An 83,497-nucleotide genomic window follows, 5' to 3' on the forward strand; every position below is an offset into this window, starting at 1 on the left:
CGGCATCGACCCCGACGACGCCCTCGCCTTCCTCGTCCACTACGGCCACGACACCGCCGGCGCCGTCCTCCTCGCACCCGAAGGACAACCCCTCCCCACCCCCCGCACCCCCGAACGCCTCGACGACGCCGCCGTCGCACGACTCCTGCGCGCCGCCGTCGCACGCAGCGGGGGAGAAGGCCGCGCCGACCACCTCACCAGCTCCCTGCCCGGCATGGAACCCAAGATCACCCTCCTCCACGACGAGCACGGCTGGGCCCGACCCCACGGCACCGCACCGACCACCCACATCCTCAAGGTCGCCCGCCCCTCCGACTCACCCACCGCCGACCTCGTCAACACCGAGGCAGCCGCCCTCGACCTCGCCCGCCGCATCGGCCTCACCACCGTCGACGCCCACGTCACCGAGCTCGACGGCGAACGCGCCATCGTCGTCACCCGCTACGACCGCGTCCCCGACCCCACCGACCCCACCGGCACCGCACGCCTCCACCAGGAGGACGCCGCCCAGGCCCTCGGCATCAACACCCGCGACCCCGAACGCAAGTTCCAGCACGGCCGCCGCTTCCCCTCCCTCGCCGCCATCGCCCGCACCCTGCGCGACGACGGCACCCGCCCCGACCCCCTCCTCGCCCTCACCACCCTCAACCTCGCCCTCGGCAACACCGACGCCCACGCCAAGAACATCTCCGTCCTGCGCCACGCCGACGGCACCGTCCGCCTCGCCCCCGCCTACGACATCGCCATGCACCTCCACCACGACCACGCCTCCCGCGTCTTCGCCATGGACGTCGCCGGCGAACGCGACATGGACCGCCTCACCGCCGACCACCTCGTCACCGAGGGCACCACCTGGGGACTGCCCCGCCGACGCGCCCAGCGCGCCGTCGCCCAGACCCTCGACGGACTCCTCGCGGCGCTCGCGGACATCGACCGCGACGCCCACCCCGGCGTGAGCCGTCACGCCTGGCGCACGGTCGAGCGCCGTACCACCGACCTCCGCCGCGGCCTGGTCGTCTAACGGTCCCCTTCTCACGCCGAGCAGGTGGTCGTGGCGGGTCCGGGCGCCCTCACCCACCGGGACCGCCTGCTCGCCCCGCCGGGTCGGGGCGCCCCAGGGTGCTCAGAGGGTGCGCTGGAGCAGGATCGTGTCGACCCAGCGGCCGTGCTTGAACCCGACGGCGGTGAGGCGGCCGGCCTCGACGAAGCCGAAGCGGCGGTGCAGCGGGAGCGACCCGGCGGCCTCGGGGACGTCGGCGACGACGGAGACGACCTGGCGGACCCCCGCGGCGGCGAGCGCCTCCAGGAGCGCGGCGAGCAGCGCGGTGCCCACCCCGCGCCCGGCGTGCTCCGGGTCGAGGTAGATCGAGTCCTCGGCGGTGTGCCGGTAGGCGGGCTTGGGGCGCCAGGCCGACGCGTACGCGTAGCCCGCGACGACGGCGCCGGTCGGGGTGCCCGGCCCGCCCGGGGCGTCGACCTCGGCGACGAGGAACGGCAGGCCGCGCGCGGTGACGTCGTCGAGCTTGCGGTGCCACGCCGGGACGTCCCAGACCTCCTCCTCGAACGTCACGCACGTGTCGCGCACGAACGGGGCGGCGATCTCCGCGACCCGCGGCAGGTCGTGCGCCGTGGCCGGGCGCACCGTCACGGCGGGCGCGGAGGCGTGCGGGTGCCCGGGGCGGTGCGGCGTGCCGCAAACGGAGGAAGGGGGCGAGCCGGGGGAGGGGGAGGAGAGGTCGCTCACGCGACGAGGGTACGAGCACCGGGCTCCGGCACGCGCCCCTAGGCTGGGCCCATGGCAGCCCTCATCGCACCGAGCATCCTGTCCGCCGACTTCGCGAACCTCGAGCGCGACCTGAACGCGATCGCCACGGCGGACTACGCGCACGTCGACGTCATGGACAACCACTTCGTGCCGAACCTCACGCTCGGGCTGCCGGTGTTCGAGCGCCTGGCGCAGGTGTCGCCCGTCCCGATCGACGCCCACCTCATGATCGAGGACCCTGACCGCTGGGCGCCGGCCTACGCGGAGGCGGGCGCGGCGTCGGTCACGTTCCACGCCGAGGCCGCTGCTGCCCCTGTGCGGCTCGCTCGCGAGCTCCGCCGCCTGGGAGCCCGCGCAGGCGTCGCGCTGCGCCCTGCGACGCCGGTGGAGCCCTTCCTGGACCTGCTGACCGAGGTGGACATGATCCTCGTCATGACGGTCGAGCCGGGCTTCGGCGGACAGTCCTTCATCGAGGGGACGCTGCCGAAGATCCGGCGGGCGCGCGAGGCCGTGAGCGAGTCGGGCCTCGACGTGTGGATCCAGGTCGACGGGGGAGTGTCCCGCTCGACGATCGAGCGAGCCGCGGACGCGGGGGCGAACGTCTTCGTCGCCGGGTCGGCGGTCTACGGGGCGGAGAACGTGCCCGAGGAGATCCAGGCGCTGCGCGAGCTGGCGGAGGCGTCGGCGCACTCTCACTGACGTCAGGACGGGAAGGGGCCCTCTTCGGGCCCCTTCTTCGTTCCACATAAAATAGTGTGCCAAGCGCACATCTCTCCTCGACGGGACCGCGAGAACCTCACCACCAAGCACGGAGAAGGGGATCGGGGCCAGCCGTCGGACGGCGAAGCTCGACGCCTCGGGGGGAGGCGGTGCTCCCGAGCGGCGACCTCGACGGGAGCGGGCGAGGTCGCGCCGGACCGCCGGTCGCACCCGCGCGGTGCGCACCCGGAGTAACATCGGCGGTTGCAGTACGCAGTACGCACGAACGTGCTCCGGGGTCGGTGCAATTCCGAGCCGGCGGTGACAGTCCGCGACCCGCGCCCACGCGCGGTTGACCTGGTGGAACTCCAGGACCGACGGTGAAAGTCCGGATGGGAGGAAGCACGTGCGGCGTGGCCACGCCTCGGCGCGTGGTGCTCCGGCGACCCGCCGGCGCACCCGTCCGGGACGGTGACGGCCTCGCCGTGGTGAGCGACGCCGTCGAGCCCTCGTGGCTCGACCCGCCGCCCGCCCTCACCCCGGAGCGCCCGTGCCCGGGAGGAGGACGATGGGCGAGCACCCCCGCACCCTGACGGTCGACGCCGCGATGACGCGCGCGCTCGAGCTGGCGGCCCGAGGGCCGGCACACGGGCCGAACCCGCGCGTCGGGTGCGTCCTGCTGGGCCCTCCGCCCGGCGCGACCCTGCCCGACGGCGCCGCGCCCGGCTCGCTCGACCCGCACCCGCGACCCGTGCTCGCCGAGGGGTGGCACCGTGGCGCGGGGACGCCGCACGCCGAGGCGGCGGCCCTCGCGGACGCCCGGGCGCGCGGCGTCGACGTCGCCGGCGCGACGGCGGTCGTGACGCTCGAGCCGTGCGCCCACACCGGTCGCACCGGCCCGTGCGCCGACGCGCTCGTCGCCGCAGGCGTGGCGGAGGTCGTGCTCGGCGTCGACGACCCGAACCCCGTCGCCACGGGCGGCGCGCACCGGCTGCGGGCCGCGGGGGTCCGCGTCGTGCGCGGCCTGCGCGCCGCCGAGGGCGAGGAGCTCCTGCGGGTGTGGCTCACGGCCGTCCGGCGCGGCACCCCGTACGTGACGCTCAAGACGGCCACGACGCTCGACGGCTACGTCGCCGCCGCGGACGGGACGAGCCGGTGGATCACCGGACCCGCGGCGCGCGAGCACGCGCACCGCGTGCGCGCGGAGGTGGACGCGATCGCCGTCGGCACGGGCACGCTCCTGGCCGACGACCCCGAGCTCACCGCGCGGGTGCCCGCCCACGGCTCGTCCCACGACGCGGCGCACGACGCCGCGAGCGCCGTGCGTCTGGCGGAGCACCAGCCGTTGCGGGTGGTCGTAGGGCTGCGGGGGATCCCGCCGACGGCGCGGGTCCGCGGCGAGGGTGGCGAGCTGGTGCACGTGCTGACGCGGGACGTCGGTGAGGTGCTGGAGCGGCTCGCGGAGCGCGAGGTGCGGCACGTGCTGGTGGAGGGCGGTCCGACGCTGGCGACGGCGTTCCTGGCCGCGGGGGCGGTGGACGAGCTGCACGCGTACGTGGCGCCGGTGCTGCTGGGGGGCGGGCGGCGAGCGGTGGACGGGTTGGGTGTGGCGACGATCGCCGACGCGCACCGGTTCCGCACGGTGGAGGTGAGGCGTGTCGGGGACGACGCGCTGGTGGTGTCCAGGAAGAGCACGGAAGGACGGGTGAGTTGATGTTCACGGGGATCGTGGAGGAGATCGGCAGGGTCCGGGGGATCGCGTTCCCTGGCGGCGTGGGGGAGGACGCGGTGCTCACGGTCGAGGGGCCGCTCGCGGCGTCGGACGCGGCGCTCGGTGACTCGATCGCGGTGAACGGGGTGTGCCTGACGGTCACGAGCCTCGGGGGCGACGGGTCGTTCACGGCGGACGTGATGCCGGAGTCGTTGCGGCGGACTGCGCTGGGTGACCTCGTGGCGGGGTCGCCGGTGAACCTGGAGCGGGCCGTCCGGGCGGACGCGCGGCTGGGCGGTCATGTGGTGCAGGGCCACGTGGACGGCGTCGGGACGCTCGTGAGCCGCGCGCCGGGGGAGCGGTGGGACGACCTGGTGCTCTCCGCCCCTGCGGGTCTGACGCGCTACGTGGCGGAGAAGGGCTCGATCGCGGTGAGCGGGGTGTCGTTGACGGTGACGCACGTGGACGACGAGACGTTCGGCGTCTCGCTGATCCCGACGACGCTCGAGGCGACGATCCTCGGGCGACTGGTGCCGGGCGACCGGGTGAACCTCGAGGTGGACGTGCTCGCGAAGTACGTCGAGCGCCTGCTGGTGTCCGGCGTGGTCCCCGGGAGCGCGTCGTGACGGGCGCGGGGTCCGCGAGCGCCGCGGTGCCGGAGGGGTCGGGGGGCGTGCGGCTGGGGTCGGTCGAGGAGGCGTTGGCGGCGATCCGGGTGGGGCGTCCGGTGCTGGTGGCGGACTCGCCGGACCGGGAGAACGAGGCGGACGTGGTGTTCGCGGCGCAGGGGGTGTCGGCGGAGTGGGTGGCGTGGACGATCCGGCACTCGTCGGGGTACCTGTGCGCGCCGATGCCGGCGGCGCGGGCGGACGCGTTGGAGCTGCCGTTGATGGTGCCGCACAGCCAGGATCCGCGGCGGACGGCGTACACGGTGACGGTGGACGCGGCGACGGGGGTGTCGACGGGGATCTCGGCGGAGGACCGGGCGCGGACGTTGCGGGTGCTGGCGGACCCGGCGTCGGGTGCGGGGGACCTGATCCGGCCGGGTCACGTGCTGCCGTTGCGGGCGGTGCCGGGGGGTGTGCTGCATCGTGCGGGGCACACGGAGGCCGCGGTGGACCTGGTGCGTCTGGCGGGGAGGGGTGAGGTCGGGGGTATCGCGGAGCTGGTGCACGACGACGGGACGATGATGCGGCTGGGGGACGCGGCGGCGTTGGCGGAGCGTGACGGGCTGGTGCTGATCACGATCGCGGACCTGGTGGCGTGGCGGCGGGTGCACGACCCTGCGCCTGCGGTGGCCACGGAGGTGCCGGATCGGGAGGCGGTGGCGCGGCGGGTGCACCGCACGTCGTCGGCGGAGCTCCCGACGGTGCACGGCCGGTTCCGGGTGGTGGGGTACCGGGACCTGCGTACGGGGGCGGAGCACGTGGCGCTGGTCCCTGCGGTCCCCCCTGCTGGTGCCTCGGATCGGGGCGAGGCTGGTGCGGAGGCCGCGAGCGCCGTCGGGACGGAGGTGGTGCCGGTGGTGCGGGTGCACTCGGAGTGCTTGACGGGGGACGCGTTCGGGTCGTTGCGGTGCGACTGCGGTCCGCAGCTGGAGGCGGCGTTGGGGCGGGTCGCGGCGGAGGGGGGTGCGGTGGTGTACCTGCGGGGGCACGAGGGTCGCGGGATCGGGCTGCTGGCGAAGATCGGGGCGTACGAGCTGCAGGACGTGGGTCTGGACACGGTGCAGGCGAACCTGGAGCTGGGGTGGCCGGTGGATCGTCGGGAGTACGGGGCGGCGGCGGCGATCCTGGCGGACCTGGGGTTGTCGCGGGTGCGGTTGCTGACGAACAACCCGGCGAAGGTGACGGGTCTGGTGGCGTCGGGCATCGACGTGGTGGGGGCGGAGCGGATCGAGGTGGGTCACGGGGAGCACAACCGGGCGTACCTGGTGACGAAGAAGGTGGCGATGGGTCATCTGCTGGACACGGTGGCGGTCCCGGACGGGGTCGTGCTGGGAGGGCCGGGCGACGGGTCCGGTGCCGAGGAGACGAAGGAGGACGAGGGATGAGCGGGGCGGGTGCGCCGACGGTGCGCGTGGACGGGTCGGGGCTGCGGGTGACGGTGGTCGCGGCGAGCTGGCACACGGAGGTGATGGACGGGTTGCTGGCGGGCGCGCGGCGGGCGTTGGCGGCGGCGAACGTGTCGCACGTGAGCGTGGTGCGGGTGCCGGGGTCGTTCGAGCTGCCGGTGGCGGCGGCGCGTGCGGTGGAGCACGGTGCGGACGCGGTGGTGGCGCTGGGGGTGGTGATCCGTGGGGGGACGCCGCACTTCGAGTACGTGTGCCAGGCGGCGACGTCGGGCCTGACGGACGTGAGCGTGCGCACGGGGGTGCCGGTGGGGTTCGGTGTGCTGACGTGCGACGACGAGCAGCAGGCCCTGGACCGGGCGGGGCTGGAGGGGTCGCGCGAGGACAAGGGTGCGGAGGCCGCGGAGGCGGCGGTCGCGACGGTCGTGGCGCTGCGCGACCTGTGACGGGGGCGGTCGGGGCGTGCCCGCTGGGCGGACACGCCCCGGCCGAGTCCGGGTGGCGGATACCCTGGAGCCCGTGAAGACGTTCGAGTCCCTGTTCGCGGAGCTGTCCGAGAAGGCCATGACGCGACCTGCCGGTTCCGGCACGGTCGCGGAGCTGGACGCCGGCGTGCACGCGATCGGGAAGAAGGTGGTCGAGGAGGCCGCCGAGGTGTGGATGGCCGCCGAGTACGAGGGCGACGTGAAGACGGCGGAGGAGATCTCCCAGCTCCTCTACCACCTGCAGGTCCTCATGCTGGCGAAGGGTCTGAGCCTGCAGGACGTGTACGAGCATCTGTGAGCGGCCGCGCCGGTGAGCGTCCCCGCTCCCGGCCGCGAGCGCCGCTCGCCCCTCGCTCGTCCCTGCTGTTACCCACTCCCTGCCCGATCCCCTGAACGAAGGTCCTGTCATGCTGCGTATCGCCGTCCCCAACAAGGGGTCCCTGTCCGAGCCTGCCGTCGAGATGCTGCGCGAGGCGGGGTACCGCCAGCGTCGTGACCCGCGCGAGCTGGTGCTGGCGGACCCGGACAACGACGCCGAGTTCTTCTTCCTGCGCCCGCGCGACATCGCGGTGTACGTGGGGTCGGGCACGGTCGACGTCGGGGTGACGGGTCGGGACCTGCTGCTGGACTCGGGCGCGGACGCGGTGGAGCACATGCAGCTCGGGTTCGGGGGGTCGACGTTCCGGTACGCGGCGCCGGCGGGGACGATCACGTCGTTGGAGCAGGTGCAGGGGCTGCGGGTCGCGACGTCGTACGAGGTCCTCGTGGAGGGGCACCTGCGCGCGCACGGGGTGGACGCGACGGTGGTGCACCTGGACGGTGCGGTCGAGTCGGCGGTGCAGCTCGGGGTGGCGGACGTCGTCGCGGACGTGGTGTCGACGGGCACGACGCTGCGGGGTGCGGGCCTGGAGGTGTTCGGCGACCCGATCCTGGTGTCGGAGGCGGTCCTGATCCGGCCGCGCAAGGTTGCGGAGGCGGACGTCCCGGCGGGGGTGGAGGTGCTGTCCCGTCGCCTGCAGGGGGTGCTGACGGCGCACGAGTACGTCCTCATGGACTACGACGTGCCGGTGTCGCTCGTGGACCGTGCGGTCGCGATCACGCCGGGCCTGGAGTCGCCCACGGTGTCCCCGCTGCACGACCGGGACTGGGCGGCGGTGCGGGCGATGGTGCGCCGCGACCGCACGAACCAGGTCATGGACGCCCTGTACGACGTGGGTGCGCGCGCGATCCTCGTGACCCGGATCCACGCCTCGCGCCTCTGATCTCGTGCCGCCGGTGGGTGGTCGGCGGGTGTGAGACGGTGGCGGCATGAGCACCGACCCGTTCCCCGACCCCGGCCTGCCGGGCGACCGCGACGACGACCCGTACCGCACGTTCCGGCCCCGGTTCGGCCTGGTGTCGGCCTGGGCGACGGGCGTGGTCGTCGTCGGCGGGTGCGTCGTGGTGGGGCTGTCCGCGACGGGGCCGCTCGGCACGTCGTGGGTGAACCGGCTGTCCATCTCGGCGTTCGCGCTGTTCGCGGCGTGGCTGCTGTGGCGCCTGGGCGGCGTGCACGCCGTCCCGACGCGCGAGGGCCTGCGGGTGCGCAACGTCATCTACACGCGCCGCCTCGCCTGGCCCCAGATCGTGTCGGTCCGCTTCGGCTCCGGCGACGCGTGGGTGCGTCTCGACCTCGCGGACGGGTCCACCCTCGCCGTCATGGGCATCCAACGGGCCGACGGCGCCCGGGGCGAGGCGGAGGCGCGTCGCCTCGCCGCCCTGGTGAAGGCGCACGGCGAGGCCCACGAGTAAGGACCGCAGGCGCGGGCCTCCCGTGCCCGCGCCACGGGTCACCCCGTACCGACGACGACGGCCCCCGGATCGAGGAGATCCGGGGGTCGTCGTCGTCGTGCGCCGGCGGGATTGCCGCCGGCGGCGCGGGTCAGAACGCGGCGCGGTGGCGCGGCTTGCGCTCGCCCCGGTCGTCGGCACGGTCGAACCGGTCACGACGCTCGTCACGACGACCCGACGGGCCGTGCCCGGCACGCGGGCCCCGGGACGCGGGCGCGCCCTCGTCGAGACGGATGCGCAGCGCCTTGCCCGCGACCCGTGCCCGCGAGATGCGGTCCATCGTGTCCGCGTCGAGCGGGGCGATGATGTCCACGAGCGAGAACGACGGGAAGATGTCGATCTTGCCGACGTCCGACCCGGCCAGACCCGCCTCGTTCGTCAGCGCGCCCACGATCCCGCCGGGCATCACGCCGTCCTTGTGGCCCACCGACAGGCGGTAGCGCGTCCCGACGGCGTCGCGGCGGATGCCGCGCGTCCCGTCGCCCTCGCGCCGGCCCGACGCACGGTCGCCGCGCGACGGACGCTCGCCCGTGCGCTCCGTGCGACGCGCCTTCGACTGCTCGCGCGCCGCGGCCCGCTCCGCCTCGAACCGCTCCTGCTCCTCACGGGCACGCGGACCGTCGTCACCCACCGCGAGCGCCGCCATGGCCGCGGCGAGGTCGACCGGGTCGACGTCGTGCTCGGCGAGGAAGGTGCGCACCATGTCGGCGTACATCGACAGGCGGCCCGCCTCCTGGCGGGCGGGGACCTGCCCGAGCAGGGCCCGCACCTTGTGCGCGGACACGTCCGCGGGGGAGGGGATCTCGATCTCCTGCAGCGGGGTGCGGGTCGTGCGCTCGATCGCGCGCAGGCGCCCGCGCTCGTGCGGGGTGACGAAGCTCAGGGCCTCGCCGGTGCGGCCCGCGCGGCCGGTGCGGCCGATGCGGTGCACGTACGCCTCGGGCTCGCCCGGCAGGTCGAAGTTCACGACGAGACCGATGCGGTCCACGTCGAGGCCGCGCGCGGCGACGTCGGTCGCGACGAGGACGTCGAGCGCACCGGAGCGCAGGCGCTCCACGATCCGCTCGCGCTCCTTCTGCGCGACGTCGCCCGAGATGGTCGCGGCCGAGATGCCGCGCTCGACGAGCGCGGACCCGACCTCCTCCGCGGCGCCGCGCGTGCGGGTGAACACGATCGCGGCCTCGGCGTCGGACGTGGCGAGGACGCGCACGAGGGAGCCGGTCTTGTGGCGGAACGGCACGACGGCGTACGTCTGGCGCACGCTCGTCACCGTGGAGGACTGGCGGGCGACGGCGATCTCGACCGGGTCGGAGAGGTGCTCGTTGGCGACGCGGCGGATCGGGGCGGGCATCGTCGCGGAGAACAGCGCGACCTGACGCTCGCGCGGCGCGCGGGAGAAGATCGTGTCGACGTCCTCCGCGAAGCCCATGCGCAGCATCTCGTCGGCCTCGTCGAGCACGAGGAAGCGCACGTCGTCGAGCACGAGGGTGCCGCGCTCGATGTGGTCGATGACGCGCCCGGGCGTGCCGACGACGACCTGCGCCCCGGCCGCGAGCGCCCGCTGCTGCGGCTGGTAGGGCGAGCCGCCGTACACGGCGACGACGTCGACCTTGGGCAGGTGCGCCGCGAACGATTCGACGGCGTCGGCGACCTGCATCGCGAGCTCGCGCGTCGGGGTGAGGACGACGGCCTGCACGCGCCGCAGCGTGGGGTCGATCGCGGCGAGCAGCGGGAGGCCGAACGCGGCGGTCTTGCCGGTGCCGGTCTGCGCGACGCCGGTGATGTCGCGGCCCGCGAGGAGCGCGGGGATGGCCTCGGCCTGGATCGCGGACGGGGTGACGAACCCGAGGTCGGCGACGGCGCGCTCGAGGGGCGCGGGCAGGCCGAGGTCGGAAAACACGGGGCCGGTGGGAGCGGTCTGCTCCGCGACGGCGGGGGAGGTGTCGGTGGAGTGGTCGAGGGCGTGCGAGGGCGCGACGACGTCAGCAGTCATGAAAGGGTGAGGACCGTTCGTTTCGGGGTGTGGAGTGGCGTGCGGTCACCGGGTCGGTTCTCGCAGGTCGCACTCCCGAACACACCAGGCCGGCCACCGCCACGATCGGGGAGATCAGGGGGGTCGGCCACTCTCACGGACACACGCGGGACGAGCGACGAACTCCAAAGGTCCACCCATCGTACCGGAGGGCGCGGGCGGGCCGCGGGGCCGGGCCCGGTGACGTCCCTCACCCGCACCCGCCCCGCCGGTGCCCGGCCCGCCCCGGACACCGGGCGAAGCGGGTGATTTCGGGCCCTGCGGGGCGCCGTGCCGCGAAATGAGGGCCCAGGTCACCGGGGCCGGTACGTAGGATGGTCGCGCGCGGCAGGTCGCCGCGACGGCGCGACGCGAGCACGGGGCGGTGGGTGTGACGGCAGGGCAGCAGGTCAGCTCGCGCGTCCTGACCGTCCCGAACGTCATCAGCCTCCTGCGGCTGCTCCTCGTACCCGTGTTCGCGGTCCTCATCGTGCGCGGCGACGACGTGTGGGCCCTGGTCGTCCTCGCCGTGTCCGGGGCGTCGGACTGGCTCGACGGCGTGCTCGCGCGCCGCCTGGACCAGGTGAGCCGCCTCGGGCAGATGCTCGACCCCGCCGCCGACCGCCTCTTCATCCTCGTCACCCTCCTCGGGCTCGCGTGGCGCGACGTCGTGCCCGTGTGGCTCGTCGTCGCGATCGTCGCGCGCGACGTCCTGCTCGCGGGCCTGCTGCCGCTGCTCGCCCGCCACGGCTACGGGCCGCTGCCCGTGAGCTTCGCGGGCAAGGCCGGCACGTTCGCCCTGCTGTACGCGTTCCCGCTGCTGCTCCTCGCGGAGATGCCGGGCTGGCTCGGCGACGTCGCCGCCGTCACCGGGTGGGCGTTCACCTGGTGGGGCGTGGGCCTGTACTGGCTCGCGGGCGCGCAGTACGTGCTGCAGACCCGGGCGCTCGTCCTGCGCGACCGCGCCGCCCGCACCGACCGGCCCGGGACCGCGACGAAGGAGACGCCGTGACCGACACGCGACCGGACCAGCCCGCCGCCGCGCGCCGCGCACCCGTGGACGCGTCCATGACCCTCCTCAACGAGGTCATGCACCGCCCCCTCGACCCCGGGTACGCCGCCGCGGCCGCGCGCCGCGCCGCCGGGCAGACCCCGCACCGCGGCCGCACCGGCACCGTCGCGCTCGTCGCCCTCGCCGTCGTCCTCGGCGTCGTCACCACCGCCGCCGCCGTGCAGCTGCGCGCCCCGCAGCCCGGCGTCATCGCCGCACGCGAGACCCTCGAGCAGGAGATCCTCGAACGCCAGGCCACCGCCGAGGAGCTCTCCGCCCGCGGCGCAGAGCTGTCCGGCGAGATCGAGCAGCTCCAGGGCGCGGCCCTGAGCGGCGCGAGCGCCGACGTGCTCGACAGCCTCCAGGAGGAGGGCGCGCTCACCGGGACGCAGCCCGTCGAGGGCCAGGGCGTCGTCGTCACCCTCGACGACACCGGCGGCGGCCTGTCCTCCGGGGCCACCGACGCGAGCTCGCTCGTGCACGACTCCGACCTGCAGCGCGTCGTCAACGCCCTGTGGGCCGGCGGCGCGGAGGCCGTCGCGATCAACGACCAGCGCCTGACCGGCCTGTCCGCGATCCGCAGCGCCGGCGACGCCGTGCTCGTCGACCTGCAGCCCCTCGTCGGCCCCTACCGCGTCGAGGCGATCGGCGACCCCGACGCGATGCGCACCTCGCTCCTGCGGTCCGGCACGTCCGACTTCCTCCAGCTCCTCGGCACCCAGTACGGCATCCGCTCCGGCGTGACGACGCAGAGCCGCCTCGACCTGCCCGGCCGGTCCGCGCCCACGCTGTTCTTCGCGCACGCCCCGGAGACGACCGTAGACTCCGACGCACCCGCCGAGGAGACCGGCCCCGCGCCGGGCACGACCGACGGGTCCGGGACCCCATCCGCACCGCACGAGACAGGGCAGGAGATCGTCGAATGATCGCAGTCGTCGGACTGGTGGTGGGCATCGTCGCGGGCCTCGTCCTGCAACCCACCGTGCCCGTGTCGCTGCAGCCCTACCTCCCCATCGCCGTCGTCGCCGCCCTCGACGCCCTGTTCGGCGGCCTGCGCGCCCGGCTCGACGGCCTGTTCGACGACAAGGTCTTCCTCGTGTCGTTCCTGTCGAACGTCGTCGTCGCCGCCCTCATCGTGTTCCTCGGCGACCAGCTCGGGGTCGGCAGCCAGCTCTCGACCGCCGTCGTCGTCGTCCTCGGCATCCGCATCTTCTCCAACGCCGCCGCGATCCGGCGCCACATCTTCAAGGCGTGAGCATGAGCCGCGACCCCCGCGACCAGGCTCCGGGCGACCGGCCCGAGCACCCCACCACGCCCGCGGACGGTGACGACGCCGCCGTCGGCACCCCCGCCGTCCCCGGCACCGAGCCCGGCACCGACGACTCCCACGACGCCGAGCCCGCCCCGGCCCGCACCGACGACTCCGACGAGGACGCGGCCACCGCCGCCGAGACCGACCCGGGCCCGGGTGCGCCGTCGAGCACGCCCCACGACGACCCGGTCGACCCCGCAGCGGTCCCCGGCGACCCCACGACGCCGAGCGACGCACCGGCAGCCCGCGACGAGACCACGGTCACCGCCGACCACCCCGAGGATGACGGCACCACCGCGGCCCGCACGACCCCGACCGGCGCCGCGCCGACCGACACGCCCGCGCCGAGCGCCCCGGACACCAGCGACCCGGACACCAGCGACCCGGACACCAGCGACCCGGACACCAGCGACCCGGACACCCCGGTGTCGAGCGACCCCACCGCCCTGGGCGACGCCGCAGCAGCGGGGGAGCGCCCCGCACCCGACGGCCGCGCCGACCGGCTCGACGACGCGCGTCCCGCCGCCACCACGCCGAACCTCCCGACGCCGGGCGCGACGACCGACGCCACGTCGGACGCGACGACCACCCCGGCAGCCGCGGCGCGCGAGCAGGACGCCGAGACCTCGCCCACCGCCGAGCCGGACCCGGTCACCGGCGCCACGGCCGCCGTCGGGCGCCACGGCACCCCCACCCAGCCCGAGCCGCGCGGGCTGCGCGGCCTCGGCCGGGCGATGCGACCGCGCGCGTCGCGCTCCCAGGTCATGGTCGGCGTCCTGTGCGCGCTCCTCGGCTTCGCGCTCGTCGTCCAGGTGAGCCAGACGCAGGAGGACCAGCTGTCCTCGCTGCGCCAGAGCGACCTCGTGCGCCTGCTCGACGACGTCACCCAGCGCTCCGGCGAGCTCGAGGACCAGGTGTCCTCGCTCGAGGCCACGCGCGACGAGCTGCAGTCCGGCTCCGGCCGCGAGCGCGCCGCGCTCGAGCTCGCCGAGCAGCAGGCCGAGACGCTCGGCATCCTCTCGGGCCGGCTCCCCGCCGAGGGCCCGGGCGTCGAGATCGAGGTCGTCGAGGGCGCCGAGCCGCTCAAGGCGTTCGGCCTGTTCAACGTGCTGGAGGAGCTGCGCAACGCGGGCGCCGAGGCCATGGAGGTCAACGGCGTGCGCCTCGTGGCGAGCAGCTACTTCGAGGACACCTCCGACGGCGTGGTCGTCGACGGGCAGGTGATCTCGTCCCCGTACCGGTGGACCGCGATCGGCGACCCGTCGACGCTCGAGACCGCGCTCGAGATCCCCGGCGGCGCCATGGCGTCCCTGCGCGCCGACGGCGCGCGCACCACCGTCACCCAGCAGGACCGGGCCGAGGTCTCCGCGACCGTCGAGCCCCGCGCACCCCGGTACGCGACCCCCGTCCCCGCCGACGAGTGACCCGGCTTCCCGCGGGCCCACGGGCCGGGGTAGGTTGGGACGACCGAGGGTCGCACGCACCGCGTGACCTGCAGGTGTAGTAGTTTTCGAGCACCAGTTTCCCGCACCCGGGGCTCGCCCCCCGGTGCGGTTTCCGAGCTCGAGCACGACGTGCGTGAGCCCCGAGGAGGCGTGATGAGTGTCCCAGGCGGTCCTGAGGTGCCGAACCGGGCGACCAGCGACACGACGGTCAGCTTCGGCCGGATCGAGGCCCCGATCGAGGAGGGCGTGCAGCCCGGGGGCCTGAGCCCCGAGGAGCACGCCGCCGTCGCCGCCCTGCCCCGCCACTCGGCCCTGCTCATCATGCAGCGCGGCCCCGGCCAGGGCTCGCGCTTCCTCCTCGACGCCGAGCGCACCGTCGCCGGGCGCTCCGAGCACGCCGACATCTTCCTCGACGACGTCACCGTGTCACGCAAGCACGCCGAGTTCGTGCGCGAGGGCGAGCACTTCGTCGTGCGCGACGTCGGGTCCCTCAACGGCACCTACGTGAACCGCAGCCGGATCGACGCCGTCGCGCTCGGCACGGGCGACGAGGTCCAGATCGGCAAGTACCGGCTCACGTTCCACGCCAGCCCGCACGCGGCGGCGTCGGCGGGCGGCGCGGCCTCCCCGTCGTGAACATGTCGACCGGCGCCGCGCACGCCACGGCCCCGGAGCCCGCGGACGGGCCCGAACCGTGGCCCCAGGGGATCTCGCGCCGCGCGACCATGCGCATCTCCGACGTGCTGCGCGCGCTGCGGGCCGAGTTCCCCCACGTCAGCCACTCCAAGCTGCGCTTCCTCGAGGAGCAGGGCCTCATCGAGCCGGTGCGGACCGCGTCCGGCTACCGCCAGTACAGCCCCGCCGACGTCGAGCGCCTGCGCTTCGTGCTCGTCGAGCAGCGTGACCGCTACCTGCCGCTGAAGGTCATCAAGGACCGTCTCGCCGCGCTCGACGCCGGGACCGACGCCGAGACGCTCGCCCCCCGCCTCGCGACCACCGACGGCGAGCCCGGGTCGGCCGCCGTCCGCCAGCGCTACACCGTCGACGCGCTCGTCTCGGCCGCCGGGGTCGAGCGCGAGCTCGTCGAGGGCCTCATCGAGGCCGGCGTGCTCCGCCAGGCACCGGGCGGGCAGCTCGACGCGCGCTCGCTCGACGTCGTCGTGCTCGCCGCCGGCCTCGCGGACTACGGCATCGAGCCCCGCCACCTGCGCTCCCTGCGCACCGCCGCCGACCGCCACGTGAGCCTCGTGCAGCAGGTCGTCTCGCCGTGGCGCGGGCAGCAGAGCCCGTCCGCGCGCGCCCACGCCGGCACCGTCGCGTCCGAGGTCGGCGAGCTGTGCGCGCAGTTGCACACCGTCTTCGTGCGCCAGGGCGTCGACGACCTCACCCGCTGACGCCCGCACCCGCCCCGCCGCACCTCCCGCGACGCCCTCCGCGTGTCGCGCGCACGCCCGGTGCGCACCCCCTGCCGGATGCCGGGCGGAGTCGTACGGTGGTGGAGTGAGCGACGACGTCCCGATGGTCCCGGTGGAGGTGCTGGGGGTCCGTCAGCAGCAGCGCGACCAGGAGATCGTGGTGCTGCTGCTCGACGACGCGTCCGAGCTCGTGGTGCCGATCGTCATCGGCCCGCGGGAGGCGAGCGCGATCGCCATGGCGCAGGCAGGGCTGCCCACGCCGCGGCCCATGACGCACGACCTGCTGCGGGACCTGCTCGACGCGGTGGGCGTGCGGCTCGAGCGGGCGGAGATCGTCGCCCTCGACGGCGGCATCTTCTTCGCCGAGCTCGTGCTCAGCAACGGCGTGCGGCTCGACTCGCGCGCGTCGGACGCGATCGCCGTCGCGGTGCGCACCGGGAGCCCGGTGCTGTGCTCGGCGGAGGTCGTGGCGACGGCGGGCGTCGAGGTCGTCGACGTCGCGCAGCAGGAGGAGGTCGAGAAGTTCCGCGACTTCCTCGACCACGTCCAGCCCGAGGACTTCTCGGTGGACGAGTAGAGCGGTCCCGGTGCGCGGCGGCCCGACCCTCGGGTCGTGGTCGAGGCTTCGGGACACACCGGACAAGACAGACCTTCGACCTCAGGTCGAGGGTTCAGCGGTCGGCGCGACGACGTGGCGGGCGCGACACGCCCGCACGCCCGGGGCGTCGGTCGTTGACGGCCCCCGACGGCGCCCATAGTTTGGTCGTGACATCACCCCAGGAGGCGACAGTGAACAGCAGCGGTGAGGCGAGCGTCGGTGTCGGCGCGGCAGTTCCGCAGGGCGCGCAGGGCCTCCTCTTCGGGGAGGACATCACCGAGCAGGACACCACGACCGGCTACCGCGGCCCGACGGCATGCCGCGCGGCAGGCATCACGTACCGCCAGCTCGACTACTGGGCCCGCACCGGCCTCGTCGAGCCCACCGTCCGCCCGGCGTCCGGCTCGGGCTCGCACCGCCTGTACAGCTTCCGCGACATCCTCGTGCTCAAGGTCGTCAAGCGCCTGCTCGACACCGGGGTGTCGCTCCAGCAGATCCGCACGGCCGTCGAGCACCTGCGCGAGCGCGGCGTGGACGACCTGGCGCAGATCACCCTCATGAGCGACGGCGCGAGCGTCTACGAGTGCACCTCGCCCGACGAGGTCGTGGACCTCGTCCAGGGCGGCCAGGGCGTGTTCGGGATCGCCGTCGGGCGCGTGTGGCGCGAGGTCGAGGGCACGCTCGCCGAGCTGCCGACCGAGTCCCTCGAGGACGAGGACGGCACCGCGACGAGCCCGCAGGACGAGCTCGCCCAGCGCCGTCAGGCCCGCACCGCGGGCTGACCCCTCGCCCGGCCGGACCACGGGCGGACCGACCGCGAGCGCCGGGGCACCCCCGCGAGGCGTGTGGACCTCGTCACAGCGGGTGCGGTGACCCGTCCGGCGACGCCGTGGGAGGATCGCCCGGTACGCGGTGCGTGGCGCCCTCCCCGGCCCGACGACGCCGCCACGCTCGACGGATGGAGTGCCGGTGTTCTCGAAGGTCCTGGTCGCCAACCGCGCGGAGATCGCCGTCAGGGCGTTCCGCGCCGCCTACGAGCTGGGGGCCCGCACCGTCGCGGTGTTCCCGCAGGAGGACCGCAACTCCGAGCACCGGCTCAAGGCCGACGAGGCGTACCTCATCGGGGAGCCCGGTCACCCGGTGCGGGCGTACCTGGACATCGAGGAGATCGTGCGCGTCGCCCGGGAGGCGGGCGCGGACGCCGTCTACCCGGGGTACGGGTTCCTCTCGGAGAACCCCGACCTGGCGCGGGCGTGCGCGGAGGCGGGGCTGACGTTCGTCGGGCCGCCGCCGGAGGTGCTCGAGCTCGCGGGCAACAAGGTGCGGGCGCTCAAGGCGGCGCGCGAGGCGGGCCTGCCGGTGCTCGCGTCGAGCGAGCCGTCGGCGGACGTCGACGAGCTCGTCGCGGCCGCGGACGAGATCGGGTTCCCGGTGTTCGTCAAGGCGGTCGCGGGTGGTGGCGGTCGCGGGATGCGGCGCGTCGACGTGCGCGAGGACCTACCCGAGGCGCTGGCGGCGGCGATGCGCGAGGCGGACGGCGCATTCGGCGACCCGACGGTGTTCCTGGAGCAGGCGGTGCTGCGGCCGCGGCACATCGAGGTGCAGATCCTGGCGGACGGCGCGGGGAACGTCGTGCACCTGTACGAGCGGGACTGCTCGTTGCAGCGTCGTCACCAGAAGGTCATCGAGATCGCGCCGGCGCCGAACCTCGACCCGGCGGTCCGGGACGCGCTGTGCGCGGACGCGGTGCGGTTCGCGCGGCACATCGGGTACCAGAACGCGGGCACGGTCGAGTTCCTCGTCGACACGGTGGGCGAGCGTGCGGGGCAGCACGTGTTCATCGAGATGAACCCGCGCATCCAGGTGGAGCACACGGTGACCGAGGAGGTCACGGACGTCGACCTGGTGTCCGCGCAGATGCGGATCGCGGCGGGCGAGACGCTGGGGGACCTGGGCATCCGGCAGGAGGACGTGCGCGTCAACGGCGCGGCCCTGCAGACCCGGATCACGACGGAGGACCCGGCGAACGGGTTCCGTCCCGACACGGGCCGGATCATCGCCTACCGGTCCCCGGGCGGGGCGGGCGTCCGGCTCGACGGGGCGACGGCGACGGCGGGGTCGGTCGTGTCGGGCCACTTCGACTCGATGCTGGTGAAGCTCACGTGCCGGGGGCGGGACTTCCCGACGGCGGTGCGGCGCGCGCGTCGCGCGCTGGCGGAGTTCCGCATCCGCGGCATCCGGACGAACATCCCGTTCCTGCAGGCGGTCCTCGCCGACCCGGAGTTCGTCGCGGGCAACGTGGCGACGTCGTTCATCGACGAGCGGCCCGAGCTGCTCGCCGCGCGCGAGAGCGCGGACCGGGGCACGCGCCTGCTCGCGTACGTGGGGGACACCACCGTCAACCGGCCGCACGGGGAGCCGCGGGTCACGAGCGACCCGGCGGCGAAGCTGCCGCCGTTCGACCTGACGGTCGAGCCCCCGCCCGGGTCGCGCCAGCAGCTCCTCGAGCTCGGCCCGGAGGGGTTCGCGCGGGCGCTGCGGGGCGAGCAGCTGCTGCGCGTCACGGACACGACGTTCCGCGACGCGCACCAGTCGCTGCTCGCGACGCGCGTGCGCACGCACGACCTGGCGGCCGTCGCTCCGTACGTGGCGCGGGCGACGCCGCAGCTGTGGTCGGTCGAGGCGTGGGGCGGGGCGACGTACGACGTCGCGCTGCGCTTCCTCGGGGAGGACCCGTGGGAGCGGCTCGCGACCCTGCGTGCCGCGATGCCGAACCTCGCGATCCAGATGCTCCTGCGCGGGCGCAACACGGTTGGGTACACGCCGTACCCGACGCGCGTCACGGAGGCGTTCGTCGAGGAGGCCGCGGCGACGGGCATCGACGTGTTCCGCATCTTCGACGCGCTCAACGACGTCGACCAGATGCGTCCGGCGATCGAGGCCGTGCGCGCGACCGGCACGACGGTCGCGGAGGTCGCGCTGTGCTACACGGGCAACCTGCTCGACCCGGCCGAGGACCTGTACACGCTCGACTACTACCTGCGCCTCGCGGACCGCATCGTCGACGCCGGTGCGCACGTCCTCGCGATCAAGGACATGGCCGGGCTGCTGCGCCCCGCCGCCGCGAGCCGGCTCGTGACCGCGCTGCGCGAACGGTTCGACCTGCCGGTGCACCTGCACACCCACGACACGTCCGGCGGTCAGATGGCCACGCTGCTCGCCGCCGCCGCGGCGGGCGTCGACGCGGTCGACGCCGCGAGCGCCGCGATGGCGGGGACGACGAGCCAGCCGCCGCTGTCGGCGCTGGTCGCCGCGCTGGAGCACACCGAGCGCGACACCGGGCTGTCGCTGGCGGCGGTCGCGGACCTCGAGCCGTACTGGGAGGCGGTGCGCCGCGTGTACGCGCCGTTCGAGTCGGGTCTGCCCGGTCCGACAGGGCGCGTGTACGAGCACGAGATCCCGGGCGGTCAGCTGTCGAACCTGCGTCAGCAGGCGATCGCGCTGGGTCTGGGGGACCGGTTCGAGCAGATCGAGGCGATGTACGCGGCCGCGGACCGGATCCTGGGGCGGCTGGTGAAGGTGACGCCGTCGTCGAAGGTCGTGGGCGACCTCGCGCTGCACCTCGTGGCAGCGGGCGCGGACCCGGCGGAGTTCGCGGCGGACCCGCAGTCGTTCGACATCCCGGACTCCGTGGTCGGGTTCCTGGGCGGCGAGCTGGGCGACCCGCCCGGCGGCTGGCCGGAGCCGTTCCGGTCGCGCGCGCTCGCCGGCCGTGCGGCGCGCGCGGGGGTCACGCCGCTCTCGGCCGAGGACGAGGCGGAGCTCGCCCAGGAGGGCGAGGTGCGCCGTCGTCGGCTCAACCACCTGCTCTTCGCGGGGCCGACGAAGGAGTTCGAGCAGGTCCGGCAGGCGTACGGGGACGTGTCGGTGCTCGACACCCCCACGTACCTGTACGGGCTGGAGCCGGGCCAGGAGGTCGCGGTCGCGCTCGGCAGGGGCGTGCGCCTGCTCGTGGGCCTCGAGGCGATCGGCACGCCCGACGAGCGCGGGATGCGCACGGTGATGTTCACCCTCAACGGCCAGCTGCGCCCGATCCAGGTGCGCGACCGCGCGGTGGACGTGGACGCGCGCACCGCCGAGAAGGCGGACCCGACCCAGCCGGGCCAGGTCGCGGCGCCGTTCGCGGGTGCGGTGACGCCGGTCGTCGTCGTGGGCGACGTCGTCGAGGCGGGGCAGACGGTCGCGACCGTCGAGGCGATGAAGATGGAGGCGGCGATCACGACGCCCGTCGCGGGCACGGTCCAGCGGGTCGCGATCGGCGCGGTGCAGCAGCTGGAGGGCGGCGACCTCGTCCTCGTGGTGGGCTGAGGGGCCGGGCCCCGCACGGGCGGGGCGGGCAAGGACGACTCGAGGAGGTTCCATGCAGGTCACGTTCCACGGGCACGCGTGCGTCACGGTGCGCCACGGCGGTCAGGTCGTCGCCATCGACCCGGGCACGTTCAGCGACGCCGCGGCCGCGCTGGCGGACGCCGGCACGGTGCTCCTCACCCACCAGCACCCCGACCACGTGGACACCGGCGCCCTCGGCGACGCCCTCGCGGCCCGGCCGGAGCTCACGGTGTGGGCGCCCGAGGAGGTGGCCGCCGCGGTGCGTCCCGCGCTGCCCGACGGCGCGGCGTCGCGCGTGCACGTCGTCGCGCCGGGGGACGGCCTGGACCTCGGCGGCCTGGAGGTCGTGGTGGGCGGCGGCCGGCACGCGGTGATTCACCCGGACGTCCCGCGGATCGCGAACGTCACGTACCTCGTGCGCGGGGACGGGGCGACGCTCCTGCACCCAGGCGACTCGTTCGACGCCCCGGACGCGGGCGTGCTGGGCGGGCAGCGGCTCGACGTGCTGCTCGCGCCCGTCTCGGCGCCGTGGCTCAAGCTCGCCGAGACGATCGACTTCGTGCGCGCGCTCGACCCGCGGGTCGTGGTGCCGGTGCACGACGCGCTGCTGTCGGACGTCGGGCACGGCCTCGTGAACCGGCTCCTGGGCGAGCAGCGCACCGGCGGCACGTACGAGTACCGACCCCTGGCGACCGGGGAGTCGATCGACGTCGCCGCGGGCGCCCTGGACGGCGCGGCCGGGGTCGTCGCGCGCGAGCTGCGCGACGAGCACCCCGAGTTCGGGGAGGTCGCGCTGCTCGAGACCGACGAGACCGTGCCGCCGCGGCCGGAGGAGGAGGCGGCCGACGTGCTGCGCTCCGACCCGGCCCGCTGAGCCGCGGACCCCGCCCGCCGTCGTCGTCGCCCTCCGGCGGCGGCGACGGTGGTGCTGCTAGAGCAGCGGGCGCAGGGGAGTGAGGACGATCTCGCTGAGCTTCGCCGCCACCGAGCGGGAGTCCCACTCGTCGAGCGTCAGCTCGCGCGAGTTCGACAGGTCGACCTCGAAGACCTTCTCCATCTGCTCGGCCACTCCCGGGTCCGTGATCTCGAGGTTCACCTCGTAGTTCCCCGTGAGGGACAGCCGGTCGATGTTCGCCGTGCCGATCGTGGTCCACGCGCCGTCGATGGTCGCGGTCTTCGCGTGCACCATGGCGTTGCGGTACAGGTGGATGCGGACCCCGCCCTTGAGCAGCGCCGTGTACAGGCCGCGCGACAGCCAGTCCGCGAGCACGTGGTTCGAGCGCTCGGGCACGAGGACCCGCACGTCGACGCCGCGCGCCGCGGCCGCGAGCAGCGCGGCCAGGATCTCCCGGTCGGGGATGAAGTACGCCTGCGTGATGTAGACGTGCGAGCTCGCGCGGTCGATCGCGTCGAGGTAGATCCCGCGGATCGGGAACACCAGGTGCGCCGGCGCGTTGCGGGCCGCGCGCAGCCGCGGCTCCCAGTGCACCGACCCCGGGTCGGCGAGCAGCGGCTGGTCCGACGCGCGGTTCGCGTTCCAGAAGTCGACGAACGCGTTGCGCAGCTCCCACGCGCTCGGCCCCACGAGGCGCACGTGCGTGTCGCGCCACTGCGTCGCGTACAGGGCGCCGATGTTGTACCCGCCCACGAAGGCGATCTCGTCGTCGACGACGAGGATCTTGCGGTGGTCGCGGCCGGACTTGCGCACGTTGAGCATGAGCACGCCCGGGCGGAACACCGGGTACCGGATGACGTGGATCGGCTCGGGCAGGTCGAAGAACGCCTGCGGGACGACGAGGTTCGCGAAGCCGTCGTACACGACGAACACCTCGACGCCGCGCTCGCTCGCCTCGACGAGCGCCTGCTTGAACTCCTCGCCGAGCGCGTCGGCCTTCCAGATGTACGTCTCGAGCAGGATGCGGCGCCGCGCGCCGCGGATCGCGCCGAGCATCTCCCGGTACACGTCCTCGCCGTACGTGAAGACGGTCGTCGTGGTGCCCGCGACCTCGACGTCGGCGGGGGCCGAGCGCGGGAACGACGCCTCGGTGGCGTTGCGGCGCTTGCGGATCGCGTCCGCGGTGACGAGCACGCCCGCGACCGTCACGGGCGCCGCGACGGCGACCACGAGCGCACGGGAGAGCAGACGGCGGGCGGTGCGCAGGGCGGAGTCGGCGGACAGGTGCACGCACTCACCGTAGCGGGCGGCACCCCGGGCGCGACCGGAAGACGGTCGCGCCGCGGGTGAGATCCCGCACGGGCCGTCCCCGGCGCGTCCCCGGGCTGTCCTCGGTGCGTCCCTGGGCTGTCCTCGGTGCGTCCTCAGTGCGAGCGCAGCGCGCGGACCAGCTCCGCCTTGCGCATGGAGGACCGCCCCTCGATGCCGATCTCCGCGGCGCGCTTGCGCAGCTTCTCGACGGTCCAGTCCTCGTAGTCGCCGGCCTTGCCGCCCTTGCGGCCCACGCTCGAGCGCGACGAGCCGGCCGCGGCGTTCGCGATGCGGGCCGCCTTCTCCTTCGAGTCGCCCTCGTCCCGCAGCTTCTCGTACAGGTCGGGGTCCTTCACGCTCGGACCCGGGTCACGCTTCGGCACGACGGCCTCCTTCACCTCGGTCCGGCGGCCCGGACGGCTGCGCCGGTCTCCCGACAGGTTCTCGCCCTCGGCGCCCTCTCGCACGCGGACGCCTCCGACCGCGCGGACGTCGCTCCAGCACGACGACGCGCGACGACCCTGCGTCCACGTGCCCCACGTACCCCGCCAGGGCGGTGAACCCCGACGGGTCGCCGTCGCCGACGACGTCCCAGCGCACGTCCCCGTCCTCGAGCCAGAGGGCGACCGTCCGCGAGCGCCGCGACGAACCGTCGGGGACGACCAGGGCGAGCGTGGCGCCGTCGGTGAACGCGGCCGCGACGCCCCGGGTGAGATCGACCCGGACGCCCGTGGTGCCCGGGCCGTCGTCCGCCGTCGTGGTGGTGCTCCCGGGCGCCGTGACGACGCCCGGCGCGGCAGGGCGACCGGCGGGGGAGCTGCGCGGCCACGACCACACGGGCTCGCCCGAGCGCGCGTCCAGGGCGACGACGCGCTCACCGGTGACGACGACAGCGCGGTCGGCGGCGAGCGCGACGACCTGGGCGACGGGCTGTGCGAGGCGCCACCGCTCGCGCAGCCCGTCGCCGGTGCCGTCCGCGGCCGCGAGGGCGCGCACGCCGTCGGCGGTGGCGACCAGCCACGGGGCCGCGTCGTCCTCGGGGCCGACGAGCGGCCGCAGGAGCCGACCGTCGACGGCGGCGAGCACCGCCGCGTCCGGGGCGACGCGCTCGGTCGTCGCCTCCCGCCCCGGCGGCAGCACGCGGGTGCGCAGGAACGTCCCGTCGGGCAACGGGACGACGTCGGTCGTGACGGCCGGGCCTGGCGCGTCGAGACGGGTACCCCCAGCGGTGAGGACGGCGCTGACGCGACAGCCCCGCACGACGAGCAGGCCGTCCTCGACGGTGGCGGCGGCCTGCCCGGCGACCTGGGGCCGGCACATCGGGGTGCGTTCCGCGTCGTCGGGCGGGACGTCGTGCCGCCAGCGCACGCGCGCCGTGCGGGCGTCCTGGAGCGCGAGGTGCACGACCCCACCGGTGCGGGCCCACCGCAGCACGGTCCCGTCGGGCGCGGGGACCGCGCGGCCGAGCGTGTCGCCCAGCGGCACCGGCCCGGTGACCGGGCCGTCGGGGCCGACGACGTGCGCGACCGGGGCGAGCGCGGGTCCCGTGAGGCACACGAGCACGTCGGTCACCGGGCCCGCCGACTCGTCGGGGGTCGGTCCGCACGTGGCGGTGGCGTCGAGAGCGAGCCAGCGCCGGTCGCCCGAGGCGGCGTCGCGCCCTTCGACCCCGGCGGCGGTAATCGTGACGACCACCTCGTCGACGACGGCGACGCGCGGGGTGGCGGCGTCCGCGGACCAGGCGGGGGCCGGGGGCACGGCGAGCGAGCGGACGGCGCCGGGGTGGGCGAGGCGGGCCTGCTCCGCCGTCAAGGCGCGCCACGAGCCGACGGCGCCGAGCGCGACGGCGAGCGCGAGCAGGGGCGCTCCGACGCGCGCGAGGAGGGCGCGTCGTCGGGCAGGGGCCGCGCGCCCGGGTGCCCCCTCCGCGGGTGTGCCGCGCCCGCCCGGCGCGGGCTCGTCGTCGGGGACGAGCTCCACCCGGTGGAGCGGGGCCATGCCTGTGACGCTACGCCCCGCCCGGCCGGGTGTCAGCGCCCCTGAGGGCACGCCCGCGTACGGGGCGGTCAGGCCTCGCTGGGTTCGAGCGCCGCGGAGAGCGGGTGGGCCCGGATCGCGGCCGCGAGCTCGCCCTCGATGCGGTCGAGGTAGACGCCGGTGGTCGCGATGGACGCGTGCCCGAGGAGCTCCGCGACGACCTTGACGTCCCAGCCCTCCGCGGCGAGCAGCGTCGCGGTCGTGTGGCGCAGCGCGTGCGGCGTCGCCTCGCGGCGGTACTGCGCGGGCATGCGCTCGACGCAGCGCCGCAGCAGCCCGCGCACGGCCTGGGCGTCGATCCGGCGGCCTCGCCATGACAGCAGGAGGGCGCGCTGCGCGTCCGGGTCGTCGGGCCGGCGGGCGAGGAGCGTCGGGCGCAGGCGCGCGAGGTACTCCTCGAGCGCGTCCGCGAGCGGGGGAGAGAGCGTGACGGTGCGGACGTGGCCGCCCTTGCCCTGGATGCGCCACCGCGTCTGGTCCGGCTCGCGGGAGAAGTCGTCGAGGTTCGCCCGCTCGAGCTCGGACACGCGCGGGCCGAGGACGAGGAGGAGCGCGACGACGAGGCGGTCGCGGAGCTGGAGGTCCTGGTCGCGGCGCGAGACGGCGGGCTCCCCGGGCGCGCGGGCGGCGGACACCTCGAGCAGCGACGCCGCCGAGCCCGCGGACAGCGCGGTGCGCGCGACGCGCAGCCCGTCGCGCAGGCGGGCCGGGGGAGCGGCCCACTGCATCGGGTCTGCCTGCACCCAGCCCTCGCGCGCGGCGTGCGCGAAGAAGCGCGTCACCGACTGCCGGAACCGGTTCACCGTCGCTGCCGAGCGGCCCGTGCTGCCGGGCTTGCGCGACGCGTCGGCGTACCGGCCGTCGGGCGTGGTTTGGTAGCGCAGCAGCACGTCGTCGACGTCCTCGCCCGTGACGTCGTCCAGGACCCGGGCGGGTCCCGCGAGGCGCGCGAACTCCGCGACGTCCCGCTCGTAGCTGCGGCGCGTCGTGGGGGACAGGATGCCGCGCAGGGTCTGCGCGGCGACGGACGCGAGATAGCGGTCGGCTGCCTCGGCGACGGTGATCCGCTCGAGGCGGGGCGGGGCGACCATGGTGCGGGCCTCCTGGGGGACGGGTCGCCGTCAGCCTAGGACGCGCCACCCACAGCGCTGCCCGCCTGCGGCGCGCTGACCTGCACCGACGCTCTCGTGGTCGTCAGCCGCGCGCCTCGGTGCCCGCGGCGAGGTGCGCGACGTCGCCCAGGGCGACGACGGCGCGATTGTGGAAGTAGCCGTCCTCGCGCAGCGTCGTGATGCTGCCCGAGGGCACCGGGAAGGCGACGTGCCCCGCGGCGTCGACGGGCATGCCGATCCAGGCCGCGACGACGAACGTGGCGGCGAAGCCGTGCGTCACGACGACCTGGTGGTCCACGTCCCGGCGCAGGAGGTCCGTCGTCGCCGCGTACACGCGCAGCGCGACGTCGAGGCGGGTCTCGGCGCCGGCGACACCGACGTCGTGCCGCAAGCGGTCGCCCGTCGCGGGCGGCGGGACGAACCGTGCGTCGAGCCACGCCTGGGGGCGACCGCCTGCCTCGCCGTAGGACGACTCGCGCAGCCGCGGGTCGAGGCGCACCGCCACGCCGAGCGCGTCGGCGATCGCGGTCGCGGTGCGGCGCGTGCGCAGGAGGTCGGACGTGACGACGTCCGTGCTGGCACCGGCCGGGACACGCGCGCGCAGCGCCGCCGCGACGAGGTGCGCCTGCCGCTGCCCGGCGGGGGTGAGGTCGGAGTCGTGCTGGCCGCCGACGAGTCCGTCGACGTGGTGCGTCGCCTCCGGGTGGGTCACGACGTGCACGGTGCGCTCGCGCACACCGACGAGGTCTGGCAGCGGGGGAGGGAGGAGTGGTCGGGGAGCGTCGGGCACCGGGACAGGGTGGCACACACTCCGGGAGGACGGCGGTGGCGAGGGGAGCGTCGTGGTGGAGGGTGTGCACCGCGGCGCACGGGGAGCCTCGCCTGGAGCGGGGACCGATGGCTCCCGGCGCACCCGACAGCGGGAGAGCGACCCGAGAAGCGGCGGACGACCTGATGCGCAGTCACCGCGGGCACTCGTGCGTCACCATGGTGTTGACCTAAACACAATTGTTTGGGGCCTATGTCCGATTCTAGGCATCGTATCCGATGGTGCGGTCCCGAACCACCCGGCGGCTGCGGGGCGCTGCGACGCGTCGCGGTGAGCTCGCGGACGACGGCCGGTCGGCATACTCGTCGGCATCGCTCGTGGGCCGGGCTTGCACGGGGGACACCGTGCGCCAGGTCCACACGCCGGCCGCCGCGAGACCGCCGATGGCGCCGACCAGGAGGAACGCCAGGACGGTCAGCACGAGCACCGGCAGCCAGGCGAGCGTCGCGCACGTCGTCAGGACGCGTCCAGACCGACGGGCGTCCGGTGCGACGGCGGTGAAGACCGACGTCGCCGATCCTGAAGTCACCGAGACGGAATCTGAGGAGGTCGGTGCGACCGTCGCGTCGATGCCGGTCCGCGACGCACGCTGCAGGGATCGCGCGGCGCGGCCAGTCGCGCGGCGGTCGGCGTTGCCGATGGCCGGGGCGAGAAGCTGCGGTGCGTACGTCGTTGTGCTCATGACGAAGGGGAGCCCACCAGGGTGCTTCGTGATGCGCGGGAGGGCGCTTCCTTCCCACGTAATGACATAATGTACATTATCGGCGCCCTGATGGTGAGTGTTATCCATGGATCGACAGGCTCCTGCCAGCACGGTCCGGAGCCTGTCGACGGTTTCCTCTGACATCATCGCCGCATGGAGCTCTTGTGCCGCCGGTGCCATCGAAGCGTGCGCGTCGGCGCGGCCGAGTGCGAGACGTTCGAGCGGATGCACTACGTCTGCTTCCACTACGAGTTCGAGCACCAGGACTTTGACGTCGACGAAAGCTGCGGACTGGCTGGCTGCCCCTCTGAGGCGAACGGCTCCGGCCGGCGGACGGTCATCGCGACGGCCCGAGCCTTGGCGACCGCCGCAGCTGCCGACGAGCCTTGGAGCAACCGTTCCCTCCACGAGTACCTCGAGGCGCTCGCGCGCTGGCTCGAGAGCTCAGACGCGTACTACCGCAACGATGCCGACCGCAGGACCACACCTCCCAACGGGTGGGCGGTCGTCGACGATGCCCTGCGCGCTGCTGCGACGCACGAATGAAGACACGTTGCCTCACGCGCGCGCCCGGACATCCGTTTAGCCCATCGCGTTGCCGGGCGGTTCCAGGACCTCACGAACGACTTTCCCTGGCCTTGGCACGCTGCTGACCTAGACGAGCAGGTCGCCGAGGGTCGTTCCACGGGACGCAACAGGCACGTGAGGCGCGACGGTGCCAACTACTCCCCCGGCGCCCTCGTCGAGCAGAGGTGCGGCCGAGAGCCCCGAGCACCGCGACCTTTCGACGGCGTCCTGCGGGTTTTCGGGTGTGTACTGGCCCTATGGGATCCGCCGGCCTGGAACCGTCCACCCGCTGCGCGATCGACGCGGTCACCGCGCTGCGTCTCGTGCTCGACGACGTGACCCTCGGTGCGCGCCGCCCGCTCGTCGGGCCGTCCGTCCTGCGCAGCCACGCGCTGTCGATGCTGTACCAGGACGTGCGCCGCGGCGCCCTCGACGAGAAGACGGCGCGCGAGCGTCTCGAGGGTGTCGCCTCCCTGCGGATCCGCCTGCTCGGTGACCGCGTCTCGCGCGCGACGGCGTTCCGCATCGCGCGCGAGCTCGACGCCGACGACACGGCCGTCGCCGAGTACGTCGCCGTCGCGACGCTCCAGGCCGACGTCCTCGTGGCCGGTGACGAGCAGGTCGCCGCCGCGGCGGATGGTCGCATCCCCCTCGTCGCGTACGAGGACCTCCTGGGCTGAGGCGCTCGGGCGCTCGTGTCCCGCGCCCTTCTGGTCGCCCCGTCCGAGCCGGGCCCGGGGTCAGTCGTCGAACACGTGCCAGCAGATCGCGCTGCGACGCCGCTGGTCGTCGAGCACGAGCTCGCGCAGCTCGGCCGGGATGCGCCCGCGCTGCCGGTCCCGTTCCGCGAGGCGCGCCGCCTCGGCGTCCTCCCCCCGTGCTGCGGCGTCCGCGGCAGCCGCGCGGATCGCGTACGCCGCCGCGCCCAGCCCGTGAGCGGCGACGTGCGCCACGGCGACGGCCTGACCGGCCGCGAGCGCCGCGTACTTGACGGGTGCGGTCTGGCCGCGGCCGGCGGCGTTGGCGACGAAGGCGGTGGTGTGGGCGGTCTTCATGGGGACGTCGCCGCGGATCCAGGCGCGGGCGACGTCGAGGGCGTCCCGGGGTCGGGTGTCGTCGGGTCGTGCGCGTTCGAAGATCGGCAGGACGTGCTCGACGCAGTCGACGGCCCACCGGGCGATCTGGTGGTGGTGCTCGTCGGTGAGGGTGCCTCCGCGTCGGATGGTGACGAGGCGGGGGTCTCGGTCGGTGGGCAGGATCGGCATGGTGCGATGCTCCCCCGGCCCGGTGTCGGGGCACCAGCCCTGGGAGCGCGCGGGGCTGGCGGCCGGGGGTGCTCTGGTGGGGCGAGGGCCGGGCGGCGTACGGTGCGAACGTCCCCGTTCGTCGTCCGTCCGGGAGGTGCTGGCGCCTCTCCCCCGGGCTGGGACCCTCGTGCCGTGTCGTCGGCGCGACGGGTCCTCTCCCCCGGGTCTCGCGTGTCCTGTCGGGCGGGCCGTTCTCGAGGAGGCGCTCATGGTCCGGTTCACCCGTTCTGACGATCTGCGCGGTGCGACGTTCGAGGGTGTGGACCTGCGGGGTGCGCGGTTCGTGGAGCCGGACCTGTCCGGGGTCGTGGTGCGGGGTGCGCAGGTGGACGGTCTGGACGTCGACGCGCCGTGGTTGTCGGACGGGGATGCTCCGGTGCTGGTGAACGGGGTGGACGTGCGGGGGTTCGTGGAGGCGGAGCTGGACCGGCGGTTCCCGGGCCGGGAGCTGCGGCGGACAGCGGATCCGGAGGGTCTGCGGGTGGCGTGGGCGGCGCTGGAGTCCACGTGGGTGGCGACGCTGGAGCGGGTGGCGGCGCTGCCTGTGAGCGCCGTGGACGTGTCGGTGGGCGGTGAGTGGTCGTTCGCGCAGACGGTGCGGCACCTGGTGCTGGCGACGGACGCGTGGCTGGGGCGTGCGATGCTGGGGGTGGAGCAGCCGTTCCATCCTCTGGGGCAGCCGGGCCCCCAGGCGGCGGAGGACGGGTTGGACCTGTCGCTGTTCGCTGTGGGGACTCCGTCGTTCGGGGAGGTGCTGGAGGCGCGGGCGGGCCGGGTGGCGATGGTGCGGGACTTCCTGGCGGGGGTGACGCCGGAGTCGTTGCGGGTGGTGCGTCGCAACCCGTGGTCGCCGGAGTATCCGGAGACGACGTTGTCGTGCGTGCACGTGATCCTGGAGGAGGAGTGGGAGCACCACCGGTTCGCGGTGCGGGACCTGGCTGTGGTCGAGGCGTCGTTGGCGGGGTGAGCGCGGGCGTTCCTGCTGTGGCGCGTGGGGTCAGGCGGTGTCGGACACCTGGGCGGCGAGGTTGGGGGTGAGCCGGGTGAGGTCGGGGTCGGTGGGGAGCCCGTCGGGGACGAGGGTGGCGGTGACGAGGGTCTGGGCGTCTCCGTACTCCACGCGGAGGTGGCCGTCGTCGAGGTCGGTGACGAGGCCGCAGGTGGAGGCTCCGGCGTCGTCGCCCGGGGTGTCGCCTTCGACAACGATGACGAGGCAGACGACGTCCTGCCCGTCGCGGGTGCCCGACCCGGCGTAGAAGGTGGCGCCGTCGAGCTCGCCGAGGCGTCGTGCCGTGCCGGGGTCCATCTCGTCGGGCGTCATCGTGTCGGCGAGGTCGTCGTCAGGGGTGGCTGGGTCGGCGAGGCGGGTGACGAGGTCCTGGGGTGTCACGGGCCCGGAGCAGGCGGCGAGGGCCAGGAGCGCGGCGCCGACGAGGAGGACGGGTCGGGTCCGGCGGCGGGACAGGTCCATCGAGGATGGATATCACGTCGCGGGGGCTGGTCGGGGTGGGCGCCGGTACACGGACACGTGGGAGGGCGACTCTGCAGTGAACGGCTCCCCCGCCCATCCGGCGTGGCGGGTCTCGAGCTCGAGGCCGGCGAGGCGGGCCATGAGGTCGAGCTCGGGGGGCCAGACGTACCGGTGGGGTGTGCGGCCCACGGTGGCGTGGCCGTCGTCGTCGAACCGGACGTGGTGGGACACGACGCGCTGGTGCAGGACGTCGTAGGTGTCGACGCCGAGGTGGCCGGGCTCGGCGAGCCAGACGGTCGCGGTGCGCCCCGGCGGCAGGGCGCGCAGCTCGGGGACCCAGAGCTCGACGACGAACCGACCTCCTGGGGCGAGATGACGTGCGGCGTTGCGGAAGCACTCGACCTGGGCGTCCTGGGTGAGCAGGTTGGAGATCGTGTTGTCCACGAGGTAGACGAGCGTGTGCTCCCCCGGCACCCTCGCGGTGGCCATGTCGCCGACGACGACGGGGAGGGTCGTCTCGTCGGCCTTCTCGCGCGGCCGGGCGACCATGTGCCGGGAGATCTCGATGCCGGTCACGGGCACGCCGCGCGCGGCGAGCGGGATCGCGACCCGACCCGTGCCGACCGCGAGCTCGACCGCGCTCCCCTGGCCCGCGAGCGCCGCGAGCCGGTCCACGGCGGGGTCGAGGGTGTCGGGGGCAAACATGCCCTCGCCGGGGGTGTCGTACCGCGCGGCGGCGTCGGCGTCCCAGAGGCGTTCCTGGTCGGTGCCGGCGTGGTCGGTGCGGGAGTCCGTCATCGTGCGACGGTGTCAGGCGCTGTGCCCGGCGGTCCAGCGATTTCGGGTCGTGGGGTCTTCGGTGTCCTCGGCGTCTCTGCTCGGGCGATACCGGGCGCTACGGTGTGGGCATGGATCGTGCGGCGTTCGTCGGCTTCGTCCGTTCTCAGGGGTGGGGGGTCGTGGCGTCCCTCGGTCATGACGGTGGCCCGCAGGCGGCGTTCCTCGCGGTGGCGGCGACGGACGCGGGTGAGCTGGTGTTCGACGCGCGCGCGTCGTCGCGCAAGGTGGCGAACGTGGCCCGGGACCCGCGCGTCGCCGTGACGGTCGGCGGGACGGACGGGACGACCGTGCAGTGCGAGGGCGTCGCGGACGTCCCGGCCGGTGCGGACCGGCGGCGCTGCGCCGCGGCGTACGCGGCGGCGTTCCCGCAGTTCGCGGGGTCGTTGGGGGACGACGGCATCGTGCTGCTGCGGGTGACCCTGGCGTGGGCGCGGTACGGGGACTTCCGTGACGGCCGGTCGGTGATGACGGAGGTCGACGTGACCGGGTGGGGCCTGGCCGGGGACTGACGTAGTCCCCCGTCGGGTCGGGCCGGTCAGTCGAGCAGGGCCTGCTTGGCGCGGGCGTACTCGGTGTCGGTGAGGTCTCCGGCGCGGTGGAGGGCGGCGAGGCGTTCGAGCCGGGTGACGAGGTCCGCTCCCCTGCCGGTGGGTGCCGGGTCGGTGGTGGCGCGCCCGACGACGCGCCACAGGGCGCGGGTGAACACGCCGGGGCGGCGGGTGGTCCCGGCGTGGTCGGGGCGCAGGTGCGGGACGCGGGCGGAGGGCACGGTGCGGTCGTCGAGCTCGATGGCGCCGGGGCGGGTGGCGGCGAGCGAGCGGGCGAAGCGCGCGAACCGTGCGGAGGAGCCCTCGAGCAGGACGGCGCGCGTGGCACGGGCGGTGGGGTGTTGGTCGTCGCGCCAGGTGACGGCGACGGTGGGGCCGTCGCCGGTGACGGTGACGACGGGCCGCCCGGCGGGCTGCAGGACGGTGTCGTCGCCGCGCACGAGGCGTAGGCGGGTGCCGTCCCACACGAGGCGGCCCCCGGCGACGTGGAACATGGCGGGGTACCGGGGTGCGGCGGTGAACCGGGCGGCATCGGGGCTGGGCTGCGGTGCCCGGACGACGCCGACGGGGCGGCGCCGGGGTGGGGCCGCGACGTCCTGGTCGGGGCGGGGCGCGTGGTCGGCGAGGGCTTCGACGACGGGGACGGCGAGGGTCTGCGGGGCGGCGGGGCGCGTGGCCGGTTCCGGGTCGCCGGGTCGCGCGGCCTGGTCCTCGGTGGTGCTGCGGCTCATGGTGCTCCCCCGTCGTCGTCGGTCCCCCGATCCTGCCGCGACGGGCCTGCCGGGGGCAAGGCGGGTCGCGGTGCGGGCGGGGTGTCGTCGCAGGTCGGGCAGGGGTGCGCGCCCCGGCCGGAGCACCGGTGGCCGGGGCGCGCGGTCAGGAGGTCACAGGCCGCCGAGCAGGGCCGTGAAGTCGGGCGTGCCGGCGAACGGGTCGGCGGGGCCGGTGTTCTTGCGCAGCGCGACCTTCTCCGCGAGCTCGCGGCCCGCGCGGGCGATGCGGGCGGGCAGGCCGCCCCCGGAGTCGCCCTCGGCGGCCGCCCAGTCGTCGGTGGCGGCGAACACGGACGTCGTGGCGACGTCGGCCCGCAGGTAGGTGAACAGGGGGCGCAGCGAGTACTCGAGCGCGAGCGAGTGGCGGGCGGTGCCACCGGTCGCGCCGAGCAGGACGGGCGTGCCGGTGAGCGAGTCCTTGTCGAGGACGTCGACGAACGACTTGAGCAGCCCGGAGTACGTGGTGGTGAACAGCGGGGTGGTCACGACGATCCCGTCGGCGGCGGTGAGGCGCTCGAGCACGCCCGCGAGGTCGCCGGTCGGGAAGCCGGTGAGCATGGCGTCGACGACGGCGTGCGCGTGGTCGCGCAGCTCGACGGTCTCGATCTCGGCGCTCACGCCGAGGCCCTGCAGCTCGCGCAGCGTGGCCTCGCCGAGCCGGTCGGCGAGCAGGCGCGTGGAGGACGGCTTGGACAGCCCGGCGGACACCACGACGAGGCGGCGGTCCGGGGCGGGGGTGCTGGCGGTCATGCGGTGCTCCTGAGGTGCTGACGTGCGGTGCGGGGTGCGGCCCGTCGTGGGCCGGGTGCTGCCGTGCCCGACGGCGGCCGGTCGCGGTGCGGGGCACTCCTCGACCGTACGCCGTCGGGCGGGTGGTCACGGCGCGGGTGTCGCCGGCGTCACAGGCCGAACGCGGCACCGGCGGTGGCGGTGCGGGTGTCGTCCTCGGCGGTGCGCCCGGTCCAGAGGTCCTCGGTGCCGCCGACGTGCGCGGCGCCCTCGGTCCCGGCCGCGCGGGCGGCCGCGACGCGCTCGGCGTGGCTCGGCGGGTTCGCCGGCACGTGCGCGGGGCGGACGGCCTCCATCTCCTTGCGCAGCACGGGCACGACCTCGCCCGCGAGGAGGTCGATCTGCTCGAGCACGGTCTTGAGCGGCAGGCCCGCGTGGTCGACGAGGAACAGCTGGCGCTGGTAGTCGCCCACGTGGTCGCGCATCGCGGCGTACCGGTCGATGACCTGCTGCGGCGAGCCGACGGTGAGCGGCGTCTCGCGCGTGAAGTCCTCCATGGAGGGCCCGTGCCCGTAGACGGGCGCGTTGTCGAAGTAGGGGCGGAACTCGTCCCACGCCTTCTGGGAGTCCTTGCGCATGAACACCTGGCCGCCGAGCCCGACGATCGCGGTGTCCGCGGGGCCGTGGCCGTGGTGCTCCCAGCGCTGACGGTAGAACTGCACCATCTGCTTGGTGTGGCTCATGGGCCAGAAGATGTTGTTGTGGAAGAACCCGTCGCCGTAGTAGGCGGCCTGCTCGGCGATCTCGGGGCTGCGGATCGACCCGTGCCACACGAACGGCGGGACGCCGTCCAGCGGCCGCGGCGTCGAGGTGAAGCCCTGGAGCGGGGTGCGGAACTTGCCCTCCCAGTCCACGACGTCCTCGGTCCACAGCCGGCGCAGCAGCGCGTAGTTCTCGATCGCGAGCGGGATGCCCTGGCGGATGTCCTGCCCGAACCACGGGTACACCGGGCCGGTGTTGCCGCGGCCCATCATGAGGTCCATGCGGCCGTCGGAGATGACCTGGAGCATCGCGTACTCCTCCGCGAGGCGCACCGGGTCGTTCGTCGTGATGAGCGTGGTCGAGGTCGACAGGACGATGTTCTTCGTCACGCCCGTCAGGTAGCCGAGCATGGTCGTCGGCGAGGACGGGACGAACGGCGGGTTGTGGTGCTCCCCCGTGGCGAAGACGTCCAGCCCCGCCTCGTCCGCGTGCTTCGCGATCGTCAGCATGGACCGCACGCGCTCGGTGTCGTCGGGGGTCCGGCCCGTCGTGGGGTCCGTCGTGACGTCGCCGACGGTGAAGATGCCGAACTGCATGGTGTGCTCCCGTGAGTCCTAGGTCGATGCGTTTGCATGTACATGCCGCTCAACCGGGCTCCCCCCGGGTTTGTTCCCGCACCCCGGGCCGCGAGGTGTGAGCGTGCACACGTCCGGGGCCGGGCGGGGGCCGCGGAGTTGCGCGGGGCATCGAAACCCGGGAGCCTGGGACGGCGCGCCGAGGCGGGCCGGCACGACGCACCGCGGGGGCCACCAGGTCGTGAGGCCCCGCGACGTTCACCGGACCTTCACGGCGTGTCGGAACACCGACCGCACGTGAGGCGTTGCCTCTCGTAGATCGGGCCGCTGCCCGCACCCCCACCGGGCGCGCCCACCCACCCCCGAAGACCCCTCAGGAGGACACCATGGCCGACCGTTCGCTGCGCGGGATGAGCATCGGTGCGAAGAGCATGGAGTCGGACGAGGGCGTCGACTTCGCCCCCCGCTTCCAGGCGCACTACGACTGCCCCAACGGGCACACCATCATCCTGCCGTTCTCGACCGACGCCGAGGTCCCCCCGGTGTGGGAGTGCCGCTGCGGCGCCGAGGCGCTGCTGCGCGACGCGGAGCGCCCCGAGCCCAAGGCCGGCAAGCCCGCCCGCACCCACTGGGACATGCTGCTCGAGCGCCGCACCATCTCCGAGCTCGAGGAGCTCCTCGACGAGCGCCTCGGCCTGCTGCGCGCCGGCAAGCTGCGCCGCAGCGCCTGACGCCTCGCCGCGCCCGTCACGAGAGGCCCGGACCCCCGCGAGGGGGTCCGGGCCTCTCTGCGTCGCGGCCATCACCCCGGGGACGTCTCACCGCGGGGACGTCTCAGCGCGTGCCGCGCCGCCCCGCGACCGACCGCGCGAGGCTCGCGAGCTGGGCCGCGCGCCGTCGGGCACCCCAGACCGTGACCTTCCACAGCGCCTCGGTGACGATCGCGCGGCTCATCTTCGACCGCCCCGCCGTGCGCTCGACGAACGTGATCGGCACCTCCGTCGCGCGGCCCCCCGTCCGCACGACCCGCCACGCCATGTCGACCTGGAAGCAGTACCCGTGCGACTCCACGCTCGCGAGGTCGACGGCGCGCAGCGCGGACGCGCGGTAGGCGCGGTAGCCCGCCGTCGCGTCGCCCAGGTGCAGCCCCAGCGCGAGGCGCACGTACGCGTTGCCCGCGCGCGAGAGCACCTCGCGGTGCCGCGGCCAGTTCTCCACGCGCCCGCCCGGGACCCAGCGCGACCCGATGACGAGGTCCGCGCCGTCGTGCGCGCCGTCCGCCGTGGCGGGGCCGAGGGCGGCGAGCAGGGCTGGCAGCTGCTCCGGCTGGTGGGAGCCGTCGGCGTCCATCTCCACGAGCACGTCGTACCCGGCGTCCAGGCCCCACCCGAACCCCGCGACGTACGCGGCGCCCAGGCCCTCCTTCCCGGCCCGGTGCAGCACGTGCACGCCCGGGTCGACGGCGGCCGCGGCGTCGGCGAGGTCACCCGTCCCGTCCGGGCTCGCGTCGTCCACGACGAGCACGTCCGCGTCCGGGACCGCGGCACGCAGGCGCGCGAGCGTGCCCGGCAGGGTCAGCGCCTCGTCGTACGTGGGCACGACGACGAGCACGCGCCCGCCCGGGACGCCGCCCTCCCCCGCGCGCGGGCTCACGGTGCCTCGTCCCCGGCCGGCGCCGGGGCGGTCCGGGTGCGGCGCTCGCGGACGACGGTGACGACGCCCGCGGCGAGGAGACCCAGGGCGAGGAGCTCGACGACGCGGCCCGGCCAGTCCCCGGCCCGCACGGCAGGCGTGAGGCTCGTGCGCAGCGGCAGGTCGGCGACCATCTGGTCGGCGGTGAACAGGCCCGTGCTCTGCAGGAGCGTGCCGTCGGGGGCGATGACGCCGCTGACGCCGACGGTCGAGACCTGCACGGTCGCGCGGCCCGTCGACACGGCGCGCAGCCGCGACATCGCGAGCTGCTGCGTCGACTCGGCGGTGTACCCGAACGAGGCGTTGTTGGTCGGCACGACGAGCAGCTCGGCGCCCGCGTCGACCGCGTCGTTCACGAGGCCGTCGTAGGCGACCTCGAAGCAGATGACGACGCCGAGCGGCACCGTGCGCCCCAGGCGGGGCGCGTCGAGGTCGACGACGCCGGTCTCGGTGCCCGCGATCATGTCGATGCTCACGCGGTCGACCTGGTCGGAGAACACGCGCAGCAGGGAGCGCAGCGGGATGTACTCGCCGAACGGCGCCGGGTGCTGCTTGGCGTAGCGGTCGACGACACCGGTGCCCGGCTCCCACAGGAGCGACACGTTGTACCGCCCGCCGGTCTCGGGGTACTCCTGCGCGCCGACGAGGATCGGCGCGCCGACCTCCTGCGCGACGTCGTCGATGGCGCGCGCCACCTCGGGCGTGGTCTGCGGGTCGAGGTCGGACCCGTTCTCGGGCCACAGCACGACGTCGAGGTCGCCCGGCTCGACGTCGTCGAGGAGCGCGAGCGTGCCCTGCAGGTGGTTGTTCAGCACCTCGGCCCGGTTCGCGAACGACCCGAGCCCGGGCTCGCCCACGTTGCCCTGCACGGCCCCGACGGCGAGCGTGCCCGCCTCGGCGCGCGTGTCGAGCGGCACGAGCAGCGGTGCGACCACGAGCGCGGCCGCGACGGCCACGGGGACGACGGCGCCGGTCACGACGTCACGGCGGCGCAGCACGGCGAGCACCGCGACCGCGAGCAGCGCCCCGACGAGCGCGACGAGCAGCGACACGAGGACCTCTCCCCCGAGCCACGCCGCGCGACCCAGCGGGGAGTCCGCCTGGGAGAACGCGAGCCGGCCCCAGGGGAACCCGCCGAACGGCACCTCGGTGCGCGCCTGCTCGGCCCCGACGAACAGCACCGCGAACGCGACGGCCTGCCGCCCGGGGTGCCCCGCGAGCCACGACCAGCGGCGCGCCCAGACCCACGCGGCACCGAGCAGCCCGACGAAGCACGCCTCCATGACGGACAGCGCGAGCCACGGCACGGTCTCGGTCGCGTAGTTCGCCCACCACAGGTGCGGCAGGAAGAACGCCAAGCCCCACACCAGGCCCACGAGGAAGCCCCAGCGCGCGCCGTCGCGGCGCAGCGCCCAGAACAGGGCGGCCACGCCGACGAACGCGAGCGGCCACCACCCGCGGTCGGGGAACGCGGTGTCGGTGAGCAGGCCGCCCGCGAGGGCGAGCAGGAGCGTCAGGGGCCGCGACGGGACGGCGGGCGACGAACCCGCGGGGACCTCGCGCTCGGATCGGCCGTCGGGCCGTGCGTTCGGTCCGGCGTCCGGCCCAGCGTCGGGCTGCCGGTCGTGAGGCGTGCCGATCTCGGGCGCACGGGCGGCCGTGCCTGCGGGGCGGGATCGCCCGGCGGGAGCGGCCGGGGGCTCGGGGGCGTGCACGGGTGCACCCTACGCCACGGACCTGCACGAAGACCTGGCGGGCCGCCGCCCTCCGCGGAAGGTCGGCGGGGGTGGGAAGGGAGTGTGTGCGGGCTCGCGCGCCCTTCGGCCCGTACGACGCCGCCACCGGCGGAGCACGTTTTCTACTGAGCGCGCGAGCCCGGCCAGGTACCCGGCGCGGCACGCCGAGGGGTCGTCGTCGGTGGCTGATCCCCCTGCGGCCACGGGGGCCGGAACACCCTGTCGAAACTACTCCGGCTCACCGCCCTGTCAAGCGGGAGCGATCAGACGAAGGTGTCGAACAGGGGCACTCCGGCCCGCACGGTCTGCAGGCACCGCGGTCGCGGCACGTCCGGCCCGAGCTCGGGCAGCAGCGGCTGCCCCGCGCGCGCGTCGGTGCTCCACGACGACGTCGTGCGGCCCAGCGCGCCCTGCACCACGAGGTGCTCGCCGCGCCACACCGCGAGGTGCGCGGGCGCCCCCACGCGCAGCTGCCCGGCGCCGGTGTGGTCGAGCCCGGCGATGCGCCACCCGCCGCGCGTGTGCGCACGGAACGCGGCACGGGCCGAGATCTGCTGGTCCGGGTCGACGTGCGACATCGCGGCGAGCACGCCCGCCCACGGGTCGATCCGCGTCACCGGCGCGTCCGACCCGAACGCCAGCGGCACGCCCGCACCCGCGAGGTCGGCGAAGGGGCTCAGGCCCTGCGCCCGCATCGCCCCCACGCGCGCGGCGTACATGCCGTCCGGGCCGCCCCACGCGGCGTCGAACGCGGGCTGGATGCTCAGGCTCACCCCGTACAGCAGGAGCGTGGCGAGCGCGGTCGCGTCGACGAACAGCGCGTGCTCGACCCGGTGCCACGCCGCGCGCACCGCGCCCTGCCCGTGCGCCTCGGCCGCGAGGCCTAGCCCGCGCACGAGCTCGTCCATCGCACGGTCCCCGATGACGTGGAACCCGCCCTGCGTGCCGGCCGCCGCGACCGCGGACAGGTGGTCCGCGATCTGCTCCGCCGTGAGATACAGGTTCCCGCGGTCGCCGCGGTCCGGCCCGTCCTGGTAGGGCAGCCGCATCGCCGCCGTGCGGGACCCGATCGACCCGTCGACGTTGAGGTCGCCCGCGATGCCCGCGAGGCCGGGCACGTCCGCGAGGAGCGCGCGGGCGTCGTCGGCCGTGGCGCACAGCTCGCCCCGGTACCCCACGACGTGCGGCAGGCCCGACGACGCGTCCGACGTGAGGGCGAGGATCTCCCGCAGCCCGGCGCGCGTGTCGATGTGCGGGGCGCTCATCTCGTGCACCGACACCACGCCCTGCTCGGCCGCGGCCCGCAGCGCCGTGCGGTACAGGTCCGTGCGCCGCGCCGGGGACACCGCCCGGGCGACGTCGCGCGCGACGTGGTGCGCCTCCCCCGCGACCCAGCCCGACTCGTCCCACCCGGGCCGCGTCTCGAGCGCGCAGCGGCGCGCGAGCGTCGTGGACACCACTGCGGAGTGCACGTCGACCCGCGCCGCGTACACCGCCCGGCCGCCCGCCGCGGCGTCGAGCTCCTCGCGCGTCGGGGGCCGCCCCTCGGGCCAGGACCGCTCGTCCCACCCGAACGCGAGCACGACGTCGTCCTCGTGCGCGCCGGCCGCGGCCTTCGCGACGGCGTCGAGCGCGGCCGCGAGCGACGTCACGCCGGCGCTCGCGGACAGGTCGACGCCGGCCAGGGCGAGCCCGACCTCGAGCAGGTGGACGTGGGCGTCGACGAACCCGGGGGCGACGAGCGCCCCGTCGAGGTCGATGACGCGGTCGGCGCGGGCGGCGAGCCCGTCGGCCGTGTCGTCGGCACCGATCCAGGCGATGACGCCGTCGTCGACGAGGAGCGCTTCCGCGAACGGGTCGGCCGGGGAGTGGATCACGCCGCCGCGGTACAGGGTTGAGGCCACAGTCCTTCACGATACCGCCACAACCCGTTGTGCTTCACCGCCCGGTGGCGGCGTCGGCGCAGGTCGGGGCGCGTGTCGTGCACGTCACGCCGGCCGGTCCCTGCGCCGACTCTCTGAGCCAGCCTCCGAGCCGACCCCGCGCCCCGGCGGACGGGGGTGCCGCCCGGGCGGGGGCGCTCAGACGCTGGAGTAGGCGACGACGCCGCGGCGCAGGCGGTCGATCGCCTGGCGTGCGGTGCGGCGGACCTCGGGGGTGGGGGCGGCGCCCGCGACCTGGTCGAGGACGTCGATGACCTGCTTGCACCAGCGCACGAAGTCGCCGGCCGCGATCTCGGAGCCGCGCAGCACGGCGTCGAGGCTGCGCCCGACGGCCCAGCGGTGCACGGCGGTGACGAGGCCCTCGTCGAGCGGCCCGGTCGCGTCGATGTCGTGCTCGTCCTCGAGGTCGTCGACCTCGGACCACACGCGCGTGGTGGCCTCGAGCGCGCGCGCCAGCCTGCCCTGGGGGCCGCCGGGGACGTCGGGCTCGCCGTGGTCCTCGCGGCGCCCGGCGTACACGCACGTGGACACGACGGCGGCGAGGGCGGGGGCGTCGAGGTCCTCCCACACGCCGCGGCGCAGGCACTCGGCCAGGAGCAGGTCGTTCTCGGCGTAGAGGCGGCGCAGCCACTGCCCGTCGGGAGTGACCTGCAGCCCGGTGCGCGCGGCCTCGCGGGCGGCGCGGCCGGTGGGCGGGCCGCCGGGGGTCTCCTCCTCGTCGAGGGCGTCCTCGAGCGGTGCGGCCGGGTCCTGAGCGGGCGCGGCGGGCGCGAGGTAGCCGAGCGTGACGAGGACGTCGCAGATGCGGTCGAAGACGCGCGCGATGGAGCCGGTGCGGCCCTCGACGCGCCGCACGAGCTGGTCGTGCTCCTTCTTCAGCCGCGCCCACCGCTCCGCCCAGCGGGCGTGGTCCTCCCGGTCGGGGCAGTCGTGGCACGGGTGGGCGCGCAGCTGGGCGCGCAGGCGCGCGAGCTGGGCGTCGTCGGCCGCGCCGGACCGGGCACGGGTGGTGCGGCCGGGGCGCGTGCCCGGCTCGTCGAGCGCGCCGAGCGCGTTGCGCAGGGTGGAGGCGAGGTCGCGCCGCTGGGCGGGCACGCGCGCGTTGAACGTCTTGGGGATGCGCACGCGCGCGACGGTGCGGATCCCGCCGGGCGCGTCGGCGACGGTGAGCTTCTTCACCTGGCGGTCCTGCGTGAGGACGGTGGGGCGCGGCCCGTCGAACCCGGCGCCCTCCCCCGGGTCGAGCACGACGACGTAGCCCGCGCGCCGCCCGGACGGCACCTCGACGACGTCCCCGGGCCGCAGCCGCTCGAACGCGGCGACGACCTCGGCGCGGCGCGACCGGCTCGCGGCGCGCGACAGGTCGCCCTCGCGCGCGGTGATGCGCCGCCGCAGCGCCGCGTACTCGGCGAAGTCGCCGCGGTCGCACGTCATCGCCTGCGCGTACCCGTCGAGGGCCTCGGCGTGCGCCTGCGCCTGCTTGGCCAGGCCGACGACGCCCCGGTCGGCCTGGAACTGCGCGAACGACGTCTCCAGGACCTCGCGCGCCCGGTCGCGCCCGACCTGCGCGACGAGGTTGACCGCCATGTTGTACGTGGGCCGGAAGCTCGAGCGCAGCGGGTACAGGCGCTTGGACGCCAGACCCGCGAGGTGCACCGGGTCCAGGCCGGCGTGGTCGACGACGACGGCGTGCCCCTCGACGTCGATGCCGCGCCGCCCGGCGCGCCCGGTGAGCTGGGTGTACTCCCCCGGGGTGACGTCGACGTGCGCGGTGCCGTCCCACTTGACGAGCTTCTCCAGCGCGACGGACCGGGCGGGCATGTTGATGCCGAGCGCGAGCGTCTCGGTGGCGAACACGACCTTGATGAGGCCGCGGCTGAACAGCTCCTCGACCGTCTCCTTGAACACGGGCAGCAGGCCCGCGTGGTGGGCCGCGATGCCGCGCGCGAGGGACTCCGTCCACGTCCAGTACCCGAGGACCTCCAGGTCCTCGGTGGGGATGGTCGCGGTGCGCTCCTCCGCGACGCGCCGGATCTCGGCCTCCTCCGCGGGCGACGTCAGACGCAGGCCTGCGGTGAGGCACTGCTGCACGGCGCCCTCGCACCCGGCGCGGGAGAAGATGAAGTAGATCGCGGGCAGCAGCCCGTCCGCGTCGAGCGCGTCCACGACGGCGAACCGGGCGGGGGTGCGCCGCCCGACGACGGACCGGTCCGGTCCCGGGCGACGCCCGCCGCGGCCCCGGTACCCGCGGTCGCCAGACCCCCGCCGTCCGCCCGTCCCGGGGCCGCCGGTGCGGGGCGCGGTGCGGAACGCGGCGAGCAGGTCGGGGTTGATGGGCGGGTTCACACCCGGGTCGGTGGGGTCCACCGTCCCGGCGTACAGGTCGAGCAGGTCCGCGCCGGGCGCGCGCCCGCCGCCCGCGTGCGCGACCCCGGCCGCGGGGTTCGCGGACGCGACGAGGACGTGCTGCCACAGCGGCACGGGCCGGCGCTCGCTGACGACGACGGTCGTGTCGCCGCGCACCATCTCCAGCCAGTCGCCGAACTCCTCCGCGTTGGACACGGTCGCGGACAGGGACACGAGCTGCACGTCGTCGGGCAGGTGGATGATCACCTCTTCCCACACGGGCCCGCGGAACCGGTCGGCGAGGTAGTGCACCTCGTCCATGACGACGTACGCGAGCCCGTCCAGGGTGCGCGACCCCGCGTAGAGCATGTTGCGCAGCACCTCGGTCGTCATGACGACGACGGGCGCCTCCCCGTTGATCGTCGTGTCACCGGTGAGCAGGCCCACGGAGTCGGCGCCGTGGCGGCGCACGAGGTCGGCGTACTTCTGGTTGGACAGCGCCTTGATGGGGGTGGTGTAGAACGCCTTGCGCCCGCTCGCGAGGGCGAGGTGGACCGCGAACTCGCCCACGACCGTCTTCCCGGCGCCCGTGGGCGCGGCGACGAGCACGCCGCGGCCCTCCTCGAGCGCCTCGCACGCGCGCACCTGGAAGTCGTCGAGGGGGAAGTCGAGCACCTGCCGGAAGTCCGCGAGCCGCGTGCGGGACGCCGCCTGGCGGGCCCGGGACGCGGCGTAGCGGGCGGCGGGCGATTCGTCGGCCGTCATGCCGTCAGCCTACGGTCCGCCGCCCACCTCGCCGGTCGAGAGCCCCCTGCTCAGCGGGTAGGGACGGCGGCGTCGAGCACGCGCAGCGCCCCGGGGACGACGTCGACGCGCAGCGGCAGCGGCCCGAGGTGCTCCCCGTCGGCGAACGCGTGCGGCGGCGCGGCGCCCGCGGCGGTCGGCTCCACCGTGACCGACGTCGCGCGCACGGTCCCGACCGCGCGGTGGGCGAGGTGGCGCCCCGCGTACATGCCGGGGAAGACGCGCGCGGCGCCCCACCGCCCGAGCGGGCCTGCGACGACGACGTCCAGCAGGCCGTCGTCGGGGGCGGCGTCGGGCGCGACGCGGACCCCGCCGCCGAAGCGGGGGCTGTTCGCGACGGCGACGAGCGCGCCCGGCGACTCCCACACGAACGCCCGCCCGTCCGGGCCGCCGGCCGCGTCGGGGTGCTGCGCGGCGTCGGGCGCGGGCAGCAGGGGCGCCCCGGCGAGGACGTCCGGCACGTCGTCGCCCGCGGGCACGCCGCGCACCGTGACGCGGTACCCGTAGGGCCGGTAGCGGGTGATCTCCGTCAGGGCGGAGCGCGCGTACCGGGACCGTCCACGTGGCCAGGTCGCGGCGTTGGCGTGCGCGTTCACCGCGGCGTCGATCCCGGCGGACAGCACGCCCGCGTACCAGCGCGCGGCGGGCACGTGCTCGCCCGCGACCCGGGCGGCGTCGACCACGCGCACGCGCGCCCCGGCGCTCGCGGCGGGCCCGAGCGCGCCCAGGAGGGCGTCGACGCAGCGGTCGGGGCGGCCGGTGGGCAGGTCGAGGGCGTGCGCGAAGTCGTTGCCGGTCCCCACGGCGACGACGCCGAGCGGCACGCCGGTGCCCGCGGTGGCGTTGACGCCGACGTGCACCATGCCGTCGCCGCCGACGACGACGAGCGCGTCCACGCCCGGTGTCGCGCCGGTGCCGCGGACGGCGGCGTCGGCGGACTCCTGGGCGAGGGGCAGGCTGGGGGCGCTGAGGTCGAGGACGTCGTGCCCGGCCGCGGTGAGCGCCTCGGCGGTGCGTGAGCCTGCGGTGCGGCCCCGCCCGCGCCCGGCCGTCGGGTTGACGACGAGCGCGACCGTGCTCACGCGCGGCCCCCGCGCCCGGTGGGGCGCGGTCGGGGCGGGGTGCTCACAGGGCGAGCCGTGCGGCGTCGCGCTGGTCGACGCGCCGGTCGTGCAGGACGGAGATCCCGTAGGCGAGGAAGTACAGGGCGCAGATGGGCAGCGCGACGCAGAACATGGTGAGCACGTCGGGCGTGGGCGTCATGATCGCGGCGAACAGGAACGAGATGAGCACGGCCCAGCGCCACCCGGCGAGCCACGTCGCGGCGCGCACCACGCCCATCGTGTTGAGCGCGACCATGATCACGGGCACGAGGAACGCGATGCCGAACGCGAGCATGAGGCGCATGACGAACCCGAGGTACATCTGGGCGTTGATGAGGTTCGCGCTGCCGTCGGGCACGAACTCGTTGAGGAGCGCGACCGCGCGCGGCAGCATGACCCACGCGAGCGCGACGCCGGCGAGGAACAGCGGGACGGCGGCGCCGATGAACCCGAACGCGTACCGCTTCTCCTTGGACGTCAGGCCGGGCGTGATGAACGCGAAGAGCTGGTACAGCCACCACGGGCTCGACAGCAGGACGCCGAGGAACAGGGAGACCTTGACCTTCATGTCGATGGCCGTGGCGACGCCCTCGAAGTTCAGGCCCGTCAGGACGTTACGGCGCTCGGCGGCGTCGACGAGCGGCTGCTGCAGCGCCTGCAGCACCGGCTCGTACACGATCCACCCGACGACGGCGCCCAAGACGATGCCGATCGCGGCGAGGAAGAGGCGCTTGCGAATCTCGACGAGATGCTCGCGCAGGGGCATGCGCCCCTCGGGGTCGCGGGGAGTGCGGGACACCGACTACGCCTTGGGGGTGTCGTCCTGCGTGGACGACGCCGTGCCCCCCGTCACGCTCGTCGCACCCGTGCCCGTCGCGCCGGTGGTGGTGCCGGTGCTCGTCGTCGCGGTGGTGCCCGACGGCGTCGTGGTCGTCGTCGTGTCGTCGTCCTCGCGCAGGTCCTTGACCTCCTTCTTGAAGATCTTCAGCGACTGGCCGACGGAGCGCGCCATGTCGGGGAGCCGCTTCGACCCGAAGAGCAGCAGGACCAGGAGGATGAGGACGACGATCGTCGCGGGGTGACGAAGGATGTTCACGGCGGGAACCTACTACCTACTCGTGGGTGGCCAGGGGCGACGTTGCTCTTCGCGCCATCATAGGTCACGGTCCTTGCGCCCCGAGGCGTCGCCCGAGCGCCGCGCACGGTCGCGACGGGCGCCCGTCAGGCGTTGAACCGCCGCCAGCGGGACCACACCTGCTCGTCGCGGCGACGCCGCTGCACGCGCCGCTCCTCGCGGTCTGCGCGGAGCACGTCCACCCGGGCGCGCAGCTCGACCGGGTCGTCGAACAGCGTGGGCGCGGTCGAGGGCTGCGCCTCCTGCTGGGCGCGCGCCAGCTCGTCCGCCCGCGCACCGAGGTCCGCCGCGACCTGCGACGCGCGCGACAGCTCGCGTCCCAGGCCCTTGACGGAGCGCCACAGGCGCCGCGCGAGGAAGAACGCGCCCACCAGGGTGCCCACCACGAGCACCGTCCACACCCAGAACCACATGCCGCCCACCCTAGTCAGCGGGCCGCTCGCCCGAGCGCCCGCCCCCCTCGTGCGGTGCCTCACCCGGCGCGTCGCCGGGCAGGTCGGCGTACGCGGCCAGGGCGGCGCTCGCGGCCTCGCGCACGTCCTGCGCGACGGCGGCCGGCTCGACGGCCAGGACGTGGCGGGCGCGCTCGGTGAGGAGCTGGCGCAGCCACACCGGGTTGGTGACGCGCAGCCGCACCTCGAACGCGCCGCCCGGCAGGTTGCGCACCGACTCCACGGGGACCTGCTCGGCCACGGCGCGCGCGGGGCTGGCGAACGTGATGGTCGCGAGGGGCGCGTCCCCGGTGGGCGTGAAGTCCACGTCGGGGTCGACGTCGTGCCCCTCGACGGCCTGGTCGAGCTCGGTCGCGGCCAGGATGCGGTCGACGCGGAACGTGCGCCGCCCGCGGGCCCGGTGGCACCACGCGAGCAGGTAGGCGTGCTCGTCCTGCGTGTGCAGGGACACAGGGTCGACCTCGCGCTCGGACTCCTCGTCCGCGGCGGTGACGTACCGGATGCGCAGCCGGTGGCCCGCGACGAGCGCGCTCGTGATGGCCGCGACCACGCGCGGGTCGCCCTCGGGTGCGAGCTGCACGTCGAGCGCCGCCGCGGCCTCCCCGGTCGCGTCGGTCAGCTTGCGCAGCACCGACTCCACGACGCCCGCACGCTCCGGGTCGGCCTGCACCGCCGCCGTCTCCCGCATCGCGCGCAGCGCCGCGATGAGCGCGACCGCCTCGCGCGTGCCGAGGCGCAGCGGGCGGGTCATGCCGCGGGCCTCGGTGAGGCGCACGACGCCGCGCTCGATCGAGTCCGCGTCGAAGTCGATGAGGTCGTCGGGCCAGTACCCGGGCGTGCCCGACACCCACAGGGCGTCGACGTCGTCCAGGACCTGGCGCTCGCTGACGCCGAAGTGCCGTGCGAGCTCGCCCACCGGCACCGGGCCCGCCCCGTCGAGGTACGCCACGATGCCCAGCAGGCGCACCAGCCGGTCGTCCGCGCGCTCAGCCACGCTCCACCTCCGCCTGTCCGGCGCCGTCGGCCGGGCCCGTCGCCAACGCCGCCGCGTCGCGCAGCCGCCGCACGACCGCCTCGCGCAGGTCCGGCGGGCCCAGCACCAGCACCGCGTCCCCGTACCCCACGACCTCGTCCGCCATCGCGTACCGCACGTCGTACGCCACCTCGATCACGTCGCGGCCCGCGCCGTCGCCCGCGCGCGCGTCCGGCACCGAGCCCACGACCGTACCGCGCGCCCGCAGCGCCCCCGCGCGCTCGGGCACCACCGCGAGGCGCGCCAGCCCGCCCGCGTCGCGCGTGCCCAGCGCCGCGTCCACGTCCACGTGCGCCGGCACCTCGAACGCGTCCCGCGGCCCCGACGCCCGCACCCGGCCCTCCACCCGGCTCAGCCGGTAGGACCGCGGCGCGCCCCGGTCCAGGTCCAGGCCCACCAGGTACCAGCCGCCGCGCCGCGCCGCGATGCGCCACGGCTGCACCCGGCGCGGCCGCACCTCGCCCGTGCTCGCCGCCCGGTACGTGAACGACACCACGCGCCGCGCCGAGATCGCGTCCATGAGCGTCGCGTACGCGTCCCCCACCGCCCGCACCCGTGGCGCCAGACCCGCCACGACGTCCATCGCGGTCTCCCCCGCACCGGCCGCCCGCAGCTTCGTCAGCGCCCGGGAGATGTCCGTCCGCAGCGTCTTGTCCTGCCAGAACTGCGCCGCCAGCGCCAGCACCCCGAGCTCCGCCGGCGTGAGGTCCACCGCCGGCAGCGCGTACGCGTCCTGGTCGATCCGGTACCCCACCTCGTCCGCGTGCCCGCCCGCGTCCACCGTGACGATCGGGATACCGAGGTCGCGCAACGTGTCCTTGTCCCGCTCGAACATCCGTTCGAACGCGTCGGGCGAGGGGGCGTCCCCGTACCCCGCCACGCTCGACCGGATCTGCTGCTTCGTCATCGACGCGTTCGTGTTCACCAACGCGATCACCAGGTTCAGCAGACGCGCCGCAGGGTTCGTCGACGAACCCCCCGACGACGACGCGACGGAGGGCGCGGAGGCAGCAGTGGGCTCGGACATCGGCACCACGCTAGTCGGTCGATAGGGTGTGCCGCGTGATCACGTGGCGGACCGCGACCGTGGTGTCGCACGCGAAGGCCTGGACCGGAGCCCAAGAGCTCGACGTCAAGCTCCACACACCCCTGCCCGGACGGCCCGACGACCCCCACGCCACCGTGCGCGCCCTCGCCTACACACAGCTCGTCGGCACCCCCCACCCCGGCGACCACGTCCTCCTCAACGTCTCCGCCCTCGCCCGCGGCCTCGGCACCGGCGGCTACGCCCTCGTCGTCGGCCCCGCCCAGCCCGCCACCCCCCTCCCGCCCGATCCCGCACCCGGACCCGGCCACCTCGTCAAGGCCCGCTACACCCCCCTGCAAGCCCTCGTCCTCGGCGTCGACGAGCAGGAGTCCCCCCACCACGACACCCTGCGCGACGCCGACGACCTCGCCCACACCCCCGTCGTCGTCGCCGACCTCCACTCCGCCCTGCCCGCCGTCGTCGCCGGCGCCCGCCACGCCGCGGCGCTCGCAGGCCGCCCCACCCCCCGCATCGCCTACGTCATGACCGACGGCGGCGCCCTGCCCGCCGCGTTCTCCCGCACCATCGCCACCCTGCGCGACACCGGCTGGATCGACACCTGCATCACCGTCGGCCAAGCCTTCGGCGGCGACCTCGAAGCCGTCACCGTCCACACCGGCCTCCTCGCCGCCCACCACGTCACCGGCGCCGACCTCGTCGTCGTCGCCCAAGGACCCGGCAACCTCGGCACCGGCACCCGCTGGGGCTTCTCCGGCGTCGCCGCCGGAGAAGCCCTCAACGCCGTCGCCACCCTCCGCGGCCGACCCGTCGCCTCCCTGCGCGTCTCCGGCGCCGACCCCCGCGACCGCCACCTCGGCATCTCCCACCACTCCCTCACCGCCTACGGCCGCGTCGCCCTCGCCCCCAGCGACCTCCCCCTGCCCGTCCCCGCCCCCGACATCGAGAACCTCCCCGGCTGGGGCCCCGACCTCACCGCCCGTATCACCCACCAGGCCCACGCGCTCGCCGCCCCCACCGGCCGCCACCACACCGTCCACGTCCCCGCCGGACCCGACCTCCTCCACGCCCTGCACGACACCCCCGTCCGCCTGTCCACCATGGGCCGCGGACTCGACACCGACCCCGCCGCCTTCCTCACCGCCGCCGTCGCCGGCGCCCACGCCGAGTCCCTCAGACCCGCATGACCACCACGCAGGGGGACCACGACCACCGCCGGCCCGGCCCGGCCCGCTTCACCGTCGTCACCGCCCTGGCGCTCGCGGCCGTCCTCGCCGCCGCGACCAGCGCCCCCTGGAGCTGGGACGCACCCGCCTGGCTCAGCAGCCTCGCCCGCGACCCCACCGGCCCACCGCCCGAGAACGTGCCCCAGGAAGCCGCCACCGCACCGCAACGGATCGAGATCCCCGTCGACGCGACCGGCATGTCCTTCGACACCTACCTCCTGTGGTTCCTCGGCGCCGTCGTCCTCGTGGTCCTCGTCGTCCTCGCACGCCGCCACCTCCCACGGCTCCTCGTCCGACGACGCCACCGCGACCTCCTCCTCGCCCCACCCGGCGACACCGCACACCTCGCGCAGGACCAGGTCGTCCCCGAGCTCCGCGACGCCGTCGACCGCGTCCGCGCCCACCTGAGCACCCCCGACGCCGACCCCCACGACGCCGTCGTCGCCGCCTGGGTCGCCCTCGAGCACGCCGCCGCCCGCGCCGGCACCCGACGCGACCCCGCCCAGACCCCCACCGAGTTCACCACCGCCGTCCTCGCCAGCACACCCGCCGACCCCCACGCCGTCGCCACCCTGCGCCGCCTCTACCACCGCGCACGCTTCGGCGAGAACCCCCTCGGCACCACCGACCTCGACGCCGCCCGCCACGCCCTCACCCGGATCGCGACCGACCTCGGCGCCCCACCCGACACCGCCGCCCGCACCGACCACCGAGCACGACCGTGAACCCCCGCGCCCGCTAGGCCCGCCTCCGCCCCACCGACCGGACCACCCTGCGCACCGCCGCCACCGTCGTCGGGCTCGGCATCCTCCTCACCACCCTCGGCGCCTCCCCCGCCCACACCCTCACCCTCACCGCCCTCGGCATCGCCGCCACCCTGCTCCGACACCGCACCGGCTACGCCGGCGACACCGTCTGGCCCCACCTCCCCACCCTCCGACGCGACGGCAACCGACGCGACGTCTCCGACCTCGGCTGGTCCGTCCTCGGACGCGACGGACGCGTCACCCCCTCCGCAGCACGCCGCATGCGCCACCTCACCGACCAGACCCTCCACCGCCACGGCACCGGACCCCTCCACGACCCCACGGCAGCACCCGACATCGCCCGCCTCCTCGGCCCCCGCGTCGCCCGCACCACCCACGACCTCACCACCACCGGACGCCTCCCCACCCCCGCCGAGCTGCGCGCCTGGCTCACCGCCCTCGACCGCCTCCCCACCACCCCGGACCGCCCCGACGAAGGGACACCCCGATGACCCCCCACCCCGGCACCACGCCGCCCGCGACCCTCGACGTCCCCACCGTCGCCGCGCACGGCCACGCCGTCCTCGACGAGGTCGCCACCGCCGTCGTCTGAGCCCGCGAACCCCTCACCTTGGCGCTCGCGGCCGTCCTCGCCGGGGGCCACGTCCTGTTCGAGGACGTGCCGGGGCTCGGCAAGACCCTCGCCGCACGCAGCCTCGCGCGCGCCCTCGGTCTCGACTTCACGCGCCTGCAGTGCACGCCCGACCTGCTGCCCTCGGACGTCACCGGCTCCTCCGTGTACGACCCCGGGACCCGGACCTTCGAGTTCCGGCCCGGGCCCGTGTTCACCGGGCTCCTGCTCGCCGACGAGATCAACCGCACCGCGCCCAAGACCCAGTCCGCGCTGCTCGAGTCCATGGCCGAGCGCCAGGTCACCGTCGAGGGCACCACCTACCCGCTGCCCCGGCCCTTCCACGTCGTCGCGACGTCGAACCCCGTCGAGCACGAGGGCACCTACCCGCTCCCGGAGGCCCAGCTCGACCGCTTCATGGTCCGGCTGTCCGTCGGGTACCCGGGCCGCGACGAGGAGCGCGAGGTCCTCGCCCGCCGCATCGCACGCCGGCACGACGACCCCGTCGTGCGCCAGGTCGTCGACCGCGACACCGTCCTCGCCATGCAGGCCGCCGTCGAGCAGGTCGACGTCCACCCCGACGTCCTCGCCTACTGCGTCGACCTCGCCGCCGCGACCCGCACCCACCGCGACCTCGAGGTCGGCGCGTCGCCCCGCGGCTCCCAGAACCTCGCGCTCCTCGCGCGCGGCGTCGCCGTGCTCGACGGGCGCGACGTCGTGCTCCCCGAGGACGTCAAGCGCGTCGCCGTCCCCGTCCTCGCGCACCGCCTCACCCTCACGCCCGGTGCCTGGGCCGCCGACCTGCGCCCCGAGGCGCTCGTCGACGACCTCCTGCGCACCGTCCCCGGACCCGCCACCGTCGGCCGGGCCGCATGACCGCCCCCGGGACGCCGGACCCCGACGCGCCGCCGCCCTGGCGCACCACCGTCCACCTCGGTACCGGCCTCCTCCTGGGCACCACGCTCCTCGCGCTCGGCGTCCTCGTGCGCCGACCCGACGTGGCGCTCCTCGGCGTCGCGCCCCTCCTCGCCGCGGTCTGGGGCTGGACCCACCGGCCGCGACGGCCCGTCACGCTCCGCGTCGCCCTCGACCCCGCCGCGGCTCCCGGGACCGTCACCGCGCGCACGCACGCCCACGTCCCTCCGGGCGTCGAGCTGCTGCGCCTGCGCGGCGTCGCCCCCGGCGGCCTCGTCACCGAACGCCTCGTCGACGTCACCCGCGGCTCGCGCGACCTCGCCTGGCACGCCCCGTCGGTCCGCACCGGCCCGACCGACACCCTGCGCGTCGACCTCGCCGCCTACGGGCCCGACGGCGTCGAGGAGCAGCCTCCGCACGTCGCCGCCGGGCCGCGGCGCCTCGTGCTGCCCCGCGCCACGCCGCTCGGCCGCACGCCCCTGTCCTCCCGCCTGCGCGGGCTCTCCGGTCCCCGCACCTCCCGCCGGCCCGGAGACGGCACCGAGCTCCGCGACGTCGACGCGTACCGCCCCGGTGACCGTCTGCGCCGCATCGACTGGCGCGCCACGGCCCGTCGCGCACCCGACCTCGACACCCTGCACGTCCGCCGCACCTACGGCACCGCCGAGGCCACCGTCGTCCTCGTCGTCGACTCCCGGGACGACGTCGCCCCCGACCTCGCCACCTGGAACGGCGTCGGCGAGCAGCGCCCCGACGAGCCCACGTCCCTCGACCTGGCGCGGCACGCCGCCGCGTCCGTCGCGCACGCCGTCCTCGCCGACGGCGACCGCGTCGCCCTGGACGACCTCGGTCGCCTCGCCCCGCCCGTCCGCCCCGGCGGCGGACGGCGCCACCTGCGCCGCATCCTCCACGGGCTCGCCCTGGCCCGGCCCGTCGGCGACCCCACCGCGCGCCACCGACCGCCCCAGGTCCCGGCCGGCGCCGCCGTCTACCTCTTCTCCACCCTCCTCGACGACGAGGCGCCCCGCCTCGCCCACCAGTGGCACGACACGGGCCACGTGGTCGTCGTCGTCGACGTCCTCCCGCCCGTCAGCGTCGCCGACGTCGACGAGCACGTCGCCGTCGCCTGGCGCATCACCCGCCACGAGCGCGAGGCCCGCATCCACGAGCTGCGCCGCCGGGGCGTCACCGTCGTCCGCTGGTACGACGGCACCCCCGACGCCGACGGCGCCCGCGGCGCGCTCGAGCTCGCCGCACGACGCCTCGACCGGCACCCCGCGGGCGCGACCCCGGGCGGTCGGCCATGAGGATGCCCGCACGCCGCGAGACCGTCACCGCCGGGCCGCCGCCCCGGCTCGTCGTCGAGACGGGCCCCACGTTCCCCGCGTGGACGGCGCGCGCCGCCCTGCTCCTCCTCGCGACCGGGTTCGGGGCCGCCGCCCTCCAGACGACCGGGCTCGCCCCGTCCTTCGTGTGGGGCGTCGCCGTCGGCCTCGGCATCGTCACCGCGTACCTCCCTGCCCCGCCCGTGCCCCACCTCCTCGTCCTCGTCGGCGGCGTCGTGCTCCTCGTGGACGGCACCGCGCCCTTCGACCCCGCCGTCCTCGCCCTCCTCCCGCTCGGGCACCTCGTGCTCCGCGCCGCATGGTGGAGCGATCACGTACCGCCCGGAGCGCGCGCCGAGCTGCGCGCCCTCGCACCCGACCTGCGCCGCGTCGTCGTGCTCCAGGCCGCGCTGCTCGTCGTCGCGCTCGCCGTGCGGTCGGTCGCGCTGGCCGACGTCTCGTCCGCGGTCGCGGCGGCGCTCGGTGGCCTCGCCGTGCTCGGCGTCGTCCTGCTCGTGCGGCCGCGGGACTGAGCACTCGTCCTGCGAGGACCGCGCCCCGGCACCACGATGGACGCAGACGGCACCCGCCGTCGTCCCGCCGCCGTCCCGGCGCGCGTCACCGACCCCGAGGAGGCAACCCATGGCTGCTCGTTCCGACCTGCCGAAGTACACGGTCCCGTCGCTCACCCCTGAGGAAGGGGCCCAGGTCGCCGGGATCCTCCAGGAGCGGCTGCACGCGCTCAACGACCTGCAGCTCACGCTCAAGCACATCCACTGGAACGTCGTCGGCCCGCACTTCATCGCGGTCCACGAGATGATCGACCCCCAGGTCGACGCCGTCCGCGCGATGGTCGACGCGACCGCCGAGCGCATCGCGACCCTCGGCGTCTCCCCGCAGGGCACGCCCGGCGCGCTCGTCGCCGCCCGCACCTGGGAGGACTACTCCCTGGGTCGCGCCTCGACGATCGCGCACCTCGGCGCCCTCGACGAGGTGTACGTCGGCGTCATCACGGACCACCGCGAGGCAGCGGCCGCGACCGAGGAGCTCGACGACGTCACCAACGACCTGCTCATCGGGCACCTGCACGACCTCGAGCTCTTCCACTGGTTCGTCCGCGCGCACCTCGAGTCGACGGGCGGCGACCTCTCCACCGAGGGTGCGCGCACCGAGGCCGGCGCCGCGCGCAAGGCCGAGGAGGCGGCGGCCGGTCAGCCCTGACCCCGCTCCCCCTCCACCGCCGTCGCCCCGACGGCGACCGGGCCCCGCCACGCGAGTCGTGGCGGGGCCCTCGCTTTTCTGGGCTTGTGGGTGAGGTGTTCGCGTGGGGCGCGGGTGGTGTTGATGTGCTTGGCACACTATTTATTTCCAGAGGAGCGTAAGGTCGCGGCATGACCGATCCGCACGCCGCACCGCCGCCCGTCCGCCAGCTCCGGCTCGTCGTCGAGGCGGAGGACTATGACGCCGCCCTCGCGTTCTACCGCGACGTCCTGGGCCTCCCCCAGCAGATCGCCTACGCGGACGGCGAGGACGACCGGGTGGCGATCCTCGACGTCGGGCGCGCGACGCTCGAGATCGCCTCCCCCGGGCACGTGCGGGCGATCGACGACCTGGAGGTCGGGCGTCGCGTCGCGGGGCACCTCCGCGTCGCGCTCGAGGTGGACGACGCCGGGGGCGCGACCGACCGGGCCGTCGCCGCCGGGGCGTCGCTCGTCGCCCCGCCGACGCGCACGCCCTGGGGGTCGCTCAACTCACGCCTCGACGCCCCCGCCGGCCTCCACCTCACGCTGTTCCAGGAGCTCGGCGGCGAGGAGGGCGTCCCGCCCGGCGTCGTCGCCGAGACCGGGCCCGGCGACGATCCCGCTCCCCGCCGGGGCTGACGCCTCGACCCACGCCCGCCGGACCTGCTCGAAGCGCGTCGGGAGCGGCGCCCGCACGGCCCCGTAGCGCGCGTTCGTGCGGTGGACGAACCGCCGCCACGACAGCACGAGGCCCTGCTTCGTGATGGGCAGGCCGCTGGACACCGTGACGCCGTTGTCGTGCGTGTGGTGGACCGTGAGCAGCAGCGCGCGCGGCACCGACCCCTCGAGGTCCGCCGCGAGCACCTCCCGCACCGCCATCCAGCGACGCAGGACGACGACGACGCTCGCGCTCAGCACGTGCTCGCGCACCGTGCGGTGCTTGCCGTGCGTGAGCACGACCCTCCCCTCCCCCGCGCGCTCCGTCGCCGGGCCGAGGTCGATCGCGTCGACCGTGCAGCGCAGCAGGTCGCCGTAGCGCGCGCCCGTGGCGCGCGTGAGGCCGGCGATCACCGCGAGGCGCACGGTCTCCGGCTTCGCGGCCTCGACCATCGCCTCCGTCGCCAGCAGGCGCCACACCCACTCGGCCTCGTCGAGCGTGACGGTGGGGCGCGGGTAGCGGGACGCGGCGCTGGTGCTGGCGCTGGTGTCGGCGGTCGTGCTGCCCGCCGCGTCCGGGCCGGTGGGTGACGTCGCGTCGTCGGGCATGGGTGAACCCTACCGCTTGGCACACTTTTTGTGTGGAGAGCGACTGGCGGGCGTGTCGCCGCCAGGCCCGCCGCGGCTCCCTGACCACCGAATTGAATACGTATGCAGAATGCTGCATACTCGTGCCCATGTCCAAGGTTCTCACCTCCCTGCCCGTGGGAGAGCGCGTCGGGATCGCGTTCTCCGGGGGCCTCGACACGTCCGTCGCCGTCGCGTGGATGCGCGACAAGGGCGCGGTGCCGTGCACCTACACCGCCGACATCGGCCAGTACGACGAGCCCGACATCGGCTCCGTGCCCGGTCGTGCGACCGCCTACGGCGCCGAGATCGCGCGCCTCGTGGACTGCCGCGCCGCGCTCGTCGAGGAGGGTCTGGCCGCGCTCGCGTGCGGCGCGTTCCACATCCGCTCCGGCGGACGCGCGTACTTCAACACCACTCCCCTGGGCCGCGCGGTCACGGGCACGCTCCTGGTCCGCGCGATGCAGGAGGACGACGTCCAGATCTGGGGCGACGGGTCGACCTTCAAGGGCAACGACATCGAGCGGTTCTACCGCTACGGGCTGCTCGCCAACCCGCACCTGCGCATCTACAAGCCGTGGCTCGACGCGGACTTCGTGGCGGAGCTCGGCGGGCGCAAGGAGATGTCGGAGTGGCTGCTGGCCCACGACCTGCCGTACCGGGACAGCACCGAGAAGGCGTACTCCACGGACGCGAACATCTGGGGCGCGACGCACGAGGCGAAGACGCTCGAGCACCTCGACACGGGCATCGAGACCGTCGACCCGATCATGGGCGTGCGGTTCTGGGACCCCGCGGTCGAGATCGCGACCGAGGACGTGACGATCGGCTTCGTCCAGGGCCGTCCGGTGACGATCAACGGGGAGGAGTTCGAGTCGGCCGTCGCGCTGGTCCAGGAGGCCAACGCGATCGGCGGCCGCCACGGGCTCGGCATGTCCGACCAGATCGAGAACCGCATCATCGAGGCCAAGAGCCGCGGCATCTACGAGGCCCCCGGCATGGCGCTCCTGCACGCCGCGTACGAGCGCCTGGTCAACGCGATCCACAACGAGGACACCCTCGCGCAGTACCACACCGAGGGCCGCCGCCTCGGCCGCCTCATGTACGAAGGCCGGTGGCTCGACCCGCAGGCGCTCATGATCCGCGAGTCGCTGCAGCGCTGGGTGAGCACCGCCGTCACCGGCGAGGTCACGCTGCGCCTGCGCCGCGGCGAGGACTACTCGATCCTCGACACCACCGGGCCCGCGTTCAGCTACCACCCGGACAAGCTGTCGATGGAGCGCACCGAGGACTCCGCGTTCGGCCCGATGGACCGGATCGGCCAGCTCACCATGCGCAACCTCGACATCGCCGACTCGCGGGCCAAGCTCGAGCAGTACGCCGGCATCGGGATCGTCGGCACCACGCACGCGGCGCTCATCGGCGCCGTGCAGGCGTCCACCGAGCTCATCGGCGCGATGCCCGAGGGCGGCGCCGAGGTCATCGCGTCGCGCGGCATGGCCGAGGGCGACGACGCGCTCCTCGACCGCGCCGCGATGGAGTCCGGCACGGACTGACCGCCACGACGCCCACCGACGGCGCCCGGGTCGACGACCGACCCGGGCGCCGTCGCGGCTAGGCTCGCAGGGTGAGCGCGGGCACCGGGGAGCTGTGGGGGACGATCGCCGGACCCGTCGACCACGAGCTGGTCGTCAAGAAGTCCCGCTTCCTCGCGCACCTCTCCCCCGTCCCGTCCGTCGCCGCGGCCGACGCCGTCGTCGCGCGCGTGCGCAAGGAGCACTGGGACGCGCGCCACCACTGCGTCGCGCTCGTCGTCGGCCCGCACGCCGACCAGCAGCGCTCCACCGACGACGGCGAGCCCTCCGGCACCGCCGGCATCCCCATGCTCGAGGTGCTGCGGCACCGCCACGTGACCGACGTCGTCGCCGTCGTCACGCGATACTTCGGCGGCGTCCTGCTCGGAGCCGGCGGCCTCGTGCGCGCCTACTCGAGCGCGGTGAGCGAGGCGCTCGACCTCGCGCGACCCGTGCGCCGCGCCGTGCTCACCGCGGTGCACGTCGACGCCCCGCACGCCGACGCCGGGCGCCTCCACGGCGTCCTGCGCGACTGGTGCGACCACCACCACGGCACGCTCGAGGGCGTCGACTACGGCACGACGGCCGCGTTCACCGTCCTCGTCCCCCCGGCCGAGCTCGACCGGTTCGACGCCGACCTCGCCGCCGCGTCGTCCGGCGCCCTCGTCGCGCGCCGGGGCGACAGCCGCGTCGTCGACGTCCCCGCCTGAGCGCGCCCGCGCAGGAACCCCGCACACCGCGAGGTAGAGCCGTGGTCGGCCGAGGTAGAGCCGTAGTCCAGGGAGATAGAGCCGTAGTCGCGCGAGGTAGAGGCCCGGTCACGCGAAGAAGAGCCGTCGTCGCGCGAAACCGATCTGCCCGCAGACCGACGATTGCTCGCTCGACCCGTCGGCGCAGGCGACCACGACAAGCCGGGGCGCCACCGCCGTCGGGCCGAGAGCCGAGGCGAGCCGAGGCGAGCCGAGGGCAGCGCACCCGCCCGGCGCGTGCAGCGCCCGACCGACCACGCCTCTACCCCGGCCGACCGGGCCTCTACCTCGGCCGACCTAGCCTCTATCCCGGCCGACCTAGCCTCTATCCCGGCCGACCACGCCTCTACCTCGGCCGACCCAGGCTCTCCCCCGGCGTCAGGCGCTGACGCCGTCCGGGCCGACGACGGCGCCGTCGGGGACGCGGGCGGAGCCGCCCGGGTCGGCGAGCTCGGCCTCGCCGGTGACCGTCACGCCGGAGCCGAAGGTCCAGTCCCCGCGCACCGTGAGCGAGCGGGCCGCGCGCAGGGACGGGGTGCCGTCGTCGAACCGGGCGTCGAACGCGGCGATGGTCTTGTAGTGGGCCGGGTCGAGGTCCACGAACGGCGCGTCGGTGCGCGCGACGAACCGGTACGCGTCGTCGAGGTCATAGACGTCCGAGCGGAGCACGAGGAGGTCGTTCGTCGTCTTCACCGGCAGGAACCGGTCGCGGCCCACCTCGATCGCGACGGCGCCGTCGAACACCTCGACCGCGGCCCCCATGGCGGACTCGATCTGCACGACCTCGGGCGACGACGGGTCGGTCGGGTCGACGGTCTTGGTGTTCTTGATGAGCGGGAGCTCGAGCACCCCGCCGGTGCGGTCGAGCTCGGCCGACAGCGCCTCGAGGTCGAACCACAGGTTGTTGGTGTTGAAGTACCGGTGCCGGCTGATGTCGGCGGCGGCGTCCTGGTCCTCGGCCGGGGTCTGCGCCGTCTCGCGCAGGACGAGGCGCCCGTCGCTGCGGCGCACGACGAGGTGGCCGCCCTTGCGGTCCGCGGGCGTGCGGCGCGCGACCTCGGCGGCGAACGGCGCCCCGCTCGCGGCGAACCAGCCGGCCATCGCGGCGTCGGGCGCGGCGCCGAGGTTGTCGGAGTTCGAGACGCTCGCGTAGCGGTACCCGGCGTCGAGCAGGGCGCGCAGCGCGCCGGACGCGTAGAGGGCGGTGTACAGGTCGCCGTGGCCGGGCGGGCACCACTCCAGCTCCGGGTCGGCGGGCCAGTCGACGGGCGTGAGGTCGCTCGCGAGGATCTTGGGCTCGCGGTTCTGCAGGAAGTCGAGCGGGAGGTCGCCGACGGCGAGGTCGTCGTGCGGGGCGAGCGCGGCGAGCGTGTCGGCCTGCGTGCGGAACGAGTTCATGAGCAGCAGCGGCAGCGGCGCCCCGGTCGCGCGCCGCGCGGCGCGCACCTGCGCGACGATGACGTCGAGGAAGGTCAGCGGCCCGCCGTCGGGGTGCTGGGGGTCGGCGTCGCGCACCGTGAGGAGCGACTTGGCGCGGTCCATGCCCATCGACGTGCCGAGCCCGCCGTTGAGCTTGATGACCGCCGTGCGGCGCAGCGCCTCGCGGGCGGCGTCCTCGGGCACCTCGAGCTCGTCGCGGTGCGTGACGTCGGTGAGCGGCTCGACGTCGGCCTCCGGGATCATGCCGGTCGCGCCGGACTCGAGGAGCCGGTAGAAGCGGGCGAAGACGTCGATGGCGGCGGGCGCGACGCCCGCGTCGCGCATGCGGTCGGTGGACTGGCTCAGGCCCTGGCTGCTCATGCCCCGATGGTAGGGGCGCGACGCGGTCGTGGCCCGGCGCGGGGACGGCCGGACCGCGGGTGAGACAGGGCTCACAGCCCTACCGTGGGCAGATGGCGGACGTCCTGCCCGACGACGTGGCGACCTGGCTCGGGTCGTGGTTCTGGGCGCCCGGCTACGACGTCGCGCGCGAGGTGCTGCAGCGCGGCACGGCGGCGATCCTCGTCGTCGCGTTCCTCGTCGTCGTGCGGCAGTGGCGCCCGCTGCTGGGCGAGCGTGGGCTGCTGCCCGCCGCGACGTTCGTGGCGCGCACGACGTGGCGCGACGCCCCGAGCGTGCTCCGGTGGCGGTGCTCGGACCGGTTCGTCATCGCGCTCGCGTGGGGCGCGGCAGGACTGGCGGCGCTCCTCGTCGTGGGGGTCCCGCAGCGCGGGCCGTGGTGGCTGACGACGCTCGCCTTCCTCGTGCTGTGGGCCGTCTACCTGTCGGTGGTGAACGTCGGGCAGCGGTTCTACGGGTTCGGCTGGGAGTCGCTGCTGTGCGAGGTGACGTTCCTCGTGGGGTGGCTGGGCTCGTCCGGCGAGGGCGCCCCTCCCCCGCTGCTCGTGCTGCTCCTCGCCCGCTGGTGCCTGTTCCGGGTCGAGCTCGGCGCGGGACTCATCAAGCTCCGCGGGGACCGCGCGTGGCGGGACCTCACGGCCCTGGAATACCACCACGAGACGCAGCCCCTCCCCGGCCCGTTCTCGTGGCACGCGCACCACCTGCCGCGGTGGTGGCACCGCGTCGAGGTGGCGGGCAACCACGTGACGCAGCTCGTCGTGCCCTTCGCGCTCTTCGCGCCGCAGCCGGTCGCGAGCGTCGCGGGCGGGGTCGTGGTGCTCACGCAGGCGTGGCTGCTCGTGACGGGCAACTTCGCGTGGCTGAACTGGCTGACGATCGTGCTCGGGCTCGGCGTCGTGAGCGACGGCGCGTGGGCCGCGGTCGGATCGTGGCTCGTACCCGCGCTCGGGCGCGGCGAAGATCCGGCGCCCGACGGCGGCGCCGCCCTGGGCGGCCCGGTCGCCCTGGTCGTGGCGGTGCTCGCGGTGTCGGTGCTCCTGCTCGTCCTCGGCGTGCGCCCGGCGCGCAACCTCGTCGCGCGTCGGCAGCTCATGAACGCGAGCTTCGAGCCGTTCCGGCTCGTCAACGCGTACGGCGCGTTCGGCTCGGTCTCGCGGCGTCGCGACGAGGTGGTCGTGGAGGGGACGACGGCCCGCTCCCCCGGTCCCGACGACTGGGTCGAGTACGCGTTCCGCGGCAAGCCGGGCGACGTGGGGCGCCGCCCGCCGCAGGTCGCGCCCTACCACCTGCGGCTGGACTGGCAGATGTGGTTCCTCGCGCTCGGGTCGCCCGGCACGCGGTGGTTCGAGGTGCTGCTGCTCCGGCTCCTGGAGGCCGACCGCCCGACCCTGCGCCTGCTCGCGGCGGACCCGTTCGCCGACGACCCCGACGGCCCCGCCCCGCGGTGGGTGCGGGCCCGCGTCTTCCGTTACCGGTACACGACGCGCGCCGAGCGGCGACGCACCGGCGACTGGTGGGTGCGCGAGGAGCGCGGGGCGCTCGTCGACCCGGTGGACCGCGAGCGGCTGCGGCTGCTCCTGGGCCCGCGGGCCTGAGCGGCCGGCGGGCGCGGCCGATCCCGTCCGGGGTGGCCGCGACGACGGCCCGGCAGTGTCCTACTCGAAGCGGGACGGGTCGCCCGCGCCGACGCGCACGACCTCGGGGGCGCCGTCGGAGAAGTCGACGACCGTCGTCGGCTCGCTGCCCCGCTCGCCGCCGTCCACGACCGCGTCGACGACGTGGTCGAGCTCCTCCTTGATCGCCCAGCCGTCGGTGAGCGCCTCGGTCGAGCCGGGGAGGATGAGCGAGCTCGACAGGATCGGCTCCCCGAGCGCGGCGACGATGGCCTGGGCGACGGTGTCCCCGGGGATGCGGACGCCCACGGTCTTCTTCTTGGGGTGCGCGAGGCGGCGCGGGACCTCGGACGTCGCGCGCAGGATGAAGGTGTACGGGCCCGGGGTGGCCGCCTTGATCGACCGGAACGCCGCGTTGTCGACCATGACGAAGTGGCCGAGCTGGGCGAAGTCGGCGCACACGAGCGTGAAGTGGTGCCGGTCGTCGAGGTGGCGGATGCGGCGGATGCGGTCGGCACCCTCGCGGTCGTCCATGCGGCAGCCGAGCGCGTAGCCGGAGTCGGTCGGGTAGGCCACGAGGCCGCCGTCCTCGAGGAGGGCGACGACCTGCGCGATCGCGCGCGGCTGCGGGTTGTCGGGGTGCACGTCGAGGTAGCGGGCCATGGGGCGAGCCTAGGCCCGGGTCCGCGGTCCGGCCGCCGGGACCGCCGTCGTCGCGCGCCCCGCCCCGAGGCGGCTAACGGGGCAGGTGCGCGGAGACGCGGCGCAGCTCCGCCGGGCTCGCGTTCCCCCCAGAGCAGACGACGCCGACGCGGCGCCCGGCGAACCGGTCGGGGTCGGCGAGGACGGCGGCGAGGGCGGCCGCGCCTGCGCCCTCGGCGACGGTCCGGGCCGCGGTGAGGTAGAGCGCGGCGGCGCGGTCGATCGTGTCGTCGTCGACGAGGACGAAGTCGTCGAGGTGCTCGCGCAGGACGGCCTGGGTGAGCGCGAAGCCGGTGCCGGTGGCGAGGCCCTCGGCGCGCGAGGTGTTGGGCCGGGCGACGAGGTCGCGCGCGCGCCACGAGTCGTGCGCGGCGGGCGAGGCGGCCGACTGCACGGCGACGACCTCGAGCCCGGGGGCGAGCGCCTGGGCGACGAGGCAGGCCGCGGCCGCGCCGCTCCCCCCGCCCACGGGGACGACGAGCACGTCGAGGTCCGGCGCGTCGGCGAGGAGCTCGAGGTACGCCGTCGCGACCCCGGCGACGAGGAGGGGCTCGTTCGCCGCGCTGACGAGCCGGGAGCCGTCCTCGGCCGCGAGCGCCGTGGCGTGCTCGCGGGCGTCGTCGAAGGTGGTGCCGGTGAGGACGAGGCGGGCGCCGAGGTCGCGGACGGCGTCGGCCTTGGTGGGGTTGGGGTGGGTGGGCATGACGATGGTGCAGGGGGTGGCGGTGGTGCGGGCGGCGTGGGCGACGGCCTGGGCGTGGTTGCCGGTGGAGAAGGCGGTGACGCCGTGGGCGCGCTCGTCGGGGGTGAGGCGCAGGAGCAGGTTGAGGGCGCCGCGGACCTTGAAGGCTCCGGTGGGCTGGTGGTTCTCGTGCTTGACGACGACGTGGGCGCCGGTGGCGCGGTCGAGCGCGGGGTAGGTGCGGGCGGGGGTGGGCTGGAGGTGGGTGGCGAGGAGGCGGCGGGCGTCGAGGACGTCGCGCAGGGTGGGCGGGGCGAGGTCTGCGGGGGGCATGGGTCCACGGTCCCGCGGGCCGTCTCATCGGTCCAATGCCTGTTCTGTGGGGACCGATCGACGGGATCTATGCTTCGCGCATGAGGGTGTGGACATGGACCTGACGCGGTTGCGGGTGCTGGCGGCGGTGGCGCGCGAGGGCTCGGTCACGGGGGCGGCGCGTGCGCTGCACTACGCGCAGCCGTCGGTGAGCCATCATCTGGCGCGCCTGGAGGCGGAGGTGGGGGTGCCGCTGACGGAGCGGCACGGCCGGGGTGTGCGGCTGACGGCGGCGGGTCGGCTGCTCGCGGCGCGGGCGGACGAGATCGTGGGGCGCGTGGGCGCGGCGCGCGAGGAGCTGGACGCCCTGGTGTCGTTGTCGGCGGGTCGGGTGCGGCTGGCGGCCTTCCCGTCGGCGTTGGCGACGCTGGTGCCCGACGTCGTGGGTCGCCTCGCGCGCGAGCACCCGGGGCTGGGCGTGGGGCTGGTGGAGGCGGAGCCGCCGGAGGCGCTGGACGGGTTGCGGCGCGGTGCGGTGGACGTGGCGCTGGTGTTCGAGCACGACCGGTCGCCGGTGGACGTGGAGGGGCTGCGCGCGGTGCCGGTGCTCGCGGAGGAGCTGTTCCTCGTGCAGGCGGGGGCCGGCCCGCACCCGGGGACGCACCCCGGGAGGGACTCCGCCACGGACGGGGCCGCGGCGTCGTCCGAGGAGGGGGCGGTGGACCTCGCTCCGCTCGCGGACGCGGCGTGGATCGCGGGCTGCGAGCGGTGCCGGGCGGACCTGGTGGGGCGGTGCGAGCGGGCGGGGTTCACGCCGCGCGTCGCGTTCGAGACGGACGACTACGTCGCGGTGCAGGCGCTCGTGGCGTCGGGCGTGGGGGTGTCCCTGCTGCCTGCGCTGGCGCTGCGGGCGCACCGGGACCCGCGGGTGACGGTGCGGGCGCTGCCGGGGGCGGCGCGGCGCGTGCTCGCGGTCTCGTACGGGGAGCGTCCGTCCCCGGGTGCGGCGGCGGTGGTGGAGGGTCTGGTGCGCGCGGCGGACTGACGCCGGTCAGCCGGACACGACGACGGCGGGCGCCGCGAGGACGAGCAGCACGACGCACACGCCCGCGACGGCCATGGAGAGCGCGAACGGGGCGCGGCTGCGCGGGCGCACGACCCCGACGGCGCCGGCGGTGAGGGCGAGCACGACGGCGACGGCGCCCAGGGCCCACGTCACGGGGCCGGGGGGCGTGGGCGGTTCGGTCACGACGAGCGCGGACGCCGCGGCCAGCAGCACGGGGGCGAGCACGGAGCTCGCGCGGCGCCCGAGCCGGTGCGGCAGGCCGCGCACGCCCGTGGCGGCGTCGTCCTCGAGGTCGGGCAGCGTGTTCGCGACGTGCGCGCCGACGCCGAGCAGCGCGGCGGCCGCGACGGCCCACGGGGCGGGGCGGCCCGCTCCGGGGGCGGCGAGCACGACGAACACGGCGAGCAGCCCGAAGGAGACGGCGTACGGGGCCCAGGACCACCACGTGGCCTTGAGCAGCGCGTTGTACGACCACGCGACCCCGACGGCGACGACGTGCACCGCCCCGGGCAGCAGCCCCGTCGCGAGGGACAGCACGACGCACGCGCCGAGCGCCACGAGCGCCGCGGCACGCAGGGTGGCCGCCGTGACGAGGCCCGTGACCACGGGCTTGTCGGAGCGGCCGACGGCGACGTCGCGGCGCGCGTCGAGCCAGTCGTTCGACCAGCCGACGGAGAGCTGGCCGGTGAGGACGGCGAGCGCGACGAGCGTCGTGGTGCGGGCGCCGGCGCCGATGCCCGCGGAGAGCGCGAGGGCGAACGCGGTGACCATCACGGTGGGCGGGAAGTGGCTCGCGACCACGAGGCCGCGCACGAGCCCTCGCGAGCGACCGGTCACCATGGCGGCAACCTAGCCCGCCGCCGGGTCGCGCGCCCGGCGCCCGGGCCGGTCGTCGCGGCTACCCCCTCCCCCCGCGCGGGCGGACCGGGCCGGTGGGACGATGCGGGCATGTCGCGCGTCGTCGCCGTCGGGACCTCGCTTCCCGCGCATGCGTACCGCCAGGACGAGATCTCCCGGGTCACGAGCGAGCTGCTCACCGACGACCCGGTGCGCCGTGCGCTCACGCGCCGGCTGCACGCCCACGCGGGCGTCGAGACCCGTCATCTCGCGCTGCCCCTGGAGGACTACGGCGGGCTGTCGTTCGGCTCCGCCAACGACGCCTTCCTCGCGCTCGGGACCGACCTCGCGGAGCAGGCGTGCCGCGCGGCGCTCGACGACGCGGGCCTGCGCCCGGACGAGGTCGACCACGTGGTCCTCACCACCGTCACGGGCGTGGGCGCGCCGACGCTCGACGTGCTCGTCGCGGCCCGGCTCGGCCTGCGACCGGACGTGCGCCGCACGCCGTCGTTCGGGTGGGGCTGCGCCGGGGGCGCGGCGGGCCTGGCGCGGGCGGACGACCTGCTGCGGGGACGCCCGCGGGACGTCGCGCTCCTCGTCGCCGTCGAGCTGTGCTCCCTGACGCTCCAGCGCACCGACCCGTCGACGGCGAACATCGTGGCGTCGGGCCTGTTCGGCGACGGCGCGGGGGCGGCCGTCCTCGTCGGGGACGAGCACCGCCTCGCCCGACGCCCGGGCCCGTACGGGCGGGCGGGCGCGGGCGTGCGCGCCCGGGGCGTGCGCGTCGTCGACTCGCGCTCGCACCTGCACGCGGGCACGACGGGCGACCTGGGGTGGCGCGTCGGCGACACGGGGTTCGAGATCGTGCTGTCGGCGCGTCTGCCCGAGCTCATCGGGGCGCACCTGCTGGGCGACGTCAAGGCCCTGCTCGCCGAGCACGACCTCGAGCCGGGCGACGTCGGGGCGTGGGTCGTGCACGCGGGCGGCCCCCGCGTCCTGGACGCGGTGCGCGACACCCTGGGACTCGCCGAGGAGGAGCTCGCGCTCAGCCGGGCGTCCCTGCGCGACGTGGGGAACCTGTCGTCGGCGTCGGTGCTGCACGTGCTCGGCGCGACCCTGGCCCGCACGGACGTGCCGCCCGGCGCGCCGGCCGTCCTCATGGCGTTCGGTCCCGGGGTGAGCACCGAGCTCGTCCTGCTGCGGCTCGACGGCCGCGGCCCGCGCCGGGCGCACGGGCCCGGTCACGCGGGCGAGCACGCGGTCGCGCGAGCCGAGGGGGTCCAGGGATGAGCCTCGCCTGGTACGTGGTGCTCGTCGGCGCCACCGCCGTCGAACGCCTCGCCGAGCTCGTCGTCTCGGCCCGCAACGCCCGCTGGTCGTTCGCCCGGGGCGGCGTCGAGTCGGGCCGCGGCCACTTCCCCGCGATGGTCGCCCTGCACACGGGGCTGCTGCTCGCGTGCGTGGCCGAGGCGTGGCTCGCCGACCGGCCGTTCCTGCCGTGGCTCGGCTGGCCCATGCTCGTCCTCGTGCTCGCGAGCCAGGGCCTGCGCTGGTGGTGCATCGCGACCCTCGGGCCGCGGTGGAACACGCGCGTCATCGTCGTGCCGGGCCTGCCGCTCGTCGCGCGCGGCCCCTACCGGTGGCTGCGCCACCCCAACTACGTCGCCGTCGTGGTCGAGGGCGTCGCGCTGCCGCTCGTGCACTCGTGCTGGATCACGGCCGTCGCGTTCACGCTGCTCAACGCCGTGCTGCTCGCCCGCTTCCGCATCCCCGCCGAGGAGAGCGCCCTCGTCCGCGCGACCGCGGGCGGCGCCGCCGCGCACCCGGCCGTGCCGTGACCCCTCCCCGGTCGACCGCACGCCGCGCGACCGACCGCGACGTCGACGTGCTGGTCGTCGGCGGCGGGCCCGTCGGGCTCGCCGCCGCCCTGCACGCCCGCCGCGCCGGGCACGACGTCCTCGTGGTCGACCGCCGCGCGGGCGTCATCGACAAGGCGTGCGGCGAGGGCCTGCTCCCCGGCGCGCTCGCCGCGGTCCTCGCCCTCGGCGTCGACCCGCCGGGCCACCCGCTCGCCGGCATCAGCTACCGCGACGCCACCCGCCACGCCGACCACCCGTTCGCCGCCGGCCCGGGCCGCGGCGTGCGGCGCACCGCGCTGCACGCCGCCCTGCGCGAGCGCGCGCTCGCCGAGGGCGTCACGATCGAGCACGCCACGCTCCGCGCGCTGCGTCAGGACACCCGCGGGGTCGACGTCGTGCTCGGCGCGGCGCGAGCACCCGCCGGGGAGAACCCGGGGCCGGACGGCGGCGCGGACGAGGTCGTGCGGGCCGCCCGCGTGCTCGGCTGCGACGGGCTGCACTCCACCGTGCGCCGCCTGACCGGGCTCGACGCCCCGCCGCACGGGCGCGCCCGGTTCGGCCTGCGCACCCACTACCGGCTCGCCCCGTGGAGCGACCTCGTCGAGGTGCACTGGGCACCGCACGCCGAGGCGTACGTCACCCCGGTCGCGCCCGACGTCGTCGGCGTCGCCGTCCTCACCCACCGCGACGGCGCCCGCGGCGCGCCCCCGGACGCGCACCACGGGCTCGACGCGTTCGGCGAGCTCGCGGACCGCGTGCGCGACGCCCCCGTGCTCGGGCGCGTCCGCGGCGCGGGGCCGCTGCGCCAGCGTGCCCGACGCCGCACCGCCGGGCACGTGCGCCTCGTGGGCGACGCGTCCGGGTACGTCGACGCGCTCACCGGCGAGGGCGTGCGCGTCGGGCTCGCCCAGGCCGAGGCCGCCGTGCGCCACCTCGACGACCCGGCCGCGTACGAGCGCGCCTGGTCCCGCGCCACGCGCGACTACCGCGTCCTCACCTCCGGCCTGCTCGCCTGGGCGGGCAGCCCCGCCCGCCGCGCGATCGTGCCCGCCGCGAGCGCCGCGCCGTGGCTGTACGGGGCGGTCGTGGAGCGCCTGGCCCGCTGACGCGCGGCTCCGTGCCGGTCGCGGTACCCGCCCGCCGCCCTCGTCCGGCGAGCGGCCCGTCGTCTCGCCACGCCCCGGTGTGGGCGCCCGCCGCTACCGTGCGGCCATGACCTCGCTCGACCTGCACGTCGTCCCCGACCGCTTCCTGCTCGGCCACGTCCCGGGCGCCACGTTCCCCGAGGACGACGAGTGGGTCGCGCTCGTGCGCGCCCCCGAAGGGCTCACGGTCGTGCGGCACGCCTCGCCGTTCGACGACGCCGAGCGGTGGGCGGGCTTCTACGGCTCGGCCCACGGGCTGGAGACGTCGGGCGTGCTCGCGTCCGTCGTCGGGCCGCTGGGCGAGGCGGGCGTGCCGGTGTTCGTCGCGTCCACGTTCCACGCGGACCTCGTGCTGGTCCCGGAGGTTCGGCTCGAGCAGGCCACCCGGGTGCTGCGCGACGCCGGGCACGCGGTCGCCGCTCCTCGGTGACCCCGGGGCGCCGCCCGTCGTCGTGCCTGGCCCCTGCACCGGTAGCATGCGCGGATGCGAGCGCGAGGGTGGGTGGCGGCAGCGGCCGTGGTGCTGAGCACGGCGGTCCTGGTCGGGTGCGGGTCCGGCGGTGCCGGCCCGACGGACGGGACCGAGGAACCGGAGGCGGCGAGCAGCGCTGCGCCGTCGCCCGCCACGGACGCCCCGGCGCAGGACGGCGCCCCGGACGACGCCGCGACCTGCGTCGCCTACAGCGACGTCATGACGATCGTGGAGAACGCCGACCTCGGCCTCGCCGACGGCCGCATGGCGGAGCAGGAGCGGGACGGCTGGTACGAGCTCGCCACCCGCGTGCTCGGCCGCCTGCCGTCCGGCGGGGACAGCGCCGTGCAGACGGCGGTCGGCGACCTCCAGGCGGCCGCGCCGGCCGTCGCGGTCGGGACGTTCGCCGAGTCGACCGGCGTGGGCTCCCCGGAGTGGTCGCAGGCCCAGGCAGACCTCGGCGACGCGTGCGAGGCGCTCGGGACTCCGCTGATGATCGCCCCCTTCACCGGCGGCTAGCCCGACGCCCGGCCGCCGCGCCACCGCGCTCGGCGGCCCGCGCGCCACCGCGCTCGGCGGGGCAGCCGGTCACCCCGGCACCGCTGCCCTCTCTGCCCGGTCGAGCAGGTCGCGCGCGCGGTCGCGCGGCAGGAACGCGAGGAGCGCGTCCTTCTCCCCCACGCGCACCCGCTCCGCCACCTCGAAGCCGAGGGCCCGCATCCGGGCGTGCGCCCGCTCGTTCGCCGCGTCCGGCTCGACGACGATCCGGTCCACCCGCGGGTCGGCGAGGCAGAACGCGACGACCAGCGGACCGACGCCGGCCCACAGGTCCGCCCCGCGCGGACCGCGCCCGCCGAGCAGGAAGTGCAGCCCGACGTCGCCCGGTGCCACCGCGTACGCCTCGCCCACGGGGTCGTGCTCCGGCTCGTAGGTCTGCAGGAGCGCGACCGGGGCGTCGTCCCACCGCACGAGGAACGCGTGGTGCGTCGGCAACGAGCCGACGTAGGCGTACAGGTCGCGCAGCTCCGTCCGGGACAGGTCCCCGAGCCCCCAGAACCGCGCCCACGGCCGGGTCACCCAGGCGTGCAGGACGTCGAGGTCCGCGTCCGGGTCGAGGACGCGCAGGGTCAGGCGGCCTCCGCCCGGCGCATGGTGCGCGAGGAGCAGCTCCCCGGGAGCGCCGGTGCGCAGGCGGCCGGGGGCGGGCGCGGGCGGGTCGGTCGTGGTCATCGGGTCTCCTCGTGGCGCAGCAGGGCCCAGTCGGTCACGACGGGCACGGTCTCGGCGTCGGCCCAGGCGGCGAGCCGGTCGGCGAAGTGGGGCGAGCGCGGGTCGCCGCTCGCGCCGAACGGCACGCCCCAGCGGCTCGCGTCCCGGTCGGCGAGGTCCCACACCCAGCGCGCGACCGACCCGCGCACGCACACGTCGCTGACCCCCGGCACGCTCGCGGTGCAGCGCACGGTGTCCGTGTCGCCCCCGAGCGGCACGTCCGGCACGCGCGGGACCGGCGCGCCCGGCACGTCGAGGAGCACGTGCAGCCCGAGCACGCGGTGGGTGTCGCCCCACACCGGGACCGGGCCCGACGCGTCGTCCCGCGCCCGCACGACGTCGGCGAGCGCGGCCCACGCGAGCGCGGCGCCGTCGATCCCGAGCCACGCGGCGCCGAGGAGCGCGGGCAGCGCGTCGGCGACGCGCGCGGTGACCGACAGCCACGGCGCGAAGACCGGGTCGAGGCCGTGGGGCGCGTGCAGCGGCGCGAGCGCGGGGTGCGCCGCGACCCGGCCGACCAGCGCGCCGCGCCAGGCCGCGAAGAGCGCCGCGTCGGCGCTGTCCGCGTCCATGCGGCGGTCCCACGCGCGCAGCCGCGCCGCCGCGTGGACCGTCGCGGGATCGGGACGCGCGGTCGTGCTGTCATCGGCCCCGGCCTCGTCGCCCGAGGCGTAGGCGTCGCGGTCGAGCCACCCGAGCAGGTCGTCCGCGCCGCCGAGCAGCGTGTCCGCGTGGACGCGCGACTGGTCCGCCGCGGTCGCGTCGTCACCCGCCGCCGCGAGGAGCGCCCGGATCCGGCGGGCGCGGTGCGGCGGGGCGTACGTGCGGCCCAGGTCGAGGTCGGGCCGCGCGGGCCGCTCGTTCGCGTCGACCGCGACGTCGACGACGACCACGGGCGGGGGCGGCACGACCCACGGGCGGGCGCGCCCGGCGTCGGCCCACCCCGGCAAAGGCAGCGTGCGCTCGGCCGGGTCGCGGCGAGGCACGCGCCCCGCCGTCACCGACAGCACCGTCGCGCGGTCCGCCGCCAGCACGCGATCCACCGGGTCGACCCACGTCGCGAACGCGTCCGTGACGTCGCGCGCGGACCCGGCCCGCAGGAGCCGTCGCCACGCGGCGACCCCGAGGTCGGCGTCCACGCGAGCGGGCAGGCGCACCGCGAACGTCCGGCCCGGGTCGTCGGGCCCACCGGAGACGACGACGCCGCGCGCCGTCTCGATCGTCTCCACCCGGTGCTCGACCGGTCCGCCCGGCGCGCGCACGCGGACCGTGGCGTGGACGACGTCCGCCCGCTCCGGACCGTCCGGCCCTTCCGCGACGACACCGCCGTCCGCGGTGCGGTGCAGCCGCTCCGCGACGACGTCGACGTGGTGCGCCATCGCGTTCGTCACGCCCCACGCCGCCGCGCCCGCGTGCCCGAAGTGCGGGACCCCCGGGACGCCCGGGAACGCGAGCCCGACGACGTCGTACGCGTCGCACGCCAGGCGCACCTGCTGGTAGACGCCCGGCAGCTCCAGGAGGCGGTGCGGGTCGCCCGCGAGCAGCGGCGCCCCGCCGCGCGTGCGCGCGCCCGCGAGCGCCCACGCGTTCGACCCCGAGCCGGGGCCGCCGTCGACGGCGAGCAGGTCGAGCACCGTGGTGAGGGGAACGTCGGGCCGGGAGCGCGCGACCTCGGCCCCGAGCGTGCGCGCGACGTGGTCGCGCCACAGCACGTGCGGGAAGCCGGAGAACAGGACGTGCGCGACGAGGAAGACGCCGAGGGGCGCCCACGCGGGCCACGGCTCGTGCGGCGGCAGGTCGCCCCCTCCGGGCCAGGCCGCGTCGGCGAGGGCGTGCATCTCGGGCACGTCGCGCCCGCGCTCGAGACCGTCGTTCACGCCCGCGGTGTACGCGTCGACCCAGGCGTGGTCGTCGTCCGCGAGCGCCGCGTAGGCGCGGCGCGCGGTGTCGGCGAGGCGGACGCGGTGGGCGAACCGGTCCCACGCGAGGCCGGGCTCGCCCAGGCGCTCGGCGAGCCGCCCCTCGGCGCGCCACCGGTCGACCTCGATCTGCCAGCCGCGGTCGAGCGCGGTGACGTACCCCTGCCCGCGCGCGAGCGCGAGCTCGTCGGCGGCGCGCACGTGCGGGACGCCCCACGCGTCGCGGTGCACGGAGAACCCGCCCGGGCTCGCGGCCACGTCAGCCCTCCCGCGCGGCGGGGTTGGCGAGGGTGCCCGCGTACAGCAGGGACGCGGACTGGTCGGCGAGGTCGACCATCTGGAGCGTGTTGCGCAGCTGGAGGCGGTTGAGGCACGAGTGCGCGAACCGCGGGGCGCGCAGGTCGACGCCGCCGCGCAGGTCGGGGTGGTCGGCGCGGTGGGCGTCGAGGCACTCCGCGACGAGGCGCCAGAACCGGTCCTCGGTCAGCACGCCGTCGCCGTGGAGGATCGCGGCGAGGTGGCGCAGGACGCCGTCGAACACGTCGGTGAAGATCGCGAGCGCCTTCTCCTCGTCGTCGACGACGGCGCGCACACGCTCGACGCCGGGCGGGAGCGGCGCGTCGCCGAGGACGGCGATCTCCTCGCCGACGTCCTTCATGACCGCACGGACCACGACGTGGTCGCGGAGCACGAGGATGAGGTTCTCGCCGTGCGGCATGAACGCGAGGTCGTGCGCGAGGAGCGCGTGGGCGAGCGGGCGCAGGTAGGCGTCGAGGTAGGCGCGCACCCAGTCGGCGGGGTCGAGCCCGGAGGCGCGCACGAGCGCGGTCGCGTGCGCGGCGCCGTCGGGGTCGCGGTGCAGGAGCGCGGCCATGGTGGCGAGGCGCTCCCCGGGCGCGGTGCGCGGCACGGGGCTCTCGCGCCACAGGGCGGCGAGCATCTTGCGGTGCGGGGACGGCGTGGCGGTGCGGTGGTAGACGTCGCCGGTGTACCCGATCGAGGCGAGCTCGCGCAGCACGGTGAAACCGCGGCCGCCGAGCTCCGGGTCGGCGGCGACGAGGTGCGCGACCCAGTCGTTGATCGCGGGGGTGTCGCGCATGTAGGCGGGCGACAGCCCGCGCAGGAACCCCATGTTCTGGATCGCGAGCGCGACCTTGACGTAGTGGCGGCCGGGCCGCGTGAGGTTGAACAGGGTGCGGATCGACTGCTGCGGCTGGTACTCGTCGGCGCCCGGCCCGAGCGGGACGAGGTCGCCGCGCGCGACGTCGGCCGCGAACGTGATGGGCACGCGGTGCTCCCACTGCCACGGGTGCACGGGCAGGTAGAGATAGTCGGCCGGGTCGAGGCCGCGCGCGGCGAGCCGCTCGGCGAACGCGGCGCGCTCGTCGGGCGTGAGCTCGGCCCCGTAGTGCGTCTCCTCGTCGAGCCCGGCGCCGAGCGCGAGGTGGGTGTGCTCGCGCCGCGCGGCGAGCCACAGCAGCCGCACGCGACCCCCGTTCTCGGGCGCGTATGCGCGGTACTCCGCGAGGCCGAACCCGATGCGCCCGTTGTTCGCGACGAACCCCGGGTGCCCCTCCGTCATGGCCGCCTCGACCTCCTGGAACGACGCGCCGAGGAGGTCGGTGGCGCTCGGCCCGCCGGTGCGCTCGTACCGCTCGAGCTTCGCCGTCGCGCTCGCGAGCGTGGACGACACCTCCTCGAGGTAGGTGGCGAGCAGGTCGTCGGGGATGCGCAGGTCGGGCTGGAGCTCGACGACGAGGTCGAGCGCGTCGACCGGCAGCTCACGCCGCGCGCCCGTGCCGTCCGCACCCGCGGGGTCGCCCACGTCGCCGCGCCGGCCCGCCGTGCCGTGCCCGGCCGTCGCGGTGCGCCGGATCGACGCCTCGTCGAGCACCCAGTGCTCGAGCGCGTACCGCCGCGCGACGAACCGGTACTCCACCGAGCCGTCCGCGACGGGCAGCACGTACTCGCCCGGCCCGTCGGCCTCGACCGGCCAGACCTCCGCGCGCGGCGCGAGCAGCCGCTCGTGGGCGAGCTCGGCGATCGTCTTCGCGACGAGGTGGCGGTGCGCGCGCTCGGCGAGGTCGGGGCGCAGGTGCGGCGCGTGGTCGACGCCGTCGCCCAGCGGGCTCGCGTCGAGATCGGCGCGCGTCGCGACGGCGAGGTGCGCCGTCTTGCCGGGGAGCTCCACCTCGCGCAGCACGCGGAACCCGGCCGCGGCGTTCTTCGCCGCGATCGCGGCGTTGCGCACGTCCGGCTCGACGACGACGCGGCGGGCGCCCCGGCCCGCGGGGTCGAGGCAGAACCGCACGACGGCGCCCATCACCGCCGAGGTGAACCCGCCGCGCGCGGGCCCGGCCGGGGGCGCGACGAGCAGGTGCATCCCGACGTCGCCCGGCTCCAGCAGGGCGACGGCCGCGGGGACGTCGGCGAGCGTGACGCGCGCCGGGTCGTACGTCTCCACGAGGAACGCCGGCACGCCGTCGACCCGGCCGAGCCACGCGTCCTGGTGCGGGTCGGCGCGGACCCCCGCGAGGTAGTCCCGCACGCCGTCGACGTCGAGGTGGCCCAGCTGCCAGAACGCCGAGCGGGGGTGCGCGAGCCAGCCCTGCACGAGGGCGGCGTCGCGCACCGGGTCGGCGGGCTCGAACGAGACGTCCGCGCGGCCGTCGCCGAGCCGGACCCGCACCGCGAAGGCGGCGCCCGGGCTCGCGCTCGGCGCCGCGTCGTCCGACGCCGCAGCACCTGACGCCGTCGGGCCCGGCGACGGCACGGCCGACGCCGCCGTCGCCGTGGTGGTGGCGCTCATCGAGCCTCACCTCCCGTGCGCTCGCCCGCCGCGACGCGCGCCGCGGCGTCCGACGTGGCGGGGGTCGTCGCGGGAGTGGTGGCCGGGGACGGGGAAGCCGAGGGAGCCTCGTCATCGGGCAGGCCGAACGTCTGGAACGCGATGCGCTCCTCCACCGGGTACACCTCGCGGCCCGTGACGGTGCGCAGCACGACGGCGTTGCGCCACGCGGCGAACCCGAGGTCCGGCGCGGTGATGCCGTGCGTGTGCTCCTCGCCGTTGAGCACGTGGACGCGGCGCGCGTCGTCGACCGTGTAGTCGCGCGCGACGTCGAACCGCCCGAGCTCGTCGAACCGGAGCAGGTGGCGAACCGGGTCGAGGAACGCCGGGACCGAGGCGGCGTAGCCCGTCGCGACGACGAGCGCGCGCGTGCGGCGCTCGACCTCCCGCCCGAGCTGCGCGTGCCGCAGCCGCAGCACGTACTCCCCGGCCGACCCCGCCGCGTCGGGCTGCCCGGCAGCGCTCGCCCCGTCACCCCCGCGGGCGGCCGGCTCGTACCGCGCGGCGACGACCTCGGTGTCGGTGAGCAGCGTCGTCGGCACCGGGCGGTCCAGGCTCAGGCGGTACAGCGCGTCGTAGATCTCGTCCACGAGGTCGCCGCTGATCCCCTTGTACAAGCCCCGCTGCTCGCGGCCGAGGAGCTGGCGCAGCTCGAGCGGCAGCGCGTGGAAGTGGTCGGTGTACTCCGGCGACGTCATCTCGAGCGTGAGCTTCGTGTACTCCATGGGGAAGAAGCGCGGCGAGCGCGTCACCCAGTCGAGCCGGTAGCCGGGGCGCCGCGCGTCGCCGTGCACGCCGTCGAGCAGGTCGCGGTAGACCTCGGCGGCCGACTGGCCGCTGCCCACGACCGTGACCGAGCCCGCGTCCGCGAGCGCGTCGCGGTGCGGCAGGTACTGCGCGCTGTGCACGAGCGGCCCGGCACCCGGGTGCTCGCCGCGCGCGACCTCGTCCGCGAGCGCCCGCAGCGCGGGCGGCAGCACCGGCGAGGTGCCGACGCCGAGCACGAGGTGGCGACCCCGGTGCTCCTCGGTGCCGGTGACGCTCCCGTCGGGCGCGAGCGTCTCGGCGCGCACGACGAACGCGTCGGCGGCCGGGTCGTGCTCGACGGCGACGACGCGCCGCGACCAGCGCAGCGAGCCCAGGCGGGCCGCGACCCAGCGGCAGTACGCGTCGTACTCGGCGCGCAGCGGGTAGAACGACTCCCGGATGTAGAACGGGTAGAGCCGGCCCGTGGCCTTGAGGAACGCGAGGAACGAGTACGGCGAGGTCGGGTCCGCCATGGTGACGAGGTCGGCGAGGAACGGGACCTGGATCGTCGCGCCCTCGATCATCATGCCGGGGTGCCAGCGGAACTCGGGCGCGGCGTCGAGGAACACGGCGTCGACGTCGTCGAGGGGCGCGGACAGCGCGGCGAGGCCGAGGTTGAACGGCCCGATCCCCACGCCGACGACGTCGCGCACGCGCGCCGGGTCGTGGGGCGCCGGGTCGTGGGGCGCTCGGGCGGGGCCGCTCGTCGTGCGAGCAGTCGTGGTCATCGGGTCACCGCCCCGGCGGTCGCGAGGGACGCCACGAGGTCCGCGGCGTGCGTCGCGACGTCGTCGTCGTGCAGCAGCTCGTCGCGCTCGACGAGCGCCTGGGCGGTCGTGCGCACGAGGTCGAGCACGTGGCGCACGTCCGCGAGCGTCACGGTCGGGTTGAGCAGCGTGAGCTTGAGGCACGGGACGCCGTCGAGCACGGTCTTGGCGACCACCGCGCGACCGGACTCGAACAGCACGCGCCGCACGAGCGGCACGAGGCGGTCCGCGTGCGCCGCGGACAGCTCCGGCGGCTCGTAGCGGAACAGGACCGTGGACAGGTCCGTGCGGCCGAGCACGCGCAGCTCGGGGTCGTCCGCGAGGTCGGCGTGCACCTGCGCGCCGAGCTCGCACACGGCGTCGACCATCGCGCCGACCCCGCCGGGGCCGAGCGCGCGCAGCGTGGTCCAGAGCTTGAGCGCGTCGAAGCGGCGCGTCGTCTGGAGCGACACGTCGACCTGGTTCGGTTCGGCGTTCTCGCGCGGGTTGAGGTAGTCCGCGTGGTGCGCGACGCGCTCCAGGTCGGCGCGCTCGCGCACGAGCAGCGCGCTCGCGGACACGGGCTGGAAGAACGCCTTGTGGTAGTCGACGGTCACCGACCGCGAGCGCTCGATGCCGTCGAGCAGGTGCCGGCGCGTCGGGGACACGAGGAGGCCGCACCCGTAGGCGGCGTCGACGTGCAGCCACACGTCGGCCGCGTCGCACACGTCCGCGACCGCGGCGAGCGGGTCGACACAGCCGCGGTCGGTCGTGCCGGCGGTCGCGACGACCGCCATGACCACGTCGCCCGCGGCGCGCACCGCGGCGACGGCGGCCGCGAGCGCCGCGGGCACGACACGCCCGTCGGCGTCGGCCTCGACCCGCACGACCGCGTCGTCGGCGAGGCCGAGCAGCAGGGCCGAGCGCGCGACGCTGAAGTGGCTGGATCCCGCGGCCAGGACGCGCAGGCGCGGCAGGACGGCCGAGCGTCCGAGCCCGTCGCGGGCCGCGCGCTCGACGGCGCGCTCGCGGGCGAGGAAGAGCGCGTGGAGGTTGGACTGGGTGCCGCCCGACGTGAGGACGCCGTCGCCGGCGGCGTAGCCGACGCGGCCCGCGGTCCAGGCGACGAGGCGGCGCTCCATGAGGGTCGCGACGGTCGACTGGTCGTAGGTGTCGACGGACGTGTTGATCGCGGCGAGCAGAGCCTCGGCGCCGACGGCGGGCAGCGCGACCGGGCAGTTGAGGTGCGCGGCGTAGGCGGGGTGGTGGAACCACACGGCGTGGGTCGCGTAGAGGTCGGCGGCCTCGCGCAGCGCCGCGTCGGTCCCGACGCCGGGGCCGTCGAGGTCGGCGGCGTCGACGAGCGCGGCCAGGTGCGTGCGGCTCGCGCCGGACCAGGGCTGGTCGACGGCGGCCACGCGCGCGGCGACGTCGTCCACCACGGCGTGCAGGGTGCTCGCGTAGGCGCCCGCGGTCGCGCCGGTGAGCAGCGCGGGGGCGGTCGGGGTACCGTGCGCGGGCGCGCCGGATCGTGCTGAGAGCATGCGAGGCTCCAGGACGGGGAGAGGACCGCCACGGACCGCGGCGGGGCAACCTGAGGTTTGCCTTGCCTAACCTAGCGCAGCGCGGTCTCGCGTCAAGAGTGACCTGCACCACGTCCGCCGTGGACGCGCGGCCACGGCGGGGAGAGGATGGCAGTCGCCCGTCCTGGTGCCCGAGGAGGCCGTGTGGAACCCACCGTCGCGACGACCCGCCCCGCCCTCGTCACCGTGGACGACGACCCCGGGGTCTCGCGCGCGGTCGCGCGCGACCTGCGCCGCCGCTACGGCGACCGGTACCGGATCGTGCGTGCCGAGTCCGGTGCGGAGACGCTCGCGGCGCTGCGCGAGCTCGCGCTGCGCGGCGAGGACGTGGCCGTCGTCCTCGCCGACCACCGCATGCCCGGCATGACGGGCGTCGAGCTGCTCGAGCAGGCGATGGACCTCTTCCCCGCGGCGCGGCGCGTCCTGCTCACCGCCTACGCGGACACCGAGGCCGCGATCGAGGCGATCAACGTCGTCGACCTCGACTACTACCTGCTCAAGCCGTGGGACCCGCCCGAGGAGAAGCTCTACCCCGTCGTGGACGCCCAGCTCGAGGCGTGGTCCGCGACCGACCGCCGCCGGCCCGCCGAGACCGTCGTCGTCGGGCACCGGTGGTCGGCGCGCTCGTCGCAGGTGCGCGAGTTCCTCGCGCGCAACCGCGTCCCCTACCGGTGGTACCCGTCCGAGTCCGCCGAGGGGGCGCGCCTGCTCACGGCCGCGCAGGCCGACGGCGAGACCCTCCCCCTCGTCGTCACGCCCGAGGGCGAGCCCCTCGTCGCGCCCGACGACGCGACGCTCGCCGAGCGCGTCGGGCTCGCCACGCGCCCCGCGGCCGACTTCTACGACCTCGTCGTCGTGGGCGGCGGGCCCGCGGGGCTCAGCGCGGCGCTGTACGGGGCGTCGGAGGGGCTGCGCACGGTGCTCGTCGAGCGCACCGCGACCGGCGGCCAGGCCGGCCAGAGCTCGCGCATCGACAACTACCTCGGCTTCCCCGACGGGATCTCGGGCGCCCAGCTCGCCGAGCGCGCGCGCCGCCAGGCCGTGCGGTTCGGCGCCGAGATCGTCACGACGCGCGACGCCGTCGAGCTCGACGTCGACGGCCCGGCGCGCTCGGTGCGGTTCCCCGACGGCACGTCGATCGACGCGCACACCGTCATCCTCGCCTCCGGCGTCTCCTACCGGCTGCTCGACGGCCCGGGCCTCGCCGACCTCGTGGGCCGCGGCGTCTTCTACGGCTCGGCGCTCACCGAGGCGTCCGCGTGCCAGGACCAGGAGGTGTACGTCGTCGGGGGCGCGAACTCCGCCGGGCAGGCGGCGCTCTACCTCGCGCGCGAGGCCAAGCAGGTCACGCTCGTCGTGCGCGGCGACTCGCTCGCCCGGTCCATGTCGTCCTACCTCGTCGAGCAGGTCGAGGCCCACCCGCGCGTGCGGGTCCTCACCCGCACGGAGGTCGTCGCGGCGTCGGGCGACGACCACCTGGAGCACCTCGAGCTGCGCGACCTCGACGCCGGCACGACGTCGCGCGTCGAGTGCGGGTGGGCGTTCGTGTTCATCGGCGCCGCGCCCCGCACCGACTGGCTCGACGGCGTCGTCGCGCGCGACCCCCGCGGGTTCGTGCTCGCGGGACCCGACCTCCTGCACGACGGCGCCCCGCCCGCCGGGTGGACGCTCGACCGCCCGCCCTACCACCTGGAGACGTCCGTGCCCGGCGTGTTCGCCGCCGGGGACGTGCGCGCGGAGTCGGCCAAGCGCGTCGCGTCCGCCGTCGGGGAGGGAGCCATGGCCGTCATGCTCGTCCACCGCTACCTCGAACAGCTCTGACCCCGTCCCGCCACGCTCCCCGCCGACACCACCGACACAGCACCACCGACACAGCACCGACGACACAGCCCCGACCGACCCGGAGGCGACACCGTGACCAGCACCGAGGACCCCACCACGACCCCGCCCCCCGCGGGCGCCAGCACCGCGCCCGGCACCGCCGCGGCAGCCCCCGCGCGCGGCTGGCTGCCGTGCGACGTCGACGAGCTGCGCGCCACGTTCCTGTTCGAGCACCTCACCGACGACCAGCTCGCCTGGCTGTGCGCGACCGGCCACGTCGAGCGGCACGACGCGGGCTGGCTGCTGCACGAGGGCGCGCCCGCCGAGGCGTTCTACGTCCTGCTCGACGGCGGCGTCGCGCTCTACCGCCGCGTCGGCGAGGACGAGGTCGAGGTCTCGCGCACCCGTCAGGTCGGGGTCTACCTCGGCGCCTGGAACGCCTACCTCGGCGACCGGCTGCCCCAGACCTACCTGCACTCGGCGCGCGCGCTCGAGCCCTCGCGCTTCTTCGTGCTCGCGGCCCACGACTTCGCCAAGCTCATGACCGAGTGGTTCCCCATGGCGGTGCACCTGCTCGAGGGAGTGTTCTGGGGCACGCGCGACGCGCAGCAGCTCGTCGGGCAGCGCGAGCGGCTGCTCGCGCTCGGGTCCCTGTCCGCGGGCCTCACCCACGAGCTCAACAACCCCGCCGCGGCCGCCGTGCGCGCCACCGGGACCCTGCGCGAGCGCGTCGCGGCCATGCGGCACAAGCTCGCGCTCATCGCCGACGGCCCCTACGACCGCGCCACGCTCGCCGAGCTGATCCGGCTCCAGGAGGAGGCGCTCGAGCGGTACGCGGACACGCGCACCGCGGACGCCGTCGGCGCCCTGGAGACCTCCGACCTCGAGGACCGCCTCACCGACTGGCTCGACGACCACGGCCTGCCCGAGGGGTGGCGGGTCTCCCCCGCGCTCGTCCAGGCCGGCATCGACGAGCCGTGGCTCGACCGCGTCGCCGGACGGGTCGACGCCGGCGCGCTCACCGGCGCGGTGAGCTGGCTCGCGTACACCATCGAGACCGAGCAGCTCATGGCCGAGATCGAGGACGCCACCGTGCGCATCTCCTCCCTCGTCGGCGCCGCCCGCCAGTACTCCCAGCTCGACCGGGCGCCGTTCCGGCCCGTGGACCTGCGCGAGCTGCTCGACTCCACCCTGACGATGCTCGACCACACCCTCGACGGCGTCGACGTCGTGCGTCGCTACGACCCCGACCTGCCCCCCGTGCCCGTGTACGCCGCCGAGCTCAACCAGGTGTGGACCAACCTCGTCGAGAACGCCGCTCAGGCCATGGCCGGCACCGGCACCCTCACCGTGACCACCCGGCGCGTCGACGACCGCGCCGAGGTCGAGGTCGCCGACACCGGCTCCGGGATCCCCGACGACGTGCGCCCGCGCATCTTCGAGCCGTTCTTCACGACCAAGCCCGTCGGGCAGGGCACCGGGCTCGGTCTCGACATCTCGTGGCGCATCGTCGTCAACAAGCACCACGGCGACCTCGCCGTGACGTCCGTGCCGGGCGACACGCGGTTCGTCGTGCGGCTCCCGCTCGAACCCGCGCCCGTCCCCACCGCGCCCACCTCGCCCGACGCGCCCGACGGCCGCCCGTGACGGCCGCCCCCGCGGCGGGGACCTCGCCCGTCGGCGAGGAGCGCCACGCCTCCTGGCTCGAGCTGTTCTTCGACCTCGTCGTCGTCGCGGGCATCGGCATGCTCGCCCACCTCCTCCAGGAGGACCACGACGGCGGCGGGCTCGCGCTGTACGTCGTGGCGTACACGGCCTTCTGGCTCGTGTGGGCGTGCTTCACCACGTACGGCAACGTCGCGGGAGAGGGCGCGCGGTCCCTGCCGATCCTCGCCGGGATGGCCGCGCTCGCCGTGATGATCGCCGCCGTCCCGGGCATCCACGACGAGCACGCCCGGGCGTTCGCCGTCGCCTACGTCGTGGGCCGCCTCGTGGCCGCACGCCCGTGGCGGCGCACGACCGTCGTCGTCGACCTGCCCGTCGTGCAGGCGCTCGCCGGCGTCGTGCCGTGGGTCGTGTCGTGGTGGGCCGACGGCCAGACCCGGTACGTGCTGTGGGGCGTCGGCCTCGCGATCGACCTGGTGCTGCTCCTCACGCTCTCGGGCGAGCGGCTCGTGCGGCACGCGCAGGAGCGCCTCGACGAGGTCCGCGAGCGCCGGGGCCGGGGTCGTGCGCTCGGCGGCCGTCGTGCACGACCGGGCGCGCCGGACCGCGGGCGACGGCGCGACCTGGAGGTCCCGACGACGGTCGACGCGGCCGCGAGCGACGTGCCCCACCTCGGCGAGCGGCTCGGGCTGTTCGTCATCATCGTGCTCGGCGAGGGCCTCATCCAGGCGATCGACGCCGCGAGCGAGGCCGAGTGGGACCGCACCCTGCTCGTGGCGGGCGCAGGGGCGTTCACCCTGCTGGTCGGGCTGTGGGCGCTCACGGTGCGCTCCGGGTATGCGGGCGTGGCGCTCCTGCGCCCGGCCGGCGTGCCGCCTCGCGTCGCGTGGTTCCTGCACCTCGTGACGACGGGGGCCCTCGCCACGCTCGCGGGCGCGCTCGGCGGCGTGCTGGACCGCCCGGCGCGCGCCCTCGAGCCGGCCGAGCTCGCGCTGCTCGTCGGGGCGTTCGCCGTCCACGGGCTGGTGTCCGCGGGCGTCCACGCGGTGCTGCGCGACGTCCGCACCGCGCTGGTCCTCGCCGTGCCCGTCGTGGCCGCGGGAGCGGTCGCCGCGCTCGCGGGCGGGTCGGTCTCGGCCGCCGGGCTCGTGTGGGTCCTGTCGGGCGCGCTGCTCGTCCAGCTCTCCGGTGCCGGGCGCGCGCACCGGCCGACGTCGGGCGACGCGGCGGGCACGCACCTCGGCACGGGGCCGGGCGCCGAGCCGGGCGCGGCGGCGTCGGAGACGGGCGCGCGGGACGACGCCTGACGCCGCGCGGGCGCAAAACCGTGGACGTCAGGGGCTCGCGGGCATAGCCTCGTGGCGTCCGGTCGACACCCGCCCGGACGCTCGACCATGACGACCGGTGAAGGGCAGGTGGACCCGCGTGACGCACGAGTGGTCCGTCGACCCGTCCCGAAGGGCGCTCCTCAGGTAGACGACGTGCGTCGTCCACCTGCAGAGCCGTCCTGGGGCACCGTCCTGGGGCGGCTCTCGTCGTCCCGGGGCACGGCACGCGAACGCACGACAGGAGGAGCGACGATGAGCGAGGTGGTCATCTACAACCTCGGCGGCAGCCAGGTGCTCGGCCGCGTGTCGTTGCGCCACGCGATCCGCATGCTGCACCGGCAGGTCGCCGAGGTGCTGGAGGCCGTCGAGGGCGAGACGTTCGGGCCCTACCAGCGGCCCCGGTCGGTCGCGCTCGTGCGGTACGTGCACGCGCGCTGGGTGTACGAGCGGCAGGGCCGCGTGCCGTACTCGCGCGCCGCGCTCCTGCGCCGCGACCGCTACCGGTGCGCGTACTGCGGCGGCACCGCGACGACGATGGACCACGTCGTCCCGCGGTGCCAGGGCGGCACGACGACGTGGCTCAACGCCGTCGCCGCGTGCGAGCCGTGCAACGCGGCCAAGGGCGGGCGCACGCCCGAGCAGGCAGGCCTGTCGCTCCTGTCCAGACCGTTCGAGCCCGCGTTCCGCGACATCTACCCGTCGGCGCCCGCCCCGCGCAGACGCTGACGGGTCACCGGCCGGCGCGCCCGGCCGGCCGCGGGCG

The 83,497-nt window shown here is 75.7% G+C and carries 77 protein-coding genes, 1 pseudogene and 1 riboswitch (1 of these 79 running past the window's edge); of the genes and pseudogenes, 45 read left to right on the forward strand and 33 right to left on the reverse strand.

Features of this window, described 5'->3' with window-relative positions; all coding sequences use genetic code 11:
• A protein-coding gene (locus tag ACPCUX_RS09860; RefSeq protein WP_423388647.1) for a type II toxin-antitoxin system HipA family toxin crosses the window boundary here: on the forward strand, positions 1 to 1,021 show its 3' portion. Its footprint begins 266 nt before the window's first position; only the last 1,021 of its 1,287 coding nucleotides appear in the window; its start codon lies off the left edge, out of view; the stop codon is at positions 1,019 to 1,021.
• Between the two features lie 102 nt (positions 1,022 to 1,123).
• Here the strand turns inward: ACPCUX_RS09860 and ACPCUX_RS09865 are convergent, their stop codons facing one another.
• A complete protein-coding gene (locus ACPCUX_RS09865) occupies positions 1,124 to 1,744 on the reverse strand; it encodes a GNAT family N-acetyltransferase (RefSeq protein ID WP_137280473.1) in 621 nt (206 codons plus the stop codon).
• A gap of 51 nt (positions 1,745 to 1,795) precedes the next feature.
• On the opposite strand from ACPCUX_RS09865, the gene rpe reads away from it, so the two are divergent.
• The 8 genes from rpe (at position 1,796) to ACPCUX_RS09905 (ending at position 8,522) form a co-directional block, all read left to right on the forward strand.
• Positions 1,796 to 2,464, forward strand: coding sequence for a ribulose-phosphate 3-epimerase (gene rpe / locus ACPCUX_RS09870; RefSeq protein WP_034655315.1), 669 nt, complete (start codon positions 1,796 to 1,798; stop codon positions 2,462 to 2,464).
• Positions 2,465 to 2,748: 284 nt separating this feature from the next.
• Positions 2,749 to 2,874: riboswitch (FMN riboswitch) on the forward strand.
• A gap of 158 nt (positions 2,875 to 3,032) precedes the next feature.
• Positions 3,033 to 4,178 (forward strand): bifunctional diaminohydroxyphosphoribosylaminopyrimidine deaminase/5-amino-6-(5-phosphoribosylamino)uracil reductase RibD, encoded by a 1,146-nt coding sequence (gene ribD / locus ACPCUX_RS09875; RefSeq protein WP_423388648.1) that lies wholly within the window; start codon positions 3,033 to 3,035, stop codon positions 4,176 to 4,178.
• A complete protein-coding gene (locus ACPCUX_RS09880; RefSeq protein WP_423388649.1) occupies positions 4,178 to 4,801 on the forward strand; it encodes a riboflavin synthase in 624 nt (207 codons plus the stop codon). The genes ribD and ACPCUX_RS09880 overlap by 1 nt, the downstream gene beginning before the upstream one ends.
• A gap of 47 nt (positions 4,802 to 4,848) precedes the next feature.
• Positions 4,849 to 6,228, forward strand: a complete 1,380-nt coding sequence (gene ribB / locus ACPCUX_RS09885; RefSeq protein ID WP_423388650.1) for a 3,4-dihydroxy-2-butanone-4-phosphate synthase — start codon at positions 4,849 to 4,851, stop codon at positions 6,226 to 6,228.
• Positions 6,225 to 6,692, forward strand: a complete 468-nt coding sequence (gene ribH, locus ACPCUX_RS09890; RefSeq protein WP_043651624.1) for a 6,7-dimethyl-8-ribityllumazine synthase — start codon at positions 6,225 to 6,227, stop codon at positions 6,690 to 6,692. The genes ribB and ribH overlap by 4 nt, the downstream gene beginning before the upstream one ends.
• Positions 6,693 to 6,765: 73 nt before the next feature.
• Positions 6,766 to 7,029: a phosphoribosyl-ATP diphosphatase gene (locus tag ACPCUX_RS09895; protein ID WP_043651626.1), complete on the forward strand. Its 264-nt coding sequence runs from the start codon at positions 6,766 to 6,768 to the stop codon at positions 7,027 to 7,029.
• A 109-nt stretch (positions 7,030 to 7,138) separates the two neighbouring features.
• Positions 7,139 to 7,993: an ATP phosphoribosyltransferase gene (hisG, locus tag ACPCUX_RS09900; protein WP_009865157.1), complete on the forward strand. Its 855-nt coding sequence runs from the start codon at positions 7,139 to 7,141 to the stop codon at positions 7,991 to 7,993.
• Between the two features lie 46 nt (positions 7,994 to 8,039).
• Positions 8,040 to 8,522 carry a PH domain-containing protein gene (locus ACPCUX_RS09905; RefSeq protein ID WP_423388651.1) on the forward strand — a complete coding sequence of 161 codons (483 nt, stop codon included), beginning with the start codon at positions 8,040 to 8,042 and terminating at the stop codon, positions 8,520 to 8,522.
• Positions 8,523 to 8,652: 130 nt separating this feature from the next.
• Here ACPCUX_RS09905 and ACPCUX_RS09910 read toward each other — a convergent pair whose 3' ends face one another.
• Positions 8,653 to 10,554 carry a DEAD/DEAH box helicase gene (locus tag ACPCUX_RS09910; protein WP_423388652.1) on the reverse strand — a complete coding sequence of 634 codons (1,902 nt, stop codon included), beginning with the start codon at positions 10,552 to 10,554 and terminating at the stop codon, positions 8,653 to 8,655.
• Positions 10,555 to 10,963: 409 nt separating this feature from the next.
• Between ACPCUX_RS09910 and ACPCUX_RS09915 the strand changes: the two genes are divergently transcribed.
• The 10 genes from ACPCUX_RS09915 to ACPCUX_RS09960 all read left to right on the forward strand — a co-directional run bounded on the left by ACPCUX_RS09915 (position 10,964) and on the right by ACPCUX_RS09960 (position 21,656).
• Positions 10,964 to 11,584, forward strand: coding sequence for a CDP-alcohol phosphatidyltransferase family protein (locus ACPCUX_RS09915; protein WP_034656174.1), 621 nt, complete (start codon positions 10,964 to 10,966; stop codon positions 11,582 to 11,584).
• Positions 11,581 to 12,549: a DUF881 domain-containing protein gene (locus ACPCUX_RS09920; protein WP_232422894.1), complete on the forward strand. Its 969-nt coding sequence runs from the start codon at positions 11,581 to 11,583 to the stop codon at positions 12,547 to 12,549. Before ACPCUX_RS09915 ends, ACPCUX_RS09920 begins: the two co-directional genes overlap by 4 nt.
• Positions 12,546 to 12,878, forward strand: coding sequence for a small basic family protein (locus ACPCUX_RS09925; protein ID WP_021483549.1), 333 nt, complete (start codon positions 12,546 to 12,548; stop codon positions 12,876 to 12,878). Before ACPCUX_RS09920 ends, ACPCUX_RS09925 begins: the two co-directional genes overlap by 4 nt.
• A 2-nt stretch (positions 12,879 to 12,880) precedes the next feature.
• Entirely contained in the window at positions 12,881 to 14,359 is a 1,479-nt protein-coding gene (locus ACPCUX_RS09930) for a DUF881 domain-containing protein (RefSeq protein WP_423388653.1), read from the forward strand.
• A 174-nt stretch (positions 14,360 to 14,533) separates the two neighbouring features.
• Positions 14,534 to 15,016: an FHA domain-containing protein gene (locus ACPCUX_RS09935; protein ID WP_021483194.1), complete on the forward strand. Its 483-nt coding sequence runs from the start codon at positions 14,534 to 14,536 to the stop codon at positions 15,014 to 15,016.
• 2 nt (positions 15,017 to 15,018) lie between these two features.
• On the forward strand, positions 15,019 to 15,774 hold the full coding sequence (locus ACPCUX_RS09940) for a MerR family transcriptional regulator (protein WP_061267299.1): 756 nt from the start codon (positions 15,019 to 15,021) through the stop codon (positions 15,772 to 15,774).
• Between the two features lie 124 nt (positions 15,775 to 15,898).
• Entirely contained in the window at positions 15,899 to 16,372 is a 474-nt protein-coding gene (locus ACPCUX_RS09945; RefSeq protein ID WP_024839673.1) for a bifunctional nuclease family protein, read from the forward strand.
• A 212-nt stretch (positions 16,373 to 16,584) separates the two neighbouring features.
• Positions 16,585 to 17,175 (forward strand): MerR family transcriptional regulator, encoded by a 591-nt coding sequence (locus ACPCUX_RS09950; RefSeq protein ID WP_021482353.1) that lies wholly within the window; start codon positions 16,585 to 16,587, stop codon positions 17,173 to 17,175.
• A 187-nt stretch (positions 17,176 to 17,362) separates the two neighbouring features.
• Positions 17,363 to 20,761 (forward strand): pyruvate carboxylase, encoded by a 3,399-nt coding sequence (locus ACPCUX_RS09955; RefSeq protein WP_423388654.1) that lies wholly within the window; start codon positions 17,363 to 17,365, stop codon positions 20,759 to 20,761.
• Between the two features lie 52 nt (positions 20,762 to 20,813).
• Complete coding sequence (locus ACPCUX_RS09960; protein WP_081599783.1) at positions 20,814 to 21,656, forward strand: MBL fold metallo-hydrolase; 843 nt, start codon at positions 20,814 to 20,816, stop codon at positions 21,654 to 21,656.
• A gap of 57 nt (positions 21,657 to 21,713) precedes the next feature.
• Here ACPCUX_RS09960 and ACPCUX_RS09965 read toward each other — a convergent pair whose 3' ends face one another.
• The 6 genes from ACPCUX_RS09965 to ACPCUX_RS09990 form a co-directional block, all read right to left on the reverse strand.
• Positions 21,714 to 22,961: a phospholipase D-like domain-containing protein gene (locus ACPCUX_RS09965; RefSeq protein ID WP_369824973.1), complete on the reverse strand. Its 1,248-nt coding sequence runs from the start codon at positions 22,959 to 22,961 to the stop codon at positions 21,714 to 21,716.
• Positions 22,962 to 23,101: 140 nt separating this feature from the next.
• Complete coding sequence (locus ACPCUX_RS09970; protein ID WP_034656177.1) at positions 23,102 to 23,371, reverse strand: DUF7218 family protein; 270 nt, start codon at positions 23,369 to 23,371, stop codon at positions 23,102 to 23,104.
• Entirely contained in the window at positions 23,358 to 24,986 is a 1,629-nt protein-coding gene (locus tag ACPCUX_RS09975; RefSeq protein ID WP_423388655.1) for a hypothetical protein, read from the reverse strand. The genes ACPCUX_RS09970 and ACPCUX_RS09975 overlap by 14 nt, the downstream gene beginning before the upstream one ends.
• Positions 24,987 to 25,054: 68 nt before the next feature.
• Entirely contained in the window at positions 25,055 to 26,116 is a 1,062-nt protein-coding gene (locus ACPCUX_RS09980) for a tyrosine-type recombinase/integrase (RefSeq protein WP_085387964.1), read from the reverse strand.
• Positions 26,117 to 26,219: 103 nt separating this feature from the next.
• Positions 26,220 to 26,849, reverse strand: coding sequence for a histidine phosphatase family protein (locus tag ACPCUX_RS09985; RefSeq protein ID WP_423388656.1), 630 nt, complete (start codon positions 26,847 to 26,849; stop codon positions 26,220 to 26,222).
• 319 nt (positions 26,850 to 27,168) lie between these two features.
• On the reverse strand, positions 27,169 to 27,648 hold the full coding sequence (locus ACPCUX_RS09990) for a hypothetical protein (protein ID WP_423388657.1): 480 nt from the start codon (positions 27,646 to 27,648) through the stop codon (positions 27,169 to 27,171).
• 174 nt (positions 27,649 to 27,822) lie between these two features.
• Here ACPCUX_RS09990 and ACPCUX_RS09995 point away from each other — a divergent pair, with 174 nt between their 5' ends.
• Positions 27,823 to 28,215, forward strand: coding sequence for a DUF7660 family protein (locus ACPCUX_RS09995; protein ID WP_423388658.1), 393 nt, complete (start codon positions 27,823 to 27,825; stop codon positions 28,213 to 28,215).
• Between the two features lie 278 nt (positions 28,216 to 28,493).
• A complete protein-coding gene (locus ACPCUX_RS10000) occupies positions 28,494 to 28,916 on the forward strand; it encodes a hypothetical protein (RefSeq protein WP_043651652.1) in 423 nt (140 codons plus the stop codon).
• Positions 28,917 to 28,976: 60 nt separating this feature from the next.
• Here the strand turns inward: ACPCUX_RS10000 and ACPCUX_RS10005 are convergent, their stop codons facing one another.
• Entirely contained in the window at positions 28,977 to 29,501 is a 525-nt protein-coding gene (locus ACPCUX_RS10005; RefSeq protein WP_423388659.1) for a putative immunity protein, read from the reverse strand.
• Positions 29,502 to 29,751: 250 nt separating this feature from the next.
• Between ACPCUX_RS10005 and ACPCUX_RS10010 the strand changes: the two genes are divergently transcribed.
• On the forward strand, positions 29,752 to 30,510 hold the full coding sequence (locus tag ACPCUX_RS10010) for a DinB family protein (protein WP_423388660.1): 759 nt from the start codon (positions 29,752 to 29,754) through the stop codon (positions 30,508 to 30,510).
• Positions 30,511 to 30,540: 30 nt separating this feature from the next.
• Here the strand turns inward: ACPCUX_RS10010 and ACPCUX_RS10015 are convergent, their stop codons facing one another.
• Together ACPCUX_RS10015 and ACPCUX_RS10020 are read right to left on the reverse strand one after the other, a co-directional pair.
• Positions 30,541 to 31,014, reverse strand: a complete 474-nt coding sequence (locus ACPCUX_RS10015) for a hypothetical protein (protein ID WP_423388661.1) — start codon at positions 31,012 to 31,014, stop codon at positions 30,541 to 30,543.
• A 12-nt stretch (positions 31,015 to 31,026) separates the two neighbouring features.
• Positions 31,027 to 31,812 (reverse strand): class I SAM-dependent DNA methyltransferase, encoded by a 786-nt coding sequence (locus tag ACPCUX_RS10020; RefSeq protein WP_043651661.1) that lies wholly within the window; start codon positions 31,810 to 31,812, stop codon positions 31,027 to 31,029.
• 110 nt (positions 31,813 to 31,922) lie between these two features.
• Here ACPCUX_RS10020 and ACPCUX_RS10025 point away from each other — a divergent pair, with 110 nt between their 5' ends.
• Positions 31,923 to 32,363: a pyridoxamine 5'-phosphate oxidase family protein gene (locus tag ACPCUX_RS10025; RefSeq protein WP_043651664.1), complete on the forward strand. Its 441-nt coding sequence runs from the start codon at positions 31,923 to 31,925 to the stop codon at positions 32,361 to 32,363.
• 26 nt (positions 32,364 to 32,389) lie between these two features.
• Here ACPCUX_RS10025 and ACPCUX_RS10030 read toward each other — a convergent pair whose 3' ends face one another.
• The 3 genes from ACPCUX_RS10030 to ACPCUX_RS10040 all read right to left on the reverse strand — a co-directional run bounded on the left by ACPCUX_RS10030 (position 32,390) and on the right by ACPCUX_RS10040 (position 35,262).
• Positions 32,390 to 33,133: a hypothetical protein gene (locus tag ACPCUX_RS10030; protein ID WP_415298760.1), complete on the reverse strand. Its 744-nt coding sequence runs from the start codon at positions 33,131 to 33,133 to the stop codon at positions 32,390 to 32,392.
• Between the two features lie 153 nt (positions 33,134 to 33,286).
• On the reverse strand, positions 33,287 to 33,925 hold the full coding sequence (locus tag ACPCUX_RS10035) for an FMN reductase (protein ID WP_034656126.1): 639 nt from the start codon (positions 33,923 to 33,925) through the stop codon (positions 33,287 to 33,289).
• A 149-nt stretch (positions 33,926 to 34,074) separates the two neighbouring features.
• The gene (locus ACPCUX_RS10040) at positions 34,075 to 35,262 is read right to left on the reverse strand and encodes an LLM class flavin-dependent oxidoreductase (protein ID WP_034656123.1); all 1,188 of its coding nucleotides are present in this window, start codon (positions 35,260 to 35,262) and stop codon (positions 34,075 to 34,077) included.
• 365 nt (positions 35,263 to 35,627) lie between these two features.
• Between ACPCUX_RS10040 and ACPCUX_RS10045 the strand changes: the two genes are divergently transcribed.
• The gene (locus ACPCUX_RS10045) at positions 35,628 to 35,972 is read left to right on the forward strand and encodes an RNA polymerase-binding protein RbpA (RefSeq protein ID WP_021483180.1); all 345 of its coding nucleotides are present in this window, start codon (positions 35,628 to 35,630) and stop codon (positions 35,970 to 35,972) included.
• A 103-nt stretch (positions 35,973 to 36,075) separates the two neighbouring features.
• Here ACPCUX_RS10045 and ACPCUX_RS10050 read toward each other — a convergent pair whose 3' ends face one another.
• The 10 genes from ACPCUX_RS10050 to ACPCUX_RS10095 all read right to left on the reverse strand — a co-directional run bounded on the left by ACPCUX_RS10050 (position 36,076) and on the right by ACPCUX_RS10095 (position 48,392).
• Positions 36,076 to 36,894 (reverse strand): polyprenol monophosphomannose synthase, encoded by an 819-nt coding sequence (locus ACPCUX_RS10050; protein WP_085387955.1) that lies wholly within the window; start codon positions 36,892 to 36,894, stop codon positions 36,076 to 36,078.
• On the reverse strand, positions 36,891 to 38,441 hold the full coding sequence (gene lnt / locus ACPCUX_RS10055; protein WP_423388680.1) for an apolipoprotein N-acyltransferase: 1,551 nt from the start codon (positions 38,439 to 38,441) through the stop codon (positions 36,891 to 36,893). Before lnt ends, ACPCUX_RS10050 begins: the two co-directional genes overlap by 4 nt.
• 491 nt (positions 38,442 to 38,932) lie before the next feature.
• Positions 38,933 to 40,573: an amidohydrolase gene (locus ACPCUX_RS10060; protein ID WP_423388662.1), complete on the reverse strand. Its 1,641-nt coding sequence runs from the start codon at positions 40,571 to 40,573 to the stop codon at positions 38,933 to 38,935.
• A gap of 177 nt (positions 40,574 to 40,750) precedes the next feature.
• Complete coding sequence (locus ACPCUX_RS10065) at positions 40,751 to 43,723, reverse strand: DEAD/DEAH box helicase (protein WP_423388663.1); 2,973 nt, start codon at positions 43,721 to 43,723, stop codon at positions 40,751 to 40,753.
• A gap of 50 nt (positions 43,724 to 43,773) precedes the next feature.
• Positions 43,774 to 44,844: a diacylglycerol/lipid kinase family protein gene (locus ACPCUX_RS10070; RefSeq protein ID WP_423388664.1), complete on the reverse strand. Its 1,071-nt coding sequence runs from the start codon at positions 44,842 to 44,844 to the stop codon at positions 43,774 to 43,776.
• Positions 44,845 to 44,887: 43 nt separating this feature from the next.
• Complete coding sequence (gene tatC / locus ACPCUX_RS10075) at positions 44,888 to 45,631, reverse strand: twin-arginine translocase subunit TatC (RefSeq protein ID WP_043660075.1); 744 nt, start codon at positions 45,629 to 45,631, stop codon at positions 44,888 to 44,890.
• A 36-nt stretch (positions 45,632 to 45,667) separates the two neighbouring features.
• Complete coding sequence (tatA, locus tag ACPCUX_RS10080; RefSeq protein ID WP_043660072.1) at positions 45,668 to 45,961, reverse strand: Sec-independent protein translocase subunit TatA; 294 nt, start codon at positions 45,959 to 45,961, stop codon at positions 45,668 to 45,670.
• Positions 45,962 to 46,086: 125 nt separating this feature from the next.
• Positions 46,087 to 46,413, reverse strand: coding sequence for a hypothetical protein (locus ACPCUX_RS10085; RefSeq protein WP_034651635.1), 327 nt, complete (start codon positions 46,411 to 46,413; stop codon positions 46,087 to 46,089).
• A 10-nt stretch (positions 46,414 to 46,423) separates the two neighbouring features.
• A complete protein-coding gene (locus ACPCUX_RS10090) occupies positions 46,424 to 47,446 on the reverse strand; it encodes a helix-turn-helix transcriptional regulator (protein ID WP_423388665.1) in 1,023 nt (340 codons plus the stop codon).
• The gene (locus ACPCUX_RS10095) at positions 47,439 to 48,392 is read right to left on the reverse strand and encodes a helix-turn-helix transcriptional regulator (RefSeq protein ID WP_249355895.1); all 954 of its coding nucleotides are present in this window, start codon (positions 48,390 to 48,392) and stop codon (positions 47,439 to 47,441) included. The genes ACPCUX_RS10090 and ACPCUX_RS10095 overlap by 8 nt, the downstream gene beginning before the upstream one ends.
• Positions 48,393 to 48,547: 155 nt before the next feature.
• Here ACPCUX_RS10095 and ACPCUX_RS10100 point away from each other — a divergent pair, with 155 nt between their 5' ends.
• The 10 genes and pseudogenes from ACPCUX_RS10100 (at position 48,548) to ACPCUX_RS10145 (ending at position 58,182) form a co-directional block, all read left to right on the forward strand.
• On the forward strand, positions 48,548 to 49,717 hold the full coding sequence (locus ACPCUX_RS10100; protein ID WP_415298771.1) for a DUF3866 family protein: 1,170 nt from the start codon (positions 48,548 to 48,550) through the stop codon (positions 49,715 to 49,717).
• Complete coding sequence (locus tag ACPCUX_RS10105; RefSeq protein ID WP_415298773.1) at positions 49,714 to 50,481, forward strand: DUF4129 domain-containing protein; 768 nt, start codon at positions 49,714 to 49,716, stop codon at positions 50,479 to 50,481. The genes ACPCUX_RS10100 and ACPCUX_RS10105 overlap by 4 nt, the downstream gene beginning before the upstream one ends.
• A 302-nt stretch (positions 50,482 to 50,783) precedes the next feature.
• The gene (locus tag ACPCUX_RS10110) at positions 50,784 to 51,014 is read left to right on the forward strand and encodes a hypothetical protein (protein ID WP_423388666.1); all 231 of its coding nucleotides are present in this window, start codon (positions 50,784 to 50,786) and stop codon (positions 51,012 to 51,014) included.
• Positions 51,011 to 52,009 (forward strand): annotated as a pseudogene (locus ACPCUX_RS10115) (AAA family ATPase). Before ACPCUX_RS10110 ends, ACPCUX_RS10115 begins: the two are co-directional and overlap by 4 nt.
• A complete protein-coding gene (locus ACPCUX_RS10120) occupies positions 52,006 to 53,355 on the forward strand; it encodes a DUF58 domain-containing protein (RefSeq protein ID WP_423388667.1) in 1,350 nt (449 codons plus the stop codon). Before ACPCUX_RS10115 ends, ACPCUX_RS10120 begins: the two are co-directional and overlap by 4 nt.
• Positions 53,352 to 53,906 carry a hypothetical protein gene (locus tag ACPCUX_RS10125; RefSeq protein ID WP_170963628.1) on the forward strand — a complete coding sequence of 185 codons (555 nt, stop codon included), beginning with the start codon at positions 53,352 to 53,354 and terminating at the stop codon, positions 53,904 to 53,906. The genes ACPCUX_RS10120 and ACPCUX_RS10125 overlap by 4 nt, the downstream gene beginning before the upstream one ends.
• Positions 53,907 to 54,015: 109 nt before the next feature.
• Positions 54,016 to 54,594 carry a Dps family protein gene (locus ACPCUX_RS10130; protein WP_043654965.1) on the forward strand — a complete coding sequence of 193 codons (579 nt, stop codon included), beginning with the start codon at positions 54,016 to 54,018 and terminating at the stop codon, positions 54,592 to 54,594.
• 170 nt (positions 54,595 to 54,764) lie between these two features.
• Positions 54,765 to 55,253, forward strand: coding sequence for a VOC family protein (locus ACPCUX_RS10135; protein ID WP_081600015.1), 489 nt, complete (start codon positions 54,765 to 54,767; stop codon positions 55,251 to 55,253).
• A gap of 755 nt (positions 55,254 to 56,008) precedes the next feature.
• On the forward strand, positions 56,009 to 57,454 hold the full coding sequence (gene argG, locus ACPCUX_RS10140) for an argininosuccinate synthase (protein WP_085387943.1): 1,446 nt from the start codon (positions 56,009 to 56,011) through the stop codon (positions 57,452 to 57,454).
• 71 nt (positions 57,455 to 57,525) lie between these two features.
• Positions 57,526 to 58,182, forward strand: coding sequence for a YigZ family protein (locus ACPCUX_RS10145; protein WP_085387942.1), 657 nt, complete (start codon positions 57,526 to 57,528; stop codon positions 58,180 to 58,182).
• A 417-nt stretch (positions 58,183 to 58,599) separates the two neighbouring features.
• On the opposite strand, the gene ACPCUX_RS10150 is transcribed toward ACPCUX_RS10145, so the two are convergent.
• Positions 58,600 to 60,021, reverse strand: a complete 1,422-nt coding sequence (locus ACPCUX_RS10150; RefSeq protein WP_043654956.1) for a UTP--glucose-1-phosphate uridylyltransferase — start codon at positions 60,019 to 60,021, stop codon at positions 58,600 to 58,602.
• 92 nt (positions 60,022 to 60,113) lie between these two features.
• On the opposite strand from ACPCUX_RS10150, the gene ACPCUX_RS10155 reads away from it, so the two are divergent.
• A complete protein-coding gene (locus ACPCUX_RS10155; protein WP_423388668.1) occupies positions 60,114 to 61,655 on the forward strand; it encodes a lipase maturation factor family protein in 1,542 nt (513 codons plus the stop codon).
• A 60-nt stretch (positions 61,656 to 61,715) separates the two neighbouring features.
• On the opposite strand, the gene ACPCUX_RS10160 is transcribed toward ACPCUX_RS10155, so the two are convergent.
• Both ACPCUX_RS10160 and ACPCUX_RS10165 read right to left on the reverse strand, forming a co-directional pair.
• A complete protein-coding gene (locus tag ACPCUX_RS10160) occupies positions 61,716 to 62,336 on the reverse strand; it encodes an L-threonylcarbamoyladenylate synthase (protein ID WP_043654953.1) in 621 nt (206 codons plus the stop codon).
• A gap of 73 nt (positions 62,337 to 62,409) precedes the next feature.
• A complete protein-coding gene (locus ACPCUX_RS10165) occupies positions 62,410 to 63,390 on the reverse strand; it encodes a threonine ammonia-lyase (RefSeq protein WP_423388669.1) in 981 nt (326 codons plus the stop codon).
• 94 nt (positions 63,391 to 63,484) lie between these two features.
• Here ACPCUX_RS10165 and ACPCUX_RS10170 point away from each other — a divergent pair, with 94 nt between their 5' ends.
• Entirely contained in the window at positions 63,485 to 64,414 is a 930-nt protein-coding gene (locus tag ACPCUX_RS10170; protein ID WP_423388670.1) for a LysR family transcriptional regulator, read from the forward strand.
• Positions 64,415 to 64,420: 6 nt separating this feature from the next.
• Here ACPCUX_RS10170 and ACPCUX_RS10175 read toward each other — a convergent pair whose 3' ends face one another.
• The gene (locus ACPCUX_RS10175) at positions 64,421 to 65,275 is read right to left on the reverse strand and encodes a UbiA family prenyltransferase (RefSeq protein WP_423388671.1); all 855 of its coding nucleotides are present in this window, start codon (positions 65,273 to 65,275) and stop codon (positions 64,421 to 64,423) included.
• Positions 65,276 to 65,383: 108 nt separating this feature from the next.
• On the opposite strand from ACPCUX_RS10175, the gene ACPCUX_RS10180 reads away from it, so the two are divergent.
• The 5 genes from ACPCUX_RS10180 to ACPCUX_RS10200 all read left to right on the forward strand — a co-directional run bounded on the left by ACPCUX_RS10180 (position 65,384) and on the right by ACPCUX_RS10200 (position 69,267).
• Positions 65,384 to 66,562 carry a type III polyketide synthase gene (locus ACPCUX_RS10180; RefSeq protein ID WP_144723209.1) on the forward strand — a complete coding sequence of 393 codons (1,179 nt, stop codon included), beginning with the start codon at positions 65,384 to 65,386 and terminating at the stop codon, positions 66,560 to 66,562.
• On the forward strand, positions 66,559 to 67,110 hold the full coding sequence (locus ACPCUX_RS10185; protein WP_423388672.1) for an isoprenylcysteine carboxyl methyltransferase family protein: 552 nt from the start codon (positions 66,559 to 66,561) through the stop codon (positions 67,108 to 67,110). The genes ACPCUX_RS10180 and ACPCUX_RS10185 overlap by 4 nt, the downstream gene beginning before the upstream one ends.
• Positions 67,107 to 68,237, forward strand: coding sequence for an NAD(P)/FAD-dependent oxidoreductase (locus ACPCUX_RS10190; RefSeq protein WP_085387934.1), 1,131 nt, complete (start codon positions 67,107 to 67,109; stop codon positions 68,235 to 68,237). Before ACPCUX_RS10185 ends, ACPCUX_RS10190 begins: the two co-directional genes overlap by 4 nt.
• A 106-nt stretch (positions 68,238 to 68,343) precedes the next feature.
• On the forward strand, positions 68,344 to 68,706 hold the full coding sequence (locus ACPCUX_RS10195) for an ACT domain-containing protein (protein WP_034652603.1): 363 nt from the start codon (positions 68,344 to 68,346) through the stop codon (positions 68,704 to 68,706).
• Positions 68,707 to 68,760: 54 nt separating this feature from the next.
• Positions 68,761 to 69,267, forward strand: coding sequence for a hypothetical protein (locus ACPCUX_RS10200; RefSeq protein ID WP_423388673.1), 507 nt, complete (start codon positions 68,761 to 68,763; stop codon positions 69,265 to 69,267).
• Between the two features lie 69 nt (positions 69,268 to 69,336).
• Here ACPCUX_RS10200 and ACPCUX_RS10205 read toward each other — a convergent pair whose 3' ends face one another.
• From ACPCUX_RS10205 to ACPCUX_RS10225, 5 genes are read right to left on the reverse strand one after another with little or no spacing between them, the layout of a single operon-like run.
• The gene (locus ACPCUX_RS10205; RefSeq protein ID WP_363374076.1) at positions 69,337 to 69,978 is read right to left on the reverse strand and encodes a GNAT family N-acetyltransferase; all 642 of its coding nucleotides are present in this window, start codon (positions 69,976 to 69,978) and stop codon (positions 69,337 to 69,339) included.
• Positions 69,975 to 72,194, reverse strand: a complete 2,220-nt coding sequence (locus tag ACPCUX_RS10210) for a penicillin acylase family protein (RefSeq protein ID WP_423388674.1) — start codon at positions 72,192 to 72,194, stop codon at positions 69,975 to 69,977. The genes ACPCUX_RS10205 and ACPCUX_RS10210 overlap by 4 nt, the downstream gene beginning before the upstream one ends.
• Before the next feature lies 1 nt (position 72,195).
• The gene (locus tag ACPCUX_RS10215) at positions 72,196 to 74,745 is read right to left on the reverse strand and encodes a GNAT family N-acetyltransferase (protein ID WP_423388675.1); all 2,550 of its coding nucleotides are present in this window, start codon (positions 74,743 to 74,745) and stop codon (positions 72,196 to 72,198) included.
• Complete coding sequence (locus ACPCUX_RS10220) at positions 74,742 to 76,319, reverse strand: lysine N(6)-hydroxylase/L-ornithine N(5)-oxygenase family protein (RefSeq protein WP_423388676.1); 1,578 nt, start codon at positions 76,317 to 76,319, stop codon at positions 74,742 to 74,744. Before ACPCUX_RS10220 ends, ACPCUX_RS10215 begins: the two co-directional genes overlap by 4 nt.
• Positions 76,316 to 77,881, reverse strand: coding sequence for a pyridoxal phosphate-dependent decarboxylase family protein (locus ACPCUX_RS10225; RefSeq protein WP_085387928.1), 1,566 nt, complete (start codon positions 77,879 to 77,881; stop codon positions 76,316 to 76,318). The genes ACPCUX_RS10220 and ACPCUX_RS10225 overlap by 4 nt, the downstream gene beginning before the upstream one ends.
• 183 nt (positions 77,882 to 78,064) lie before the next feature.
• On the opposite strand from ACPCUX_RS10225, the gene ACPCUX_RS10230 reads away from it, so the two are divergent.
• The 4 genes from ACPCUX_RS10230 to ACPCUX_RS10245 all read left to right on the forward strand — a co-directional run bounded on the left by ACPCUX_RS10230 (position 78,065) and on the right by ACPCUX_RS10245 (position 83,460).
• Entirely contained in the window at positions 78,065 to 79,741 is a 1,677-nt protein-coding gene (locus ACPCUX_RS10230; protein WP_255438174.1) for an FAD-dependent oxidoreductase, read from the forward strand.
• A 93-nt stretch (positions 79,742 to 79,834) separates the two neighbouring features.
• On the forward strand, positions 79,835 to 81,388 hold the full coding sequence (locus tag ACPCUX_RS10235; protein WP_423388677.1) for an ATP-binding protein: 1,554 nt from the start codon (positions 79,835 to 79,837) through the stop codon (positions 81,386 to 81,388).
• Positions 81,385 to 82,713 carry a low temperature requirement protein A gene (locus ACPCUX_RS10240; protein WP_423388678.1) on the forward strand — a complete coding sequence of 443 codons (1,329 nt, stop codon included), beginning with the start codon at positions 81,385 to 81,387 and terminating at the stop codon, positions 82,711 to 82,713. The genes ACPCUX_RS10235 and ACPCUX_RS10240 overlap by 4 nt, the downstream gene beginning before the upstream one ends.
• Positions 82,714 to 82,986: 273 nt before the next feature.
• Positions 82,987 to 83,460, forward strand: coding sequence for an HNH endonuclease (locus ACPCUX_RS10245; RefSeq protein ID WP_009863577.1), 474 nt, complete (start codon positions 82,987 to 82,989; stop codon positions 83,458 to 83,460).
• Positions 83,461 to 83,497 lie beyond the last annotated feature (37 nt).

Source organism: Cellulosimicrobium sp. AB352, assembly GCF_049538415.1.
GTDB lineage: Bacteria > Actinomycetota > Actinomycetes > Actinomycetales > Cellulomonadaceae > Cellulosimicrobium > Cellulosimicrobium funkei.

What these genes read in the sequence shown, in the direction of transcription:
- ACPCUX_RS10005 (WP_423388659.1), bottom strand. Translation starts at nt 29,501, where the DNA reads ATGCCGATCCTGCCCACCGACCGAGACCCCCGCCTCGTCACCATCCGA.
- ACPCUX_RS10015 (WP_423388661.1), bottom strand. Translation starts at nt 31,014, where the DNA reads ATGGACCTGTCCCGCCGCCGGACCCGACCCGTCCTCCTCGTCGGCGCC.
- ACPCUX_RS10170 (WP_423388670.1), top strand. Translation starts at nt 63,485, where the DNA reads ATGGACCTGACGCGGTTGCGGGTGCTGGCGGCGGTGGCGCGCGAGGGC.
- ACPCUX_RS09980 (WP_085387964.1), bottom strand. Translation starts at nt 26,116, where the DNA reads ATGGTCGCCCCGCCCCGCCTCGAGCGGATCACCGTCGCCGAGGCAGCC.
- ACPCUX_RS10035 (WP_034656126.1), bottom strand. Translation starts at nt 33,925, where the DNA reads ATGACCGCCAGCACCCCCGCCCCGGACCGCCGCCTCGTCGTGGTGTCC.
- ACPCUX_RS10205 (WP_363374076.1), bottom strand. Translation starts at nt 69,978, where the DNA reads ATGACCACGACCGACCCGCCCGCGCCCGCCCCCGGCCGCCTGCGCACC.
- ACPCUX_RS10150 (WP_043654956.1), bottom strand. Translation starts at nt 60,021, where the DNA reads ATGAGCAGCCAGGGCCTGAGCCAGTCCACCGACCGCATGCGCGACGCG.
- ACPCUX_RS09925 (WP_021483549.1), top strand. Translation starts at nt 12,546, where the DNA reads ATGATCGCAGTCGTCGGACTGGTGGTGGGCATCGTCGCGGGCCTCGTC.
- ACPCUX_RS10160 (WP_043654953.1), bottom strand. Translation starts at nt 62,336, where the DNA reads ATGGCCCGCTACCTCGACGTGCACCCCGACAACCCGCAGCCGCGCGCG.
- ACPCUX_RS09880 (WP_423388649.1), top strand. Translation starts at nt 4,178, where the DNA reads ATGTTCACGGGGATCGTGGAGGAGATCGGCAGGGTCCGGGGGATCGCG.
- ACPCUX_RS10045 (WP_021483180.1), top strand. Translation starts at nt 35,628, where the DNA reads ATGGCCGACCGTTCGCTGCGCGGGATGAGCATCGGTGCGAAGAGCATG.
- ACPCUX_RS10065 (WP_423388663.1), bottom strand. Translation starts at nt 43,723, where the DNA reads ATGACGGCCGACGAATCGCCCGCCGCCCGCTACGCCGCGTCCCGGGCC.
- ACPCUX_RS10040 (WP_034656123.1), bottom strand. Translation starts at nt 35,262, where the DNA reads ATGCAGTTCGGCATCTTCACCGTCGGCGACGTCACGACGGACCCCACG.
- ACPCUX_RS10130 (WP_043654965.1), top strand. Translation starts at nt 54,016, where the DNA reads ATGGCTGCTCGTTCCGACCTGCCGAAGTACACGGTCCCGTCGCTCACC.
- ACPCUX_RS10245 (WP_009863577.1), top strand. Translation starts at nt 82,987, where the DNA reads ATGAGCGAGGTGGTCATCTACAACCTCGGCGGCAGCCAGGTGCTCGGC.
- tatC (WP_043660075.1), bottom strand. Translation starts at nt 45,631, where the DNA reads ATGCCCCTGCGCGAGCATCTCGTCGAGATTCGCAAGCGCCTCTTCCTC.
- ACPCUX_RS10120 (WP_423388667.1), top strand. Translation starts at nt 52,006, where the DNA reads ATGACCGCCCCCGGGACGCCGGACCCCGACGCGCCGCCGCCCTGGCGC.
- ribD (WP_423388648.1), top strand. Translation starts at nt 3,033, where the DNA reads ATGGGCGAGCACCCCCGCACCCTGACGGTCGACGCCGCGATGACGCGC.
- hisG (WP_009865157.1), top strand. Translation starts at nt 7,139, where the DNA reads ATGCTGCGTATCGCCGTCCCCAACAAGGGGTCCCTGTCCGAGCCTGCC.
- ACPCUX_RS10200 (WP_423388673.1), top strand. Translation starts at nt 68,761, where the DNA reads ATGCGAGCGCGAGGGTGGGTGGCGGCAGCGGCCGTGGTGCTGAGCACG.
- ACPCUX_RS09905 (WP_423388651.1), top strand. Translation starts at nt 8,040, where the DNA reads ATGAGCACCGACCCGTTCCCCGACCCCGGCCTGCCGGGCGACCGCGAC.
- ACPCUX_RS10025 (WP_043651664.1), top strand. Translation starts at nt 31,923, where the DNA reads ATGGATCGTGCGGCGTTCGTCGGCTTCGTCCGTTCTCAGGGGTGGGGG.
- ACPCUX_RS10000 (WP_043651652.1), top strand. Translation starts at nt 28,494, where the DNA reads ATGGGATCCGCCGGCCTGGAACCGTCCACCCGCTGCGCGATCGACGCG.
- argG (WP_085387943.1), top strand. Translation starts at nt 56,009, where the DNA reads ATGTCCAAGGTTCTCACCTCCCTGCCCGTGGGAGAGCGCGTCGGGATC.
- ACPCUX_RS10215 (WP_423388675.1), bottom strand. Translation starts at nt 74,745, where the DNA reads ATGAGCGCCACCACCACGGCGACGGCGGCGTCGGCCGTGCCGTCGCCG.
- ACPCUX_RS10110 (WP_423388666.1), top strand. Translation starts at nt 50,784, where the DNA reads ATGCGCCACCTCACCGACCAGACCCTCCACCGCCACGGCACCGGACCC.
- ACPCUX_RS10220 (WP_423388676.1), bottom strand. Translation starts at nt 76,319, where the DNA reads ATGACCACGACTGCTCGCACGACGAGCGGCCCCGCCCGAGCGCCCCAC.
- ACPCUX_RS09930 (WP_423388653.1), top strand. Translation starts at nt 12,881, where the DNA reads ATGAGCCGCGACCCCCGCGACCAGGCTCCGGGCGACCGGCCCGAGCAC.
- ACPCUX_RS09940 (WP_061267299.1), top strand. Translation starts at nt 15,019, where the DNA reads ATGTCGACCGGCGCCGCGCACGCCACGGCCCCGGAGCCCGCGGACGGG.
- ACPCUX_RS10030 (WP_415298760.1), bottom strand. Translation starts at nt 33,133, where the DNA reads ATGAGCCGCAGCACCACCGAGGACCAGGCCGCGCGACCCGGCGACCCG.
- ACPCUX_RS10165 (WP_423388669.1), bottom strand. Translation starts at nt 63,390, where the DNA reads ATGCCCCCCGCAGACCTCGCCCCGCCCACCCTGCGCGACGTCCTCGAC.
- ACPCUX_RS09935 (WP_021483194.1), top strand. Translation starts at nt 14,534, where the DNA reads ATGAGTGTCCCAGGCGGTCCTGAGGTGCCGAACCGGGCGACCAGCGAC.
- ACPCUX_RS10020 (WP_043651661.1), bottom strand. Translation starts at nt 31,812, where the DNA reads ATGACGGACTCCCGCACCGACCACGCCGGCACCGACCAGGAACGCCTC.
- ACPCUX_RS10010 (WP_423388660.1), top strand. Translation starts at nt 29,752, where the DNA reads ATGGTCCGGTTCACCCGTTCTGACGATCTGCGCGGTGCGACGTTCGAG.
- ACPCUX_RS10105 (WP_415298773.1), top strand. Translation starts at nt 49,714, where the DNA reads ATGACCACCACGCAGGGGGACCACGACCACCGCCGGCCCGGCCCGGCC.
- ACPCUX_RS09960 (WP_081599783.1), top strand. Translation starts at nt 20,814, where the DNA reads ATGCAGGTCACGTTCCACGGGCACGCGTGCGTCACGGTGCGCCACGGC.
- ACPCUX_RS10185 (WP_423388672.1), top strand. Translation starts at nt 66,559, where the DNA reads ATGAGCCTCGCCTGGTACGTGGTGCTCGTCGGCGCCACCGCCGTCGAA.
- ACPCUX_RS10135 (WP_081600015.1), top strand. Translation starts at nt 54,765, where the DNA reads ATGACCGATCCGCACGCCGCACCGCCGCCCGTCCGCCAGCTCCGGCTC.
- ACPCUX_RS10225 (WP_085387928.1), bottom strand. Translation starts at nt 77,881, where the DNA reads ATGCTCTCAGCACGATCCGGCGCGCCCGCGCACGGTACCCCGACCGCC.
- ACPCUX_RS09995 (WP_423388658.1), top strand. Translation starts at nt 27,823, where the DNA reads ATGGAGCTCTTGTGCCGCCGGTGCCATCGAAGCGTGCGCGTCGGCGCG.
- ACPCUX_RS10095 (WP_249355895.1), bottom strand. Translation starts at nt 48,392, where the DNA reads ATGACGAAGCAGCAGATCCGGTCGAGCGTGGCGGGGTACGGGGACGCC.
- ribH (WP_043651624.1), top strand. Translation starts at nt 6,225, where the DNA reads ATGAGCGGGGCGGGTGCGCCGACGGTGCGCGTGGACGGGTCGGGGCTG.
- ACPCUX_RS10085 (WP_034651635.1), bottom strand. Translation starts at nt 46,413, where the DNA reads ATGTGGTTCTGGGTGTGGACGGTGCTCGTGGTGGGCACCCTGGTGGGC.
- ACPCUX_RS09945 (WP_024839673.1), top strand. Translation starts at nt 15,899, where the DNA reads ATGGTCCCGGTGGAGGTGCTGGGGGTCCGTCAGCAGCAGCGCGACCAG.
- ACPCUX_RS10125 (WP_170963628.1), top strand. Translation starts at nt 53,352, where the DNA reads ATGAGGATGCCCGCACGCCGCGAGACCGTCACCGCCGGGCCGCCGCCC.
- rpe (WP_034655315.1), top strand. Translation starts at nt 1,796, where the DNA reads ATGGCAGCCCTCATCGCACCGAGCATCCTGTCCGCCGACTTCGCGAAC.
- ACPCUX_RS09990 (WP_423388657.1), bottom strand. Translation starts at nt 27,648, where the DNA reads ATGAGCACAACGACGTACGCACCGCAGCTTCTCGCCCCGGCCATCGGC.
- ACPCUX_RS09975 (WP_423388655.1), bottom strand. Translation starts at nt 24,986, where the DNA reads ATGGCCCCGCTCCACCGGGTGGAGCTCGTCCCCGACGACGAGCCCGCG.
- ACPCUX_RS09910 (WP_423388652.1), bottom strand. Translation starts at nt 10,554, where the DNA reads ATGACTGCTGACGTCGTCGCGCCCTCGCACGCCCTCGACCACTCCACC.
- ACPCUX_RS10155 (WP_423388668.1), top strand. Translation starts at nt 60,114, where the DNA reads ATGGCGGACGTCCTGCCCGACGACGTGGCGACCTGGCTCGGGTCGTGG.
- ACPCUX_RS10175 (WP_423388671.1), bottom strand. Translation starts at nt 65,275, where the DNA reads ATGGTGACCGGTCGCTCGCGAGGGCTCGTGCGCGGCCTCGTGGTCGCG.
- ACPCUX_RS10195 (WP_034652603.1), top strand. Translation starts at nt 68,344, where the DNA reads ATGACCTCGCTCGACCTGCACGTCGTCCCCGACCGCTTCCTGCTCGGC.
- ACPCUX_RS10180 (WP_144723209.1), top strand. Translation starts at nt 65,384, where the DNA reads ATGTCGCGCGTCGTCGCCGTCGGGACCTCGCTTCCCGCGCATGCGTAC.